This is a genomic window from Ruminiclostridium herbifermentans (assembly GCF_005473905.2).
Classification (GTDB): domain Bacteria; phylum Bacillota; class Clostridia; order Acetivibrionales; family DSM-1351; genus Ruminiclostridium; species Ruminiclostridium herbifermentans.
In genome coordinates this window covers 4,426,070-4,541,412 of sequence record NZ_CP061336.1, presented here as the reverse complement: position 1 = coordinate 4,541,412, position 115,343 = coordinate 4,426,070, and the positions used below count along the sequence as shown (strand labels likewise).

Genomic DNA, 115,343 nt, shown 5'->3' with positions numbered 1-115,343 from the left:
TAATCACAGTATGAAATATAAAATAAAAGCTCTTTCTTTATTATTCTCCGATATTCTTATTATAAATGCATCACTTATATTAGCTTATTTTTTGAGACTTGATTATATTTTTACTAATCCTAACTATGAAATCTTTGTAAATGAGATTCCGAAACTTGTATTAATAGTATCTGTAGTAAAGATAGGTACTTTTATTGCATTTAAGTTATATAATAGCCTTTGGAAATATGCTGGTGTATATGAACTGTCAAGAATTATTTTAGCTTCGCTGGTAAGTAACAGCTTTATGATGGGCTATGTATTTCTTACAAGGACACCTATACCAAGAAGTATATTTATTATTACATTTTTTATAGATTGTTTCTTTATTAGTGCTATTAGGTTGGGCTATCGTCTGTTTAGACGTTATTTTAGAGGAGATATCCTTCTTGTGAAGAGCACTAAGAGGGTAATGCTTATTGGTGCTGGAGATGCAGGAGCAGCACTGATTAATGAGTATAATATGCATCCTGAACTTAAGAGTACACCAGTAGCTATAATTGATGATAATTTAGGAAAGCAGAATAAAAAACTCAGCGGAGTTCCTGTTTTAGGGACAAGAGATGATATAGTAAGAGTTGCAGAAGATAAAATGATTGATGAAATTGTAATCACCATGCCATCTGCATCACCAAAAACAATAAATGAGATATATACCATTTGTTCAAAGACAAAATGTAAGGTAAAAATATTACCATCACTTTCACAGCTTATAGATGAAACTGTGTCTGTACAAAAGATTCGTGACGTCAATATTGAGGACTTGCTAGGCAGGGATGCTATAAAGCTTGACAATAACGAGATAGGTGGTCTTATCAAAGATAATGTTGTTTTGGTTACTGGTGGAGGGGGGTCAATTGGTTCTGAGTTATGCAGACAGATTGCCACATTTTCACCTAGTAGATTAATAATATTGGATAACTATGAAAATAATGCGTATGATATTCAAAACGAATTATTAGCTAATTACCCAAATCTAAAACTCAATACAATTATTGCTAATGTCAGAGAAAAAGGCAGGCTTGAGAGCATTTTCAGAACTTATAGACCTGATATAGTATTCCATGCAGCAGCCCACAAGCATGTGCCTTTGATGGAAGCCAATCCTACTGAGGCTATAAAGAATAATGTTTTTGGGACTCTAAATGTTGTTGAATGTGCTGATAAATACAAATCCAAGCGTTTTGTTATGATATCTACTGACAAGGCGGTAAACCCTACAAATATCATGGGCGCTACAAAAAGAGTAGCTGAGATGATTATTCAAGCATTTGCAAAACAAAGTAAAACAGAGTTTGTGGCTGTTAGGTTTGGAAATGTATTAGGAAGTAATGGAAGTGTTATACCATTATTCAAAAAACAAATAGAACAAGGTGGACCTGTTACAGTAACTCACCCTGATATTATAAGGTATTTTATGACCATACCTGAGGCAGTACAGCTTGTTTTACAGGCTGGTGCAATGGCTGAGGGGGGAGAAATATTTGTACTGGATATGGGTGAGCCTGTCAAGATATATGACTTGGCTAGAAATCTTATAAAGCTATCAGGTTTTGAACCGGACGTTGATATTAAGATTGAGTTTACTGGGCTAAGACCTGGTGAGAAATTGTACGAAGAGTTGCTTCTTGCTGAGGAAGGTGTACAAGCTACCAAAAATGACAAGATTTATGTAGCACAGCCTTTGCATAGTGACATGGCTATTTTAATGCGTGAAATTGAATGTCTGAAGGAAATTATGATAAAGAATGCGGATGAGGTTATTGATTATATGAAGGTTATTGTGCCTAACTATAAGCAGAGTTCTTAAGATTGGAGTTTATATCAACTTTTGCATAAAAGTAAATGGTTCAGTAGGATTATCAGTGGTTTGATATAAAAATAAGGGTAAAATAGCATAATTATTTTAGATTTTTGTTAAGATAAAAACAATTGACTCAACTTTCTTGGTTAGATTTTTTGTGTAATTGACAATGGAGAGTTGAGTAATTGATATTAAAAATTTATTAAATATTATTAATAAATTTGCAACATTTTATGAAACTTGACGTCTAATATTATAACTCATAATTTTGTAATATAATTTTTTCATTTAGAATTTAGAAAAGTTTTATTACATTAACGGCGTATAAACGGGGCAGGAGATATCCTAGTGGTATTAAAAGCAAATTGATATTTACCACTTATTAAGGTGTGGAATTTTTCTTGCCAGGTTAAAATATTTTATGCACTAAAAATATTAATTTTCCATTTTAATAAAATAATGGTATAATTTATATTGTATTGTGAAAATATACCTATAATATGATGTTTTTGGTATAAAATTTTTTGTTAGGGGTGCTATATTGAATAAAAAAATATTAATTGTAGATGATGAAAAAAATATTGCCGACATTTTAAAGTTTAATTTAAGAAAAGAGGGCTATGAGACTATTGAAGCCTATGATGGTGAAGAGGCAATTAATTTAGCGTTATCACAAAACCCAGATTTAATTTTACTAGATATAATGTTACCAAAAATGGATGGCTTTACGGTATGCAGAAAACTAAGACAAACATTGTCAACACCAATTTTAATGCTTACAGCTAAGGAGGAAGAGGTTGACAAGGTGTTAGGGCTTGAGTTAGGTGCAGACGATTATATAACAAAGCCTTTTAGTCCAAGAGAACTTATGGCTCGCGTTAAGGCTAATTTAAGAAGAACTACGCCTGGAGAACAGCTAAATGATGATAAAACCCATGTTTACAAATATGGTGATTTGACCGTGGATATTGATAGATATGAGGTAAGACGGGGAGACAAGGTTGTAGAACTTACACTTCGTGAATTCGAACTTGTTAAATTTTTAGCTTCTCAGAAGGGGACAATTTTCTCGCGAGAGACGCTTCTTGAAAAGGTATGGGGTTATGAATATTACGGAGATGTTAGAACTGTAGATGTTACAGTTAGAAGAGTTAGAGAGAAGCTTGAGGTAGACCCTGCAAATCCTCAATATATCATTACAAAGCGTGGAGTAGGATATTATTTTAATTTCTAACATAGACAAGGTTCTATGATTGCCATATTTAATCATAGAGCTTTTTGCATGTTCAAAAATAAAAGAGGAGCTAAAATGAAGTTTTGGAAAGACTTTTTAAAGTTGCTGCGGAGTTTGCAGTGGAAGCTTGTATATATTTTTATTTCAATGTGTATAATTTTAGTTTGTGTAGTATATATAGGGATTAATTCCGGTCTTCAAACTATATACTTTAAGAATTTTACTGAAAATATAGATAGCGGATATGAAAACTGGAAGGAATACAGGGGTATTACTGATTTAAATAAAGATCGACTGACAAATGATGTTTTATTAGACTATTTTAGTGTAAATAGTGATGAAAGATTTTTTGGAGTAAATCCTAAGTATCTCAATATTACTATAATTGATACATCTAGGAGAAATATTGCATTTCCTGATGCAATTATTTATTCTTCTGATGAAAAGACATACCCAAATTATCCAGAGGAATACGGAAATCAACTTCTAGTAAAATCTATTAACCTTTCAACGATATGGGCAGATGGTCATTTAAGCTTTTCTGAGGAATTAGGACAGAATAAAGAACTTATTAAAGCAAATTCTGAAAATCAATATTTTGAATACATTTTGTTTCCCAAAGGCTCACAGGGGAATATAGTGTTTTATTTTACTTATCAAAAAGAAGCTTGGGAAGGGATTTTAGCAAAATTTAATACCCTTATTTTTTATTGTGCACTTGTTGCTGTATTTTTGTCATTGGTCCTGGGGTATTTATTGTCAAAAACTATTACTTCTCCAATTATAAACGTAATGCACAAAGCTGAAAAGGTTGCAGAGGGTGATTTTGATCAGCAATTGACGGTCAAATCAGAGGATGAAATAGGAAATTTGACAAGAACCTTCAACTATATGGCTCAGGAGTTAAAAAACACACTTTCAGAGATATCGAGCGAGAAAAACAAGGTTACAACAATATTGAATTATATGGCGGATGGTGTGTTGGCATTTAATCTTAAGGGAGTTGCAATTCACGTAAATCCTGCTGCTAGAAAATTGTTGGGTGAGGATATTGAAGAAAAGTCCTTTGGGGAGTTTGCAGAGAATGTAGGTTTAGATATAAAGCTTGAAAATATAATCTATTTTGATGAATCACCAGTAAGAGAGTCAGACACCATTATTAACGATATGTATGTTAAAGTATATTTTGCAGTATTTACTGACACCAATAAAAAGCCTGAAGGAGTTATTGTTGTACTGCACGATGTAACTGAACAGCAAAAGCTAGACAGTATGAGGCGAGAATTTGTTGCAAATGTTTCTCATGAATTACGAACACCTATAACATCTATAAAAAGTTATACAGAAACCTTGTTAGACGGTGCAGTAGAGGATCCGGAAACAACAGAACATTTTTTAAGTGTAATAAATACTGAAGCTGATAGAATGACTAGATTAGTAAAAGATTTGCTTCAATTGTCAAGATTGGACAATCAGCAAATGAACTGGAAAATAGAAAAGGTTTCTATTAATGAAATGGTTAAAGACATTGTAAATAGAATGAAGCTTCAAGCACAACAAAAAAATCAAAAATTTGAAAGCTATGTTATTGGTGACATACCAAGCATTAATGCTGATAAGGACAGATTAGAGCAAGTAGTTGTTAATATTATTAGCAATGCACTTAAATACACGCCTGACGAGGGTATAATTACGGTATATGTGGGAAAACTAATAAACGATATTTATATAAAGGTAGCTGATACAGGAATTGGTATTCCTAAGGAATCTTTGGATTTGGTATTTGATAGATTTTATAGAGTAGACAAAGCTAGGTCAAGAGATTTGGGAGGAACAGGGCTAGGCCTTTCTATTGCCAAGGAAATTGTAGAGGCTCAAGGGGGAACTATAAATATTACAAGTGAGGTTGGCAAAGGTACAGAAGTGACTGTAAGGTTGCCTATTAACTTGTAAATTTATTTTAAATACGATGTAATGGATTTGTAACAGAATTTATACTATACTATAAATAGAGAGTTAGGATATTAGGTGCAAAATGTTTTTTATTAAAAGCATGAAAGTAAAAGCTGGTTAAATTTTTAGTAAATTTGTATAAGGATGTCTAGAATTGAGGTGAGTATCATGAAATCCAAACTATTAACTTTTATTATAATCATTGCATTTATGTTGCCATTATTTGTAGTTCCTACTCTAGCCTCTTCAAAGATAGTCGATATCTCAAGACCAGACGGGAATGAGATTGTTACTAAAGAAATTTTTTCTATATGTGGTGTTGCTATTGAGGATGAAGCTTACATAGAAATATATTACAAGGATAGAGAAACTGATTTATACAAGCCTCTTCAAACAACAGACGGAGAATATGTTTTTAAGGTTGGAAAGATTTTTAGTAAAGATATTGAGTTAAAATATAAGGGAAAGAATGAATTACGAATCAAAGCTTATACAGCAGCCACAAAAAATGATCCTCAAATAGAAAAGTATACAATAACTCTTGTTGAAGAGAAAAGGAAAGAAAATTGGTTAGAAAAGGCATTAAATTGGTTCGCAGGCGATGAGACAAAATAATGAAAAATAAGAACAATGGTAACTTCTATTATGAGAAATTTAAAGCTATTTTATTAGTATGCTTAATAATTCTTTGTATAGTTCAAATAGGATTTCTGTGGAGTAATCAATCCTACAGTTTTCCTATTTCTTTATTTTCAAATCCTAAATTAAAAAGTAGTTCTCCAATTTCTATTGACGATTTAAAAGAAGAATATTTGTTACCCTATCGTATAGCTATTTCTACAGGCTTCGATGAGGAACACTATGTTATTCCAAATGGTTCAAAAGAATATACTATACTTTGGAATGGTGCTAAGCAGTACATTGATCAGGCATTAGAGACTAAACCACAAAAGGTTCAACCTTTTAATGAGGATGATTGGGGAACATTAGTAGCGAATAAACCATATATGTTTGAGTTTAAAACTCAGATTCCTATTGATATTATAAAGTGGACTCTAGATTTAGAGGATACCAAAGCTGAAGGTTTATCTAGTATATATAAGCTTGTTATATGTCCAGATGACTCTGATAACGGCTATGCTGATACGCTTTATATCAGAGATGACAAAAATATATATACCTATGGTATAAAAAACATTAATAATAACAGCTTAAATTATAATGTATTTAATGAAATTTTAGCATCCCAGAAAGCTAGTTTTAATTCTAAGAGTTATCAAATGGCAATTGAAAAGTATAGAAAATTTGAAATTTCTAAAGATTTGATGAGTGTATTTTCAGGCAAGAAGCAGGAAGAGTATCCCGATATAATTTGTGAGGCTATTAATGGCTTAGACAAAGAGGAATACACATATGATGACTTTTATGATATGGCATTAGATCTTTTTGGAAATGCTAGAATAGACTATGATTTTGACGTTGATGTAAATGGCGTAGTGGTATTTAAGAAAGCAGATGGGTTATATAGACTATACAAAAATTCTGTTCTTGAGTACAGCAAGTATACAGGGAATCAGCAAAATACTGGTGAACTAAATGTGTTGGAGTCTTATAAAAAAGCACTTTCATACCTTTTAGAACATAGAAGTCAGAATGATATAATGTCAAATATAACTGTATACCTTAATTCTATTGATGTGAACCAAGGCTCATATACATTTAATTTTGACTATAGCATTTCATTGGGTGAAGAAAAGGGAGAAACGCCTATTTTATTAAAAGACTATAAAATTAGTGATGAGAGCCAACTAAACAACAGCATTTCTATAGAAGCGTCCTCGAAAACTGTTATAAGCTTTAAATGGTTAGCATTAAAGTTTAAAGTTGGTAATAATATAAATAGCTATGAATGGAGTTTTGTAGATATGTACAGTAAAATGTATAATAACTACTCTGAACTAAAGAATGAATTTTCTGCAAAGGATTTTGGAATATACTATGTGGTTAATAAACCTTTTAGTCAAGAGTATCAAATAACTCCAAGTTTTGTTTTGTATACGAAGGATGGAACTTATGACATTTTAATGGAATCAAATAGTAAATAACATTTTGGCGGGTGATATTATCTATGGACTGGAAGAGAGCAAAATCAATACTAATAACAGTTTTTATATTATTGAATATAGTTCTAGCTATTACCCTCTATAATGAACTTAAAATAGATGATATTTCTCAGCAGACAATCATTAACACTCAGAAAATATTAATGCAGAACAATATACATATTGAATGTCCTATACCCAAATATACGGGAAATGATTATACTCTAAAGTATGAAGAAAAAGCTCTTGACGAAAAACAGAAAGCAGCGATATTACAAATATTACTTGGCAATAATTATATTAAAGAAGGTATTAATTTATATAAAAAAGATTCAAAGAACTTGGAGTTTTATGAGGGTTCGGGATTTTTATTTTCAGATACTGGAAGTGGCCCAGTAGTTAATGGAGATGATCTTAAAGGTAATGTAGATAAGTACTTAAAGGATTTATTTGAAAAGATAGGCTTACCTTTTAACGAATTTAAGCATGACGGCTATTATGCTGATATTAAGAATGAAGAAAATGTAAAAATAACGTATAAGGGGCAATACAAGGAATATCCTGTATTTGATAACTATATTGATGTTGAGGTTAGTAATTTAAGAATTAAAAGTATCAAGTATCACTATAGAAAGCCTACAAGTATAACAATAAAAAAGGATGTATTCGTTATTCCATCATTTGAGATTTTAATCACCGAAATGACAAAGTATCCAGGAATAGATATAATTCAGGTGGATATGGGGTTTAAGGGATATACTAAAAATGATAAAAAAACCAAAACCTCATATGAAGGGTTAGCATGGAGAATAAAAACCACTAATGGTGATGAGTACTATTTTAATGCTAGAAATGGAACTTTGATTGGGTAAAATTGTGGATACTGATTTTGTTTTAAGGCGGTGAGAGGTTCTCCTGCCTTTTGAAATGCCGCTGATTCTAATAAAATTTTTCTGCAATCTAGAAAATATCATCCTCTACTTCTACAAGTGTAGGGCACTATTTTTATTTTTAGGCGTTATGATGAGGTGAGAAAAGAACCCCCTGCTTCTACAAGTGTAGGGCACTATTTTTATTTTTAGGCGTTATAGCGAAGCAAGAAAAGACCACTTACTTCTACAATTGGCGGGTAATGTTTTTTGTTTTTAGCGGTGATAGAGTCTCGTGCCTTTTGAAATGCTGTTGTTAGCTTGGTTTTCAGGCTGTAATAATATCTGCTGCCTCGTTGAAATGTCAGTTGAAATGCCAATAGTATAATACAATTTTTCTGCAAAAAAGGTTTATAATGAATCTAGGCATTATAAAATAATTTTAGTAGTAGAATAATTTTATACTAAGTGATATAATGTTGACTAATGCATAATGTTTAGCATAAAAGATGTCTGAAGGTTGGTGTATGAGAGTTTGGAGAAGTTTGTTATTAATGGTCCATGTTCCTTGAACGGAGAAGTTAACATAAGTGGAGCAAAAAATGCTGCAGTTGCTGTTTTGCCAGCAGCTCTTATTGTAAACGGAATCAGCAGAGTTGAAAATGTTCCAGATATTAAGGATGTCAGAGTATTATTAGATATACTGAGTAAATTAGGTGCCAAAATAACAAAGGAAGATGATAACACCGTTATTTGTGACACTCGTGAGGTTAATTGCTGGAAAGCTCCTTATGAACTTGTAAAAAGCATGAGAGCTTCATATTATTTATTAGGAGCTCTGATTGCAAGATTTGGGAAAGCAGAAGTTTCATTGCCGGGTGGATGTGATTTTGGGTTTAGACCAATTGATCAACACATTAAAGGGTTTGAGGCAATGGGTGCAACTGTTGAGATAGAACACGGTATAGTTAAAATTGATGCTTCAGAACTTAAAGGTGCTCAAATATATTTAGATGTCGTAAGTGTAGGTGCGACAATCAATTTGATGCTTGCAGCTGTTAAGGCTAAAGGGCAAACTATTATTGAGAATTCAGCAAAAGAGCCTCATGTTGTTGATGTGGCAAACTTTTTGAATGCAATGGGTGCCAATATTAGAGGAGCAGGAACTGATGTAATTAAAATCAAAGGTGTTGACCACTTAAAAGGTGGTGGTACACATTCAATTATTCCTGATATGATTGAAGCAGGGACATTTATGATTGCCGCTGCTGCAACTAAGGGGGATGTTGTTGTTAAAAATATTATTCCCAAACATATGGAATCGCTAACTGCAAAGCTAATAGAAATGGGTGTTACTGTAATTGAGGACGAAGATTTTATTAGAGTTATAAGTGGGAAAAAAGTTAAAAATGTTAATATAATGACGCTGCCATATCCGGGATTTCCGACAGATCTTCAGCCGCAGGTAACGGTATTGCTTAATATGGCTGAGGGTGTAAGCACCATTACAGAAGGTGTTTGGGATTCTAGATTCCAGTATGCAGATGAATTGAAGCGAATGGGTGCAAAGATAAAGGTTGAAGGAAGAATTGCTGTTATTGATGGAGCAAATGTTTTATCAGGTGCACCAGTAAAAGCTACAGACCTTAGGGCAGGCGCAGCAATGGTTATGGCTGGTCTAGTTGCAAAAGGCCGTACAGAGGTTACTAATATTAAGTATATAGATAGAGGCTATGAGAATTTTGTTCAAAAGTTAAATGCTCTTGGAGCGGATATTACTAGGGTTTCAACTGATGATTAACTATGATAAATGGGGTTTAAAATAAATGGTCAAATTTTGCAGTTTGTTTAGTGGAAGTAGTGGAAATGCTTTGTTTATTGGTACAGAAACTACAAAGATTCTTATAGATGCAGGACTAAGTGGAAAGAGAATACTAGAAGCGCTTTGCTCCATTGGTGAAAATCCATCGGAGTTAAGCGCTATATTAATTTCCCATGAGCACATAGACCATGTGAGGGGCGCTGGAATATTATCAAGGAAACAAGATATTCCAATATATGCAAATGAGTCTACATGGTGTGCTATGGAGTGCGGGCTTGGACCAGTAAAGCTGGAAAATAAAGTTACCTTCTCTACAGGAAAGGAATTTGAAATCGGAGATATTTGCGTAAAGCCATTTTCTATTCCACATGATGCTGCTGAACCAGTAGGATATAGTTTTTTTGTACAAGGTAAGAGAATAACTACTGCTACAGATATTGGGCATATGAATAATGAGATACTCTCCCATATTGAGGGAAATGATTTACTTTTGATTGAATCAAACCATGATATAGAAATGCTTAAAATGGGACCTTATCCATGGCATTTAAAAAAGAGGATAATGGGTGATAGAGGGCACTTATCAAATGAAAGCTGTGCAGAAGTAATTGCATATTTGGCAGAGAAGGGCGGCAGACGCTTTATTTTAGGCCATTTAAGCAATGAGAATAACTTCCCGGAGTTAGCATATCAAACAACAATAAACGCCCTTAATGAGAGAAAAATCGCTGTAGGCTGTGATGTAACTGTTGAGGTAGCCTTACGTGATAGGGTGGGACGTATGAATATATTATAGACAAAAGAGTAATGCTAAATGCTGATTTATTTAATGCAACATTTACATAGCTTAGTTTATGAACTTTTTGGGGAATCAGTGTTTTGATTCCCTATTTTGGTGACTTGAAAAACTCGAAAATAAAGTTTGTACAAACATGGTGCATTTTCGAGTAGCAAAAACCTGCAAGCAGTTTTTTGTAGGTTTGAGCAAATCAAGCAATGACATATACTTTTTAATTACTTATTTATGTTATTAGAGATATCAATAAGATGGAGGTATAGCTTGAAAAACTCGAAAATAAAGTTTGTACAAACATGGTGCATTTTCGAGTAGCAAAAACCTGCAAGCAGTTTTTTGTAGGTCTGAGCAAATCAAGCAATGACATATACTTTTTAATAACTTATTTGTGTTATTAGAGATATCAATAGGATGGAGGTATAGCTTGAAAAACTCGAAAATAAAGTTTGTACAAACATGGTGCATTTTCGAGTAGCAAAAACCTGCAAGCAGTTTTTGTAGGTTTGAGCAAATCAAGCAATGACATATACTTTTTAATAACTTATTTGTGTTATTAGAGATATCAATAAGATGGAGGTATAGCTTGAAAAACTCGAAAATAAAGTTTGTACAAACATGGTGCATTTTCGAGTAGCAAAAACCTGCAAGCAGTTTTTGTAGGTTTGAGCAAATCAAGCAATGACATATACTTTTTAATAACTTATTTGTGTTATTAGAGATATCAATAAGATGGAGGTATAGCTTGAAAATAAGTATTGCTGCAGTTGGAAAATTGAAAGAGAAATATTTAAAAGACGGTATATCAGAATATATTAAGAGGCTTTCTCGCTTTGCTGAAATTGAACAAATTGAGGTTGAAGATGAGCATGCGCCAGAATCCTTAAGTGCTGCACAGGAGTCTCAGGTAAAGCAAAAAGAGGCAGAACGTCTAATAAAGAAAATTAAAGATGGTTCATATATTATTTTGCTGGACTTAGCTGGAGAACAGCTTGATTCTCAAAAATTCTCAGCCAAGCTAGAGAATATAATGCTTTCAGGCAATTCACATATTACATTTATAATTGGCGGTTCATTGGGTTTAGACCAAAGCCTGATTAATCTAGCTAACTATAGAATATGCCTTTCAAAAATGACATTTCCCCATCAATTAGCAAGACTAATTTTATTAGAGCAAGTATATAGGGCTTTTAAGATAATGAAAAATGAGACCTATCACAAGTAGTAACGTATTTTATACAATTATAATAATTAATAAGAGTTCCTTTAAGCGAATAGCTTGATATTAACGCGCTGTATTAATAAAATTTATGTTAATAAATAAGTCCCAGCATTTAATGTACAGAAGAAGTACGATGTTAAATGTTGGAACTTATATTAGTTTAGAGAAATAATTTTTATGTCAATTAATTATTTGTTCCATATATCTTTCAAATACTGATTTCCGAACAAAATATCATACTGAATAAGCTGATAATCCTGGACTAATTCATCATCAGGGTTAATTAAATCCATGCCCTTTTGATGCATAATAGGATAATTGTTCTCTAATTGAGCCAGTATATTGAAATAGTTCGGGTACTTTACTCCAGCATCCTTCAGAATTTCGTAACTGATATGGGATGGAGAAATAATTTTAGAGAACGAACGCAGTTCTGTATAATTGGACCATGTCACAAAAGGAGTAGTATAATACCTCAGCTCCCCTAATTTTTGCTCAGTTTCGGATTTGTTTTCAACAGCTAATTTATCATAAACCTTGTAATATTCGTCAAGCGTACCCAATCTTGGAGCGTGATCTCCAAAGAAATAAAGTAAAGTAGGCTTATCGCTTTTGCTCAATTCATCAATCAACCTACCTAAAGCCTGATCTGCATCATAAATACCTTGAGCATAGCCTCTGATAATTTCTTTTTGAGTGGCATCAAGCTGGTCTGACTCAACAGTTACATCAAATTCGTAGTCCTTGTACTTATTATCAAATGGATCATGGTTTTCCATTGAAACAGCAAAGATAAAGGAAGGCTTGTCTGAAGAGTTCAATTCAGACAAAATCTTGTTTACCAAAGCATTATCAGATATGTGAGGTCCTTTTGCTTCTGTTTCCATATTAAATCCAGTCACATCAATAAATTTATCAAAGCCAAAATAGGGATAAACCTTATCTCTATTATAAAACCAACCAGAATTTGGATGAATTGCAGTAGTGTTATAACCATTATCTTTGAAAACAGAAGCAATACTAGGAGTTTCAGTTCTCAAATATGCATTGTAGGTAATTATTCCAGGGCTCATAAAGTACATTGACATACCAGTAAGAGCTTCAAATTCAGTATTAGCAGTACCGCCACCAATTGCTGGAGGGGCAAGCTGACCTTTTTGATATTTATGGACATTTTCAGTAATATCTTTGTTGAATTTAATTCCACTCAATTTTGACAAATCCCAGTAACTTTCGCTCATAATAACAACCACATTAGGTTTTTCATGCAGCTTGGTTTTCGTTGTGGAAGTAGCCTGATCAGCAGGCATTTCATATTTTTTATCAACAGCTAATATTTTGTCTTGATTATATCCCTTAGGTTTGGGGTTCAAGTATTTGTCTAAATCATACAGGTAGTAATAATTTTGTGCCAGCATACCATTTGCCAATATTTCAGATCTTCCAATGTACCAGGATTTTTGAATTCCAATTTGAGTGGATAATGAACTGTGGTCTAAGACATTCATACTAAAAAGAAACAGTACAGCACCAAATGGTATCAAAGCAAGTGAAATTTTGGGCTTTAAATATTTCAAAACATTACTTCTGAAATGTATTATTAATAAAACAATAGCTACAAAAGCTACTAATGCTGTGATAACAAAAGTAGCATTTAGGTATTCTTTAGAAATGCCAAATAGGTTTTTTATTAAGTAAATATCCCAAGGATAAAAAGGCTCTTCAAAATAAGTAAATTTAATGTAATTAGCTAATGTTAAAAAAACTGTTACGAGTGCAATGATGACGTTTGATATACCTTTCCCAATTAATGAAATTAAAGATAAATATATTCCTGATAAAAATATAATGTTAAAAATTAGGTTTGGCTCTAATATATCATGAAGTGTGGTCAAAAAGCTCTGTCTTATAGAGAATTCACATATGAACACAGATAGAACGACAACCACAAAAAACATTATAAATCTATAAACTGTACTAATATAAACAGTAAATTCAAAGGATTTTTTACTCTTTTGAAATTTTTGTAATGGTAAATATAGTAATAAATTAAACGAAGCTGCAAACCATGCTAAAAATACGGCTAAAAATGGCAAGTATATAGCAGTTACTGTGCCCAGATTTTCAATGTTCAGAAATAATAAGCTTCTCAAAACGGATTTGCCTAATGCTTTATACATAATAGCTATAAGAGCAAGACCAGAGAACAATATGTTGAAAATAGTAAAGCCCCATACTTTTTTTGTTTTAACCATATTATGACGGTTTGTAATAAATCCTAATACATAAATTGGGTAAAAAACTATTATAAATAGGGGAATACTAAATTCTAAAAAAGAAGCCCCATATACAGATACATAGGAAACTAATAAAGTAAATGGCAGTAAGAATTTATACTGTATTAGTTTTTCTGTAATCAGGTTCCAAATTAAGTACGACAAAAATAAAATATTAACCAATAAAACTCTAAAGTTAATATAGGTAATTACTAATAAAGCAATATTTGCCATGAGAAGAACTGCATTTACCAATTTTTTTGGTTTAAATGATAATAATGGCATGTAAAAGACTACAAATGAACTCAACAGTGCTAACATAAGCTGCAAAATACCATTTCCATCGTTGAAAATATCTAAAACGCTAACAGCTGCATATAATAAAAGTACTATTAATACCATTACATCTTTCTTAAAAATCTTCATACTTCATTCCCAACTTCCAATAATTTATTTTACACAATTAGTATTGTATCCACTAATGAATAATTATATGGAACATGATTAAGCTTGTACTAGAGTGATGAAGTCTCCATAACAAATATCATGCTCGCATAGAGCATTTTACAGCAAAAAACACACTCATTGCATTGTACAATTAGCGTGATAAATATCTGCTTTAAAATGCATTTTTGTTTTTAACGGCAATGTTGATTATATCAAAGTAGAAAAAAATATTAAAGCGATATTAGGGTAAATTAATATTTGTAACATAAAAGTAAAACTACATAAAGACGAAGTTTATTAAAGGTTAAATTTTTATTGTTAAGAATTCTTTTGTGAAAATATAAACTTATTTATGTAAATACACTAAGCTTAATTCTTTATGCTAATTTATTTCGAACTGAGTTACAGATAACCATAGCTTAATGACTATACGTGATTAAAATTTAGACAATTGGAGTACTTGGTTAAGGATTTTGATTATTTGATTGCTGGATATCCAAAGAGTATGATGACTATATGAAATAATAAACTAAGCCTATATGTAAGCTATTTTTTCTTGAATAATTCTTGTTGTGCACAATAACAAATAAATAATAGGGCTATAAAAAAATTGCTACATTATTTTTATAGCCCATACTATTAAATTCAATAAATTGTGTTGGCAATTAAACCTATACACATTCTAAAGCAATTTCCATCATATTTGTAAATGAAGTCTGGCGCTCCTCTGCTGTTGTTACTTCATGTGAAGTAAAAGAATCAGATACGGTAAATATACCTAATGCATTTACACCTGCGCGAGAGGCATTCATGTATAATGCTGCTGCTTCCATCTCTATTGCTAAAACACCCATCTTAGCCCACTGCTTCCATGAGTCTGCATCGTCATCATAAAAAACATCTGCCGACAAAACATTTCCAACTTTTATTTCGATACCTTTACTGTCTGCTACCTCAATAGCCTTTTTCATTAGAGGCCATGAGGCTGTAGGCGCATAGGTTCCTGGTAAATTATATTGCATAGCAAAATTAGAAGTGGTAGAGGCAGACATTCCAATAATTATATCTCTGATTTTAATATCTTTTTGAAGCGCGCCACAAGAACCTATTCTAATTAGGTTTTTAACTCCATAGAAATGAATTAACTCATAGGAATAGATACCAATTGAAGGTATGCCCATACCTGAGCCCATAACAGATACTTTTTTTCCTTTGTATGTTCCTGTATAACCGAACATGTTACGAATTTCATTAAATTGAATTGGATTTTCTAGATAAGTTTCTGCGATAAATTTTGCACGAAGAGGATCGCCTGGCATTAATACAGTTTCAGCAATTATACCCTGTTCGCTTACGTTAATATGTGGTGTTGGAATCATTTATTTACCTCCCGATTTTTGTATAATAGATTAAGATATGCAATCAAATAAGCTGCTTGTTTACAGCTAAACAGCATTATTTTAATATGATCTAAACTTATAAATTAAATTATACAATTATTTAAAAAAAAAGCATAGGCAATTAATTTTATTTTTTAATTTAATTAAAGTTTGTATTAAAAATAGTGTTGACAATTGCTTGGGCAAAGTTTATAATTACAAATGCATTCGGGAGCTTAGCTCAGCTGGGAGAGCATCTGCCTTACAAGCAGAGGGTCATAGGTTCGAGCCCTATAGTTCCCACCACAAAAATAGCAGTTAATTCTATAGAATTAACTGCTATTTTTACATAAGCGTGATTTTTACAGATAGTCCATTAACACTGGTTTTGATGACATGAAAAGGGCATGAAAATTGTCATAAAAATTGGTCAAAATTTCTTCAAAAAAAGTATTGACACAACATTATTCTGCTGTTATACTATCAAAGTGTCAAGGGCAAGTGAATTGCTCGAAAGTAAAATAAATAGTTTTTAATTGTTTTAAATATGTGCTGGTGTAGCTCAGCAGGTAGAGCAGCTGACTTGTAATCAGCAGGTCGGGGGTTCGATTCCGTCCGCCAGCTCCAAACCCTTTGAAGTTATTTCAAAGGGTTTTTTAATGCGATTTTATAGGTTATTACGAAATTTCTGATTAACACAAAGCTTCTATAAAGTTATACTGCTACATTAAATTGCAACTTAATATATATGTGCCTTTTGAGGATTTTAGTTATTTTTTCCTTTAAATATTCATAACATATACAAATGCTTGAACAATTCATAAATAGTTCTTTTTAAAATGGTGTTACCTTTGCTTAATATGCTTAATGGTCAGAGTGATTTAAAATAATCAATGCATTTTTCTGGTTACAGTTTAGACGTTTGCTATTTAAAAATTTTTTATTGATGAGAAAGTATAAAAAGTATTTATAGATAAAAGAATAAAAAGGAAGTTATATCTTTACATAATGTGTATTAAGAAGGAGTTTTTGTTTTAACAGCGAATAGATATAGTATTGATGAGGTGAGAAAATGCTTATTGATATGGATGTTACAATAGCATATAAATGCTTCTGCTGTGGAATGTTTGATTTTGCTAATATTAATTTATTTAGGCTCCATAGACATAAAAGCATTGTGCCAAAATGCAAATGTGAAGGTACAAAGCTAAAAATAGTTGAAATATGCAAAAATAATTATGCAATCACTGTACCTTGCATAGCATGTGGAGAGGAACATTCCTTGATAATTAAAAGAGAAGACCTTACCAGTAAAGATATAATGGTATATACCTGTCCAATAACGAGTATTAAGCAGTGTTTTATTGGCAGAGATTCTTCAGTTAGAAAACATGTTGATAAATTTGAGAAGGAATTAGATGTTATTATTGATGGCCTTGGATATGAGAATTATTTTGTTAATACTCAGGTAATGATAGAAACTTTGAATAAGATACACGATATTGCCGAACAAGGTGATTTACGCTGTCAATGCGGCTGTAATGATATTGGTGTATCTTTGCTCAGAAAAGGTATTTATCTTAAATGCCCCCAGTGCTCAGGAAATAAGTATATACCTGCAGCATCAAATAATGATTTAAAAAAAACAATTCAAAGAGTCAGAATAATATTAGCTGGAAAAAAATCTAAATATAATTATTAATAAAAATATTATTTTAATAGTGAATAAACATTAATTATTTAGGTTAAAATTCATATGTAATTGAAATATAACACTTAGATTGACATGCATTTACTCTTTTGATATAATAGCGTCTGTGGAATGTTCAGAAACTCTCCTCTAGAAAAAGATTTAAATAATATGGGTTTTTCTAAAACGAATTTTCGAAAAAATTTCCTATAATTATAAGTTAAGACGTCATGAGATTTTTATAAGGTGGTGAACTATGGAGCAGGTTAATTTACAATCAAAAACCCTAGAAGATTTGCGATATATTGCAAAGATGATGGGTATGAAAAATATATCTAAATTAAAAAAGAGCGAACTTCTTGATTTATTGGTCAAAAGTACTAGTGAAATCAATTCAGAAGATGTTCAGAAGAATAAAAAAGATACTTCCAAAGGTACTTCCAAAGATACCTTCAATGAAAGTTCACAAATTGAGCCAAATAACAAAATTGAAACTAATACAGTTACTGCAGCTGATTCTAATAATAATGAAGCAAATGAAGAGCAACCAGTCCAAGAACCTGTTTTAAGAAAATCAAGAAGAGGAAGGCCTAGTAGCGCTTCAAAATTGGAAAAGCAGTTAGAAGCTAGCAGCAAAACTTCTGGTGTTCAAGATAGTAAGTCAGGTGATTTAGACAATAAATCAGCTAATCAAGAAAATACGTCAGAATTAAAAGAGAAGATTTCAACACCAGACTCATTAACGGAAATAACTGAGAAAACTGATGCAGAAATAAGCGAGCAAGCACAAACAAATCCAGAATTGGATACAACTACGGTAGGTATAGAAACTGATAATAAACAGAGCGCTAAGGCAGATAAGTTACCAGAAAGATTAAAGCATATTGGAACAAAGAGTGCTGAAGAGAAACCTTCCGAAGAAGATAGTAAAGTACAAAGCAGAGTACATACTCAAAAGGCTACAAAACTTCAGACACCAGCAATAGGCGTTGATGAAAAGCCTCAGAGAATTGGGAATAAACCTCTGACAAGTTCTACACCACCAAAAACTGAAACACAGCCAAATGGGCAGCAACCTTATTCTCAAACTAAAAGGACACCACCAATGCGGCAGCAACCGCAATTGTATACCCAAGAGAATGGTCAGCAGCCATCTATACAGAGTGTACAGCAATCACCATTGTCGACTGAACCGAATGGGCAGCAGATTCAGCCACTTATTCAACAAAATGGACAACAATCACAATTGCCGCTACAACAAAATGGATCGCAATCTCAGTTGGCATCTCTACAGAACGGACAACAGTCACCGTTGCCGCTTCCACAGAATGTACAGCAGGTACAACCGCCATTTCAGCCAAATGTACAGCAAACAACTGAAAAAATAGAAAGCGATGACCCTGTAGAAGGAGTTCTTGAAGTTTTACCAGATGGGTACGGATTTTTACGTAGTGATAACTATTTATCCGGACCGAAGGATGTTTATGTTTCTCCTTCACAAATACGAAGATTTGGACTTAAAACAGGTGACAAGCTTCGCGGTAAGGGCAGGATACCTAAAGAAGGGGAGAAATTTCAGGCATTACTCTATGTGCAATCAATTAATGGAGATACCCCTGATATTGCTTCTAAAAGAGTTCCATTTGAATATTTAACCCCAATTTATCCTGATAAGAGAATTACGTTGGAGACAACACCAAGAGAGTTTTCAACAAGACTCATAGATCTTATTGCTCCTATAGGAAAAGGACAAAGAGGTATGATTGTATCACCTCCAAAGGCTGGTAAAACAATACTTCTTAAGAAAATAGCTAATTCAATAACAGTAAATTATCCTGAAATAGAGTTAATTGTATTGCTTATTGATGAACGACCAGAAGAAGTTACTGACATGCAGAGGTCAATAAAGGGAGAAGTAATTTATTCAACCTTTGATGAGGTTCCAGAACATCACATAAAGGTTGCTGAGATGGTATTAGAAAGAGCTCAGAGGCTTGTTGAGCAAAAGAAAGATGTTGTAATTTTACTTGATAGTATTACTCGATTAGCAAGAGCATACAATCTCACCATACCTCCAACTGGTAGAACTTTATCTGGTGGTTTAGATCCTGGAGCCTTGCATAAGCCCAAAAAATTCTTTGGAGCAGCTAGAAACATTGAATTTGGCGGAAGCTTAACAATAATGGCAACAGCTCTTATTGAAACAGGAAGCAGAATGGATGATGTTATTTTTGAGGAATTCAAGGGAACAGGTAATATGGAACTTCACCTTGACAGAAAACTATCTGAGAAGAGAATCTTCCCTGCTATTGATATTAATAAATCAGGTACCAGAAGAGAAGAACTGCTGCTAAGTCAGAAAGAATTAGAAAGTGTATGGGCTATTAGAAAAGCAATGAGTAATATGGGCACTGCTGAGGTTACTGAAGTGTTGATAAATAAGCTTATGCAGACAAGAACTAATGATGACTTTGTAAATAGTATAAAATTATCTTTCCTTGATAAAAATAATTCATAGCTTTAGTATTAGCTATTAAATATACAATCAAAGATAAAAAGAAGTTTAGATATAAATTTTTTATTAAAATTTTACAAACAATATTGTAAATTTTAAACATTATATTCAGTATATAGTTTACAAAAACTTGATTTGTGCTATATGTTGTATTTAAGTTTCATAAATAAAAAATATTATGATATTGATATTATTAGCGCAAAAAATGGGGCTTGCGGTATTTGTCTTTTTGTGTTAAAATATCACTTGCCTCTTTAATAAGCAATTTAGTACTTTTTAGTACGTTGAATATATAATTATTATGCTGTTCATTGAGGACAATGCATTTGTTTGAAAGAAGGTGAAAAGTAATGAAAGAAGGTATTCATCCTAATTATTCAGAAGCAGTAGTTAAATGTGCTTGCGGTGAGACTTTTACAACTGGTTCTACTAAGAAGAATTTGCACGTTGAAATTTGTTCAAAGTGTCATCCTTTCTTTACTGGAAGGCAGAAACTCGTTGATACTGGCGGACGTGTTGATAGGTTTAAAAAGAAATATGGTATTGTTGACAATGAATAATTTAATACAATATAAGAATTAAGACATATGAAGGCTGGGGAAGTTATCCCGGTCTTTTGTTTTATTTAATACAAATTAAATAATTCTATACAATTATTCAATCCCAAATTTCCTCTGTGATGATAACCTGCAAGGAAATTAAAATAATTATAATAATACAATTGACTATTTTAGTTTGTTTTCGTATGATTTGATATAGAGTGTATTTTCGTTATGAAATAATTAAATTTGATGTGTTTACAATATGGGAGGTAAAATGAAAAAAACTACAATTGGTGGTCAAGCATTATTAGAGGGACTTTTGATGATTGGTCCTCAGTTTAGAGCTACTGCAGTAAGAAAGCCAGATGGGGAAATAGTGGTAGAAAAGCATCCTATGAAACCAAAAGGAAAGCTATCAAAAATTCCTATAATAAGAGGTGCCGTGAATCTTTTTACTCAAATGGTTATTGGTGTAAAGGCTCTTATGTATTCGGCAGAATTTATTGATCTTGAGGATGGAGACAAGCCATATGAACCATCAAAGTTTGAACAGTTCCTTGAAAGAAAGTTTGGAGATAAAATAGCTGATATTGCTATATATTTCTCAGTAATATTGTCGTTGTGTCTAAGTGTGGGTTTATTTATTTTACTCCCGAACTTTATAACTGACTTTTTCTCTAATTTTGTTCATATTGATAATGTTATTGTTTTAAATCTTATTGAAGGTGCTATCAGAGTATGTATATTTATTGGATATCTTGCACTTGTTTCTTTAATGAAAGAAATGAAAAGAGTATGGGAATATCATGGAGCCGAGCATAAGACAATACATTGTTATGAGAACGGAGAAGAAATAACTGTTGAAAATGTTAGAAAGTATACTACAAAGCATCCTAGATGTGGAACATCATTATTTTTTACTATAATGATTATTAGTATATTAATTTTTTCATTTACAGGCTGGCATAATGTTTTTATTAATGCATTAATAAGAATTCTTTTAGTTCCTTTAGTTGCGGGCGTATCCCTTGAATTTATTAAATTTGCCGTTAAGCATGAGAACTGGCTCTTTAAAGTAATTACTGCTCCTGGTTTAATGTTTCAGGCTTTCACAACCAGAGAACCTGATGATAGTCAAATAGAGGTTGCAATAGCTGCTTTTATGGAGGTATTGCCAGTTGAAGAAGGCAGCGATGAATGGGGAAAGGACTAATTAATCTGCTTCCGCTAAAAGTATATATAATATAAACCCTTTGTATATACTCTATTAGTATAAGCAGTATCGCAAAGAGATAGTTTTTAATTTTAATATGGAAGAGTATATGAATATTAGAGAATATTATAGATATGCAGTAGAAGAGTTAAAGAGTGCTAATATAGAGGCCCCGGAGCTAGAAGCCGGGGTTATGCTTTGTCATGTTTTGAAATGTGACAGAGTATATTTATATTCTCATTATGATAGAATTCTTGATAAAGAAGAAATGAAGCTTCTACGTGAGATGCTTAATAAGCGTTTTCAAAATGTACCTCTCCAGTATATTATTGGAGAGACAGAATTTATGGGGCTTTCTTTTTATGTTAGTCCAGCTGTACTTATACCACGGCAGGATACTGAAACTCTTGTGGAAGAGTGTGTTAAACTCGTTAGTATGATAAATAAAGCTAATCTAGTTAAAAGTAACATGGACAAGGATAACGTAGATGCAAAAGAAATTAAGATTTTGGACATGTGCACAGGCTCAGGCTGTATTGCAGTGAGCATCGCTCATTATTGCCCACAGTGTACTCTTGTAGCTTGTGATATTTCACAAGATGCACTTAATATAGCCAGAGTAAACTGTGAGCGAAATGGGGTTTCTGATAGAGTGAAGTTGTACTGCGGTGATTTGTTTGAGTCACTTTCTGGAGATGAACAGTTTAATATAATTGTTAGCAATCCGCCATACATCGAAACAGATGTCATACCAGAACTACAAAAAGAGGTAAAGAATCACGAACCTTTTTTAGCCCTTGATGGCGGAATGGATGGGCTTGATTTTTATAGAAAGATTATATTGAATGCACCAAGGTATTTGACAAATGGAGGGTATCTTGCGCTTGAGATAGGCTATAATCAGGGAGAGAGTGTAAAAAAGCTTATGAATCAACTCTTCTGTGATATTGTAATATATAAAGATATTGGCGGAAATGATAGGGTTGTGATTGGCAGACTAAAAAAATAGGATGAATTTTTATTATAATCAGTCATTCCATAATTTCATAATACCTGCGTCCTGAAGATTTTTTACTACAATCAGGCTCATTGGACCAATAAACATTCCTAAAACTCCAAAGAATTCTAATCCTACATACATAGACAATAATGTTACTAATGGATGCAGACCAATCTGGCTTCCAATTATCTTAGGCTCCATTATTTGTCTTATTAATACTCCTAAAATATATATGATTGCTAGTCCAAAAGCTAAATGCATATCTCCGATAAAAACATTCCATATTATCCAGGGAACCATTACCGTGCCAGTACCTACAATGGGTATTATCTCAGAAAGACCAACAATAAGAGCTATTACAAGGGCATATTTAACATTTAAAATATATAAACCTACACTGACCTCAAGAAATGTGAAGCCCATGAGTATAAGTATTGCTTTGAAGTAGCCAAATAAAGCATTAAAAGTGTCATTTTTTATATGCGGCAGCTTTTTCCTCCATGATGATGGAAGTTGCTTGTAAAAGAAAATTGAAATTTTCTTTTTGTCACTGCTGATAAAATATGTTGCTAAAATAGTTACTATAAAAAAAACAGTAAGCCTAGGAATTGAGGATGCAGTATTAATTGTGTATTGAATAATAGCAGTAATTATATTTGTAAGCTTATTAGATAGTGAAGAAAGATTTTTTGTTATAGCGTCAGTAACTTCATATGGCAACGCGTTATAAAAGTTCGTAATTTTGTTGGTTAAATTATCAAATTGGGCTGAAATATCATTGGAATAAGCAGTTAAATTATTACGTAGAATTATTAATTCATCATAAAGCTTAATGATTCCCAAAGTTATTATGGTTACAAGAATAGACATTGTAAATAATAGAGATATAACAGAGGCAATTTTTCTAGATATCTTAAATTTTTGAAGGATTCGAATTACCGGCTCATTAATATATGAAACTATGACTGCAATGATAAAAGGTGCAAAAAAAGGGAACAGATATGTAATTGATACATATATAATTGCAAAAATAACCATGATTAATAGGAGTTTTTTAATTGCACCTTGATATTTACTCCATAGTTCCATGCCATAACCTCCAAGAATAAAGTAATTATAAGTGTGTGTACGTACAATTTTCAATAGGGAAAGTTGAGTTGCCTATATTTATCAATCATTATACATTTCTAGTCGATGATGTTTAGACCTTTAATATATATAAATTCATATAAGAAATACTAGTACATTAAGAAAATTATTTTTTATATTCTATTCTATTTCCAATTTAATTAGTATTGATACTATTACTATTCTAAACAATGTTTATTACCAATTCAATGGCTAACAAGATATAATTTGTGTTATTCAAATTTATGTGACGATGAGTGTTGAAATATATGGTAATTGCAACTAAATACTAATGTGATAATGCCCTTTCTACGATATTTATATTGAGAGGCTTTCGCAACCCTCCAAGTGTTAATAAATATTAATTACTACAATAAATACTTTATTTCGTTATTAAGGGATTATATTTTTAGTTTATAAAAGGTTCCTACCTATAATTGGTTCAAATTTTATTTTAATGAGATATTGTGGTGAAAGTACCAAATATTTGATGAATTAATAATTCACCTTATATGTAAATATTTAGTTAATAGCAATGTAATAATTTATTACATATTGTATACAATATTCAGAGCTTTATTTCCAAATGCTTCAAATTACGCCTTTTAGGTTGTTTTTTTCTGAAAAGTGTTGTAAAATTATATGCGGAGCGTAATTAAATTTGGAAGGAGTTTGAGGTCAAATTTTATTTTAATTTTATTGTTATAATAGGATTGGCTGATAAGGATTTTTTCAAATTTAGTTATTGACAAAGGAAATTTGTTTCGTATTTTTGACAAATTTTCTTAAGTTTAAATTATTGTATGTTTTTAGAACGGTCATTAATAAATGACGTCGTTCTGAAAAAATAAAGGGGTTAAAATAATATTTTGAAAGGAGAATTAGCTGTGGATTGGTATTTATTACTGTCAGCTATTCTGCTGCCTGCACTTAGTGCGGTGCTATGCTTTATTGTTAAAAATCAAAAAGCTCGTATTGCAATTGTTAGTATTTCAACATTGATACTTTTTGCAGTAGCTTACGGATTTATTGTACTTTTATTGAACTCTCCTGATGGAAGGATTGTTTATCATTTTAATGAAAGTACACTTGAGGTGGTTAGCTGGATAATAAAAGGATTTGATTTAATATTATTTAGTTATATCGCATATGTGGGTATAAAGCATAAAAAAGCAATAGTAGTTGTTTTATGTGTTTTACAGTTCATACCTTGGGCATTATTCGAGGTATTTGGTGTTTTCGGAAAAGTTTTTGAACCAGAACAAGCATTTGTTATTGATTATCTATCATTAATTATGATAATGCTTGTATCAATAATTGGACCTATTATCACTTTCTTTGCTCTAGGATATATGAAGGAGCATGAGCATCATTTAAAATTAACTGTATCAAGACAACCAAGATTCTTTATGATACTGTTCATATTTTTAAGCGCAATGAATGCTTTGGTGATGACAGACAATTTATCCTGGATGTACTTCTTCTGGGAGATAACAACTCTTTGTTCATTCTTACTGATTTCACATGATGGAACAGAGATAGCAATTAAGAATGGTTTAAGAGCCTTGTGGATAAACTCCGTTGGAGGCGTAGCATTTATTTTCGCAATTATATTAGTGAATTCAAGTTTAGATACGCTTTCAATTCAGGCTATTTCAGAATCAGGAATGCAGGGAGCATTTACAGGGATGTTGCCAATAGCGCTTGGATTGCTTTGCATAGCTGGATTTACTAAATCAGCCCAGTTCCCTTTCCAAAGTTGGCTGTTAGGAGCCATGGTTGCACCAACTCCTGTATCTGCGCTGCTTCATTCAAGTACAATGGTTAAAGCTGGTGTATATTTGGTGGTAAGAATTTCACCAGCATTCTCTGGTACTATTTTAGGACAGCTTGTTGCTATTAGTGGTGGATTTACTTTTGCGGTTGCTTCAGCGATAGCCATTAGTCAAAGTAATGGAAAGAAGGTTCTTGCATATTCAACTATCGCAAATTTAGGATTGGTAATTTGTTGTGCTGGTATTGGAACAAGGATTTCCATTGCAGCTGCAATACTTTTAATGATTTTCCACGCTGTATCAAAAGGATTGTTATTCCTTTGTGTTGGAACTATTGAACAAGGTATTGGAAGCCGTGATATTGAAGATATGCAAGGTTTGTTCAAATTAATGCCATTTACTACAGTAATAACAGTAATTGGTATGATTTCAATGATGCTTCCTCCTTTCGGAGTACTTATTACTAAATTTATGGCTATAGAGACTGCAGTTGATCAGCCACTGGTATTATTGCTGATTATACTTGGCAGTGCATTAACCGTAGTATTCTGGGGTAAGTGGATTGGAATTATTTTGACAATGTCATATAAGCCAAAGTTCCATATAGAAAAATTGACATTCTCAATGGAAGCTGCTTTGTCTATGCTAATTATATTTGTTATGATAGCAAGCATAGGAATTGTTCCACTATATAATGTATTTGTTAAGCCACAGGTACTTGCCTTTGCATTGACCGACAAAGGTGCTCTTTTTGGAGAGGGCATGGGAATTTGGCTTCACAATATGGATAATGCAGTTTATGGAGGTTTTGCCTCAATAATATTCTTTATATTAGTATTGCTGTTAATGGTGGCAATTCCGTTTTTTGCCCACAGGCTTAAGCCTACAAGACTTAAACCACCATATTTATGTGGAGGAAATGCCAGTGATGATATGAGAGGACTTGAATTTATCAGTCCTGGAGATAAAACCGAAAATGTAGTGGTAAGAAATTACTATATGCAAGGCGTATTCGGAGAAGAGAAACTCACAACAGGAGCTAATATTATAGCTGGTGCAATAGTATTAATTATTTTAGGGGTGGTGATTGGATTATGAGCATAAACAATATTTTAATAGCTGTTATTGCTATAATAGCTGCCCCAATAATTGGTGGGTTATTGACTGGTATTGACAGAAAAATAACTGCTAGAATGCAAAATAGACAAGGTCCTCCAATACTCCAGCCGTTTTATGATTTCTTTAAGCTAATTGGTAAACAGGACATTGCGGTTAACCAAACTCAGATGGTTTATGTTTTAGGACACTTATTATTTGCAATTGGTGCACTAGTAATGCTTGTTTTGCAACAGGATTTATTGATGATTATGTTTATTCTTGCTTTTTCTGGTATTGCACTTATTATGGGAGCAAGTAGTATCCGTTCTCCATACAGTAAGATTGGTGCTCAGAGAGAGATTATGTCTATGATGGCATACGAGCCAGTGCTGCTGCTTATGGTAGTGGGTGTTTATAAGGCTACTGGAAGCTTTATGATTTCAGGCATATTTGAACATGAAAAGCCTCTATTATTTAGTCTTCCTTTGGTATTCTTATCTTTCTTATTTATTTTGACTATTAAACTAAGAAAGTCTCCTTTTGACTTTGCAACTTCACACCATGGACATCAGGAACTTATTAAGGGACTAACAACTGAGTTTTCAGGAACACAGCTGGCATTAATTGAGTTAACCGATTGGATTGATTTAGTATTGTTCATGGGATTAATTTCTTTGTTTTTTGCAAAACCTATATGGGTAGGTATATTAATAGCATTGGTTTGTTATTTCTTAGAAATATTAATAGACAATATCAGTGCCAGAATGACATGGCAGTGGATGGTTAAAACTACCTGGGTTGCAGGAATTGGTGTTGCTCTTGTAAATATAATTTGGATGTATCTGATTTAATATTAGTTTATTATAGTGATAGAGTTAGAGACTTACTTTGCTGAGGTTGTTAGTAAAGTAATGTATCTGAACACTTAAAAGCACAACATGTTTTGACAATGTGGGTACGAAAGCTTAAATAAAGAGGCATACCTCTGCGAAGCGGAGGTTCTCCAATAATAGTTTTATTGATTTTATGTCCAAAGTGGGCATTGAAAGTTATTTAAATGAAGGTTATTAGTACGAAGGTTAATGGATAGAAAGTTATTAAATCGAAGGTAATTAACTCGAAAATAAAGTTTTATAAGCATAGCGACTTTTCGAGTTGTTGAGGTGGCTTATAGAAATGAGTACTTCAACGAAAGCTTTACTACATTTTGTGCTTGAAGTAGACGTGTGAGGATTATAGCTCGAAAATAAAGTTTTGTAAGCATAGTGATTTTTCGAGCTGTTGAGGTGGCTTATTAAAATGGGTACTTCAACAAAGTGTTAACAAAATTTTTATGCTCAAAGTGAGCGTGGGAGGTTAGTATGGGTATAATTAGCAAGTCAAGGAAAAAGTCACCTTGGATTATGCATTATGACTGTACAAGCTGCAATGGATGTGATATTGAGACGTTAGCATGTCTGACTCCAATGTATGATGCTGAGCGATTAGGAATTGTCAATGTTGGTAATCCTAAGCATGCAGATATTTTGCTTGTAACTGGTTCTGCAAATAAAAGAAATTCACAAGTGTTAAAAAATATATATAACCAAATGCCTAATCCCAAGTGTGTTGTTGCAATTGGAGCATGTGCTTGCACAGGAGGTATTTTTAGAGAATGTTACAATGTACTGGGAGGAATTGAAAATGTAATTCCAGTTGATGTGTTTGTTCCAGGTTGCTGTGCAAAACCTGAAGCAATAATAGACGGAATAGTGCAAGCTATTGGCAAGCTGGATGAGAAGGCGGAGTTAATGAAAAACGAAGACAAGTAGTATAGCCAATTTGCGGATCATGGAGGTACGAGAAATGATTGAAAATTTAGTTGAAGCTACAAGTGATCAATTGCTTGCAGAGGCTTCAAGTTGCAAGTATCAGAACTATAGATATGTTACTTCTACTTGTGTTGACAATGGTGATGACACTATTGATGTTTATTATCATTTTGATAAAGACTATCAAATGAAAAATATTAAAATCACTGTTAAAAAAGGTGAGGAAATACCTAGTATTTCAAAAATATATTTTAGTGCAATACTTGTAGAGAATGAAATGAAAGAGTTGTTTGGATTAAATATAACTGATATAGCTATTGACTATGGCGGACATATGCTATTATCAGATGAAGAACTTTCTTCACCTATGTTAAGACAGCAAATAACTATTGAACAAAGAGGGGGTAAACAAGAATGAGTTCAACTGTAATACCTTTTGGGCCGCAGCATCCTGTACTTCCTGAACCCCTTCATATTAAGCTGGTTATGGAAGATGAAAAAATTGTTGAAGCAATACCAGCTATAGGTTATGTTCATAGAGGATTAGAAAAGCTTACAGAAACAAAGGAGTTTACTCAAAATACATTTGTTGTTGAGAGAGTATGTGGTATATGCAGCGTTATGCATGCAATGGCTTACTGTCAAGGTATTGAGGAATTGATGAATATTGAGATTCCTGACAGAGCAAAATTTTTACGTGTAATTTGGGCCGAACTACACAGAATGCACAGTCATTTATTGTGGTTAGGACTTTTGGCTGATGCCTTTGGTTTTGAAAGTCTTTTCATGCAGGCATGGAGAAATAGAGAAAAGGTTATGGACATTATGGAAGAAACCTGTGGTAGCAGAGTTGTTATATCAGCTAATATCATTGGCGGAACAAGACGTGACCTTACGAAAGAACAAATGGTAAAAATTAATCAAGTTGTTGATGAGATAAAAGAGGATTTAGAGCAGCTTGAAGCTGTATTCTTGAACAATTATACTGTTAAACACAGATTAGTTGGAAGAGGCGTTCTTACAAAGGCTGATGCAATAGAATATTGTACAGTTGGGCCTATGGCAAGAGCAAGCGGATTAAAGACAGATTTGAGAACAACAGGTTATTCCGCGTATGGACAGCTAGATTTTGAACCAGTAATACACAATGATGGTGATAACTATGCAAGGACATATGTTAGATTGCATGAGATTTATCAGTCAGTTGATCTTGTTAAGCAAGCAATAGCGAAGATACCTGAGGGAGAGCATGTAGTACCTGTAAAAGGAAATCCTCCAAAGGGTGATGTAATTTCCAGGGTTGAGCAGCCTAGAGGAGAAGTATTATACTTCATGAGAGGAAACGGCACTAAGACTTTAGATAGACTTAGACTTAGAACACCAACATTTGCAAATATACCTTCATTATTAAAAATGTTGCCAGGCAGTGAACTCGCTGATGTAGGAATGATTATTTTAACGATTGACCCATGCATATCCTGTACTGAGAGGTAAAAGAAAGTAAATAGGAGGTCATAAAGTATGTTTAAGATGGTAGAAAACGTACTAAAAAATTTGGTATCAAAGCCTGCAACCAGGAATTATCCATCTGATAAGAGAGAGCCTTTTAAGAATACAAGAGGGCATATTTCCGGTTGTGATATAGATGTATGTATTTTCTGTGGAATATGCCAGAGAAAGTGTCCAGCTAATGCTATTACAGTTAATAAGGCTGAAAAATCTTGGGAGATAGATCAGTTTAAATGTGTTATATGTAATGCATGTGTTGAAGTATGTCCTAAGAAATGTATTAATTCAAGCGAGGAGCATAAATCAGCACAGTATTCTAAAGAAACATTAAAGCTGGTTCAGAAACCAAAGCCTATAGAAAGTGTTGAGCAAAATGCATGAGTATGCGGTAACACAGTCTATGGTCAGAACGGCTGTAGAAGAAGCGAACAAAGCAAATGCTTCTAAGATATTAGAGATTCGGCTTGTAATTGGTGACTTATCAACTATAATAGATGATTCTGTACAAATGTATTTTGATATTATGAGTGAAGGAACCATTGCACAAGGTGCTAAGCTTATATTTAAAAGGGTAAAGGCTGAATTTAAATGCAAGGACTGTGGAGAGGTTTTTATTAAACCGCCTAAGGGGTTTGATTGCCCCAAATGTGGTGGTCTTGGCACTCCAACAGATATAGGAAAAGAGTTTTATATAGAAAGCATAGAAATTGAATAATTATTATGTAATTCTCTAAACACACTCCGGGTTCACTTTACAAAGTATTAGATGGAATAGGAGTGTGTTTATGTTTTATTTGAATAATATATAGCAGAACTGCATATGCTCTGACTAAAGTTAATTTACGGCTTGCCTTTGAAAGATATTTTTATGGAGGGCTGTTAAAACGAAAAACTATATACTTTATGAGTAATTGTTTAAATAGCTTATCTATACAATATACTAAATGGATTGCAGCCGAAATTGATGTTGTAATAGCTACGGCTATTTAGCAAGTACTTACGCTACTATAAAACAAAAGGCGGCTTATCTTGGTATTATACTTATAGCTAATACCAATATATAAAAATATTGAATAAATTATGCTGACGCAATAAAAAAATACTAATTGGATGAATTGGAGGTAACACATGGAGATAAAAGTGATGAAAAACATTATGCATGCAAATCAAAAGCTTGCAGAAGAAAACAGAGATTATTTTCGTTCTAAAGGGATTAAAGCCGTGAATATAATGGCTTCACCTGGCTCAGGTAAAACAAGCACTATAATGAAATTGATTGATGCATTTGGAGATAAGGCTCATGTAGCGGTTGTAGAAGGTGACATTGCTTCTAGTATAGATGCTGAAAAGATAGATAAGCTTGGAAACCCTGTAGTTCAAATTAATACTGGGGGAGGCTGCCATCTTGATGCTAATATGATAAAAAGTGCAGTTGAAAGTCTTGATTTAAAAGAAGGCGCTATATTATTTATAGAGAATGTAGGAAATCTAGTTTGCCCTTCCTCCTTTGATTTAGGCGAGGGAATTAAGATGGTTATTGCAAGTGTTCCAGAGGGACATGACAAACCTTACAAGTATACCTCTATGTTTGAAGCTGCGGACATAGTTGTATTGAATAAAATTGATTTAATGCCCTATATAGATTTTGATAAAGACAGTTTTTACAAGGGTGTTAAGGCACTAAATGAAAATGCGGAGGTTATTGAAATATCCTGCAAAACAGGAGAAGGAATAGATAAACTTGCGCAGTGGATGCTTACTGCGCAAGTATCTCATAACCGTCCTTAGTAACTGCTATTGTATATTCCCATTGGGCAGATAGCGAGCCATCTCTGGTGGTGACAGTCCAGTTGTCTTTTGCCACTTTGACAGAGTAACCGCCTGCATTTATCATGGGCTCAATTGTAAATACCATGCCCGGTAGCATCAAGACTCCCTTATTACGCTTAGCAAAGTGGTCAATATGGGGGTCTTCATGGAATTTGAGACCCACTCCATGTCCGCCTAAATCTCTAACTACTGTATATCCTCTCTGGTTTGCATAGGGTTCAATTGCACGGCCAATTTCATTTGTTGAATTAAAAGGTCTTACTTGTTTTGTTCCAATTTCAAGGCATTCTTTTGCAGTTTGAACCAATGCCTTGGCAGATGGAGAAACATTGCCAATCATAAACATTCTGCTGGCATCTGAAAAATATCCATTTAAAATTGTGGATACATCTACATTAACAATATCACCTGATTTTAGTACTGTTTTGTCATCTGGGATACCATGACAGACAACATCGTTAATTGACAGACAGACACTTTTAGGGAATCCCATATAATTTAGCGGTGCAGGAATTGCATTATGGGCAATTGTATAATCATAGACTAGTTTATCTACTTCTGCTGTTGTCATACCCGGTTTTATTTCTTTCTCAACTAAATCTAAAATTTGAGTGGTTATTTTTCCGCTTTCTCGAATTCCCTCTATTTGTTCAGGAGTCTTAATTAATGAAGGATGAGGAATAATATACCCTTCAGATCTATACTGATCTATTATTTGTTCAGTTTCTTTTGGTAACAAAATACGCACTTCCTTATTTTTTATTTTTGTGACATACCATATTTAAGAAAAAATATGTCTTCTTAAATTCACATTCAATATAATATATATGCAAAAAGCATTCTAATCTGCACTATTTTATTTCTAACTATTTTATTACTACACTATTTTATTTCTACTAGGGCAACGGTTATATCGTCCTTAATATCGTTCGGATTAATGCTATTGGAAAAGGAAATAGCTTTATCAATTAATTGTGAAAGCCTCTGTGCTGGTGGCAAATCAGAATTTAACATATGATTTAATAATCGTTCCTCTCCAAATTGCTGTTTTTCGGTATTTCTAATCTCTATTATTCCATCGGTATAAAGAAATAGGTTGTCTTTAGGCTTTATACTAATAGTTTGATCATGATATTCCGGATTTTCAACCCAATTACTGATTGGAATTCCGGCCGATCTGAGTATTGTAAAATCAGTTCCTGAAAATATTATAGGACATACATTTAAACCGGCATTTGAGTATGTCATTGTATATTCTTTTATATTTATAACTATATAAAAAATAGATATGTATAACTCACTAAAAAATTTATTTTTATTATAACTAGTATAAAGCTGCGTTAAGACCTTTGAAGGAGATTTTTCTGTTTTATCTAGTGCAGTATTTAAAAACATAGTTAGCATAGATGCTGCTACACCATGTCCAGATACATCTGCAATGTATACACCAATATGCTCATCGTCAATTTTGAAGAAATTAGTAAAATCTCCGCCCAAGGTTTCACAAGGTCTATAAATAAAGTTAAAGGTAGCCTTATCATATTGTAAGGTATTTTTGGGTAGTAGGCTTCTTTGCACTCTTTTAGCCAAAATTAAATCTTCTTTTAATTTTTCGTTCTGAATTGCGATCTTTTGACTCATTTCTTTTATTTCTGTAATATCGTGAAGTACCTCTATAACAGCATATTCTGTTGTACCATCAGCACTCCTGAAGGGAGAACTGCTTACAGAAAAAATACGACCGTTTATTATTTCTTCTTTGCAACGAGACCAATTTGGCAGATCCCTTTTAGAAATACAATTTTGACAAGGAGATGTCCTGCCTAAAACCTCATAACATTTTTGCCCGACAATATCCATACCAATAGCTTCTCGCATTGATTTATTTACAAATATAATATTATCCTCGTGGTCTATTACCCTAACCCAATCCTGCATTCCGTCAATTACTTCTTCGATAAAAGTGCAAGCGGATGGTCCTATTTTCTTTCTTAACCTGTAAGGCAAAATTATCAACCCTTCTAGTATGAATATATTTTAAATTGCAACATACATAATAATGAGACTATTTATATTTTAACATAGTTATCTAAATTTAGAACTGGCTAATTTATGAAAGTTATATTATATACAATATTTGTCAATAATACTAGAGATTAAATGTGAATTATATTTTATACAAAAAAGTATTGGTGGTGTAAAAGATGAGTTTTAGCGCAAAAACATCCAATCTAACTTATATTGATGCAATGAGTAAAAATGCATTTGCAGTATTTTCAGAAGCATTATATCAAACTATAATTAACTGCAAAACTAATATATATAGTGATATAGTTTTTGTATGTATTGGTTCTGATAGGTCAACAGGAGATAGCTTGGGTCCTATTATTGGGCATAAACTGAGAGAAATGAAATATGGTAATGTTCATGTGTATGGTAATTTAGAAAATCCAGTTCATGCGAAAAATCTATCTGAGACTACAAATTTGATATTTAAAAAGTATGAAATGCCATTTATTATTGCAATAGATGCATCTTTAGGAAGAATAGAGCATGTAGGACATATCACAGTAGGAAAGGGTGCAATAAAACCAGGGTCTGCTGTTAATAAAGACTTACAGCCTATTGGGAATATGCACATTACTGGAATAGTCAATTTTAGTGGGTTTATGGATTTTATAACTCTGCAAAATACCAGACTTTGTACTGTAATGAAAATTGCTGACATCATTTCAAGTGGAATACGTTATACAATTTGGCGAATTCAGAGAGAAGATCTTAGAAAAAGCATATCAAAAGTAGAGTCACTTTAGTTCTTTTAACTTAGATAAAAAAATTTCAGACTTTTTAAATTATTAACCTTATAATATAGTATAAAACAAATGCTTACAATGATTGGAACAGGCTTTTGTTAAAGCTAATTTACATCTATATGGTAATTTGTTTATAGACATAAGGTGACTGGCTAGTAAGTAGCATCTTTGCGAATATGGCGCATTGTCAAGCACATAAAGTTAATATATGGCTTTTCACCTTTATTTGTAATGTGTTTGCACACATGGGGGCATAGCAAGTTGCATAGCTCTCTACTATTTAATTATTTATGCCTTGTATATGGCGGGAGGTTAATAATATGAGTAATAAACGCAAAGGAACTATGATTGTAGGAGTAATACTTATTATATTAGGTATTCTTTATTTCCTAGACAATACTGGAATTTTCGAAATTTATTTTAATATCTTTGATATCGGTTTTCTTTTTGCTCATTTCTGGCCGATGATACTTATAGTTATTGGATTAACATTTCAGTATTCATTTTTTGCAGCTAAGACGTCAGATGCTGGAGTACTTGTTCCAGGAGGAATACTGCTAGTTAGCGGCATTACCTGTCAGTTGTCAACTCTATTTCATTTATGGGGTTATTTATGGCCAGGATTTATTTTGGCAGTGGCAGTAGGCTTGTTTGAACTATACATTTTCGGCACAAAAGAAAAAGGACTTTTAATTCCAGTTTTTATTTTGGGTGGCTTGTCTTTAATATTCTTTGCAGTTCAATTAGGAAGAATTTCATTTTTACAGACATATCTGATACCTATAATACTTGTTTTAGGTGGAGTGTTGATTATTGTTAAAAATAGGAGATATTAAGGGAGTATAAGTATTTTATAAAAAAATGAAAATATTTCGAAAAAAGATGTTATCTAAGATAAAAAGTGGGAATATATATTATTGGAGTCAACGCACTTATTTGCGATGATCAATAAACTAAATTAACAAGGAGAAATAGAAAATGGATAAATACGTTTGTAGTGTATGTGGTTATGTTTATGATCCTGCAGAAGGAGATCCAGATGGTGGCATAGCACCTGGTACAGCTTTTGAGGATATTCCAGAAGATTGGGTATGTCCAGTTTGCGGAGTAGGTAAGGATTCATTTGAAAAACAATAATTTTTTAAACTACTGAAAACGGGTTTCCTGATTATAGGAAGGCCGTTTTTTTATCGAATTATGCTAGATTGAGTGAAAGAAATTCAAACAAATATCTTTAACCAATAACTTTTGTAGAAGGGGTGATTTTTATGAAAAATGGAAGGGCAGTTATTGGTATTACGGCGGCATTTGATTTCGAGAAGGGTATTAGTACCATGAAAGAGGACTATTATGATGCGGTTATAAAATGCGGAGCAGTACCAATAATAATTCCGGCTACTGAGGAAAAAGCAATGTGGGTTGAGTACCTGAATATATGTGATGGGATTATTTTTTCAGGGGGGCCTGATGTAGATGCTACTTATTTTGGTAAGGATAACATGCCCTATGCTAATGAAATTTCGCCCATTCGGGATAGTATGGAAATATTTATTGCAAGGCAGGCTATAGCGATGGATAAGCCTATATTAGGTATTTGCAGGGGAATACAGGTTATTAATATTGCAGCAGGTGGCAGTATCTTTCAGGATATATATGCTGAGAATAATACTGATAAGAAGCTGCTGAAACACAACCAGCAGGCTCCTAGATGGTTCCAAATACATAATATTAATATCATAAGCAAAACTTGCTTACACAAAATTTTTGGAACGAACACATTAAAAGTAAATTCATTTCATCATCAGGCAGTTAATGAAATTGCTCCTGGATTCACCGTTAATGCACTTTCAGATGATGGGATTATTGAGGCAATAAGCCATGAAGGTAAAAAGTTTGTCTTGGGAGTACAGTGGCACCCTGAAAATTTATGGAGAAGAGATAGTACGCACTTAAAGCTATTTGAAAGGCTTGTTTCTGTATGTTAAAATAATATTCAATTGTAGATTATTGAACATTTTAGTTAAGATTTAGTTACAAGTATTTTATATTAAGCAGCATATCGGAGGTTGTTTATGATAAATAAGCTTGAAGAAGTATTAAAGGAATCTCTTGGAGTGTTTCACATCCCCGTCATTAAGGCAATAGAAATATTTCTAATTTTTATTATAGCTGCAATTTTAATTAAATTGGGAAGATATTTAATTAAAAAGTTTTTTGAAAAGCAAAAAAAATTTAAATACAAGCTAGATGATAAAAGACTGGATACTATGTGTACTTTATTAATAAGTTTATTTAAGTATGCTGTATATATTGCTGCAGTTATAGTTAGTTTGTCTGATATTCTGGATTTAAAGGCGGTGCTTGCCGCAGCAGGTGTGGGAGGCGTTGCAATAGGGTTAGGAGCTCAAAGTCTAATTAAGGATACAATATCAGGTTTCTTTATTCTACTCGAAGATCAGTTTGCAGTTGGTGATTTGATAACAATTGACAATATGACTGGAACTGTTGAACGTATGGAACTTAGGGTCACTAGATTAAAAAACAGTACCGGTGATTTATATATAATCCCTAATGGAGAGATAAAAAGGGTTATAAATCATACAAGAGATAATAAAATGGCTATTGTTGATGTTCCGGTGGCGTATTCTAGTAATATTTCAAAGGTAAATGAAATAGTGCAAAAAGTATGTGATGAGGTAAAAGAGGAGTTTACTATTTTTACCGAGGATCCTAAAGTTCTTGGGATTACTGAATTAGCAGACAATAATATAAATTTGAGAATTGTTGCAAAAACTCTTCCTAATGAGCAATGGGCGGTGGAACGGCGTATCAGAATGAAGCTAAAGGAGAGTTTTGAGGAAAATAGACTGGAATTTTATGATAGGTCAACAATTTTGAAGAATGATTGAGTATGAAAATATTAGAATTAGTTATGATTATTTTAATTAATTTGTGTCATTATTTCTATCCGACTATCGAATGAAAAGGTTTTACATGCTTAAACTTGCTAATGGTGGTTGTCAAGTAAACATACTTATTTTTGTTAAACTAATTATCTTTTTATTTATTAAATTGGAACCCATTTATATGCATAAGAAATAGTTAGAAGATTAAAGTAATAAATATTTATTTTAACTTAAGGAGGAAAATATGCCTGATAAATATGCGTTGGGAGATATTGTAGAAATGAAGAAACAACACCCTTGTGGAAGCAAACAATGGGAAATTGTCCGAACTGGTGCTGATTTCAGAATAAAGTGCGTTGGATGTGAGCATCAAGTTATGCTTGCAAGAACCAAGTTTGAAAAGAGTGTTAAGAAGATTATTAAGTCCAATTTGGTGGCTGACACTGAGAATATTTCTAAAGATTAAGAGCTTTTTAAGCAGGAAATACAATATATATAGTATTATTTTACAAATAAATGTATAGGTAATACTGTATTGGGAACACTTAGTAATATAACGAGTATAAGGTGACAGTATTTGCCTTAAATATTACTAGGAGGACTAAATGGAAGAACTTAAAAAGGTTTCACCATCACAAAAATTTGAGAATCTTATAAAAGATTATCTTAATCAGGGAAAAGAGAAGCTGGAAAATGACTTAGTGGGAACAAGGGAAGCAATTAAAATAATTGCAAAGGATAAGACTAGGAATTTTATGCGGACAATGGACTTTGGGCTCAATGAAGAGGAAAGAAATTGCTTGCATCAATTAATTATAACAAGTATGTATCAATCGTTTTGTTACGGCTATGGAATTGGGAAAATAGAAGGAGAAACAAAACAAAAGGTACGCTTGTAGAACAAGTTATATATCAATTATTTAATAACTGTACACATTTTTAATTAATAAAAATGTGTACTTTTTAGTTTTTATCTGCTATTTTTTGCTCTAGTCATTGCTTTATCAATTTTAATATATTACAATTCTTTAATATAGTTGTTAATTTGAGGTATACTTATGTAATGATATCAAAGGAATAATTTAATTGGAATTTACGTTAGAAAGTTGCGGGAGTAGCCTCAACCACAGCTATCTACATAGATAAGTGCATATTTAGCTGATAGAAATTGACTAAAGTCAATTACCATTTAAACCTTCTAGATGATATTGATATTATCGGATAATTGGCCAATTGTAATTGACTTTGTAAATATACTTGCAATAAAGAATAATATAAGGGAGTGTATAAAAACATGATAAAAAAGCAAGGTCTTAATCCATATCTTCCTTCATGGGAGTATATTCCTGATGCTGAGCCATATGTTTTTAATGGTAGGGTCTATGCGTATGGTTCTCATGACCGTTTTAACGGGCATGTATATTGTTTGAATGATTATGTTTGCTGGTCTGCACCTGTAGAAGATTTGTCTGATTGGCGGTACGAGGGTGTTATTTATAAAAAAACGGATGATCCTCTAAATCCTGATGGCAGTATGTGCCTCTATGCTCCAGACGTTACAGTAGGACCTGATGGACGTTATTATTTGTATTATGTTCTTGATCATGTATGCGTAGTATCGGTAGCTGTTTGTGATACTCCAGCAGGCAAGTATGAATTTTATGGATATGTGCATTATGCTGATGGAACTCGCTTAGGAGAAAGGGAGGGAGATCAGCCTCAGTTCGATCCTGGTGTCCTCACTGAAGGAGATAGGACCTATTTATATACTGGCTTTTGCCCAAAAGGAGATAAATCAAGGAAGGGACCTATGGCAACGGTGCTTGGACCAGATATGCTCACAATTGTGGAAGAACCAGTTTTCATAGCCCCAAGTGAGCCTTATAGTGAAGGCAGTGGATATGAAGGGCATGAGTTCTTTGAAGCTCCTTCTATAAGGAAAAAAGGAGATACATATTATTTTATCTATTCCTCTATTGTTTTTCATGAACTTTGTTATGCTACCAGTAAATACCCAACTAAGGGCTTTGTATATAGAGGAGTTATTGTAAGTAACAGTGATCTTAATATTGACACTTACAAGCCAGCAGAAAAGCCTATGTTTTATGGTGCAAACAACCATGGAAGCATAGTTGAAATTAATGATAAGTGGTATATTTTTTATCATAGGCACACCAATGGAACAAATTATAGCCGTCAGGGTTGTATTGAGCAAATCACATTTCGCGAAGACGGCTCCATTCCGCAGGTTGAAATGACTTCCTGTGGTCCGAATGGAGGCCCTCTTATTGGGCGTGGAGAATACCCAGCTTATCTGGCGTGCAACCTATTTTGCAAGGAGGAGTCCATCTATACTGATTGGACTGGAGCATGGATGGATCATCAGTTTCCAAAGATAACGCAGGATGGCAGAGATGGAGACGAGGAAGTTGGATATATCGCTAATATGAAGGATTCTGCTACAGCAGGTTTTAAATATTTCCAATGCGAGGGAATTAAGAGAGTTAAAATTAAGGTTCGTGGATATTGCAAAGGTGAATTTTTGCTTAAAACATCTTGGAATGGAACACCTCTTGGAAAGATACCCGTTGATTTTTCGAATATTTGGAAGGAGTATTCTGCAGATATTACCATTCCAGATGGTGTACATGCTTTGTATTTTACTTACACAGGTACAGGAAGTTCAAGCTTAGCATCTTTCACGTTAGAATAGGTATGTAATTACGAGTTATTGCAAAACATAAAATAAATATATCGACAGTTACTTAAATAGTACTCCCGTGCAATATATATCTATTGCTTGCTCACGAAATTGATGTTTAAATAATTGAGGTGAAGAAAAAGTACTTCCGCCGACCGTATGACCAAGGAATCCTGTCTCGGGTCAATACTCACAGCTACTGACTTCCGCTGTGTCGGCTACAATACTTGTTCTTCACCTATTATTTTTAGCATCAATTTCTAACCGAGTTCCGCAATTAAATATATACTGCTACTTAGTACTATTTCTTGTAATAAGACATCGGTATACAGAAATTGTCATGTTGCAACAGACTGATTATAAGTTACTTTGGTGGACCACTTTTTGCTGTAATATTTATCAATTCGACTTAATTCAAGCCTTCAAACTGCATATTATAGTATTTTGCGTATAAACCGTTTTTAGACAACAATGTCTCATGGGTACCACGTTCTTGAATACCATTTTCACTAATTACTATTATTTCATCAGCATTTCTTATAGTACTGAGTCTATGAGCAATGACAATTGTAGTTCGATTTTTTGACAATCGCTCTAAGGACTCTTGAATATGCCGTTCGCTTTCGTTGTCTAGTGCTGATGTAGCTTCATCTAAAATCAAAATAGGAGGATTTTTGAGAAATACACGAGCAATAGCTATTCGCTGTTTTTGACCACCAGATAGTCGAGTGCCTCTTTCACCTACATGTGTATCATAGCCATTTTCCAGACTCATAATAAAGTCATGTATATTTGCATTTTTTGCAGCATTAATTATTTCTTCATTGCTGGCACCAGGCTTCCCATAAGAAATATTTTCTCTCACACTTCCAGAAAACATATAAACATCTTGCTGAACAATACCAATAGCTTTTCGCAGGGACTGTAATGTGAAATTGCGTATATCAATTCCGTCAATTGTAATTTCACCACCAGTTACTTCGTAAAAGCGCGGGAGAAGTGAGCAAAGAGTTGTTTTTCCACCGCCAGATGGTCCCACAAAGGCTACTGTTTTACCTGCGTCAATTGTAAGACTTACATTATCCAATACCTCAGAACTTTCATCATAATGGAAGGAAACATTATTATAGCTTATATGTCCACGAGGGTTAATTAGAGGCTTTGCATTTTTATCGTCTTTAATTTCAGGCTCTGTTTCAACTATTTCTAAAAACCGCTTAAAACCTGACATTCCTTTTTGAAAGGACTCTGTGAAATTTATCAGTACTTCTATTGGGTTTAGAAATATTCCAATATAAAGAGCATAAATTGCTAAATCTGAGGGTTTTATGCTGCCCTTAGCTATAAAATAACCTCCGCTTATTAATACAGAAGCATAAAGCAAGCCTTGAAAAACGCTGGTTCCAGCATGGAAGCTGCCCATAATAAAATAGCTGCTTTTTTTTGAATCTAGAAATTTTAAATTGCAGTACTTGAATTTATCATGCTCAACATCTTCATTTGCAAAGGATTTAACTACCCGAATACCAGACAATGTATCCTGTACCCTTGAATTAACAAGGGCTATTTTCTTACGGTTATCCATAAAAACTGCGCGCATTTTTCTATTCTTTTTCCAGCAGAAAATAAACATTGCAATGGTTACTGCCAGAAGAATTAAAGTCATTTGTAAGCTGATCATTGTTAATAAAATAAAGGAACCAATAATCTTAATAGCTGATATGAATAAATTTTCCGGACCATGATGTGCTAATTCTGATATATCAAACAAATCAGATATCAGCTTGGACATCATTTCACCAGTGTTATTTTTATCATAGTAGGAAAATGATAAGGTCTGATAATGATCAAATAAATCCTGACGCATATCACTCTCCATACGTGCACCCATTATATGTCCCCAGGAAGTAATAAAATATTGACAAACATATCTCAATAGATACATAAAAAGCAAGCCTATTCCAATAAGCCACAGAATATTCAAGATTTCAGAAGAACTGCGTGTAAAAACGCCCTTTGTCAAAAAATTAAGAATTTGAGGAAAGGCTAAATCAATAGCAGAGACTGTTAATGCGCATAATAAATCAAGAAAAAATAAAGTTTTATAAGGTTTATAGTATTTCATAAATTTTTTGATGGTAGACATTTGTTATTTCTCCAGTTGATAATTATTTGTTTTATGCTGACAGTGAAAACATACGACATTGCGTTGAATACCAAGTTTATGCAAATTCTTGGAATGAACTAAATGTCAGCACAATCTGTAGTTTATTAATAAAACAGCTATTGAAATATGACTAACATTTTAGCTGTAATATTTAAAATTACATTAATATTTTACTCTATGTGTTTAAAGATTGAAAGGAACTTTAGTAATAATATGCCAGTTAGGAGTTTTGTTTATTTAATCTTTCAGCAAAGGCAATAACTAGACTTAAGTCCTCATCTGGCATATTTATAAGTAAAGAGAGCATTTTGGTAATCTTGGGATTATTCAATATATTATCAGCAAGTTTTGCTGCCTCTGATTTTATTGATTCTTTGTCGTCATAGCCTAGAAGAGAATTTGCATCAACCTCTAGTGCTTTCATTAATAGTCTAATTGTATTAGAATCAGGTTTACTTTTGTTGTTTTCCCAATCACTTATAGAATTGTGCTTAGCGCCTATCAACTCTGCTAATTGCTTTTGCGTGAACCCTTTTTTTATCCGTTGTTCACGTATTCTGTCTCCTAGCGTAGTCATTTTGGATACCTCCTATCAACAGTTATATTATCAATAAATAATTATTTTGTAAATAAAAATATCCGAAATAGTCGAAAAAAACTTATTGACATTTCGGAAAAAACGAACTATAATTTCTATTGTTCGAACATATGTTCGGTTAACCAATAGAAACATAACGAGGCAAGAAAATATATCCCACTATTATAAATGGCAGGTAAGACTATGTTTTTAAAGCTTAGGGAATTTATTACCTCGTTGAAACACCGCATATGAAATAAAATTTTTAGATAATCTAAGAATTTCATTTTTAATCTAGATTTATAACACTAAAGGAGGAGAGCTGCATGTTTAAAGAGGAAATAGGTGAAGTTATTAATACAAGTGTTATGTTTTTGGATAAAGGCAATTTTTATTATTTACCTGATTTTTTAAAGGAATTTAAAGAATTCCGCAGGCTCAGAAAGCTTTCTGAAGATGAGAATGCTGAACTTTTGAAGTTGTGGAACAGTTTCGAAAATATGATGGACAGTAATTTTATTAATGATTCTACTGAAAATGGTGTAGAGAGTTGGGAGAGGATTTTGAATATTACTCCTAAGGCATACGATACACTAAATGATAGAAAGTTCAGGATTTTAACAAGACTTAATGAGAGGCTGCCGTTTAGATATATAGATGAAAAGCGGCTTGCATGATATAAGTTATATTTTGAGCCAGCGTCATATTTAGAAACAGGTCTTAATCTTCAAAGAGCACCCTAATCTTGGACAAAGATGTTCATACAGAGAGGTGCTTTTATCATGATAATTTATAGTTAACTCCTGCTCCTATATTGACGAAGCCTATTGAGGACTTAACATTAATTCATCATTAACTAATTTATGTAAATATTTCTAATTGGTAAGTATAAAACAGGCTGTGTTAGGCAGGTTGCCTGTATACGAGCCTAAACGCCTTAATTGGTAGGTTTTACACTAATTAATAAAGTTTATAAAGGTTAAGTTGTAAAATTTGCAATATATGTTGAATAATATTAGAAATTACTATATACTATAACAAGAACATATGTTCTATTGACGAGGAGTGATGCGGGCAATTCAAGATAAAGTTATCCTTTGGAGGAAGCTGCCATGAATGATATTTACGATAATGTTCAGTATAGCGTTGAAAATGATATTGAGCGTGGGGTAAAAGAGATATATAGGTTATTTAGAGAGGATTGCAATATTTATAATCAGGAATTTACTGATATGGTAGTACGAGAGGTTGAACTAAGGAGCGGTAATAAAAAGCTGGCTAAGATTTGCGAAAGCATTGTAGACACAATTAAGTCAGAGAAGGAGTAGATAGGCGTATACTTTTTAGGATATTAGGGTTTTTATTTATAAACATTTATGATGTATATTTTCATGTTGATATACTTTTCTAACAAAATAAAAATTCTTGATTTTTACAGTTGCTGCTAAATTTCATGAACTTTTATTATCAATTATCTACTAGTTAATTTTTTTGGAGTATCACTAATGCACAGAATTGAGTCAGTTTTCGTTAGTTTCAGCTTTAAGTGTCGTCTGAAAATTGTATTTTTTTTAACCAGTTCTATTTTTATTATTAATTTGGTACTATTACTCTATGGTATAAAATAGATAAAACTTGTAAAATAAAAGGATATAAAAAATTTTTCTATTGTTTCATATAATTTTATATATGTGCTGAGACTTAACTTAAGACTTAACTTTAGGAGAGTGCTGAAATGAAAGAAAAAATCCTTTTTTTTACTGATATAAATAAGAACATGGTTGAACTGGTAGGTGGAAAAGGAGCAAATCTGGGAGAAATGACGCAGGCTGGATTTCCGGTTCCGCCGGGTTTTTGCATTACGACAGAAGTTTATAATGACTTTATTTCCGATATAGACCTCAACGGACTTGATGCCGAACAGGCACAAGAAAAACTGATTTCCGCGCCATTGCCTGATTATTTTTCGGAACTTTTAAATTCAGCACTGACAAAATTTGAACCTGATACATTATTTTCAGTACGTTCTTCCGCTACTGCAGAGGATTTGCTTTTTGCTTCATTTGCTGGACAGCAGGATACTTATCTCAATGTACCAGCAAATGATATAGAGCAAGCTGTATGTAAATGCTTTGCTTCTCTTTATACAGAACGTGCGATTGAGTATAGAAAGAAAAACAATATAGAAAAGGCATCAATGTGTGTCATTGTACAGCAGATGGTTTTTTCTGATGCTTCTGGTATCCTGTTTACTGCAGATCCTATAAGCGGGAAAAGGCATGTAGAAATTATTGAGGCTGGTTTTGGTTTAGGTGAAGCAATGGTTTCTGGTAAGGTTACACCTGACCGTTATTCTTATAACAAAAAGAAAGGTACTTTAATTGAAAGGACTATTTCATATAAAAAGATTGCAGTACTGCCCCTAAAAAATGGAGGTACAGTTACCGCAAATATTAATTCGGCAAAACAAGTATTGCAATTTCCCCAAATCAAAGAATTATTTGATTTAGGTGAAAAACTAGAACAGCATTTCGGAATGCCTCAGGATGTGGAATGGGCAATTCAAGACAACAAAATTTATATTTTGCAAACACGTCCAATTACTTCTCTTTATCCATTACCTAATTTTGAAGATGAAGATTTTCATATACTAATTTGTATTGGTTATGTTCAGATGAACACTGCTGCTTTTTCTCGGATGGGTGGAGAAACATTTTCTTTTATTTTTAGAAGGAAGGATGTACATATAACTGAGTACAATAGTGAACTCATATCTCTGATAGGAGGAAGGCTGTTTAGTGATTTTAGTTCATTATTTAATCGAAGATTTTATCGTAATTTAGCACTTAAAATATTACCAGAAGTAGAACCTCTGACAGCTGCTGCTCTTTCTGAAGTGTTTTCTAAGCATGCAAAATTCCATAAAAAGAAAATTCACTTTCCAAAAGGATTAAAGACTTTACCAATAAAGGTTATTTACCGTTTTCTAAAAGGAAATACCTTAAATACAGTAGAATATGCTTATAAACTAATTGGAGAGATTTGTGACAAGAGGTCTCTTGAAATATTAACTGCTCCTGCAGGGCAGCAGCGTATAAAAGCAGTCTATGACAATATGAAATTGATTGATATTGTTGTAAACAAGTTTGCTCCGCTGATAGGAACAAGTATGCTAGCATTGAAAATGATGAAGAGGCTGGAAAAAAATATTTTTGGTGAAGAATTATATACACCGTATGTGGAATCTGGACTTGAAGGAAATATTACTACAGAGATGGGGTTGATGCTGGGGGACATTGCAGATTTAGCAAATCAACACGAAGGAGTTATTAGCGAACTCAAAAATCCCAATTATGCCACATTAAATCAACGTATTTATGCTAGAAATGATGATTTTAGTGAAAAGTGGGCTGAGTTTATTGATATATACGGTTGCCGTTGTGCTGGTGAATTGGATATTTCATGCCCTCGCTGGAGAGAAAACCCCGAACTTATTGCTAAGCAGATAGTAACTTTGGCTTTAGGCAAGACATTAGGAGATCATCGTGATGAGTATAAGGCAACGGTAAAGAAAGCCAAAGCAAAAGCTAATGAATTCATAAATCAAGTACAGCTAAAAGCTGGTAAACGCAAAGCAAGGAAGTTAGCCAAATATGTGAGGATTTATCGTGAAGTGTTTCCAATTCGGGAGCATATGAAGTATATTTTAGTCCGGATAATGGATTCTGCTCGTGTAGCCTTATTAAAAGAAGGTGCGGATATGGTAAGAAAGGGACAGATTTTAAGAGCAGAGGACATTTTCCTTTTTCACTACAAAGAAATATACGAAGCCATTGAAAAGGGTTATGATTTGAGGGATTTAGCAGACGAGAGGCGCGAAGAACTGCGATATTGGAATAAGCTTAACCCACCTCGTATTCTTACTAGTGAAGGTGAATGTATAATGGGAAAGCATACATTAAAGAATGTACCAACAGGTGCTTTGGTAGGTTCGGGCGTGTCTGCTGGGACAAAAGAGGGAAAAGCAAAGGTAGTACTTGACCCAAAGAACTCAGTAGTAGAAGCTGGAGAAATATTGGTAGCACCCTTTACAGATCCAGGCTGGACACCTCTTTTTATAAATGCAGCGGGATTGGTTACTGAAATTGGAGGGAAACTTACACATGGCTCGGTTGTGGCTCGTGAATATGGAATTCCAGCTGTAACAGGTGTAGTGGACGCCACAAAAAAAATTAAAACAGGACAGAGAATTCGTATAGATGGTACTAATGGTTATGTACAAATTTTGGAGTAGATATTTTATGACATAGCAAAATAAACTTTAGAAAAACAACCATTCTTGTATATGGATGGTTTATTGCAAGAAATAACACTAAGTACAGTATATATCTAAATTCGAATAATGATTATAAATAGCTGCTAGAAACAGTATGCGAAGAGCAATTTTGCAGCCGACACAGCAAAAAAAGTCAGCTGCTATAACCTAGAAGACAGGGTGTCTTGTGTTATAGTTGGCATAATTGTTGTTAAAGAGGCGCAACTATTTCATAGATATATACTGTACGGGAGAACCAATTAAACAGTTTAATTGGTCAAGGTATATAAATTTCTTGTTTGCAGCAGCTCCTAATTATAAAGGTTTTGCTTTTTCTTTACCTGTTTTAGCTTTACCCTGTATCTCAGGAACAGGCTTTGTATCATTTTTGGGAAAATGGTTTTTGTGATTGCTTTCAGTCCCATGTGGTTCCTTAGGATCGGGTCTTCTCATTCCTGCCTTAGCCATTCTCATGCCCATGTCTAACATTTCTGCACGCAATAGCATGAAAAAATGAACATGGACACTACACCTCCTTTAAATGTATTTGTAATTTCCTTTTATCTCTTTGCTTCAACAATATTGTTGCATTTTTCGTGTAAGAGTATACATTGATTTGCTTAAAAAATGTGAGGCTAAGTATTTATATTTTTAAAAGATTGAAAGTAATCTGTTAATTTTCTTGGACCTCCAAGAACATCTCTGTCAATATATAAGGTACCGTCTTCTCTTGTTTTAACACTCCATTTAACCAAGCAGATAGTACCTTCTGATATTTCAATTCCAGTAATACAGCGAGGATGAATGCAACTACCATCATTAAAATATGGTGGCTGACCTACCTCGGGAAAAGAAGGCTTATGGTTATGTCCTGCTATGAGCATATGTTTTTGTTGAATTACCCATTCTGTTAGCTGTACAGCGACAGATACTTTAACTTCATAGTTTTTTGCAGGACTTGTCGGGTCATTAACCCCTATTGCTTCAAGTGGCTTCCACAAGTGCTTAACTAATAATTTACCAAGCCACCATAAATCGCTATTAAGAGTGTTTACTTGATGTCCATGAATTAATAGAATTTTATCTCCTGTGGGTCTATATCTAAGTACTAAGCCTTCATGAATCTCAAGGCTTTCAAATATTGATGTAAATTCTTCCTCACGTTGGTTAAAAAATCTATTTAAATTTTTTCTGACATATTTCATATATTTCTTTTCTATATCATGATTTCCATATAGCATATATAACCTATGTTCATTATGAAATTTTGATAAAAGCCTAAAGGTATCCTTATGAATACTCATTATGTCTGAAAGCTGCGTATTTTCCCATAATTCATCACCATCACCAAGCTCAATATAAGTATAGTTATTGTTATAATAGTGAGTTAGTGCTCCAATAAAGATGTTTCTATTTTTTAAAAAATTGTCTGTCCAGCTTCCATTGCCTCTATGACAATCACTCATTAGAATAAACTTAGAGTTATCGTCAAAGGGAATTTGTTTTGCAGAATTAAAAATGCTAGTTACTATATCAAGCTTATCCATATTAGACCTCACTATCTGAATTATAATTATTGTTAAAGTTACTGTTGTTTTCAAGATAGTGTTTTATTTTTGTATAAGTATCATATAGAGATAAGGTCTTACCAATATTTAAAATTTCCTTGTACAATTCAGGTGACTGCTCTTTTACAGCCATAATTTTATCGGCAATGTTTGAGTAGCTCTTTGTTATAAAATTATATTGGTCACAGAACATCTTATTTCTTCTCTGTACAATCATATCTGTTTGAGGTGAACGTGAATAAGGCTGTTTGGTATGGGGCTTATCAAAGCGTATAGCTACAGTTCTGCCGCTTATTCCATATTCTTCATCAGTATAACCAGTTTCTATTAGTGAAGTCAGAAAAGCATTACGCATTTTCTTGTTCTTAAAAGTGATATAAATATCTAATACAAGATCGGATGGATTTGAAAATTCTCCTAATTTAAATCCCGTTAACCACCAGTGCTTTTGTTTTCTTGAAAGAAGTTTTTCGCCATTCTTTTTTAATGAAAACTGCATATATAGTCTGTCTTTATCATTAGCACATTTGTAAAAGGTTCCGTTGAATACGTTCGGGATATTTAAATCAGGCCAAGCTGTTGTATATATACCAATTTCACAGCCTGTTGTCATGCCATATTGACCTTTCCAGAACTCTATTAACCACCTTTTGCCACCATATGTGAAATAAATAGGCTCACAGTCTATAATCATTCCTAAAGGTGCAGCAGCTTCATCATAGAGACGGCAATATCCCATTTTTCTTTGCCAAGCTTCCATTGTGGAAAAGAAGATGTCCTTTTCAGGATTATAGGCATAGCCTGCAGTATCTATTATTTCTTCAAGTGCTTCAAAATTAATTTTTCCATCAAATTTTGCTTTACTAGTTTTTTTGGATTTTCTATCATTAGGCATTATAGTTGTACGAGCTTTTTCATCATTTGACAGCCAAATAGTTATGAGCCTATAAAGACTAGGGGCAAAAACAACTGCTGCTACTATGATTAAAATAAATGGGATTATAACCCAAGTATATGGATTTATTGCTCCTAAGGCTAATGCTTTTATTGTTAGCATAATACACATCCTAAAACATATTACCTACATCATAATATTCAGTGCAGTGCCATTGTGTTAAAGTGAAATTTTGGATTGTTGAAATATTATAATAATAAGCGAAAATTAGGCCATGATATAATTTAAGAATTTAATTTATCTCTCATATATGATAAAATACAATGACCAAACATTATTTTATTCAGGAGGAAGCCGATTTGGGTAATGGTATAGTATTTGCAGATGTTATGCAAGAAGGTAAATTAGAAGTACCGAATAAAGCCTCCAATAATAGAGTAGCTTTTGTAGATACACTAAAGCTATTAGCTATTTTAGGTGTTATTACAATACATATTAGTGCGACACCCCTTACTAGCTTGGAAATTGCATCATTAGACTGGTATGTGGCATTGTTTTTTGGTTCTATTATACGGTGGGCAGTACCTATTTTTTTGATGTGCAGCGGAGTTTTATTTCTTAAGGATGATAAGGTTATTACAACAAAACAGATTTTTACTAAATATTTATTTAGAATTTTGTGTGCACTTTTTGTTTGGGCTGCGTTTTATGAAGCAATTGATATTTTAAAAGTTTTTAACCGAATAGGATATATTGATTATGACATAATATATAAATCAATTAAAAAAATATTATTATTTAATACTAAGTCACATTTATATTACTTATACATTGTAATACTGATATACTCTCTTTTACCTATAATACGTGTGTTTACAGGTACGGCAAGTAAAAGTCAGATAGAGTATTTAATAATTGCATGGCTTGTTTTGGGCATAGTATTACCATTTGTTATTCAATTTCGTCCATTTTCACTTATAAGGGGAATGGTGCGCCAATATCCTATAAGTATGGTTTATTCAGCAATAGGCTATTTTGTTTTAGGACATTATATGAACAAATATACACTTAAAAGGTGGACAAATTATTTGATTTATTTCCTTGGAGTAATAGGTTTTCTTGTAACATTATGGGGCACAGCTTTTTCATCAATAGCAAATAACTCTGTATACACTCTTTATTTAGAAGGAATGTCCCCAAATGTAGCAGCAATGGCCGCAGCTATATTTCTGCTTGTAAAAAACCTTAATTCCAGAGAGTACCAAGGGATGGAAATGGGAAGTGGAACAGGAAGAGGGGTAAAAAGAAAAGTTATTAGTTATATCTCTAAAGGAAGTTTCTGTATTTATCTTGTTCATATTGCTATTATTGATTTGCTGAGAGCCTTGAAGTTGACATTTTCAGGGGAAAATACATTAATTACGATACCTTTGTTAGTATTTGCAGTTCTTATGCTAAGCCTAGGAGTGTATTTTATACTATCAAAGATTCCAGTAGTAAAAAGGTATTTAATATAACAATAACAATGAAAAGCCTCTAAATACGGGAATAGAAAACCAATATTTAGAGGCCCATTTATATGACTATTCTGTTTGTATTTTTCATAAATAATTAGGGTTTACTTAATGATTATAAATTTCTGTTGCAAAATTTCCATAAGCTTAAATGTGTATACATCAGATATTTCTAGACAAATAGAATCTGGGATTTCATTTCCTATTTCCCAGCAGCCTTCAAAACCATATTTGAATGTTGCTGCATATAAGCTGTAGATGTTGTGCTGCTATGGGATTTGCTATTCTTCATGTATAAATCAAAATGTCCTGTTACATTATTATTTTTAATAGTATCTACGTCATGAGGCATACCAGATAGTGAGGCAGCAATATTCATACCATCGATAAATATTACCACAGCTCTAGGAGACCATTGCCAAGATCCGAACAAACTTTTCATCACAGCAGTATCAGAAGGCGTAAGTGGTTCTATATCCATATGGTTGTAGCCACCCATCATTTTAGCTTTAAACTGTTTTCCTGTATCCACATCAACTATTGTAAGGGTATCGTTGCGTTTAACAAGATATTGTCCTTCTAAGACCCAGTCAACAAGTGCTCCTCTTCGTGAAGGTGATGTATATTGCCCACGTGTAACAGTATATTCTCTTGGTGCATAGCCTGAAATTGCTATTTTATCCCCTGCATCAAACCATTCATCAGCATCCATGTAATTGTATTTCAATAAATCCTGTATGGATATACCGAATTTTTTTGATATGGATGTAGCTGTATCACCACTTTGGACAATATAGGTTACTGCTGGCCAAGAGGTATTATTTGATGTTGAAGGAGATGGAGCTGCAGTGCTTTTTGGAATTTTAAGGATTTGTCCAATATTGATGGTATCGCTGGTAAGACTATTTGCGCTTTTAAGGGTGCTAACAGAAATACCGAACTTTTGAGAAATGCTCCATAGTGTATCACCAGCTACTACCGTATAAGTAGTTGAAGTAACAGTAGGGTTTGGTGAAGTGCTGCTAGAAGAATTAGGTATTGAAAGGGTCTGACCTATCTTGATGGTATCGCTGGTAAGATTATTTGCGCTTTTAAGGGTGCTAACAGAAATACCGAACTTTTGAGAAATATTCCACAGAGTATCGCCAGAGACTACCGTATAAGTAGTTGAATTAATAGTAGGAGTTGGTACAGTTCCAACAGAGGATTTAGGTATTATAAGGGTCTGACCTATCTGGAGTGTATCGCTGGTAAGGTTATTAGCACTTTTAAGGCTTGCTGTGGTAATTCCGAATTTCTTGGATATTGTCCAGAGTGAATCACCTGCTAATACAGTGTACTGAGAACTATTATTTGAAATATCTACAGTTCTTGTTGAACTATTATATGTTACCGCATAACCAAAGTTTTCAGCTAAAAATTTTAAGGGAGCATAAGTAGTATTGCCAATTTCAACTGATATAGGCATGGGCGTTTGTATTCCATTTACTCGTGCAAGAGTTGTACCTTTTACAAATGCAATATTTATGTTGTCTTTGGTTATGCCCACGGTATTGCTTGTATTATTTGCCCATAAACTTGCATTTATTGCTTGTGCAAACTCAGAAATGGGGACATAGGATATATCATTATATATCATTGCTCTATTCTGAAAGGTTTGATACTTGCCATTTATTGAAAAATTTAAATCATAATTATAAGCACTTTGGGTTTGAGCTATCTGTTCTGAGGTACTTGCTTCAACAGAGGGTGTTGATGCCATAACGAAGGATGAAAGAAGTGCAGCACCAACCATGATCTTAACGGAGTTGATTTTTATATTAGGAAATTTTTCAGCTATTTGCTGCATTATGCTTTCTTTAAGATTACTGTCCTTTTCAAGTCCGCCAAATTCGCTTGCAAACTCAACATCCAAATCTCCTGCCTCGAAATATAGAATAAGGTCGCAGCCTTCTTGACTATCAACTAAGCTATAGCTTTTAATTAAATCCATTGGTATCTCCCCCTTAAATTAATTAGTTAAATTTAGTATTTCAAATATTTAGAAAATTATTACACTTTTTCATATTATGGTAGAAAAGATTAACACTTGATCAAAGCATACAAGCTTAATTACCTTATTTAAATTCGAAACTATATAGACAATAAAAAACCAACTTCCACTGGTTAGTTTTTCGTGCTAACTTATGGGAGTTGGTTTAATAATAGGCCTTTTGAATGAATTATATAAAACGTTACGTATTACGTTATATTACTTATGTTAATAGAAGGGGATGGTGTCATTACAAAGGATGAAAGAAGTACAGAGTCAATCATAACCTTAACTGTGTTAATTTCTATGTCTGGAAATTTTTCGTAAATACTTTGTATTATGTTTTGATTGAGACTACTATTGTCTTTATCAAGTTCACCAAAGTCACCAGCAAATTCCGTATCCATATTCCCTGCTTCAAAATAGAGAACAAGGTCATAGCCATACTGACTTTTAACTAAACTGTAACTCTTAATTAAATCCATGAATATCTCCCCCTTAAAATTAAATTCTATAATTATATTATTTCATATTTATGTTTAAATATTACATATTTTCCAAATAAGTTTTTGACTATTTAAAAGAAAATGACTTTGATTACTTACGCTATTTGTTTCTCAATAAATTTAATGCAACAATTATTGCCACAATGATATCAATTGCTAGTCCCATTGCTATAGCTGAATAAGCACCATATTTAATAATTACAGCTCCAAATATAGGAGCACTAATGACACCTGACAGACTTATGATTGACTCACTGATGCTTAAGCAGCTTATTTTGTACTTTTCAGGAGCTAGCTTATATATATAGGTTTTATATGCTGCTGACTGCATACCATAAGCAAGTCCTGATAACATACCAAGCAGCATAATTACAAGGGTGTTGCTGAAAATTAGGATTAAAGTAAGTCTAATGATCTGAATTATAAAGGAAATAAAAATCAGACCTTGACTCTTAAACCTTGTTAACAGCCTTGCGGCAAGAAAAAATGATATAATTTCGGGAGCTGCCTCAAGAAAATAAGCTATTCCTAAACTTAGAGGGCCGCCACCTAAATCAGAAAGCAATACACCTAGATATGAATATATTCCTTTAACAACAAAATAATATGAGAAAAGAATCAGTATCATTGATCTCAACGGTTTAATGGCTAATATTTGGGATAGTCCTTCCTTTATAGAAATTTGTGCTATAGTATCATTTATATCAGCTTCTGCTCTAATTGGATTAGATTTTTTGTCAAAAGTAAGAATAAGTATTGAAAGAAGCAGAAAACAAGTACTTATTATTATATAGAAAAAATATATTCCCCAGCCCAAAGTTTGAAGTAAGTAACCAATAAGAACTCCCGACAGGGCATAGCCTATTGAACCGAGACCACGAATTTTGCCATAATCATTTTCTCTATTGTGTTTTTTAAGAACTTCTATAAACCATGCGTCTGACAATGGAACAGTTCCAAACAAAAAGAATCCCCATATTGCTATCATAGAATTTATAAATAGAATTTGCTTAGATAAAGCCATCGAAACTGCTGCAGATACTCCAATGCAAATTGAAATAACAAGTATTCTTTTTGAACATTTGTAACGATCGGCGATAAAACCAATTAAATTTTGTCCTATTAATGAAGAGATAGTAAATATTGAAACTGCGAAGCTTATTTCTTTTTTTGTAAAGCCAATTTCAAGAATATACATTGTATACATTCCAGAAATGCTTAACATGAGTGCCTAATATGAAAATATAAAAAATCGGAACTTGTTATATATACTATTTATTAGTATCGCCACCTAAATAGAATGTTTTGATATCTATATTTTTTTATAAGCTGCAAGAAAATCTCATAAAACAACGATGAATATATTATTCTCATACAGGGTTTATTTATTACTTGCTTAAACTTTACACATAAAATCTATTGGTATGGTAGGATTATCGATGGTTCGCAGTCGGAAAACTTGATTAAAATATTGGGGAAATTAGGCGTATTATATAAATATTTATGGTTGCTTTATTTACATGACAAAGATAGTACAATCTTATATAATAAGTACATACATTTTATTAGAAGATAACTCGAAAATAAAGTTTGTACAAACATGGAGCATTTTCTAGTTTTTGAGCAATCAAGTAATGACTATATGCTTTTAATTATTATTTGTGTTGTCAGCAGTATCAGCTAGATGAAGGTATAGCTTGAAAAACTCGAAAATAAAGATTGTACAAACATAGTGCATTTTCGAGTCTTTGGGCAATCAAGTAATGGCTATATGCTATTAAATTACTATTTGTTTTATTTAAGGTATAAACAAAATGGAGGTTCAGCTTGACTAACTCGAAAATAAAGTTTGTGCGAACACAGTGTGTTTTCGAGCTGCAAAAATCACAAGTGATTTTTGATTGGTTTTGGATGGAGGTTTAAATTGAGAAAGGTTTGTGAAATTTTTAGTGATTTTAATGCAGAGGGCAATTTAAGTACAGCAACTGTAGAAGCTGCTGTTTTGAAGAAGAAAAGCAAAATTCTTGAGATTAAATTAAGCTCTGATAAATATATTGACGTAAAAAGAATAGAAGGCCTTAATAAATTTTTAAAAAAAAGATTTTCATTAAATGATTCTAAAATATCTGTAGAGTATGCTGAGGGAATTGATAAAAAGCCTATTGAAAAGGAACTTGAGGATATTTTATTTGCTATGTCAGAAAAACACCCTCTATTAAAAGCTGTAATGAAAAATACTCAATATGAAGTAATTAATAATGTAATTAATTTTAATTTTAATATTGTGGCATCAGAGGTTTTAACTGGTATGAATTATGATAAAAAAATCAGTAATGCCATTAAAAACCTCTATGGTTCAACATATAAAATTAACTTTTTTGATAAGGTAGATAGTAATGAATTAAAGAGACTTCAAGAGGAGTCCCGTGAAAAAGAACATCAGCTTATTAAGGAACAAACCCAAGCTGCAGCAATCAATAATTCTCCTGAATTACCTAAGGAGACTCCAACAGCAAAACATGATGATAAAGTGGGAAGTGGGGAAAAGAAAGAAGATACACCTTTGATATTAGGCAGGAGTGCTAATATAAAAGAGAATATAATAAAAATTACTGAAATAACCCCAGATGAAGGTAGGGTTGCTATAAAGGGTGAAATATCAAATATTGAAACAAAGGAATTAAGAAGCGGGAAAACTTTGATTTCCTTTGATTTATACGACGGTTCAAGTTCAATGACCTGTAAGGCTTTTGTCAAAGAGGGAGAAGAAGGAGAAGTACTATCGAGATTAAAAAAAGCAAAAGGAGTAAAAATAGCTGGAAATGCAAGCTACAGCAAATTTTCAGGTGAAATTGAACTTGTTGCAAATACTATAGTTGAAACTGAAGGACTTAAAAAAGTTAAGAGACAAGATAATTCAGAAGTCAAAAGAGTAGAATTACATATGCATACACAGATGAGTCAAATGGATGCAATGGCAAGTGCTTCTGATTTGATTAAAAGAGCTATGAGCTGGGGAATGAAATCTATAGCTATTACAGACCACGGAGTTGTACAAGCGTTTCCTGAGGCACACAAGCTTTTAGGTAGAGATAACCCAGATATGAAGGTTATATACGGAGTTGAGGCGTATTTAGCTCCTGATAAAAAGCCTGCTGTTACGAATATCAAAGGGCAGAGTCTTGATACCACATATTGTGTGCTTGACCTTGAAACTACAGGATTTTCTCCTAAGACAGAAAAAATTACTGAAATAGGAATAATGAAGGTCAAGGATGGAAATGTGTTAGAGGAATTCAGCTGCTTTGTTAATCCTGAAAAACCTATCCCAGCAAGAGTTGTAGAGGTTACTAATATAACTGATGATATGGTTAGGGATGCAGAAACCATTGAAAAGGTATTTCCCAAAATGCTGGAGTTTATCAAAGGAAGCGTTTTAGTTGCTCATAATGCTCAATTTGATATAGGCTTCTTAAAACATAATGCTAAGGTCTTAGGTTATGATTTTGATTTTACATATTTAGATACATTATCCCTTGCAAAAGAGATTTTCCCTGAGTATAAGACATATAAATTAGGGCGAATAGCTAAAAATCTCGGAATTAAGGTTGAAGTTGCCCATAGAGCATTAGATGATGTAGACACGACTGTCAAGGTGTTTAATGTAATGCTTGAAAAGCTGAAAGAGAGAGGCGCACAGACTCTTGAGGATATTGACAGGCTAGGTTCTGATGAAGAGGCTAAAAAGTCAGAATATAAAAAGCTTAACACCTATCATGCAATAATTTTGGCAAAGAATTATGTAGGGTTAAAGAATCTGTACAAGTTGGTATCTTTTTCTCATTTGGATTATTTTTATAAGAAACCACGTATATTAAAGAGTTTATATAAAAAATACTCAGAGGGTTTAATTCTAGGAAGCGCTTGTAGTGAAGGAGAACTTTTTCAGGCTATTTTACATGGAAAATCCGATGAGGAAATTGAAAGCATTGCAAAGGATTACGACTATTTGGAGATCCAACCTTTAGGGAATAATGACTATCTGATAAGAAAAGAAGAGGTTCCTGATAAGGAGTTCCTTAAGGATATTAACAGAAAAATTGTTGAACTAGGTGAGCAATTAAATAAACCTGTAGTTGCAACAGGAGATGTTCACTTCTTAGATCCTGAAGATGAGATATACAGGAGAATACTTGAAGCAGGTCAGGGTTATGATGATGCAGATTTTCAGGCACCACTATATTTAAAAACCACCGAGGAAATGCTTGAGGAGTTTTCTTATTTAGGAGAGGAAAAGGCATATGAAGTGGTAGTTACAAATACTAACAAAATTGCTGAAATGTGTGAGCAAATAAGCCCTATTTCGCCTGAAAAATGTCCTCCTCATATTGAAGGGTGTGAACAGACCATTAAGGACATTGCTTTTGGAAAGGCACATGAGTTGTATGGTGATCCATTACCTGAAATTGTTCAGAAAAGGCTTGACAGAGAGTTGGATTCTATTATTAAAAATGGATTCTCTGTTATGTATATAATTGCTCAAAAACTGGTATGGAAGTCAAATGAGGATGGATACCTTGTTGGTTCAAGAGGTTCTGTAGGTTCATCCTTCGTAGCATATATGACGGGTATTACAGAGGTTAATGCATTACCTCCTCACTATAGGTGTCCTAGCTGTAAGTATTCAGATTTCACAGACTACGGTTATAAAAACGGCTTTGACTTACCAGATAAACCATGTCCTGTGTGCGGAGAGCAGCTTGCAAAGGATGGGATAGATATTCCTTTCGAAACCTTCTTGGGCTTTAATGGAGACAAGGAGCCTGATATAGACTTAAACTTCTCGGGAGAATATCAAGCAAGGGCGCATAAATATACAGAAGTTATATTTGGAAAAGGAACTACCTTTAAGGCAGGAACGGTAGGTACTATAGCTGACAAAACAGCCTTTGGCTATGTGAAAAAGTATTTTGAGGAAAAAAATATTCCAATTAATAAGGCAGAAATTACTAGACTTGCAAAGGGATGTACTGGTATAAAAAGAACTACAGGGCAGCATCCAGGTGGAATAATAGTTGTGCCAAAAGGGCGAGAAATATATGAATTTTGCCCTGTACAGCATCCTGCTGATGACCCTGATTCAGATATTATAACAACCCATTTTGACTATCACTCAATAGACCAAAACCTATTGAAATTGGATATACTTGGGCATGATGACCCTACAATGATTAGGATGCTTCAGGACATTACTGGAGTAGATCCAAAAACAATACCTATGGATGATAAAGAGACTATGTCTTTGTTTTCATCAACAGAAGCTTTAGGGGTTACACCTCAGCAAATAAATTCTAAGGTTGGAACCTTTGGAGTTCCTGAGTTTGGAACTAAATTTGTTAGAGGAATGCTTTTAGATACTATGCCTAAGCAATTTGCAGATTTAATCTGCATATCGGGACTTTCACACGGTACCGATGTGTGGCTGGGGAACGCGAAGGACTTGATTGATGCAGGCACTGTTACATTAAGTGAAGCTGTGTGTACAAGAGACGATATTATGGTTTACCTTATGAAAAAGGGACTTCCTCCGAATTCTGCCTTCAAAATAATGGAGACAGTTCGTAAGGGAAAGGCATTAAAGGATCCTAAATGGCCTGAATATGAGGCTTTGATGAGAGAACATGAAGTGCCAGAATGGTATATAGAATCATGTAAGAAAATAAAATATATGTTCCCTAAGGCTCATGCCGCGGCTTATATTATGATGGCATTCAGAATAGCTTGGTTCAAGGTGCATATTCCTCTAGCTTATTATGCAGCTTACTTTACTATCAGGGCAAAGGCTTTTGATGCTGAATATATGATAAATGGCAAAGAGGTTGTCAAGCAAAAGATGAAGGAAATTGAAATGCAAGGCAATCAAGCAGCAAATAAGGATAAAGATATGTATGACGATTTGGAATTGGTGCTGGAAATGTATGAAAGAGGATTTAGGTTTTTGCCAATTGATTTATACAAATCTCATGCAACTAATTTCCTTATAGAGGACGATAGTATCAGACCTCCGTTAAACAGTATTTCAGGTATGGGAACTGTTGCGGCTGAAGGTATATACAAAGCAGTATTAGAGGGTGGACCTTTCACCTCAATTGAAAATTTGAAACAGAGGGCTAAAATAGGAAATTCAACTATAGAAGCACTTCAAAAGTTTGGTTGCTTAAAGGGACTTCCTAAAAGCAATCAGCTTAGCTTTTTTGATGATTTGGAAGCGTTTGGATGATATGAAAATTGAAATTTAGTTTGTTAGGTAGAAACTAATTAAAATAACCTATTGATAAGAATGAGTGCTGATATTCTTATATGAGAGGGTAGAGTATTTAATGAAATAAAAAAGGCTTTCAGGGATTAACTTGAGAGCCTTTTTGAAATTACATAACTTATTCTTTTTCTATACAAGCCCTAATACAATTTGCTAATTCAGCTGAATCCTTTACAGATAGAATTGAAGCACTAAGCAATACATCTTTATCAATAGCATCCCAGTTTATAATATATCCACATTTTATACCAAGACACCTAATAAACTCTCTTAGGGCTCTTCCATTACCTTCTCTGAATGGATGAATGAAGTTCAATTCAGCCATGTAATAAGCAGATCTATTTGCGAAGTTATCTATACCCTTACCTATTAGATATCTTTCAGCTTTTAACTCATTTAGGATGTTTTTAAGGTTTTCTTTTATAAACTGGCTTTCGCAAAATTTTGTATTACCCTTAATGATTGATTCTTCACGTATTTTACCAGCGAAGTAGTAAATGTCTTGAAATATATACTTGTGTATTTTTAATAAATGTGCTATAGAAAACCTTCCATTAATAGGTTCACGCTATTAATAGGTTTACGCTGCAGTTTATATAATCTTAATTGTGTGAATTGTGTTTCTGCTTCTTTTAAAAGTTGGAAATCATTTATTTCAAGTTTATTCTTTAAGATGTTTGTATCAGGATAACAATAAATTGATTGAACAAATTCCTCACAATCGTATCTTGAAAATGTCATGACCTAACCATACGCTCTTTTTTTAATAAAATTCTTCTAGTCGTTAATTTGATAGCTTCATCTATACTAATTTCATCATTAAAGAACTTTCTCCCGTAACTAATTGTAACTTTGTTTGCTTTAAGCCCCTCTACAGCAAGTGTAGCAGTTACATTTGAGATAGCTTTTTGAATTTGATTTTCTGACATTTTCCTCATAAAAATCAACCTTCCGATTATTAGTTTATAAATATATTATGACACAAATATTATCTTTTATAAAACATTATATTATAACACAATAGTAGATGATATAAATAAAAAGTAGATGATATAAATAAAAATTTTTTATGGAAGGATTATCTTTTTATTATATTTAATCAACAAAATATATATTAAATAAACATTTGCAAAGTTTTAATTATGGTGCTAATGTAAATTATAGAAATAAGAGATAAAATTGCAGTTAGAAATATTTATTCAAGCATTTTGGAAAAGTCTTATATTCAATGCAATTTGAAAAGCGTAAATTACATTGAATATAAGACATGAAACAATATACACGCAAGGAGATTAACATGGATTCGACAAATACTCGCAGCTACAAAAACAAATGGGTTATTTTATTAACAGTTTTAATGGTGACTTTTATGGCTACGTTAGACGGAAGCATTGTAAACGTAGCTTTACCAGTTATGTCAGATGTTTTAAATGTATCATCCTCAAGTATTCAATTAGTAGTGACAAGCTATTTAATTATAATATCAGCAACTATTTTGGTGTTTGGTCGATTGGGAGATATGATTGGAAAGTCAAAGATATTTATATTTGGAATTGGGCTATTTACACTAGGCTCTTTGCTTTGCGGAATCACAAGCAGCTTTTCATTTTTAGTTTTGTCAAGAGTCATTCAGGCTATTGGAGCCGCTGGAACTATGGCTAACAATCAAGGCATTATCACAGAGGTATTCCCTCCAAATGAAAGAGGAAGGGCTTTGGGAATTAATGGAACATTTGTTGCTCTAGGCTCTTTACTAGGGCCCGCTGTAGGAGGATTTATTCTGGACGCTGGTAAGTGGGAATATATATTTTTGATAAATGTTCCAATAGGCTTAATAACTTTGCTTATTGGTATTAAGCTGCTTCCTAAGACAACTAAAACAATTAAGGAAAAACTAGATGGGGTTGGGGCTGTTTTGTTTGCTTTTACTATAATTCCTCTGTTCGTGGCACTTGGAAAAGGACAAGAATTAGGCTTTTCAAATCCAATTATTCTGGGTAGCTTTGGGGTTTCTATTTTGGCCTTTATAAAGTTTATTGAAGTGGAAAGAAAGCAGGAAAATCCACTTTTACAGTTAGAGATATTTAAAAATAAATTGTTTTCGCTTAGTATATTTTGTGCGTTTTTATCTTTTATAGCTATTTTTTGCTCAAATATTATTCAGCCCTTTTATCTTCAGGATGTCAAGGGCTTTTCTCCATCAGCCGCTGGATTTGTGATTATGACCTATCCTTTGATTATCTCAATAATTGCACCAGTGAGCGGATATTTGTCAGATAAATTTGGTTCTGAGGTTTTAACCTTGATTGGACTGTCACTCTCAAGCCTTGGATTATTATTTATGTCTAGCTTAACTGAAAATTCTTCGAAAACAACTATAGTAGCATTTACAGCATTAATGGCTTTGGGTAATGGATTATTTCAAGCACCAAATAATTCGCTGGTTATGTCCACAGTTCCCCGTGATAAGCTGGGTATTGCCGGAAGTGTTAATGCCCTTACGAGAAATCTGGGTATGATATGTGGAATAGCATTATCAACTATAATTCTATATAATAGAATGAGTTACAAAATAGGATATCATGTAACAGATTTCGTAGTTGGAAGAAATGATGTTTTTATTTATGGTATGAGAATTGTATATATAACTGCAGCTGTAATTTGTTTAGGTGGAGTGGCTTTAACATCTAGACGCCTGCTTAACAAAAAAACAAAGTCAGAAACTGTTTTGGAGTAATAGGCTTTTTATAACTTTTCATTGATAAATCTACTATACCCCTGCAATCTTCCTTTGCCTCGTTTAATATAGTTAAATTAACCCAGTTAGATTTGTGCAGTCAAAGAACTAAGGTTTAGAAATTACCCAAAATTTATATAGACAATGCAGAAATTATGAATATTGTTTCTTCAAAAGTTATAGATATATATTATTAATATGTGATATAATCTTTTTCGGAGGGTTACACAAATGGAAGAAACATTAAAACTTATTTTAGAAAAGCTGAACAGCATGGACTTGGACATAAAGGACTTAAAAAGTGATGTAACTAGTTTAAAAAAACATGTCCTAACTATTGAAAATAAACAGAATGAAGATTCCAAAGCTTTATATGATGGATATAGCCAAACCTTAGAAAATATTATTGAAATAAAAAAAGATATTAAAGACATAAAAGAAACTTTAAATGATCATGAAATAAGATTGTTAAATATTACATAAAAATGCTTATAAATAGATATATCTACAAATACTTTACCGCATATATAACACTATGATTTCTAAAACCCCATCTATTCAATTGGATTAAAGTCTAACACAATTGTCTATGTTTATCACAATACAGAACTTTATACTTTGTATAAGGCTTTTTAAAAGACGTATGTTTTGCGCTTATTTATAAAACACTTAATTCGTAGTAAAAATTTTAATAGTACAAGAAGAATTGTTTGAAGATTGTTAATTAGATAATGGCATACTTTTACCTAAATAGTATAGATAGGTTTGAACTGATGTTGATAGCAATTGTTAGAAAAAACCTATAATACGCAAATAAGGCTTTCAAGGTATAAAACCTCGAAAGCCTTTTCTTTTGGATAGACTGTCCGAAAGCTTTTCCATTGTTTATTGGTTATTATTCTTTTTCATATGTTTGAAAAGTTCTTGACCTTCCTCTCCCAAGATTTCATGTATCCTTGCAGGTTATATTAAGTCAAAGAACTAAAAAGCAGTAAAATGACAACTTTTTATTAATTTATGCTATTTGTTTAATGTTTAGCTAATCACCGACAATTAATTTAAGAAGAATAGGGGAAAAAATAATTTATATTACATATATGTATCAAGTTGTAATATTTATTAATTTATTGTAAAATAAAAGAATCACATGTATACGAAATAAAAATTATTGGAGAGGTGATTACATATGAAGATTCAATTCAAGGAAGTAGCTATAAATCTGTTACAGATCTGAAAAAATGCTACATCGTTACATAATAGCGTGAAGAGATGAAGAAAGAACTCTTTATATAATTTAAAATAGGAATAAAATTTTAAACCGAGTAGTTTTAGTGACTACATCATTTATACTAGGAGGTTATAAGATGTCAAAGAATGTTCAGTCAGATGATGGTGGAACAGATAAGGATAAGGCAAAGGCAAACACAAAGGTAAACACAACGGAAAACACAAAGAAAAACGCTGCCATAATGGATAGCAAATTCATTCCATTGGATGATTTGGTGTATGCACCAATCCATGCACTTGCTATATCCAATCAAAAGCTACGAGCTGACATAGTGGATGCAATCCGCAATATGGGAGTGAGCAAGCAGGATGGACAAGATGAAGTTATACATCTGAAGAATATCAATATTGCTTATGAACAGGTCAGATCAGAAGGTGATGATGGCTATAGCGTGGACAACCTTAAGGTACAGGTGCCTCTGTTATCCATTATACCTATCACAAACTTAGCGGTAGAAAAAGCAGAGATTGATTTTTCTACAGAAATTAAAATAGTAGACAATCCGAAAGAAGAAGAACGCAAGATTGTTGCTAGAATCTGCTCTCCAGCACAGAGAGAAAGCGACTTCCTACCGAGAGTATCCTATAAGCTGAATATTTCGTCTATTCCTGCAACAGAAGGTATCTTAAGACTTACAGATGCATTAAACTCTAGTCAGGTAGCCAAGAAAATAGACAGTACACCAGTAGCAGTAAGTGGAGATTTGGGCTCTGAGGAACAGAAAAATATTGTACTTGAGACAATGAAGCTGAAAGCGAAAATCAGCCGCTTAAAGCAGCTCCATCAGAAGATCTCCGATACAATCACAGAGCAGGAGAAACTACATAAGAACAGTAAGAATGCTCTTAAAGAAGGTACATATGATTTAGATCGTGACAATTACATGATGGCACAATCCAAAATTATCAACCGAATAATGGAATATCAGAAGAAGATTATTGATATGGAAATCTCCTATGGTTTGGACAAGGAATATGAATAGGGAACGGTACATGAAAATTAATGATTACGTTGAAAGAGAAGAAGTGGAGGCATATTTAAGCGACATAATCATGGAGCTTAATTTGCGACAGCTTTGTGATACAGATATTAGCATCAATAAAACTATGCTTTGGGTGGAAAGTATATCAATTACTAACTATGAGCCTGCGAAGCAAGGAAAGACAAATATAAGCAAACCTAAATACTGAATAAAACAAAAATATTCTTTTGGGTGTATTTTAGGATTGAGAAAGCGCCAGTCACCCATTAAAAATAAAAATATTTAAAGAAAGCGAGGTATGAAATTATGTCAATTGCACAACAATTCTCAGGACTTCCTATGGATCAGCTTATCGGAGCCCCACTTTCAGCAGCTTCAGATGCCAGCATCCGACTAGCTAGTTCTACAGCGGAGTTCATCAACAAGGTAGGGTTTGACAGCAATGGAAATGTAAGAAATGTAGCCTTTAAGTATGAGAAGCGCAGCATGAATGAGGATGGAACAAGCAATCTGGACGAGATGAAGGTGGAAGTTCCGATGCTTGCCATTGTGCCTATTCCAAATCTTCAGATTGATGAAGTCAATATCTTATTTGATATGGAAGTAAAGCAGAGTGAGAAAAGTGAATCATCCTTGGATTTGGGATTATCCCTCTCCGGTTCAGCAAGAATTGGACCTGTCAAGGTCAGTGTGACAGGTAGCGTCAGTGTTCACCAAGCAAATACTAGAAGCACTGATAATTCCGCAAAATATCATGTGGATGTGCGTGCTACCAACCATGGTACACCAGAAGGTCTTGCAAGAGTACTGGATATGATGGCAGCCAATGTAGCACCTTCACTTGTAAGTTCAACGCTGAAGGATGGCAACGGACAGGATCTGACAGAGCAGGCAAAAGCCAAGGCAGAGCGTTTAAAGAGCTTGCGTAATGAAATCAGCCAGCTAGAGAGCAGATTGAGTGCGGCAGAAAGTGGTCTTATGAGTAACATCATAAATATAAAAAAGATCGCTGATTCTCAACTGAATGTATACCAGAGCAATATTCTAAAGAAGATTAACGAACTTAATGGCGAAGATGACGAAATCAAGAACGCCAAGACCGATGAGGAAAAGGAAAAAGCTCAGAAAAAGAAGGAGGAGAATGATAAGCTAGCAGAAGAATACAGCCAGACGCAGGATCAGATTAATCAGGTATGGAATAACTTTAAAAATATGGTTAAAGATTATATCAAAATGATTGCAGACAGCAACGAAGAACAGACTGGTGTATCAGAATTGTTTGGATTAAAGGCTGTAGATGATAAAATTAAAATTGCGCAATATGCCAAAACTGAAGAATTCTATAATGCATTGGCTGCTGCACAAAAGAACGCTGTTGATAGTCAGAAAACTGTAAGTCAGACAGAGTCAGATTTGCTAAAGAAGAAAGGTGAATATAGTAATGCCATTGCGGGAAAATAATAAATCTACGTTGACAGATATATGTTACGTAAAGCTTGTACCCATTGGAAGTGTCAATCCAAACAATCCCTTATCTGACCAATCCAGAGCGGAACAGGAAAAGCTGTTGAACCGATGCTTAAATGATTATCCCAAAGGAATCATCATAGGAAAAGATACAACAATAGGAAGATATATGATCGGCGAACATGAACTGACGATGGAAAAAGTAACATATCATGTGGGCTTCCCAAGGAGGCCTGCATGGATCGAAGAGTAGGGCTGCACGTTGCAGTCCTACTTTTACTTAAAATTAGCCTATTTCTGAATAGAATCTTTTTGCCAGTGTAGTTAGGTACCATCAACTACAATATTATTAATTAACTCAAATTTTAAGTTGTATTTTTGTTTTATAAACTTAACTATAGCAACTATGTTATCATACTTATATTCTACATCAGTAACACTAAAAATCTGATTACCAATCGTTGTTAATTTCATACATGGAATTTTTATATCTGAATTTGTTCATTATTTATCTTAACTTTTTAATTTAAGCATTTCAGATGTTTTGCCTTCAATTGCATATCCTACATCATGGATAAAGAATAATATGTTGCCTTTATATGATGTAAGAGAAGGTGTTATTGAATCTCTTCCGTGTAGCAAGAATTGAAGATTTTGAATTTTATCAGTATCAACATAACCAGCTAAAACAGATTTAGATACTGGAGTACCACCTTCAGCAATTTCTGAGTAGGCTGAATACAGAAAATTATATGAAGTATTCATAGACAATGTGTTAACCGCTAAACGCAAAAGTGGCTCTCAGAATGAAATCCTGAAAGCCATTGTTTTGGCGGAGAGAGAGGGATTCGAACCCTCGGATAGTTTCACCCATCACACGATTTCCAGTCGGTAATGCTACTCTACCACTCTCAGACCCTATTAAAATCAGCATATTCAGACTATCTATCTTTGATTACAGCACACGATTAAATCTTATACTTAATATTGTACACCTTTAATTTTAACAGTCAATCTTAAGAAATCCAAAATATTCTATTTGGGATTTTTAAGTTCAGATGCAATCTTCCCTAAAGCGAAGAGGTTATGTCTTTTAGATGATGGATTATTCTTTTGAGGTTTTACAATTATTTTATAAGTCCCAGTAAATAAGTCAAAAGTCATTACACCTACCTCTAGTTCTTTAAATGTATCAATGTTTTTTTGAATAGTATTATAGCTAAATAACTTTCATGTAAATTGTAAATCCCGTCAATTGAATCTAAGGATTTAGCCGTTCGACTGTATTCTTAGTTTACCTTATTTATATACTTTTCTAAATGAATGTTAATGCAAAATATTGTAAAATTATTGACATATTTCAAATTTTATATATAATTGTAAAAGTGGTTTTGTTACATAGGAGGATTTATATGAGAGCGTTTAAAAATATTATATTTGCGATTGTGAGTCTAGGTATTTCGCAATTTTTGTGTTACTTTTTTGTTGATGATGTTTTTGTTAATTTTGCAACTGCTGAACAACCTTTTCATTGTCTCAGACTATTTATTGCAATTATAATTTATACTTCAATAAATTGGACTGCAAAAAACTCCATCAAAACAATAGAAAAAGATATTCTCTTTTTTAGTTATGTGTTATTAGCTGTTAGCCTTTCTATATTTAGAATGAAACTAAATTTTGCAGAACCTATGAACTTTAATGTATTGGATATGGTCACCTATTCTAAAACAACAATCATTTTAAATATTTTGTTCTATATTCCATTTGGATACTATGCAAAAAGTAGGATTAGATTAAAGCCAATATATACTTTTGCTATTTTTTTAGCTTACATTATAAGTATTGAATTGCTTCAACACTACTTAAAGGTTGGATTTTTTGATATAAATGACATAATGTGCAATACATTTGGCTTTGTAGTTGGATTCGTTAGTAAAAAAGTATTAGAAAATTTATTATGTTCTAGAAAAGGTTTTGCTGAAAAGATAACTTAAATAATAATATGCGCAAATTATTATAAATAAAAAATTTTTAGGAGGTTTCTTATGAAACTTAGCAAAATTAGATTAGCTATTGTTACAACTGTAGCTATTGCTTCAATTTTTTCACTACAAGTGTTTGCTACTTTATCAGGTCAACTTGATACATACAGCGGAACTGGTTTTTCAAATGTAGGAAAAATATCTGAAGATGATTTTAGTATTAGTGATACCAATTTTTATACTAAAACTGAAATAACAGCTTCAAGCAGGTGGAACACATCAACCAATGCCTTAGCAGGAATGACTCTTACTCCAATGAAAAAAAGTGGGTCGGGATACTCAGCAGTTTCTGGAAAGTCAAACTCTTTTACAGTTTACAGAGACTCAAATGAGCCAGTGACGCAATCATTTACTGGGTTAACAAGTGGTACATATAGAATTTACTTCCAATCATACTATACTGAAAATGGACTGAACTTTAATGGTAAAGTATACGATAATAACAATTAATGTTTGGATGCTAAAGAGGTGGCTATCTTTTATATAGGTAGCCACTTTTGTATTAAGGGAAATAGTATTATGATGTAGGTACTGACTATAAAGTTTGACGTGACAAGTGAAGAGATACAAGCCTTGTTTGTCAATAGTATAATTAAGTCTTACTCAAATATGTTGAAAGAGTCCTGCAAATGGTAACCTTTCAAAGAACTCGACAACTTCAGATGGGTTCTATATATACTTTTCTGTTATGCCCATTCTTTTACGTCTGTGAGGCGATATAAGGCTTTTCTAGTACAAGCCTTTGTAACTTCAACTATACCTTTTCCTAACCTCTTAATCTCTTGCAACACCGAATGCATCTTTCCTTTTACTCGACAGCTTTCAAAATCTATAGACATATGTTTTCTTGAATCAATTGCAATCAACATAAACATGCTTATATATCATTACATAAGGGGTTTGGTCTTTTCTTCTTGTAGCATAGCAACTAGAATACTCAAGTGTTTATTTACTGAGTATTAGTTGATTTACTTAGCTTACAAGCAAATGAGAGGAACGTTCGTCCGTTTGTGTACCTAGCAGTTATAAAAATATCTAATTCACCTATAGAACAGCATTCATTTATCTTATTTTGATGCTAAGCAACGGGAACTTCTTCGTATGACAGAGTATATGGTTTGAACAGCAATCCGTTGAATACTAATATGTCCTACATTATCTGGTTAATACTGTCCTTGCCTAATGTATCAAGTTAAAATCTATACAGTAAGTTGGTAGATGCATAGCACACTTTGACTTACTTCAATAGTGATATACTTACTCTATGGTATTGTATTAGTTTGGAAGAGGGTTATATCATATCTTACTATTACCACTTAATCATATGAATTGATGTAATCATGTTAAGAGTACTTATATATTACACTATATATAATATTCCCCCAACCGACCAAAACATATTAATCCGAAGGAATTAGAAAATTAGCCCCAATTTTTAAATTTTTAATATTCTCCGAACCCCGTGTGACTGCAAATAAAAAAATTTATAAACCGATAGCCAAGAATATTATTAGCCGAAGATTGTGAACACTGTGTTCATGTTCTAGTGAAGAATTGCCGAAGAAATTAAGTATAGTAAAATGTTTCCATAAAAAAATTATCTCCTATTTGTCTTCTTAAAAAATTATATTCATATCTAGGGGTTGCAAAAGTTGCCCCTCAACCATGATTGTTTTGAAAAGGTTAATTATAAGATAACGGCAGTATCCAAAAAGGGTACTGCTTTTTATTTTAGCCTTAAGTTAATCGAAATTAACAAAGAAAGGATGATTTCTATGAATGAGATTTTGAGAAGGCAAGTGAATGAATTTATTAAAGAAAATGGGGTGATAGCCAAGCATATTGCAAAGAAAATTAATATTAGTCCTGCTATGCTTTGCTACTTCCGACATGGGAAAAAGGGTCTAGGCAGTGAAAACGCCAAGAAACTGCAAGAGTTTTTAGCAATGTACTCAATGAGGGGAGGTGATATAGTATGAAATATAGAAAGCCTATTTGTGATTGCGGAAATGAACTTTTTCTTTCTAATATTATAACATGTAACCGAACAATTAATGATGATGGGTATGTTTCTGTTATGTCTTGCCTTGATGCTATTCATAGCATTACAGGTACTTTAACTTGTCCTAAGTGTGGCAATACATATGATGCCTATGCTGATGAAAAAGACAGGATATCAAGAGGCAAGATTTTGAGTAAGTAACTGTACACAGTAATAACTTAGTGAATGATAGAAGCAAGGATAGGATTGAATCTTATCCTTATTTTTTATGTCTATAAGATGCTGGTAGTCTAAAATAATAAAAGTTGAGGGTATATATCTTTACTGCTACATGCTTGCAAAATGTCTAAATGACGGGAAGTGGAACTATACAGTAACATCACTTTCGACAGAAAAGATTGTTTGTGAAACAGGAATTAGTCGCAACACAGTTGCTAAGTATTTAGACATATTGCAAGAACATGGATTGCTTGACATTGGACGAGGAGACATTATTTATTACGATAATAAATTTGAAGGTAAAGAAGTAAATACTTATCTTATCCAAACTAAAATTAACCCTAAATGTATTTTAAACTAGCCATTGCATGCTTTTCATGCGATGGCAAACTATTACGAAGTAATAGTTATTAGTTTATAATATAATATATTTATATTATGTTTATATACACCCAAAAAAACTGGTTCTTAAGTAGAAAAAGTGTGTTCATTCTATAAAAAGTGCTTTGGTTCTTTATGTTCTATGCTAAAGGAGAAAAGGTATGAATAAAAGATACAATGATAATGACTTTACAGATGATATAGCAATGTTGAAAAAGCAGAAAGATGCTACAGCAAGAGATATGAAAAGGAAGTACAAGAAATACTTGAAGCATATTATGGATACAAGTTCAAAGATAGAGAATCTGAAATCAAAGAGTACGACTTAGAAGCTATTACAGGTGAAAAAATTGAGGTTAAAAGTGACTACGGGATTCTAGATTCAAAGAAACTTTTTCATTGAGATATGGGATAACTTATCTGAAAGAAAATTTGGTTGGTTCAGATACTGCACAGCTGACACTTTAGCTGTTGTAATGGTAGACCATATACGCTTTCTACCTATGAAGGTTCTATTCATTGATTTTAAAGCCTTGCAGAGCTATGTTCTAAACCATTATTTTAAGGGAGATTGGTCAAGAACTGAAAGCAGTAGGGATGAATTTGGGGATAGAATAATATTTGCCCTGAATGATAGACCATACTTAAAGTATATGCTTGTTGACTTGAAGAGAGTTAATAAGTTTGTTAAATTTGAATATATCTACCCTTGGGACTGATATGCTCTTGTCTGAACAGCTGAAGAGGAAGCTGAGAAGCTTTCTGCAACTTCCTCTGTAAATTAAAATACTAGTGTGTTAGCTTTTTAGTTTAATCTGAATATTACTTTTAGTCATCTGTTCAAGAGGGTTAAATTGGTCATAGTTTTGCTTTAAATCTTCACTGAATAAAGAAACATATTCCTTTACAATTTCAAGGCTAGAATGTCCTAGCAAGCGTTGTAGCATAAATACATTACCACCTGCTTGGAGGAACTTCTCAGCGTATGTGTGCCTAAAAAGGTGCATTGAGGTTTTCATCACACCCCTACTTTTATTATACCTTGCAATGCTACCTTGTAGACTTCTATCGACAAGTTGATTGCCAAAGGCATTACAAAATAAATAGTCAGAAGCCTGTCCTTTTCTATAAGTCAAGTAGTCAAGTAATATGTTAGATAAGGTACTAGAAAGAGGTACTATCTGTTGCCTTTTATTCTTAGTCTTCTGTAGAGTAATATAGCCGTTCTCAAAGTCAATATCTCCAATTTTAAGATTAATAATTGTAGACACTCTATTGCCTGTTGCTAAAGCATAGTTTATGACAACCCAATCTCTATACTCTGCAAAAGAACACTACTTCACATTGGGTTTCTTTAGCGATAACTTCAACTCAGAATCAGTATAAATCTGCTTAACCTTCTTTTCTGCTTTGACCAATTCTATTGAAAATTTAGATAGGTATACAAGTTTCATACAATAATACAAGAACGCTCTAACCCCTCTAAGATTAGAATTTACTGCTATTGCACTAATATTTTTATCCTTTTGCCAGAGGATATAGTCATGTATGTTGCTGATAGAAATATCCCTTACAAACGCTTGCTGAGGATAGAACTTACTAAAACTCTTGAAGCAATTCTCATAAAAAATTAGTGTGTCCTTTGCTAAGTTCTTTACATTGCAGTACTTAATGAACTCTTGGAATGCTTCCTCTAGATTATTGTTTTCTTGTTGCTGTTGCATGTTAATTCTCATTTAATACGCACCATCCTTTATATATTTATGTTGGATTCAATGCGTGTGAAGCCTTAAAAGATAGCACACGATTCGTGAAAATTCATTCAAAAATCGTGTGTACTGATGATGCGTGTCAAATAAAAAATCAAGCACCTTGAGAAATGCAAAAGTGGCTCTCAGAATGAAATCCTGAAAGCCATTGTTTTGGCGGAGAGAGAGGGATTCGAACCCTCGGATAGTTTCACCCATCACACGATTTCCAGAGTTACGCTTCATTTATTATTTAAGATTATTTAACTATATCTTTCATTATTCAAACCCTTTATTTAAGCCTCATATGAGGCTTTTATTTATGTATTTACTTTTAAACACTTATAATATAATGGTTAGAAAATTTTAAAAAGTGTTAGAAGATTTGTTAGAAGGGTAGCATTAATAATCATTATGCTATATTAACAAACATATTAAACATTATAAATAGAATTACCATCAAATTAACGCACCAAAACGAAAACTAATAACTTGAAATCTTTGTTGCTGATATTGTACAAGTAACCTAAAGTAAAAAAATTGAGTAAAAAACTAAATTAGTATTATAACAAAAAAGTAATTATATATTCAATGATTTGTTATGATGTTAGAATTGTTTATAAAATATTGGAGGATTTTACACAATAATACCGAATAGTAAAATAGAAGCATGATTTTCAAAAAAGAATTGTAAAAATGTGTATAAACTAAAAATTTACTGAAAATAGGAGGTTCTATTGTGAAGGATATTGTAAAAGATAGTTATGGGATATTCTTGAAGAGGTACGAAAAGTCTTTAGCTGATAAAGGTATTAATAAAGATGTTATTAATAACAGAAAATCAACGATTAAGAAGTTCTTGGATTTTTTATCATCATACCCCAATAACCCTAAATTTGAGAATATAACTAGAAGTGATGTAGAATTATTTATTACAAATGCTGATGAAAAGTATTCCCCTGCAACAGTAGCTAGGTACTTTTCTTTTTTAAAGAAGTTTTTCTTATTTTATAAGAAAGAAAATGTAAACACTAATAACATATTTGATGATTGGTCTTATGACAAATTTATAGAAAAAAGGTTTACTTTTTTAGACGATGAGCAAATCGAAAATTTATATGAGCAAATTAAAGGTAAAAAGCTAACATTGAAATCTATGAGAGATGAAATTATTTTTCTGATTCTAGCTTATACAGGTTGTTCCATTGGTGAGATACGCAGTTTAAATGTTTATAAGAATAATGAAATATCAATAGATGATGAAAATTATATTGTTATTGAAGAAAGTAAAATTTATTTTACTGGTGAGAGTGGAAGAGAGATAAAATTACCTTTTGAAGTTACCAATAAGATTAATATATACTTAAACGAATTAATTAATAAAAAATCATATGACTATCCAAATTGTTTATTTTTATTTCCGTCAATAAGAGATAGTAAAGATAAGAAGCTAAAAAGACTATCGAATAACACCTTTTGGAAAATATTTAAAGATGCTATTAATAAAAGTGAACTCATTAAAGATAAAAGTGTATCAATAAGAAATATAAGACACACTTTTATAAATCGACTTGTTAAAGAGGAAATTCCGTTAGAAATAATTAGTGACATAACTGGATTGGATATTTCATCACTAAAGCCTTATATTAATTCTGAATTATTTGAGTTTAAGAAAGATACTGTATTAAAGAATCAGCATCCATTTAAAAATGTCTTTAATAAGTTATAAAAGTAAACAATATGGTTAATCAATTAAAAATAATAATGTTACCAGATTATTTATGCAATAAATTAAACATCATTTTACAATCTAAAAGTCCTTGTTTATAAAAATATTTCTGATAACCAACTAAGTAATTCACGTATAAATTATCAAGTTGATTGATTATATCTGAGGATTCAAGAGGTAGTGCTTTTTCCAATTGCTTTAAGATATCGCTGTATAGATAATAGAATTCTAAATATTCAGTCGAGTTACTGTATTCATTACTTATTTCATCAATCCTATTATCTATACTTGATATAATAAAACTTCTAAATTTACTGCCATTATTTGTATTAGAACTAAAAGGCATATATGATTCCCTCCAAATTTTAAAATGGAGGGAAAATTAAAAAGTGCGAATAGGTTAACCCTACACGCACTTGAAATTTGCAAAAATAAACAAAAGCAAGTATAATAATAACTGGTTGCTGTGGTAGACGAAAGTCTATACGTGTGGGTGGTTAAGCACCTACATGAGTTTCTAAGTGTTGGCGCACTTAGAAATCATGGCAACTATATTTAATTTTCCCTAAAAAGATTATATCATTATGGGATAATTTTGCAAGATATTTATATATTTTACATTACCTTTTAAAACACCTCGACTAATTTTTTTACACTTTACATTATTTTATAAATAAATATAAATTGATAATGGTTATCAATTATCACATCTAAACGCATATCAATGTTATCGAACGAACTGGTGTTCTCTGGCTTAAATGTAATGAAAGCATTGGTATTCCTGCATTATAGAAGGTACTTATATTGTTTGATTCAAGTATAGACCTTAAACCTTTGATATTAAGGCGTTTACTCGACATAGCATACGATAACCATATTTATTAATAATTTACACAAATTATTGAACATTCCAAGTAATGGAGATACAATTAAGATAAAAAGTGATAATGAGGAGGAAAGTAAAGTGAAAAAAAGATTGCAAGGGTTCATAGCAGGGATGTTGGTTTGTAGTTTATTTTTAAGTATTCCAGTTTTTGCAGCAGGGGTAAACAGAACAATTAAGGCTGTATTTAATGAAGTCACAGTTAAAATTGACGGCAAAGCTGTAAGTGGAGATAAAATTACATATAATAAGAATGTGTATGTAAATATAAAAAATGTTTCACAAATATTAGGTAAAGACTATAAAGTTGACAAAAATGGAAATATTAGTTTAGTTGACAAAACAAAACCTATTCCTACTCCTGCACCTACTCAACCTTCTTTAAGCTCAAGGAAAAATCCTGCTGGAATTGATGATGCTATTAATATGACTACAACATTTACCAATGGAAATACTTTTGATTCTATTATAACTCTAAAGGGGATAATTCGAGGTAATGATGCATGGAATAAAATATTAGCTGCTAATCAATTTAATGATAAGCCTGAAGATAGTTATGAATATATTTTAGCAAAATTTAGTTTTAAAGTTGATAGAGCCTCCAATGATAATATACAATTTGATTTAAATAGGTATGGATTTAAACTTGTATCAGGAGAGGGAAAAGATTATGATTTTTATTCATGTGTACTTCCAGAGCCAGTATTAGATGCAAAATTATATTCTGGTTCATCAAACGAAGGTTGGGTAGCCTTTAAAGTTAAAACTACGGATTTAAAGCCATTAATAGTTTATGGTAAAGGCAACGATGGAACTGGGGGTATTTGGTTTAAAGGATATGACAATGATATAAGAAAGGAAGCTATTCAAACACCAACACCAAGTACATCAAATGTTCTTAGTTCAGTTTCAGATTTAAAAAATTTCTTAGAAACAAATTATTCTGAATTAAAAACTAATATTGGGACAACTAAATTTACATTTGATATTTATGAGAATGATGCTTCGTATACAGAATGGGATTATTGGATTATGGTCAAATATGACTATAACTATTTTGAGGGAGCAATGACAAGCATTAAATATACAGATGAACAAAAGAATCTACTACGGCAAGAATTACAAAACTTTCAAGAAAAAATGGCAAAGGCAGTTATTTCAGAGATGCCAAATAAGAAATTTTATGGAGGTTATTATGATTCTTGGTATAAATACCCTAACTTAAAAGTAGATTTGCAGACAAGGCGATATTATAGCTGGAAAAATTATGATGATGCTTCTATAACTACTGACATCAATCAAAAATATAATTCGACAAAAGCTTCAACATTTAGATGGTGGAGTATGATAGATGATAAATTATAGAAAGTTTTGTACATTAGTACTTCAATAGGGTACATCCCACTTGATGTGCTTCACTGGGATTATTTTTATTAAATTGTGATACGCGTAACAAAACTGTAAAATAAAACAGTTCATTTTGTTTACAAATTATTAATGCTCTCATATACTCATTTTAAAAGAAAATTAGCAGAAAAATATGGGTTTGAGAGTATTTTTATTAGATAAAGTGTAAAAGAAATTATTTGTACCATTTTGCTTACAAATGGTTATGGTTATAGTAAAATACAAATAAAGTAAATAATTTATGGAAGGGCGAAACATTATGATTTATGGATATGCTAGATGCTCAACAAATGAAACTAAACAAGATATAACAAGGCAAACAAGAGAATTGAAGTCAATGGGAGTAACGGAGAATAATATATATTTTGAATATGAATCTGGAACTAAGGCAGATAGAGAACAATTGAAGAGGTTAATGGATAAGGTTGAATCTGGTGATACTATTGTAGCAACAGAGGTATCAAGAATTACACGTTCAACAAAACAGCTATGTGAAATTATTGAGTTTGCTAAGACTAATAAAATAAAGTTGATATTAGGAAATTTTGTAGTTGATTGTAGCAAGGACTTAGACCCAATGACTGAAGGTATGCTTAAAATGATGGGAGTATTTAGCGAACTTGAAAGAAACATAATAAGTCAAAGAGTTAAAAGTGGTATGGCTAATGCTAAAGCTAAAGGTTCTATTGTAGGTAGACCAAGAACATCTATAAAAGATATTCCAGTGAATGTAATTAAAGCTTATGAACTATTAAAGAATGGTAAGATAAATAAAACTGAATGTGCTAGAATGTGTGATATATCAAGACCAAGTTTAGATAAATATATAAATATTATAAAAGAACAAATTCGCTAAAATTTCATATTTATTCAAAAAAAGAAGGAATTTAAATATATTACAAGAATATGTAACATATAATTATGAAATCATTATGAGGATAATATGATAACTGTAAGAAAACTCAAGATATTAATTGATGGAGAAAGTAGAAATGAAAGCTACAAGTTTATTAGAGACTCAATGTATGCTCAATACCTAGCATTAAATAAAGCTATGAGCTATTTGGGAACAGCTTATTTAAGTAGAGATAAAGAGATTTTCAAAGAAGCTATTAAATCACTTAACAATAGTAATCCTATTTTTGATAATATTAATTTTGGTAAAGGAATTGATACTAAAAGTTCAGTAAATCAAACTGTAAAAAAACATATTCAAGCAGACATTAAAAATGGTCTTGCTAAGGGAGAACGAAGTATAAGAAATTATAAAAGGGATTATCCATTAATGACTCGAGGAAGAGATTTGAAGTTTTTCTATTGTGATACTAATTCAACTAAAGTCAAAGTTAAATGGGTTAACGGGATAATTTTTGATGTAATGTTAGGTAAAGAATATAATAAGAATGATTTAGAATTAAGAAGTTTTTTAAATAGAGTTATAAATAAAGAGTATAAAATATCTCAGAGTTCAATTTGCTTTGATAAACATAATAGACTTATTCTAAACTTATCAGTTAATATTACAGATAACATTCCTAATGAAGTTGTTAAAGGAAGAATTGTTGGGGTAGATTTAGGAATGAAAATTCCTGCATATGTAACTTTAAATGATTCAGAATATATAGGAAAACCCATTGGTGATATAAATGATTTTTTAAAGGTACGAAAACAATTTAAGGAAAGAAAGGAAAGGCTCCAAAAGCAGTTAGCAATCAATAAGGGTGGAAGAGGTATAACTAATAAAATGCAACTAATGGATGCATTTACTAATAAAGAAAAGAATTTTGCTAATACATACAATCATGGAGTTAGTAAAGCAATAATCAACTTTGCAAAGAAATATAAAGCAGAACAAATTAATGTAGAATTTTTAGCACTTGCTGGTAGTGAAAAAGAGATTTTGTCTAGTACAATAAGATATTGGAGTTATTATCAGCTTCAGCAAATGATTGAATATAAAGCAAATAGGGAAGGGATTGCTGTAAAATATGTTGACCCATATTTAACATCACAGACTTGCTGTAAATGTGGCAATTATGAGGTTGGACAGAGAATTAACCAAGAGTTATTTGAATGTAAGCTTTGTGGCAATAAAATGAATGCAGATAGAAATGCATCATTCAATATTGCAAGGTCTACAAAGTACATAAGTTCAAAAGAGGAGAGTGATTTTTATAAACAATTAAAATAAAAGATAGTTTTGTACATAGATGAATATTTTACGGTTGATTTAGCAACCGAAGTCTGAGGGCATGTAGAAAAAAGTATAGGTATATACCAACATACTTGCATTGCCACTCGGAAAGGGTTAACCTTGGTCATTGTGTTACCGACCAAGCATTCCAACATTAATTATTCTGTCGACCATGAATAAAATAAAAAAGCCAGTATATCGACAGAACTCACAACATGCAATAGTACTGATTTTATTAATATTATGCTTATAATTTATTGTTTTAGTATAATATGCTGATTGTATCGACAATATCAACTTCTTAAATGGTTATTATTGGTGGTATTTGAGCTAAAGGGGTTAAAAGCTAACTATAGTGGAATGTAAATGGCTTTAATGAAAATACTAAATCATAAAATGCAGGAGTTAAAAGCTAACTATAGTGGAATGTAAATGGCTTTAATGAAAATACTAAATCATAAAATGCAGGAGTTAAAAGCTAACTATAGTGGAATGTAAATAAGCTGAACGTAAAGAACGAAGTGAAATAGTATTAACTATAGTGGAATGTAAATATTAATTGTGGAAGTGCAGATACTAAAAAAGGTAAAGTTAAAAGCTAACTATAGTGGAATGTAAATTCGTACATCATACAGTCGCACATGTTTGATTGCTGGTTAAAAGCTAACTATAGCGGAATGTAATTACTAATCACAATATCAGGATAATATATATTAGAATATGTGAAATTTTGAGAACATAGATTGGATAAATTAATTAAGACTGTTTAAAATAGAATATACATTAATTTGCTGTAATCTCAGAAATTATACTATGAGTTGGGATTTAAGATATATATGCATGGGGGTATTTACTTCAGAAAAAAAAAGAATAACCGTTTTATATTGGGTGGGGGTAGTCAACAATTACCCTTCGGAACGGTTATTCTTCGTATGAGACTTTCTAAAATATTTATTTATCTAAACTTTAGCTGGCTTGAATGATGGGTTAACATATTACTTAAGGAGTAAGTTAAATAACATTCGGCGGTCTGAAAATCCCTGTTCATAGAAGAATTTTGATATAAAGCTAAGTAACTAATATACATTATGGGAGATTTTTGCAAGGTGTTAGTACTCAACATTTATCAATTCTTGACTGTTTTTTCTATATTTGCTTGTTATATACAGTATCAGAATGAATAGGTCTAATAAAATGCACCTTTAATATGGCTTATTATTTATTCTGCATCATTCGACATAAGAGTGTTGTTATCTTTATAATTCAACAGGTCATTTCGACATGTAAATTTATCTATTTATGTTAGTATTTTACAAGTAAATAAAACACATATAGGTATTTCTAACATTTTTACAATACTAATCATAGGGGGTAAAAAGAAATGAAACAAATTATTAATTTGTTGATTCTGCTTTCTGTATTTAGTTTAACATTAAGCGGATGCGGTAGTACTGCCAAACAACAAGCAGTTACTAATACAACGCAACAAGTTCAGAAAGTAGTTAAAGATACACCACATCAAGTAGGGCAAAAGGGAACAATGTCAACAAGTGTAAATGGTTTCTTTTTTGATAAATCATTTGAAAAAGCAGATATTGTTGCAGAAGTGACCATTCAAGAATGGTTGGGTGAAATAGATAGTGAGGATATATTAGAAACAACAATATTTAGGGTATCACTGGAAAAAATCTTTAAAAACAACGTAGACAAAAACCTTAAAGAAGTAAACCTATTTCAAACCGGTAATTCAAAACGCACCGTTGAGAATAGTCCATTATTTAAAAATGGTGACAGATTATTATTATACCTTAAAAAGACAGAACTGGAAGGATATAAAAATACATACTATATACTAGGGGAACAAACTGGCATATTCAGAATTGTAAATACAGATAAACAGGATTATGTTATTAAACAGGTTGGCGATTGCCCTCAGTTATCAGATGCAAAGGTAACGGGGAATACTGATAGAATTAAAAATACTCTTACTAAGAGTTATTCTGTAGAATTTTCAAATCTGGATAAGATTGGTATGCCAGAGACATATAATTTAGCCACAGTGGAAAAATTAATTAATGAACAAAAAGATAAGTGAGGATACTTTTATGATAAATAGAATACAAAAGCTAATAATGTTAGTTATAGTGTTTACCTTAATTGCTACTCAAATTGCATCAGCTCATTCAACCCTCCAAGGAGGAACAATTAATTGGGGTGAATACAGTGGATGGAGTATACATGAGGGTATTCATACGAATTCAACGACTATTACATATAAGTTTTATGATGGTGATAGGAATTTAACAGACACTATAAAATCTTTAGTAAGAAATGGAGCTAGTAAATGGAGTAGTTATGGAACAATCAGTGAGAGTTCTTCTGGTACAGGTAAAATACAAACTTTCATTTCTTCAAATGATACTGTTGCAGAATTTTATGACACTGCTACTGATTTTAATGGTCACTTAACCTACTGGACGATAAGGTTTGCTCGTAATAAAAATATAACTTCTGTAACCGCTGCACATGAATTTGGTCATGTATATGGTTTAAAAGATTTGACAGATTTCTCTAATTTAGACAAACTAATGATAACATATGAAGAACGTACAGCAACAGCACCTACTACACAAGATATTAAGGGATTTAGGGTAATTATGGGGCAACATGTTTATCATAATTCTTGGTCATATAAAGCCGTACCTGGTTATCCTGCAAGTGTTTCAGTACACTTGAGATATTGCCAAGTATGTAGCGGATATTTCATAGAAAGTTGTTCACCTTCTTCAGGCATGTGTAGTGCATGTCAGATTAGACATTAATCTTATACTATAACTAAAAGAAGAAGCAGGAATTATATTAATTGTTATACGATTCTTGCTTCTTTTTTTGTGTAATAAATTACTCATATACAGAACATAGTGAGTTAACTGAAATAGTTTATGTAGAAGGTAAGTATAGTAAGCTTACAAGCAAACCATTTGGAACGCCTGCTCGTTTGTGTGCCTAGCAGTTATAAAAATATCTAATTCACCTATAGAACAGCATTCATTTAACTTATTTTGATGTTAAGCAACGGTAATTTGTACGTATGACTGATTATAATTTTTATCTCCAACCTTTTACAAGATAGATACATAATGAATCAGAATTCATCGTTATAGCTGATTTTTTTTCACTATCATATAAAAGGAATCTTAGTATACCTTGACTACATCAATATTGTTATAATTTATACCACATGATATTGAATTGCTTTAGTATATGTCTATCCTATCATTACCCTTCTTCTCATATGAATTAATGTAATTATGTAAGAGTACTTATATAGGATGCTATATATTACACTATATATAATATTCCCCCAACCGACCAAAACATATTAATCCGAAGGAATTAGAAAATTAGCCCCAATTTTTAAATTTTTAATATTCTCCGAACCCCGTGTGACTGCAAATAAAAAAATTTATAAACCGATAGCCAAGAATATTATTAGTCGAAGATTGTGAACACTGTGTTCATGTTCTAGTGAAGAATTGCCGAAGAAATTAAGTATAGTAAAATATTTCCATAAAAATATTATCTCCTATTTGTCTTCTTAAAAAATTATATTCATATCTAGGGGTTGCAAAAGTTGCCCCTCAACCATGATTGTTTTGAAAAGGTTAATTATAAGGCAACGGCAGTATCCCAAAAAGGTACTGCTTTTTATTTTAGCCTTAAGTTAATCAAAATTAACAAAGAAAGGATGATTTCTATGAATGAGATTTTGAGAAGGCAAGTGAATGAATTTATTAAAGAAAATGGGGTGATAGCCAAGCATATTGCAAAGAAAATTAATATTAGTCCTGCTATGCTTTGCTACTTCCGACATGGGAAAAAGGGTCTAGGCAGTGAGAACGCCAAGAAACTGCAAGAGTTTTTAACAAAGTACTCAATGAGTGGAGGTGGTATATTATGACATATACAAAACCTACTTGTAGATGCGGATGTGAACTTTTTCTTTCTAATATTATAACATGTAACCGAACAATTAATGATGAGGGGTATGTTTCTGTTATGTCTTGCCTTGATGCAATTCATAGAATTACAGGTACTTTAACTTGCTGAGGATAGAACTTACTTAAACTCTTGAAGCAATTCTCATAAAAAATGATTGTGTCCTTTGCCAAGTTCGTTACATTGCAGTACTTAATGAACTCTTGGAATGCTTCCTCTAGGGTCTTGTTTTCTTGTTGCTGTTGCATGTTAATTCTCATTTATACGCACCATCCTTAATATATTTATGTTGGATTCAATGCGTGTGAAGCCTTAAAAGATAGCACACGATTCGTGAAAATTCATTCAAAAATCGTGTGTACTGATGATGCGTGTCAAATAAAAAATCAAGCACCTTGAAAAACGCAAAAGTGGCTCTCAGAATGAAATCCTGAAAGCCATTGTTTTGGCGGAGAGAGAGGGATTCGAACCCTCGGATAGTTTCACCCATCACACGATTTCCAGAGTTACGCTTCATTTATTATTTAAGATTATTTAGCTATATCTTTTATTATTCAAACCCTTTATTTAAGCCTCGTATGAGGCTTTTGTTTATGTATTTGTTTACAAACACTTATGTCATAATGGTTAGAAAATTTCAAAAAGTGTTAGAAGATTTGTTAGAAGAAATAATCGCTAATAATTACTGTTAACTAAATCAAATTATATATAAATTATTTATATCATTACAGTTAACCTCTTTAGAATGGTAGCATACTATCTATTCGAACGCTTTCTTTTTCGCCAGTGGTTAAATCCCTCATTACATATTGAGCTGTGGCTAAAACAATTTCTTTGTATGATTCAAAAGCTGTTTGGCTAATTTCAATTCCGTCATGCATATTGTTCATAATTGCCATAACGTGCTTCAAGAACAAAAATGGGTTGGTGAATTCTGATAGCTCTTTCCATCCATCCGAACCACTACCAGTTACCCTATGCTTTTGGAGAATGTCGTCACAGTTACCTTTACAGCAAGTATATATATCAGATATTTTATTATTTTGCATATCTTGTACAAGAACAACTATACTCATGCCAATATTTTCAAAAAGGTTTTTGCCACAATGGGCACATTTCAAAATTAAATCTTCGCTATATAATTTAGCTGGCATACAATCACTAACCCTTCTTAATAGATTAAATACTCTTCTGCTCCACACGCTTTACATTTTCTTCTGATTTTATTGCTCCATTTTTCTTTTACATATTTAACCATGTTTTCATTGCATTCTGAACATACTCCATATTTGTTCTGACCGATACAGTAAACCATATATGTATCTTGTGGGAACTCGTAATCATGGGTAGACTTTTTATAAGTATCTATAAATTGACACAATCCACTTTCTAATAATTGATTTGCTTCATTATCATCTGCTTCAATTATTCTGATTATTGGATATTCTATATTGCCGTTCATAAATATTAGCACCTCCTCTCATATTTAGTAATATTCTCCACTATAATTCAAAAACCTTTTTTAGATTATATAAAATCGCTTATATAGTTCTGCTTTTTAATTTGAAATAAATTTGTAATTATTACTAAGAATAAATAAAATACACACATAGAGAATACTTTAAATCACATCTATACACATTTCAATGTTATCAAACGAACGAATGTTCTGCGTTTTGTATAAACTGAAACTATTGATGTTACTGCATTGTAGAGGTACTAAAATAGCTAAATTTTTTAGATATGCCTTAAATCTTTGATATTTAAGCATTTAGTCGATATATTATACGAAACCAATTCTAGATGATATTGCCAGACTATTTATGTAATAAATTAAAAACCATACGGCAGTCTGAAAATCCCTGTTCATAGAAGAATTTTTGATATACAGCTAAGTAGCTCCCATGCAAGCAATCAAGCCTGTCAATTAAATCTAATGATTCAGAGGGCAACGCTTCCTTTATCTGATTGAAAATATCATTGTATAGATAACAGAACTCTGAATACTCAGCCGAGTTGCTATATTCATTGCTAAGTTCTTCAATCCTGTTATCCATACAGGATGAAATAAAGCTTTCAAATTTACTGCCACTATTTGTGTTAGAACTAAAAGACATATATGATTCCCTCCAAAGTTAAATTGGAGGGAAAATTAAAAAGTACGCATAAGGTATTGACCCTACACGCACTTATAATTGCAAAAATAAACAAAACCAAGTATAATAATAACTGGTTGCTGTGTGGATGAAAGTCCAACGTGTGGGTGGTAACGCACCTGCATGAGTTTCTAAGTGTACCACCACTTAGAAATCACGGCAACTATTTAATTTTCCCTACAAAGATTATATCATTATGGGATAATTTTGCAAGATATTTGTACTTAATATTTATCATATCTCGACTATTTTTCCTATATTATACATTAACCACTTTGTCTAATGCAATTTTAGTTATTCTTTTTTCCCTTGTCCTTACAACAACTTACGTAAGGTAACTTTTGCCTTTGTAACAGATACTTGCAATTATTTCAGTAAATTGGTAATATATATAAATATGTAGCAATATACAAATTTTACAAAAATAAAGGAGAATATAATGAAAAATTTAAGCATCAAATTAAAAAGAGGTATTAGCACATTTCTATGTGCGTCCATGCTTTTCCTTTGTTCCATAAGCGGTGTAAATGCACAAGCGACAGATACAAAAGCAACTCAGGATACCAGTAGTAAATCTATTTCGCTTCAATCATTGTCGGAAGAAACAATCGCTATGGTAGATGAGTATGTTAATGTGGACAATGGCCAATATGTCTTGAAATTACCAGATAGTGTTAGTGAAAAACTTACTCCTGCTGAATTAGAATTAGTAAAAGAATCAATAAACAAAGCCAATGATTTTATTGTACTAAACAAAAATAAGGTTGTATATAATGAAGATGAAAAGGAATATGCTGTGACTGTTTCAGATTCTGAATTAAAAAACAATTCTTCTGAATCAGCTAATCAGCAAAAAATAGAATATCAACTAATAGTGTTTCAAATGGGACTATTCTCACCACTGGCGGAGAAACCAAAGTATTAACTCATTGGTGGGGGTTAAGCATTTTTTTGAGTTCAAGTATGGTGAGGTCTTTAGCTTTAGGTGAAGTAGCTGGAATTGCTGCATTAATTGCTTTAATTCCTGGAGCAGGATGGTCTGTTGGTGCTGCTATCGCGGGAACAATTGCAGGAGATTGGGCTGCAGGTCAAACATATCCTCCTTGTGTTATTCAGATGCAGTGGAGTGCAATAGCTGGTGTTAAACCTGGAGTTAATTTCTATACACTACCTCAAATAGTAGGCTTTGATTATAGTGATTTTTAATTGATAGATAGGAAAGGTAAGGGACTTTAAAATGAAAGCATTTTTGAAATTTATATCTACTGCAATCTATTTTTTTATAATAATTATAGCTATGAATGAATTTTTTAGTCATCAAAAAATCATATATTACATAATTACCATTCCATTATTAGCAGTGGGTGCACTTGCTATTGATTTTATAATTAAGAAATTTTTTAAAAATAGTAAATAAGAAGAAAAATTCTTCAGAACCTATGATAAACGGATATATGTATATTGCTAACATTGTTGAATTATCTCAGATTTTATGATAGAATGGCTTGAAAACATCATAAAAAGCCATATAGAACAGACTACATGGGAAGGGTATACAACTAATATAAGAGTTCACATAGAACCGTATTTCAAGGCAAAAAGACTCAAATTAAGCGAAATAACTGCAATAGATTTACAAGAGTATTTCAACAAGAAGCTAAAAGAAGGATTGTCAGCATGTTATCTAAAAAAACATCATGCTAATATCAAAAAAGCTCTTGATTATGCAACAAAATTGGGATTGATAAATATTAATCCTATTCAAAATGTTACAATGCCAAAGATTAAAAAGCATGATGCAAAGTATTATACCGTTGAGCAACTAGAACAATTATTAACAGTGACTAAAGGTTCTAACATTGAATCAGCTGTATTTCTATCAGTACACTATGGTTTTAGACGTGGAGAGGCATTAGGGCTAAGATGGGGCGATATTGATTTTAAAGAGGGTACATTAAAGGTAAGCAATACTAGAACAAGGGTTGCAAAGAATATTGAAAAGAAACCTAAGTCTGAAAGTAGTATTAGAACATTACCTTTGATTCCTAGAGTAGTTAAGTATTTAAAGGCATTAAAAGAACAACAGGAAGAGGATAAAAACACTTTTGGGAATTGCTATAATGATAATGATTATGTATGCAGATATTCTGATGGTACACCTGTAAATGTTAATACTTTAAATCATGTCTTTAAACGTACTCTTGAAGAAAATAATATGCTTCATATAAGATTTCATGATTTACGTCACAGCACAGCAAGTTATTTAATAAAAAATGGTCTAAGCCTAAAAGAAATTCAAGTATGGTTAGGACATAGTGATATTTCAATTACTGCTAATATTTATACTCATGTTGATACAGAAATGAAAAAGAATACTGCAAGTAAAATCAATGAATTATTTTCAACTGCATCATAGAATTTGTTAGAAATAAACATAGTGTTAGAAGAATGTTAGAAAATAACCGCTAAACGCAAAAGTGGCTCTCAGAATAAAATCCTGAAAGCCATTGTTTTGGCGGAGAGAGAGGGATTCGAACCCTCGGAACGCTATTAACGTTCACACGATTTCCAGTCGGTAATGTGACTAGACCACTCTCAAACCATATTAAAATCAACATATTCAGACTATCTATCCTTAAATTCAGCACACGATTGAATCCTTACTATAATAAAGATAACCAATCAAAGAGGTTATTGTCAAGTAGGTCTAAGAGTGATACAAGTTACGAACTCAATAAATGATTCTAGCTTTAGCATATTTCATGTATAGAATCGCTTTGACAGCTTAGTTCGGTAACATCAATTAATTCAAATTTTAATTTTTTGTTCTGTCTTAAAAACTCAAGTAAAGCAACTATGTCATCGTTCTTGTATTCTACATTAGTAATATTAAAAATTTGATTACCGATTTTTGTTAATTTAATACATGGCATATTAATGTCTGCTTCTGTTTCGTTAGTTATCATAATTAGATTGTTAGTATTTCCCACTTTAAAATATGTGCCTTGCTTTTTTGATATGGTATACACTAAATCACTCTTACAAAGATTTAATTCATCTAAGATTAATGCATCTGAAAAAGATATACCCATACTTTCTAGAGAATTTATGTATCCGAAAATATAATTATTACCATAAAAATCTTGAAGGCAACACTTATATATGTTTTGTATTTTTTCAGCTTCATCTTGTGAGATGTTTTTTAATAAATCTAGAGTTCGTAGAGAGAATGAGTTAGGGTGTTCTATTTCACCAGCTAAAATTTGTGCCCAAAGATTTTTTAACTCCGCATTAGAGATATCTTGTGCAATTGATATGAAACGGGTAGTCCAATCTTTGCTAACAGGTTCTTCAGATACTTGTTCTTTAGTTTCTAAAATAGCAGCAGTTTCAGAGATAATGTCTTTAAGATTGAATTGTCTGTCAATTTCTTGATTTACTAAACGTGAAATTATAGTTTCCTCAATACAATCATTCTTGACAGTAATAGAGAAATTAGGGGTATTGTATGTTACTTCACCTAGTGTCTCATTTAGTGTTTTACTAATAGTTTGTATAGCCTCAGCGTCTGCTTTAGCATTTCGTTTTGTTTGCCAAGGTTTTGCTAATTGTCCTATTCCAGAACCTATAGTTTCGATTAATTTTGTGATAGGGCTACTAAGTCCAGCAACATCAGAAATTAATGATGATTTTTTTTCTTCTACCATAATAATACCTCCCAAATTTAATACATTTAACTAATATTCTCCAAAAGAACTATAAATCCTTGCGGTACATTAAATAAAATGTATTAAACAGTAAAATATTCATATTTATGATTTTTATACAATAATAAACTTGCTTTGTAAACCTCTATGCCAAATTACTTAGAGGAATCAAATTGTACTCAATCACTTATCAGCCTTCCTTATTCCTGCTTTTGTTTTACTTCATATTGTTTCTTGTATCTATAGAAAGTTGGCTTAGTCATTCCGAGTTTCTTCATACATTCAAATGGTTTCATTTCACCATCCACAACCTTCTTATATTCATTCTCAAATACCCTATAATCAATTGCTTTAGGTCTGCCATAATCTTGCCAATCTCCACGTACTTTTTTTGCTTGGATGCCTTCTTTTTGTCGCTTCTCACGTTTCTGCATCTCAGCATGTGCAAATGTAGCATACATTTCAACAAGCATATTGTTTATAGTTTCCATTATCATAGTTGCCATAGTATTATCCATCTTGGAGTATTCAACCAATGTTGTTGGTATCTCTAATATCATTACTCTTACACCTAATGACTTGTAATGTTGAAGTTCCTTTAATGTATCCTCTTTGTTCCTGCCAAGCCTATCAAGTTCAGAGAGAATAATAACATCACCTTTGTTCTTTGCAATCCTTTTCATTGCTTGGTAATCTGGTCTATTAAAGTTCTTTCCTGTCTGTTGGTCTGTAAACATTTCAGTTAGTGTTATGTTATTAGCTTTGCAATAATCATTTATTGCTGTGATACCTCTATCAAGATGTTGGTCTGTTGTCGACGTTCTGTGATAACCATATACATTAGACATTCGCATTACCTCCAATTAATTACTATAGCAATAGTATAGCCATAAAGTCTCAAAATGTAAACACTTTTTGCGAGACTTATTAAAATGCTTAATGTATACATTTTGATACTATAATTTAAAGCAATTATCATAGTCTTGGAAAGTATACTTTTTGATACTCTAACGGTTTATGTTAAACATAGGTCTTCAATGAAATATAGACATCTTAAACAAGAAGGAGTAGCAAAAGATGTAGCAGAGTAAATTGATTATGACGGAATAAGCATAAACTCAATGATTCAATTAATAGATGATTTATGAAGCAGAGCAGAAAACTAATTGCAAAGCAGTTTAAGAAAATGGTCAAAGAAGCTACTCTACTCCTATCAAGAATCAAGGAGTATGAAGGAAATTTTACTGCTTGCAATGTAATAGTAGACATAATGAACACTATGTACCAAGTTTGATGTTTTAAAGTGTCTATGAAGCTATGGGAGAGGGGGCTAGTTTACTACATGAAGAAAGTAAATGAGTATTCTATTTGGCTGGGGGTGGTTATCAATTATCCCTATGAACAATTGTTATCCGTATTTAGCAGGATTTACTGTACTTATTACTTTTGATACTGCTAAAATGTAACATATTAATACCGTTTTATGTATTGTATGTTAATATTTGACGATTAAGTATAGTTATGTTACTATAATGTCCATGTGCGTAACATAAAATAAATTATAAACGGAGGAACACTAATGAAATTTAAAAAACTGATAGGTATATTTTTGGTTTTAATGATGATAATTTCATCATCTACCGCTATATTTGCATCATCTGATACTGTGACTTCAAAAGAAGGTAATATAATTGTTCAAAAAGTACAAGTATATCCAGAGAATAATAATGCAAGAAGTGCTTCAGTATCAGCACCAAGTTATATTATTTATACTTTATTTGCTGACCCAGACGATTTAAGAACAATTAAGCTAACTGTTGAATTAGAAGATTGTATAACTCCTGTTACTTCATTTAATGGATTAATCACTATAGCTAATAGTAATGGAACCCAGACCAGTACAACAAGTGTATCTGGTAGTATGTTCTATTCAAAGACATGGACAATAACTAAGCCTATTACTTCTACTATAGAGGAAACTATAAATTTTGGAGGCGGTTCAGTAACACAAGCATTGAAGGATTATATTAATCCAAATTTGCAAGTAAAGAGAACTAATCAAGTAGGTGGCTCTTACAATTCCATTGTTGGTGCTATGGGTGGAGAAAGACATCATTTGATTGCACAGGAAAATATCTCTGCGACAACTATTAATAAGTATGATTCTAACAAGAAAGTAATTGGTACTGTTACTGCTGGTACTGCTCCTTGTATTCTATTGACATCTGCTGACCATCAGAAAACAGCAAGTTATGGTAATTCTGCTAGTGCTATTGCCTATCGTGCTAGCCAATTAGCTCTTGTAAGACAGGGTAAATACTTACAGGCAATGGAAAATGACATGCTCGACTTGCGTAGGTCTGTTGGTAGAAAGTATGACAATGCATACATACAAGCAATGCAATATGCTAGAAGCCTAGGATGGTATCAATAAAAGGGTTGCTTTTGCAGAATTAATTGATTATAATGCTTGTGTAGTATTTGAAAAGAGGTAAATATATGGAATTTAGATTATCTATCTATGAAGGTACAGACACTATAAAGTTTGGCATGACAAGTGAAGAGATACAAGCTTTGGTTGGCATTAAACCTACTCTATTTAAGAAATCAGTTTCAGACCTATATGATACAGAAGATTATCAAGGTATGTTTCATGTCTACTATGAGATGAAGAATAATCAATTAGTATGCGCTGAGATAGAGTTCTTTAAACCTTCAAAGGTGTTTCTTGATGGTGTGCAACTACTAGGAAAGCCAAAGGTTGAGATGGAAGATTTATTTAAAGGTAAATTTGAAGATTATTCAAGTGAGTATACTAGGTCAATGGAGTACTGTATTGGGTTCTATGCACCAAAGGTGAAAACAGAAACAGTTGCTATAGCAAGGAAAGGGTTCTACAAGGAACAGGAAGAGTATTATAAGAATACACATGATGAACAATACATTAGCAACTCACCAAAAAGGTATTACTGCATAGGGTGTAAATACGTTGCTACTTCTGAAACACCTTTAGTTGAATGTCCGAACTGCCACATATTTATGATACCTATGTTACCAGATGAACAGATATGACTTCACATAGGCATCTTAACATTAGTTGTTTGATATAACATATGTGTATAATTATAGCTTGCTAAACTATGTCATAACTGACTCACATAAAAAAGAGAACCTTTGGAAGGACTCGACAAACTTCCAAAGGGTTCTCTTTATATATACCTCCCAGTAATGCACCTTCTTTTACTTCTGTGAGGCAATATAAGGATTTTCTAGTACAAGTCTTTGTAACTTTAACTCTACCTTTTCCTAACCTCTTAATCTCTTGCAACACCGAATGCATCTTTCCTTTTTACTGGACAGCTTTCAAAATTTATAGACATATGTTTTCTTGAATCAATTGCAATCAGTATAAACATGCTTATATATCATTACATAAGGGGTTTGGGCTTTTCTTCTTGTAGCATAGCAACTAGAAAACTCATGCATTTATTTACTGGGTATTAGTTAATTTACTAGGCTTACAAGCAAGCATGTCGAAAGTTTGTTCTGTAAATCACTTCAGATTGTAAATATTAGAGAATACCTAAGGGTACTATATTACAACACAAACACTTTTGGTGGGGAAGATTATTCTCATCCTAGTAGAGTAAGAAAAGTGTACATATGCCATTTGTATTGGAGAGGGTAGGTAACAATTATACCTTGCTAGATTTTCCATCGTATGTACTAGCATTGCGTGGAACTCAACTTATGAACACTATGTTCATGTTTGTTTTTTTGAATGATTTAAATTATCGCCAAGAAACATATCTGCTGGTGAATTACTGATAACTCTGTTTGTCTGGAAGTATCTCTGAGTTGTTGATATGCTAGTATGTCCTACCATATCAGCTATGTCCTGTATATCTAAACCTAGTTCTCTACTTCTAGTTATAAAGGTATTTCTTAGACAGTTAGGGCTAATACTTGATGCATCAATTCCAGCCTTATCAGCTATAGACTTAATAACACGATATATAGTGCTTTCTGTGAGTATATCATTAGTGTGTATAAAGTTATTATGGGCATGATTAGCAAGCAAATATACATTCTTATGAGTATAATCAAGACCTCTCATTGCTATATATTTGTCTATCATTACTTTTAAACTATCAGATACAACTACATACCTACTCTTTCTACCCTTAGTTCCTTGTGTGAGTTCTATAACATCCTTGCAATCTTGGATTTTGATATCACCAATTCTTATATGAGTGAGTTCTGCTCTACGCATACCAGTAGTAGCCAAAGCAAGAACTATTATAGTGTTTCTTAGCTGTAGAATAGCATCATCATTCTCTATTGCTTTGAGAAGTCTCTTTACTTCATCTACTGTTAAGCATCTAGTGTTACTATATCTCTTATCTTGATACATTCTTACAGTTCCTTCTTCACTTAAGAAGGGGTTATATTCCATTATACCAACATCTCTCCTGCAAAGGTATCTATAGAAGTTAGATAATGCTGTCAACTTTCTATTTATAGTTGATGTAGATTTCCCTTCATCTTCTAGTCTTTGTTTAAATTCCTGTGATGTAGTTAGATTGACATTTCTTATCTGTTCTATTGTGATTGAAGTCAAATCTACAACTCCAAAGAAATCTTTTATATCTTTCATATAAGCACGTTTTGTACTTTCTGAGAGCGTTTTAGTGTAATTATCATCTTGTAGTTTATAATTATTCCCAGAATTTAACATGTTATGTGTCCTCCAATATATTGTGAACATATTGCTATTATATATCGTGAAGTATATTCTTGCAAAGTCAGTTGAAAATTTTTTTACATAGAGCCACAAGGGTTTCATTAGAATATCAAAAAAATTTTAATTTTAGGGCAAAAATCTTGTAGTCATAACTATTAATGTATATGAAGTGATTTGAGAAGTAAATAACACCAAAGTCATATTATTATAACAAAGGAGAGATAGTATATGAGTTCAAATTTAAGTTTAGGGAGAGGCAATCAGCCCTCTGTCATTCATCAAGTATTTAATTTTGAAGGTTCAAGTATAAAGGGGGTTATGATTGATGGAGAACCTTGGTTTGTAGCAAGAGATGTAGCAGAGGCACTAGGATATGAAACTTTGCAAAGAATGTATGGCAATGTTGAAAGAGAAGATAAGAAAGAAATAAACCCTCAAAGCCTAGAGTATCAAGGATTGTGCAAGAATAGTACTACATTTAGACTTATGATAATCAATGAAAGTGGTTTATATGATGCGATATTTGGAAGCATATTGCCAAGTGCTAAGAGGTTTAAAAAGTGGGTTACATCTGAAGTACTCCCACAGATTAGAAAGACAGGTTCTTATATTGGGTATCAAGCACCAAGAACTTTTAAAGAAGCTTTAATACTTGCATTACAACAGCAAGAACAGATTGAACAGCTAGAAGCTGAGAAAAGTTGATGCTACAGATATTTAACTTGATTACAGATACCAATACATTTGGTATCGGGTAGGTTTATAATACATAAAAAGTATACAAATCGTTATACGGCAATTTAAAGCCAAACAGAGGGATAAGTGATAAAGGAGGAATAAAAATGAGTAAAGAAAAGTACAAACCTTGGGATGATTTCAGAAAAAAGTATGGACATTTTATGTATAAGAGTGGGTATGAATCTGATGAAATAGCGATTATAAACGATGTATTTAAAAAATTAAATGAACAACCCATTGCAGGTGTACATAAGGCAATGGCATACTGTACCTATGTGACATTAAGGCTTTGCAGTAGAAGAATGTATATCTTATCAAATGCTGATATAAAGCAATTATGGGGGTATAGTAAGGATACTAAGGAAATTAATTCAGCGTTTCGGGCTTTAGACTCTATGGGCTTTACAAAGACAGTAAAGAAGGGATATAAGCAGATTGAGTATGGAGATAACCCAAAAGGAAACTTTTATAGGATAGACAGCCAAATTATGTTTGGGTTTATATTCAAAAATAAAGTATTAGGTGCAGTAGCATTCTACATATACTCATACATTGTTTTAGCAGTACAACTAAATAGAGGCAATCCACAAAAGATATCCATATCATATTTTTCTAAAGGATTAGGACTTGACGAAGGTACAATAAAGAAATATCTGAAGTTATTGCAGGAGTACGGGTTTATTGTTATAACAAGTGGTACAAGTGTAAAACTGAAAGATGAGTTTGAAGATTTTATTGGATATGACATGAATACCTATGAGGTGCTAAAAGAGCTCAGTTCTAAAGTTATGTTTGATGAAAATATAAGCGTTAATACTGCGAATTTAAAGGCTACTGATGCAACACATGTAGAACCTACTTCCTTTGATTATAATAAATCAAATAGATATATATTAGACATGGGAGATTACGTTTTTAAGGAAAGCAATGGATGGTAAGGAATTTCATATATAAGGTAAGGCAATTCACTATAATATAATATTAATATATATGTATAAAATTTCTTTAAAATCTTTTATTTTTATATAAGTGAAATTCCTTACCTAACTTGAGAAAAGCCTTACCATTAAGAGGAATATCTTATGGTAATAGTAACAAATAATATTTGATATAAATGATATTCTTATCTATAAACAACTACACACTATATTTACCAAGGAGATGGCATATGATTAAACTTTATAATGATAATAACTACTCTAGCGTAACTGCTATGTTAAAAAAACAAAAAGATGCTGACAGCAAAAAATATGAGAAAGAAGTACAGGAAATTCTTGAAGCATATTATGGATACAAGTTCAAAGATAGAGAATCTGAAATCAAAGAGTACGACTTAGAAGCTATTACAGGTGAAAAAATTGAGGTTAAGAGTGACTACGGGATTCTAGATTCAAAGAAACTTTTCATTGAGATATGGGATAACTTATCTGAAAGAAAATTTGGTTGGTTCAGATACTGCACAGCTGACACTTTAGCTGTTCTGATGGTAGACCATATACGCTTTCTACCTATGAAGGTTCTCGTCATTGATTTTAAAGCCTTGCAAAGCTATGTTCTAAACCATTACTTTAATGGGGATTGGTCAAGAACTGAAAACTGTAGAGATGAATTTGGGGATAGAATAATATTTGCCCTAAATGATAGAACATACTTAAAGTATATGCTTGTTGACTTGAAGAGAGTTAATAAGTTTGTTAAATTTGAATATATCTACCCTTGGGGCTGATAATCTCCTGTCTGAACAGCTGAAGAGGAAGCTGAGAAGCTGTCTGCAACTTCCTCTATATATTAAAATGTTAGTGAATGTGTTAGCTTTTTAGTTTAATCTGAATATTACTTTTAGCCATCTGCTCAAGAGGGTTAAATTGGTCATAGTTTTGCTTTAAATCTTCACTGAATAAAGAGACATATTCCTTTACAATTTCAAGGCTAGAATGTCCTAGCAAGCGTTGTAACTGGAATACATTACCGCCTGCTTGGAGGAACTTCTTAGCGTATGTGTGCCTAAAAAGGTGCATAGAGGTTTTCATTACACCCCTACTTTTATTATACTTTGCAATGCTACCTTGTAGACTTCTATCGACAAGTTGATTGCCAAAGGAATTACAAAATAGATAGTCAGAAGCCTGTCCTTTCCTATAAGTCAAGTAGTCAAGTAATATGTTAGATAAGGTACTAGAAAGAGGCACTATCTGTTGCCTTTTATTCTTAGTCTTCTGTAGAGTAATATACCCATTCTTAAAGTCAATATCTTCAATTTTAAGATTAATAATTGTAGCTACTCTATTGCCTGTTGCTAAAGCATAGTTTATGACCACCCAATCTCTGTACTCTGCAAAAGAACACTGCTTTACATTGGGTTTCTTTAACAATAACTTTAACTCAGAGTCAGTATAAATTTGTTTAACCTTCTTTTCTGCTTTGACCAGTTCTATTGAAAATTTAGATAGGTAGCCAAGCTTCATACAAAAATACAAGAATGCTCTAACACCTCTAAGATTAGAATTTACTGCTATTGCACTGATATTTTTATCCTTTTGCCAGAGAATATAGTCATGTATATGGCTGATAGAAATATCCCTTACAAACGCTTGCTGAGGATAGAACTTACTAAAACTCTTGAAGCAATTCTCATAAAAGATAATTGTATCATTTGCTAAGTTCTTTACATTGCAGTACTTAATGAACTCTTGGTATGCTTCCTCTAGGTTCTTGTTTTCTTGTTGCTGTTGCATGTTAATTCTCATTTATACGCACCATCCTTAATATATTTATGTTGGATTCAATGCGTGTGAAGCCTAAAAAGATAGCACACGATTCGTGAAAATTCATTCGAAAATCGTGTGTACTGATGATGCGTGTCAAACAAAAAAACAAGCACCTCGAAAGTCTCGAAATGCTTGCCTTTTAAATATTGGCGGAGAGAGAGGGATTCGAACCCTCGGAACGCTATTAACGTTCACACGATTTCCAGTCGTGCGCCTTAGACCAGCTCAGCCATCTCTCCAAGTCAAATATTCAATTCAGCCTTTAAGCTGCCTTTATATTTTACATTATGACTATATAACTTGTCAACTATAATCAATTACAAAGTTTTTGAAATATCTGTATATTTGCAATCAGCAAATGCCTAAATGAAAAGTTAAATTTAATTATTATTATACATTGATGTGAAATTTAGCTTTTCAATTGGCAGTTTCGTTGCATTAAAACATTTTGTTTTTTGCTTCCATAATAAGTTTTACTACTTAAATCTATATAAAGAACTATATCTATATAAATAAATTAGAAAGTTTATTATTCAAACAATTCTTAATACAATAAATCAACTCTAAAATGAACTATATTAAACTAGAAAGTTAAGCAAATTAATTTGCTACTCCTAAATAACACTTTTTTACAGTGTAAAAAACAATTAAACAGTTAAAATAATAAATGTAATACCCTTAACAATATTTTTTCTGCTGGCCATAAGCCAGCAATTTTTTTAGGTATTAGTATAGTATTTGATATTTCATTAACAATGTTGGTCTGATATATTAATAGCTATTTTCAAGCAAGTTAATCTGTCTGAAAGTTATGATGCTTATAAGCTTTAATAAACTGTCTTGTTAAAACTGCCTATTATTAGCGAAATTTATTCTAGAAAAGATGCTACATAAATAAGCTATTAAACAACTATAAAAAGTTTAAAATATCCTTATTGTTCTTATAAACTTCATCCTTTGATATATTAATTTTTTGTACTATTTCATCTAAATTTTTTCTTAAGCAAGTTTTTACATCAGAATCTAAATTTTTTGCATTATTAATTATTTCCATAGTAGTATATATAGATAGAGCATCTCTATAGGAACGTTCCTCAATTAAAGAGATAAACAAATCACTGACAGCAAGAATTCTAGAGCCTAAATCTAATTGCTCTGATTCTAAGCCAAAGGGATATCCTGTTCCATCAAGTTTTTCATGGTGGAAAGAAGCCCAATCTCTTATTTTTTCCAGACCAGGAATTGAATCTAGTAATCTATAAGTTAGATATGTGTGGTATTTAATAGTATTATATTCGTTTAAATCAAGTGTGCCAGGTTTTTCCAAAATATCCTCGCTAACACTTAACATACCCATATCATGTATCAATCCAGCTGCATGAATCATTTGAGTATCGGAATCACTAAAGCCCAATTTAGATGCTAATATGCTTGCACATGTTGCTACACCTATAGAATGAGTAGCAGTATATCTGCTTCTGAAATCTATTATACGGTGAATTATTTCTGCATATTGATATAAACCTCTATCATCAACATAAACGTTAAAAGGCATTATTACTTTCTTAATAATATCATCTAAGTATGGACTTATAATATCAAACCAAAAGAATTGCTTTGGAACTAGATTATTAAAAGCTTCTACAACTTCAGGCATAAACATTGTGCCACTATTTTCATTGATAGTGTTTTCAATATATCTTCGTTGTGTCAAAATATCATTCTTGCGGTTGATTAAAATATCAACTCTATCTGCCAGATGGAGTATATGGCTTGTAATAGGTATTTCATATGATTTTAAGTGGGCATTTGAACTTTCCTTCCAATATACATGATGAAACCTTATTATTTCGGCAGCATCATGCAAATCAGTTGAATCACGAAGAATTACCCAACCTTTATTTCCATGTGCTTGGTTTTGAAGAATTGAGCATCTGAAACCAAATTCGAATCTGGACTTTCTTTCAGATAAATTAACAGAACCGCAATCGTGAAGCAGACTTGCAAATACAAGATCTTTAATTTGTTTATCAGGTAAGTCCATTTCCTTTGCTATACTGTAGGAAATATAGGCTACCCTTTTATGGTGATTTGTAATTATGGGGTCTATTAAATCAATAGCACTTGATATTGATAAAATAATGTCGATTAATGGGACTTTGAGTTCCAATGCAGTCATCCTCCTAGTTAAGCTTCCGTGAATATTATACAAATATACAATAAAATGTATTAAAATGTAGAATTATAGTACATATATATTGTACTACGAAAGTATCTTAAAATAAATAGTTATTCATCAAAATTCAATTTGTTTTATTATGGTTGTTTTCAAAAAAAGCTTGAAACAGTATTCGTTTACGTGTAGAATATAAATGCTATGGAGAAGTATCGAAGTGGTCATAACGGTGCTGACTCGAAATCAGTTTGACGGAAACGTCACGTGGGTTCGAATCCCACCTTCTCCGCCACATTTTGTATAGGGAACCTTATTTAAAAGGTTTCAGACGTTATAACAGAAAATGGCTTTGAATTCAAGAGATAATCTAAGAATTCAGAGCCATTTTAATTATTTAGTAAGTAGTGGATATCGCCTGTTAGTATTTATGAATTCCTGCCATATATCATTTTTTATAAGATTAGACAATGAAACTACGCCATAGCTTTGCTAATGCTATTTCTTTTCCTTATAAAGACGATAGTTTACAAAGAAAAGAATATACATAGAAGATAATGTTCACTGTCCTACACTTTAAAGTTTCCAAAGTGGATGCTCGAGATAAACACACCCAAACTTCCTGACCATAACCATATATGAATTATATATATTTTAAGATAGAATACAGAACGGAGTTTACAGCAATTTGCGTTCTGTTTTCGCAGGAGAGTTTTTGGGAAATAATTTGAACATAGGATTTCACAGTATTTTCTGATATAAATAATCGGTTTGCAATTTCCTTGTTAGTATAACCTTTATTTATTTGATCCAGTACTTCAAGTTCACAAAAGCTTAAAGATTCCATACTAAATGAAGGCAGCATTGTTTTACACGCATATTCTGTAATATTAAGCTTAAGGTTATGAAACTGTAAAGTAGAATCTAACAATTTTGCATACATTTTAAAATAATTTACTGAAATTGCATCATATTTTGAGTGCATAAAAAAAGTTGATAAATAAGCAACAGTTTTATCATTAATTATTATAGGGATTGTACAATTAGTTAAGCATTGAAAAGCAATATTTTCATTTTGGTAGTATTGCATAGTGCATATTTCCTGCTTATGTAAACATTCTGATACAGAACTTATTCCCATATTTTCTTCTCTAAAATTTAATCCTTGGCATAAGTTGATATTACTAATCATTAATTCCCTGTTTATATGATAGGAAACAATTGACAAGTTTGTATCTAGAAGCATCACAAAGTTATAAAATAAATTTGAATCAAATAGATTATAGTAAGTGGTTGATAGAAATAGCTTAATAGTAATTAAATTTGTATCAATTACAGGATTAATTATTTTATAGGAGGGCAGGAATTTCTTTTTACTAACCATGTAATGTCCAGTGTTTATATTTTCCATAGATTAGTACTCCTTCTAAATTATAGTCATTGAATAACTCAAATAGTTAATTATGCAAGAACTAGATAATAATGCATAATTTATATATAAATAGTAATTAAAATTAATGTAAATAACTAAAAAATAGAAATAAATTTTAGTTAGTAGTCTATACTTTTTGAAAATATTCAATATAATACTTCTAATTACAAAATTAGACTTATTACATTAATATTTTAAAAAAAGTTGTATAAAAAATCAATATTAAGTATAAAAATACTTTGTATAATCACTATAATTAAGGTATAAAATGAAATATTTGTTTAATATAATAAAAAATATCAATATTCTAATCTATGGTACTTCATAAAATAAATGAGCAAAAGTCATAAATAATGAAATAAAGCATATAAAAGCTATGATGTTTTTCTATTCAAGATATACTCAAGTTTAGCAAATGAGAGGAAGGTTCATATGCCAATTATCGAGGTCAATAATCTAACAAAGGACTACAAACTTAATGTTAGAAAAAAAGGCTTGTTAGGGTCAATTCAAAGCTTACTTATTCCAGAATACGAAATGAAAAGAGCGGTTGATAAAATTAGTTTTTCTATTGAAAAGGGTGATATGGTTGGCTTTATAGGACCTAATGGGGCAGGAAAGTCTACTACAGTAAAAATGCTAACTGGTATTTTAATTCCCACAGATGGTGAAATTAACATTCTTGGTATGTCACCAAGTAAGCAAAGAAAAAAGATTGCATCAAATATAGGTGTTGTTTTTGGACAAAGAACTCAGCTTTGGTGGGATCTTCCCGTATCCGATACATTTGATTTATTGAAGAGTATTTACAGGATACCAGATAAAGAGTTTAAGAGTAATATGGATTTGTTTAATGAACTTCTTGGACTAAATGAGTTTATTTCACAACCAGTAAGGCAATTAAGTTTAGGACAAAGAATGAGAGCTGATATTGCAGCCTCATTAGTACATGATCCTGATGTAATTTTATTTGATGAACCTACAATAGGACTTGATGTAATTGCAAAGGAAAAGATTCGTGAATTCATAAAAGTAGTAAATAAAGAAAAAAATACCACAATGCTATTTACTACACATGACATGATGGATATAGAAAAAACTTGTAAGAGAATGATTATTATTGACCATGGAACAATTATATATGATGGTACAGTTGAACAGATAAAAGACAGATATGGGAAAAAGAGAACAATAGTCGCTCAATTTGCGCAAAATACCGATGATATCATTTTGCCAAAGGGTGTAGAGATAATAGAAGAAGCAGATAACAAGAAACAAATGCAATTTAACAGAGATGAAGTCCAAGTATCAGACGTTATATCATATTTAACCTCAAATTATAACATTCTGGATTTGACAATCAAAGAGCCAGAAATTGAATCAATTATTAGAGAAATCTACGAGGGAGGTATTAACTATGATAAAACCATATCTGGCGATAGCCAAGAAATCGTTTCAGAACAACTTGGCATATCGCGCTGATTACTATGCAGGCTTGATTAATACATTGATATTGATCTTTGTAAATATAGCCATTTGGAAGGCAATATATGGAGAAGACGGTTCATATGATGGCGTACAGCTGAAGATAGTTTTAACATACATAGTTTTAGGATTCTTGATGCAAAGCTTTTTTATAATGGATGATTATTTCATACAAAACAAAATAACAAATGGATTGATTTCTTCTGATCTTTTGAAGCCTATAAGCTTTAGAATGTTGGTATTTTCATATAATTTAGGTGCTGCAGGCTTTAAAATATTGATGAATCTTATTCCGGCAATATTTATATCTCTTTTGTTTTTTGAGTTTTTGCCGCCGTTTTCAATGTCAATGTTTGTTTTTTTTATATTAAGTTTATGCTTGGGATATCTTGTGCTATATTGTTTGAATTTTATTGTATGGGTAACTGCTTTTTGGTTCTATCAAACCTTTAGCCTTGTTACTATTAAGGATGCTTTAATTGCTGTTTTATCTGGTGCTCTTATCCCATTATGGTTTATGCCAACTTGGCTATATAACTTCATAAAAATGACGCCATTTGATTCTATATACTATATACCAATAACTATATACCTTGGGCAGACTCCCTCAAATGAAATATTAACAGTTCTGCTTAAGCAGGTACTTTGGATAGCGTTGCTCACTGTTATTGGGCATTTCATTTGGAAAGCTGCAACAAAAAAACTTGTTGTTCAGGGAGGTTAGCAGCTCGAAAATAAATTTTGTGCAAGCATAGTGCATTTTCGAACTACAAAAACCGCAAGTGGTTTTAACTAGTGTGGCGGTAGCTTTCTTGAAAGAATGTGGATGTAAGCGGTGAAAAAGGTGCGTACCTCCACGTGCAGTGAAACCATATTTTTTGCCTAAAGTAGGCGTGGGAGGTTAGTATGGATAAGATTAGACCATATACAAAGATAGAATTGCTAAAAATACTTTTTATGTTTTTTAAAATGAATCTAAAATCAATGTTAGAGTATAAATTTGATAGATTTTTTATAGCTTTAGCCATATTTGTAAGAGAGATGGTAAGTATTGTAATAATGTTTTTGATTCTTACTAGATTTGTAACAATTGGCGGATGGACAATTCATGAAATGTTCTTTCTATATAGTTTTTTATTCCTGTCATATAGCATCTTTGTGTTTTTCTTCACTGGAATTAGAGACTTTGATGATATGGTTTACCAAGGCTCTTTAGATAGGTATTTGATTAGGCCGTTAGGTTTAATTTTTCAAGTTGTATCAGCTAGAATAGACTTTACGGCAACTATAGGACATGGAGCAGTGGGTATAATTCTGTTTTTATATACATACAAAACAGTTGGTATTGTATGGGATTTTAAAAGCATTACATATTATGCATCAGCCTTAATTGGCGGAGCTATAATACAAGCAGCTTTATTTATGATATCTTCCTGCTTTAGCTTTTGGACTATCAGAACAGTAAACCTTAGAAATCTGATTTTCTTTAATTGCAGACGATTTGCTGGCTATCCCATTAGTTTTTATCCAGGGTTTGTACAGAAGCTGTTGATATTTATTGTTCCTTTTGCTTTTGTTAGCTATTTCCCAGCGCAATATTTTTTAAGGAAACCAGACTTGTCAATGTTCTGGAGTGGCTATTTATATCTCACACCTTTAATTGGTGTTGCAATGTTTGCGTTAGTATACATGTTTTGGAGAATGGGACTTAAAAGATATTCTAGCGCAGGGAACTAAGATAGTACTAAAATACACAAGAATATATACTTTAAATTTACTTTAAAACTCACACTTCTGCGGATTGGAATTCTCCATAGTAAAATCATCATTTCTTTGCTGAGTGTCAGTATGAAAGCTTACAGTTATTAAATAAGTTAGCATTAACAATTTTCCTGGCAACAAAAGGTCTAGAAAAAACAAAGTCTATATGTGAATGTGCGAACGTAGCAGAAAAATGCAGCGTACTATTTAAGGATATTCACATATAGCTTCATATATATTTGTATTGAGTGGGTAAAAGAATAGATTTTGCTAAAGGAAAAATAGATGTAGGGCACAGAAATTTTTCAATAATTTTATACCCAAATGGTGCATAGGAGTATTATTAGCTTGAAAATAACGTTTGTGTAAGCATGGTGTTTTTTCGACTACAAAACCAAGTGGATTTTTGACATTGTAAATATAAATATAAAGTATGCTTTCAAACGGGAGGCATACTTATATGAAGTAACGGTTTTTTATTAATAGCGATCCTTTAATTTTTAACTAGTCAAAGCATGGGAGGTTAGTATGAAAAAGTATACAAATTTAATTGTAATAGGTGTTATTCTAGTTGGAATTGCTGTTTTTTTAATTTATAAGAATGTAAACTTTAATGACGTATTGATGAGTTTTGGCTATTATGACCAGAAGATAAGTGTTGTTAACACAGGAGATATGCATGGACATATATGCTATGACAATGAAACGGGCGGATATTATACGTTGGATCAGGTTGATATAATGATGGGTATGCCGCTGGTAAAGTATTACATTGATAAAGTTAAAAAAGATAATGAAAATACTTTAGTTCTAGACAGTGGTGACATGTTTCATGGAACTAATGAAGCAAATATAGAAAAGGCAAAGGGTGTTGTTGAGGCTGTAAATTTAATGGGTTATGATGCTATGACAATGGGAAATCATGACTTTGATTTTGGAATAGACAGAGCATTGGAATTTAAAACAGTTTTAAATTTCCCAATAATTTGTGCAAATGTGCTTAGAGATGGTAAGCCTGTCTATGAGGAATATAGGATAGTTGAAATTGGTGGTGTAAAAGTTGCTCTATTTGGAACTGTAGAAAAACATGCACTTACTGATACAAATAGCAGAGACCATAAGGGCGTAGTAGTTGAAGATCCTATTATAACAGCACAAAGAATAATACCTAAGCTAAAAGAGCAATCTGATGTGATTATTTATATTTCTCATAACGGTGATGAAATAGACAGAGAAATTGTTGAAAAAGTGGATGGTATAGATTTAGTTTTATGCGGACATCATCATTTCTTATATGAAAAGCCTGATAAAATAAATAACTCATATCTTGTAGAAGCTGGTGGGTATACAACTCATGTGGGATTGGCAGATTTATATTTAAAAGATGGAAAGGTAAAGAAATGTACTTGGAGAGTGTTTAATACTAGAGATAATTCAAAAGCAGATCCGGAAGTGCAAAAAGTTGCTGATAAATATGAGGCATTAGCAAAGGAAGCAGGTAAAGAAGTTGTTGGTAAAGCGGCGGTTAAATTAAATGGAATGAGGTCTGATTTAAGATTTAAAGAGACAAACTTAGCAGATTTACTTGCAGATGCAATGAGAGAAGCTGGAAAAGCAGATATTGCACTGATGAATGGTGGAGGCATCAGAGAAAGTATACCAGAAGGAGATATAACTCTATACAAAATCGGAAAAGTGTTACCGTTTACCAATTCACTTGTAACGATAGAACTTAAAGGTGAAGACATATATAAATGCCTTGAGAGAGGTATTATGCAGTATCCTAATTCAGGTGCAAACGGAGGATTTTTGCAGGTTTCCGGAATAACATTTTCCTTTGATGCTTCAAAAACTGCTGGCGAACGAGTTGTAAGTGTTAAAACATTGGATGGAAAAGAACTGGATAAAAATAAGATTTATAAAGTTGCTACCAATGATTATCTATATAACGGCGGAGATGGTTATGAAGAAATGGTAGATGCGAAGCTGCTATATAAGGGAGAACTTTTGAAAGACGTTTTAGCAAAGTACATAAAAGAAAAGGGAACTGTGGCACCAAAGGAAGAAGGACGTATTAGCGTTGTAAATGAGAGATATAAGTAAGAGCTGCTTGTGATTAAAATATATTACTGGATGTGAGGTTTTGGAAAGAGAAAACTATACTATAAACAGGCAAAAAGGTATTCTAATCGTATTTGAAGGAATAAGTGGCTGCGGAAAAAGCAAGGGTGTAGAGGATTTATACAGAGAATTGCTAAGCAGAGGAGTAAAAACAAAAGTTATAGAATGGAATTCAATTTACATAATCAGAAAAATCGTTAAGAAACTCCATTCAATGAACTTACTTACTTCATGGATATATAGCATTTTGCAATGGATTAGTTTTCTCCTGCATTATTTTGTTGAAATCAAGCCTTGCTTAGGGAAGGGTTATATACTTATAGCCGATCGGTATATATACACAGGGCTAACAAGAGATATTGCAAATGGAGTAAAAGGAAAAACAGGAAAAAGGGTTACTAAGTTTGTAAGGAAGCCAGATTTAATCCTATTTTATGATATAGACGTTAAGGTATGTTATGAAAGAATTGAAAGAAGGGGAAAAATTCTGTTCCGACCCAATAGAAGGGTTCAATGTAATAAGGTTTTGAAGACTGAAAACCTAAATTACTTAGAAGAAATGCATAAAGAATATCTAAACTTATTCAAAGACCCAGAACTAGTTAAAGAAACAAATGTAATATACATTCCGCTAGAAAGTTATGAAGTTACAAAAATGATAATCAAAAATTCAGTGGAAGGATACATTAGTGAAAAGACAGGTGAAGGTGTTAAAGTTAAGCTAGATTAGGTGTCAAGACACATAAACTATATATATTTTTATTTTAATGGAGGTAGTTTTATATGACAAAAAGTGAAATTGAAAGCAGAATTTGTGAGATAGTGCAGACTTATAGCCAATATGATGGTGATAATATACAACTACAGGGAGACTTAAGAGAAGATTACGGTATTGATTCAATATCACTAGTTGAACTGCTTGTAGATATAGAAAGCCAATTTGATATTACTTTTGATAGCAGCTTTCTTACATATGAATCTTTTTCAACTGCAGGTAGTATAGCTGATTATATTAACGAGAAGTTAAATGGCTAGTTATAATAGGAAATTTGAACAAACATAGTGGAGATTCTAGCCTGATTAGGTGAAACTAGCAGCTTGAATGTATAGTCTGTACAAACATTGTGAGTTTCTGAACTTCAAATTTAGAAGAGGTTTTTATCAGTGAGGTGGAGAGGTATAGAAAGTCTGTCCGCCTCAGATATGATTAAACAGCTTTGTTAGTTTGCTTTTCAAAGCAGAACTTTTACACAAAGAAGTATTTATTTTATTGCCTAAAATAGACATGGAGGTTGAAATGAGCAAACACTCTATTTTGAATGTTCCAATGTATTTTACACCATATACCAATGATTGCTTTCAAAATGCGTTTGGTTCTATAATATCATATTTAGGGCTAAACCCCGATATAATACTCGCTGATTACCTTTCATTTGTATATGATGGCAAAACTGGATTTGCCGGTGTTAATTACATTCATAAAGATGCAACGTCAGTTGAGTTTAGTGAAGAGGACTTAAACACTTCATTGGAATACGTAGTTTATCCAGCAACAACCTACTATAACAAGCAAAAAGAAGAAACTAGTAATAGTGTTGAGGATGATAAGATTAAAATAACCTGGTACATAGAGGACGACCAGGATGTTGCTTATGCCCGCATGAAAGAACTGATAGATAAAGATATTCCAGTTGTTGTAGTTGTGGACATGTATTATATGAAATACCACAAAGCTTATCAAAAGGAACATGGTCTGCATGCGGTAGTAGTTACAGGGTATAACGAGGAAGAAAATTATGTTGAAATATTCGATAAGTATAGATTTTCAAATTGTGACTTTGTAGGACAAATATCAATTGATGAATTAAAGCTGGCTAGAAGTTCTGAAAATAATTCAGGGAGAGTCAGCAGACCTATTAGAAATCTATGGATGGAGTTTAGCAAAAGTGAACAGTTTTTTTACAATGATGATAGATGGAGAACTCTTATAAAAGAAAGCTGCATTAGAATGCGAGGGGAGAGGGAGATTCTTGGATACAAGTGCGGTTTAGACAGCTTGGAGGAGTTTAGAAAAGATCTGCTTGCAAAAAAAGAACAAAAACCCGAGCCTCAATTAATGGATTTATTCAGATATTATTATAGCGCGCTATTTAGGACCTTATCTAGAAGCCGAAAGCGCTTTTGTGCATTTATAAATGCAATAGGTTCTTCATTGCCGGAGGAACTGGTAAATGATCTGACAAATCTATTAAAAGAAGCAGCAGATAGTTGGGAAATCAATGCTAATCTCATTATCCGTTTGTCAATTACTAAAAAAATGGATTCAATTGATAAAGTGGACGAACAATTAAGGATAATATGGAATTGCGAAAAAACTGTTGTTGATAAGCTATACAAATACATTAATGAGAATTAGGGGAGGATGTTTTCATATGCTAGAAGCCGATTATTCACCCTGGAATTTATTTGAGGAAAGCTGTCAGAAATATTTTAATAATGTTATGGTGATATACAATGATAAGGAATACACATATGGACAGATTTCTGAAAAAGCTATTGATTTTTCGCAGTGTATCAAAAACTGGGATTTTAAAATAGGTGGAGTTTACTTACCTAACAGTGTAGAGTTTATTACATGTATGTTGGCCTTAAACAAGAACAAGAAAGCTTTTGTATCACTATCATATCAGTTTAAGGGCAGTGCACTTATAGAATTGATTAATTATACAGATATAGAACTATTGATTACAGACAAAAAGGGATATGATGCAATTAAAGATCGTATTGATGAAACAAACATAAGGGTAATTATGTTGTTACAAGAATCTGGAGAGTTTGAAAGTTTAGAATACTCTGATAAAACCAAAAGAGAAATAAGAGACATTAATGAAAATACCTTTGGAATATGTTTTACTTCGGGTTCTACCTCAACACCAAAAGCCATTGTATTATCTAATTATGCAATAGTTGGAAATGCATTATCTGTTGCAGAGCACTTAGGTTTTACCAGTGATGACAAAACAATCATTCCTAGGTCATTGGCTCAGGCCAGCCCAATTTCAGGAGATGTATTAATGGCAATTAGCCGTGGGGGAACGATAATCATTTTAAACAATGTATTTCATCCGGCAATTTTTTTAAAAGCCATTGAACAACATAAGGCTACTAATTTCTATATCGTAAGAACTATGTTATTACAGGTTCTTGAATATCCAAAGCTTAATGACTTTGATCTGAGTTCAATTAAAAGAATCTTAATAGGTGGAATGATAAATCCACTCACTATCTATCAAAAAACTGCAGAGAAATTTCCTTGGGTAAAAATTTATAATGCATATGGAACTTCTGAAGCTTCTGCAAGGGTTTCCTTCGGAGAACATGAAGATGTTATTACACTTCCATGTGTTATAGGAAAACCAATGAGAGGCTGCGGCATCAAGGTGTACAAAGATGATGGAAGTGAAGCAGATATTGGTGAGATTGGTGAAGTATATATTCAGAGCGATTTTATGATGGATTGTTACTATAAAAATGAGCAGGTTACCAGAGAGTCTTTATCTGATAAAGGCTTTAGAACTAGAGACATTGGCTACAAAGATGAGCAGGGACGTTTCTATGTCTTAAGCAGAAATGACGACATGATAATGCAAGGCGGAAGCCGTGCCTATCCTATAGATATTGAGGAGGTATTGCTAAAGCATGAAGCTGTAAAGGAATGTGCTGTAATTGGTGTTGATGATGAAATGCTAGGACAAAGAATAGTGGCTCTTGTATGTCTAAAACCGGAAAGTGACGCCAAGACTAAGGACTTATTTAAGTGGTGTATGAATGAACTTGAGGATAGAAAGGTTCCAAAGGAAATATACATAATAGAATCAATTCCAAGAAATGTTATAGGGAAAATAAGTAAAAAAGATGTTAAGGATTTATATGAGCAAATAACATCAAAAAAGGAGAGATAAAAGATGCATAGAGAAGAATTATCTTTAGAAAGGCAACTAGTTTTAATGACTGCTGTTATTGTAGAAGAATCACAAAGTGAAAGGCTAAAGGAAATTGTAGAAAGTGAAGATCTCAATTGGGCGGAGGTCATATATCAGGCTATTACACATAGAACATTAAATATGCTTTATTACAATTTGGATAAATACAATTTGTTTGCTTTACGTGAGCCTGAGTTTAAACGACTATGTAAAAGCCAATGGAATGTCTACGGTCAAAGAAACAAATTCTATCTGGACAGATTAGCTGAAATAATGGAAAGGTTTGAAAAAGCCAATTTGGTTGTACCTATTCTTAAAGGAAACCTTTTAGCAAGCGTAGTTTATCCTGCCATTGAAGCTAGAATTTTTAACGACTTAGATTTGATAATGCAGCTTAGTGATGTTAATGTGCTTACAAAAGAATTGGAGGCATTAGGGTACATACAGGGAGAATATGATGAGAAGACAAATGTCATTACTGAGGCATCAAGAAAAGTAAAGATATTGCAGCAGATGAATTCACATGAAATACAAGAATTTTTAAAGAATAGTGACAATGAATTTGCAAAAGTTATTGAAGTTGATGTTAACCATGATATTTTGTGGAAAGGAAACTGTCCATATAAAGTAGATACAAGGGATTTAATCAAAAGGGCTATTCCAATTGAGGTAAATGGCGTGAAGGCTTACATGTTAGACTATATAGATAATATTATACAGTTATCTTGTCATTTATATAAGGAAGCTACTCTAATGATTTATATTGATGGAATAAAGGATTTAAAAATATATAAATTTTCTGATTTATATATGTATATTAAAAAGTTCTATGACAAGATTGATTGGGAGTTATTGGTAGAAAGGGTGAAATCATATAACTTAGATAAGGTAGTATACTATAACTTCTACTATATTGAACTTATGTTTGGTGAAATTATTCCTTCTTTTGTAAATGATGCATTAAAGCCTGATGATTTAACTTATTTAGATGAATATGCAGTAGAAAGTCAGGAACCATCTATTTGGCAGTTCGATTTCTTTACAAGATTATTTGACGTGAATAGAATGCTCAAAGTAGACAAAAAGCAGCGTGAGAAAATGGAAAAATTTATAGATGCAAAACGAAATAAATTTGCTGATTAGAACTAAGTTTAATATTAGTTTTATATAAGTATAAAGTGAGGAAGTGCAAAATGAGAAAGAATGAATTCACCATTTTGTGTTCCGGGTTTGGGTTAGGGCTGTATATACCCGGTTTATTATTAGGAAAAGGTCTTAATAAATATGGTTTTTATTCACATGTGCATGTGTTTGAAAGCTTAATTTCAGAGGATAAAAAGAAATCTGTTCTAAAAAGTAAAGAAGCCTACCATAAGAATTTTGCTGTGGCTCTAATGTCAACACGAATACAGATGGATATGCGACAATGTATGGATATCGAATGTGTTGAAAACTTGCTTAGATTATGGGAAGAAGAGGATAGACAGGATTTTATAGTGCTTTCAGGACATTGGCTGCATGTTTTGGATGAATATAGGTCTAAAATTGCACCTAAGAAAATTAATGCACATATCCTTTATGTAGATGTAGATTTACCACCATCATGGCAGAGTATAAAGAGCATTAAGCCTGATTATAAAAAGGATATTGAAGAGGTGTGGCTATATAGCTATGAAGACAGGAGCGTAAAATATCAGATTCCTATTACAGACAAGTCACCTGTGCCCTATATTCAAAGAGATAAAAGATTCCTTATACATGGTGGTGGATGGGGAATGGGCACATACCAAGGAAAAATTCCCGAATTGGAACAAGCAGGTATCCCTTTGGATATAGTTGCTTATGATATCAAAGAAGCATCAGAAAGAAAAAATGGGAACAGATACTTTATGGTAGAGCCTAACTGGACTGCTTGGACTAGGAATGAATATGGACAGTACGAATTTCCTCCTCTATCTGAAATAAAGGAGAATGAGAAGCCAAGGTATATAAGCAATGACCAATATCATCATTTATTTGACGTTACAAGAGAAGCAAGGGCAATTATTGGAAAACCAGGTGCTGGAACAATGATGGATTCTCTTGGAGCTGCAACCCCTTTAGTTATGTTAGAGCCCTTTGGTGACCATGAAAGAAAAAACACTGAAATTTGGGAAGCTGCAGGGTTTGGAATAAGATACGAAAGATGGAAGGAAAGCGGTTTCTCAACTGAAATTTTAGAAGAACTGCATAACAATATTTTAGAAAAGAAAAAACAAATTACAGACATTTCACTTTATTTCACTCAAAGGAAATGAAAATTTTTTTGAATATATATAATTTAATATTCTTTTGAGATTAGGTGAAATAGTTTTTTCCACTATCATTTTCAAATTTTTTGCCGGAAATCGGCGGGGGAGGTTAAAATGAAAGCATCTGTAATTATACCTACATATAACCGCAGCAATATATTAAAATATACTCTTTCATCACTTATAGATCAGGATTTTCCTAGTCGAGAATATGAGGTTATTGTAATTGACGATGGTTCAAGTGATGATACAAGAGAAGTCGTGGAATCCTACAGGGGTAAGTTGAATATAATATATTATTTTCAAGAGGACAAAGGATTTAGGGTTGCTCTTGCAAGAAATGAGGGGATAAAGAGAGCAAAAGGAGATGTGCTGATATTTATCGATACAGGTATTGTTGTCGGAAATACTTTTGTCAGGGAGCATTTTAATACTCATAATGCAAATAACACACAAGAAAAGTATGCTGTTATAGGCTATGTTTATGGATTTAGCTATGAACATAAAGAAGGTGATTCAACTCCTGAATTCATTGATTTTAATAGGCCAAATCAGATGATACAAAAATTGAAGCAATCTGATTATTATTGTGATATGAGAGAATTGGTATACTCTAGAATAAACGATGACCTAAATAGTATTCCTGTTCCGTGGATGCTTTTCTATACCAATAACGTATCTGTTAAAAAAGAAGAATTAATTAAGGCAGGTTGCTTTGATGAAGACTTTGTAAGATGGGGAGTAGAGGATGTCGAATGTGCATATAGACTGTATAAAAATAAATTGAAATTTAAGATATCAAGAGAGGCGTGCGGTGTTCATTATCCACATGAGAGACATACAGAAAGCAACCATATTAGTGGAAAAATGAACATGAGATTATTTTATAGTAAGCATCAGGATGATGTTGTGGAACTGTATTCTACGTGCAGCACATTTGCCTTTATTGATGATTATATGAATTATTTAAAACACAGGGAACAACTAAAAGAAGGACCCCAATTCTCAAGCTTGCTTTCAGAAGATGCTGTAAGATTTCTTTCCGAAGAAATATCTCCAGAAAAGAATATTGTATTTGGATGCCAAGATGGGTTCTTGCTGGATGTATTTAAGAGTGCTGCAGCTACAGAATCTGATACGGATTTGTTATTAAAAGCAAAGGAAAGTCATTCAGATATTAATATACACAGATGTCTTGGCATTCGTACACCATTTAAGACAAAGGAATTTAATGCGAGTATAATTGCTGGAACAGGAATAGTATTGACAGAGGAATTTTTAAATTTACAGGTATTTGAGGCTATTAGAGTTTCTAAAAAGGTATACTGGTTGAAAGTGCAAAATTGCCCTGATATGACAGAATATGAATATACAGAGGTTAAAGATTTAGGCAATGGAGTAGTATTGTGCAAAATAGGTAATAAAAAACCAGAGAACTAATTCTGTGCTTAAAGTTGGCGTGGAGAGTTATCAGTTCGAAAAGCGGGCTTGTGCAAACAGGGTGCCTTTTCGAGTTACAAAAACTACAAGTGTTTTTTGCCCGTGCTGAGGAGATTATCTAGAAAGAATGTGGATATAGGCGATATAAATTAGCGTACCTCCACTAGCTTGACCATATTTTGAGCCGAAAGTTGGCGTGGAGATTTGTATGAACAAGATAAAACTTTTTTGCCTCCCTTATGCAGGAGGTTCCTCATTGGTATACAAAAAGTGGGAGAACTATTTAGACAATTCTATAAAGTTAAATATGCTTGAACTAGCTGGAAGAGGCAGCAGAAGTAAGGAGCCATACTATAACAGCATGGAAGAGGCTGTGGAAGATATTTTTAGTATTGTGAAAGCAAATACTGATGATAACGAATACGCTATATTTGGTCACAGCATGGGTACTATTTTAGCATATAAGCTGGCTGCAAAAATTAAGGATAGCAATATGAAGCAGCCGCTTCACCTTTTTATTTCGGGAAGATATCCTCCAAACATTAAGAAAGAAGAAAGAAATATTTATTTACTGCCAGAGGAAGAGTTCATACAGGAAGTTAAGAGCAGAGGGGGTCTTCCAGAAAAACTATTTCGATATGAGGCATTACTTCAAAAGGCTATTGAAACCTTAAGAGCTGATTTTAAAATACTTGAAACTGGGGGCTATCAGCCAATAATAAAAAAAGTGGACTGCAATATATCTGTTTTATCAGGTAAAGAGGATTCACTATCAGAAGAATTTGATATAAGTATGTGGCGAGAATATACAGAAAAAGAATGTAGCTTTTATGTATTTGAAGGAGGACATTTTTATATACATAATAATGCTGAAGGTATTGTAAATATAATAAATAAAACTCTGATGCGTGAGAAAGCTAATTCCTGAACTATTAGGCTATAAAAATTCTTCAACTTCTGCGGTTTAATTAATAGATGTAGGAGACCTTATCAAATGAAAAAAATAGATGACTACTTAAAATAAGGTAGTTTACTTAGAAACTAATCATTTGATATTCTCCTACATCGATAGATTTATGCTGGAAAGCTGATTAAACAT

103 protein-coding genes, 5 tRNA genes and 1 pseudogene are annotated in these 115,343 nt (G+C 32.4%); 78 read left to right on the top strand and 31 right to left on the bottom strand.

What is annotated here, in order from left to right; translation table 11 throughout:
* Positions 1-10: 10 nt before the first annotated feature.
* The 9 genes from EHE19_RS18475 (at position 11) to rlmH (ending at position 11,841) form a co-directional block, all read left to right on the top strand.
* On the top strand, positions 11-1,849 hold the full coding sequence (locus tag EHE19_RS18475) for a polysaccharide biosynthesis protein (protein ID WP_137698617.1): 1,839 nt from the start codon (positions 11-13) through the stop codon (positions 1,847-1,849).
* A 535-nt stretch (positions 1,850-2,384) separates the two neighbouring features.
* Entirely contained in the window at positions 2,385-3,077 is a 693-nt protein-coding gene (locus tag EHE19_RS18470) for a response regulator (protein ID WP_137698616.1), read from the top strand.
* Between the two features lie 75 nt (positions 3,078-3,152).
* Entirely contained in the window at positions 3,153-5,030 is a 1,878-nt protein-coding gene (locus EHE19_RS18465; RefSeq protein ID WP_137698615.1) for an ATP-binding protein, read from the top strand.
* A gap of 168 nt (positions 5,031-5,198) precedes the next feature.
* Entirely contained in the window at positions 5,199-5,645 is a 447-nt protein-coding gene (locus EHE19_RS18460) for a hypothetical protein (protein WP_137698614.1), read from the top strand.
* Entirely contained in the window at positions 5,645-7,135 is a 1,491-nt protein-coding gene (locus EHE19_RS18455) for a hypothetical protein (protein WP_137698613.1), read from the top strand. Before EHE19_RS18460 ends, EHE19_RS18455 begins: the two co-directional genes overlap by 1 nt.
* Positions 7,136-7,158: 23 nt before the next feature.
* Entirely contained in the window at positions 7,159-8,004 is an 846-nt protein-coding gene (gene yycI / locus EHE19_RS18450; protein WP_137698612.1) for a two-component system regulatory protein YycI, read from the top strand.
* Between the two features lie 532 nt (positions 8,005-8,536).
* A complete protein-coding gene (locus EHE19_RS18445; RefSeq protein ID WP_137698611.1) occupies positions 8,537-9,802 on the top strand; it encodes a UDP-N-acetylglucosamine 1-carboxyvinyltransferase in 1,266 nt (421 codons plus the stop codon).
* Positions 9,803-9,827: 25 nt separating this feature from the next.
* Positions 9,828-10,619: an MBL fold metallo-hydrolase gene (locus tag EHE19_RS18440; RefSeq protein ID WP_137698610.1), complete on the top strand. Its 792-nt coding sequence runs from the start codon at positions 9,828-9,830 to the stop codon at positions 10,617-10,619.
* Positions 10,620-11,361: 742 nt separating this feature from the next.
* A complete protein-coding gene (rlmH, locus tag EHE19_RS18435) occupies positions 11,362-11,841 on the top strand; it encodes a 23S rRNA (pseudouridine(1915)-N(3))-methyltransferase RlmH (protein ID WP_137698893.1) in 480 nt (159 codons plus the stop codon).
* A 185-nt stretch (positions 11,842-12,026) separates the two neighbouring features.
* Here the strand turns inward: rlmH and EHE19_RS18430 are convergent, their stop codons facing one another.
* Together EHE19_RS18430 and deoD are read right to left on the bottom strand one after the other, a co-directional pair.
* Entirely contained in the window at positions 12,027-14,540 is a 2,514-nt protein-coding gene (locus tag EHE19_RS18430) for an LTA synthase family protein (RefSeq protein ID WP_137698894.1), read from the bottom strand.
* 692 nt (positions 14,541-15,232) lie between these two features.
* The gene (deoD, locus tag EHE19_RS18425) at positions 15,233-15,940 is read right to left on the bottom strand and encodes a purine-nucleoside phosphorylase (protein ID WP_137698895.1); all 708 of its coding nucleotides are present in this window, start codon (positions 15,938-15,940) and stop codon (positions 15,233-15,235) included.
* 230 nt (positions 15,941-16,170) lie between these two features.
* Between deoD and EHE19_RS18420 the strand changes: the two genes are divergently transcribed.
* From EHE19_RS18420 to prmC, 7 genes are all read left to right on the top strand, one after another.
* Positions 16,171-16,246: transfer RNA gene (locus tag EHE19_RS18420), tRNA-Val, on the top strand.
* A 245-nt stretch (positions 16,247-16,491) separates the two neighbouring features.
* Positions 16,492-16,567, top strand: a tRNA-Thr gene (locus EHE19_RS18415).
* Positions 16,568-17,012: 445 nt separating this feature from the next.
* Positions 17,013-17,642, top strand: a complete 630-nt coding sequence (locus tag EHE19_RS18410) for a hypothetical protein (RefSeq protein WP_137698896.1) — start codon at positions 17,013-17,015, stop codon at positions 17,640-17,642.
* Positions 17,643-17,886: 244 nt separating this feature from the next.
* Positions 17,887-20,148 carry a transcription termination factor Rho gene (rho, locus tag EHE19_RS18405; protein WP_137698897.1) on the top strand — a complete coding sequence of 754 codons (2,262 nt, stop codon included), beginning with the start codon at positions 17,887-17,889 and terminating at the stop codon, positions 20,146-20,148.
* Between the two features lie 347 nt (positions 20,149-20,495).
* Positions 20,496-20,705 carry a 50S ribosomal protein L31 gene (gene rpmE / locus EHE19_RS18400; protein WP_137698898.1) on the top strand — a complete coding sequence of 70 codons (210 nt, stop codon included), beginning with the start codon at positions 20,496-20,498 and terminating at the stop codon, positions 20,703-20,705.
* A gap of 256 nt (positions 20,706-20,961) precedes the next feature.
* Positions 20,962-21,900: a DUF1385 domain-containing protein gene (locus tag EHE19_RS18395; protein WP_137698899.1), complete on the top strand. Its 939-nt coding sequence runs from the start codon at positions 20,962-20,964 to the stop codon at positions 21,898-21,900.
* A gap of 109 nt (positions 21,901-22,009) precedes the next feature.
* The gene (gene prmC, locus EHE19_RS18390; protein WP_137698900.1) at positions 22,010-22,909 is read left to right on the top strand and encodes a peptide chain release factor N(5)-glutamine methyltransferase; all 900 of its coding nucleotides are present in this window, start codon (positions 22,010-22,012) and stop codon (positions 22,907-22,909) included.
* A gap of 18 nt (positions 22,910-22,927) precedes the next feature.
* Here prmC and ytvI read toward each other — a convergent pair whose 3' ends face one another.
* Positions 22,928-23,989, bottom strand: coding sequence for a sporulation integral membrane protein YtvI (gene ytvI / locus EHE19_RS18385; protein WP_137698901.1), 1,062 nt, complete (start codon positions 23,987-23,989; stop codon positions 22,928-22,930).
* Between the two features lie 926 nt (positions 23,990-24,915).
* Between ytvI and EHE19_RS18380 the strand changes: the two genes are divergently transcribed.
* The 8 genes from EHE19_RS18380 to hypB all read left to right on the top strand — a co-directional run bounded on the left by EHE19_RS18380 (position 24,916) and on the right by hypB (position 32,009).
* Positions 24,916-26,901 (top strand): NADH-quinone oxidoreductase subunit 5 family protein, encoded by a 1,986-nt coding sequence (locus EHE19_RS18380; protein WP_137698902.1) that lies wholly within the window; start codon positions 24,916-24,918, stop codon positions 26,899-26,901.
* Complete coding sequence (locus EHE19_RS18375; protein ID WP_137698903.1) at positions 26,898-27,752, top strand: respiratory chain complex I subunit 1 family protein; 855 nt, start codon at positions 26,898-26,900, stop codon at positions 27,750-27,752. Before EHE19_RS18380 ends, EHE19_RS18375 begins: the two co-directional genes overlap by 4 nt.
* Positions 27,753-28,262: 510 nt before the next feature.
* Positions 28,263-28,712: an NADH-quinone oxidoreductase subunit B family protein gene (locus EHE19_RS18370; protein ID WP_137698904.1), complete on the top strand. Its 450-nt coding sequence runs from the start codon at positions 28,263-28,265 to the stop codon at positions 28,710-28,712.
* 34 nt (positions 28,713-28,746) lie between these two features.
* Entirely contained in the window at positions 28,747-29,130 is a 384-nt protein-coding gene (locus EHE19_RS18365) for an NADH-quinone oxidoreductase subunit C (protein ID WP_137698905.1), read from the top strand.
* Entirely contained in the window at positions 29,127-30,206 is a 1,080-nt protein-coding gene (locus EHE19_RS18360; protein ID WP_137698906.1) for a hydrogenase large subunit, read from the top strand. Before EHE19_RS18365 ends, EHE19_RS18360 begins: the two co-directional genes overlap by 4 nt.
* Positions 30,207-30,233: 27 nt before the next feature.
* Positions 30,234-30,602, top strand: a complete 369-nt coding sequence (locus tag EHE19_RS18355; RefSeq protein ID WP_137698907.1) for a 4Fe-4S binding protein — start codon at positions 30,234-30,236, stop codon at positions 30,600-30,602.
* Entirely contained in the window at positions 30,595-30,936 is a 342-nt protein-coding gene (gene hypA / locus EHE19_RS18350; RefSeq protein ID WP_137698908.1) for a hydrogenase maturation nickel metallochaperone HypA, read from the top strand. The genes EHE19_RS18355 and hypA overlap by 8 nt, the downstream gene beginning before the upstream one ends.
* A gap of 413 nt (positions 30,937-31,349) precedes the next feature.
* Entirely contained in the window at positions 31,350-32,009 is a 660-nt protein-coding gene (hypB, locus tag EHE19_RS18345) for a hydrogenase nickel incorporation protein HypB (RefSeq protein ID WP_137698909.1), read from the top strand.
* On the opposite strand, the gene map is transcribed toward hypB, so the two are convergent.
* Both map and EHE19_RS18335 read right to left on the bottom strand, forming a co-directional pair.
* The gene (map, locus tag EHE19_RS18340) at positions 31,978-32,790 is read right to left on the bottom strand and encodes a type I methionyl aminopeptidase (RefSeq protein ID WP_137698910.1); all 813 of its coding nucleotides are present in this window, start codon (positions 32,788-32,790) and stop codon (positions 31,978-31,980) included. The genes hypB and map overlap by 32 nt on opposite strands.
* A 143-nt stretch (positions 32,791-32,933) precedes the next feature.
* On the bottom strand, positions 32,934-34,058 hold the full coding sequence (locus EHE19_RS18335) for a SpoIIE family protein phosphatase (protein ID WP_244648286.1): 1,125 nt from the start codon (positions 34,056-34,058) through the stop codon (positions 32,934-32,936).
* Between the two features lie 197 nt (positions 34,059-34,255).
* Between EHE19_RS18335 and yyaC the strand changes: the two genes are divergently transcribed.
* From yyaC to EHE19_RS18295, 8 genes are all read left to right on the top strand, one after another.
* Positions 34,256-34,864 (top strand): spore protease YyaC, encoded by a 609-nt coding sequence (gene yyaC / locus EHE19_RS18330; protein WP_137698911.1) that lies wholly within the window; start codon positions 34,256-34,258, stop codon positions 34,862-34,864.
* A 320-nt stretch (positions 34,865-35,184) separates the two neighbouring features.
* On the top strand, positions 35,185-35,700 hold the full coding sequence (locus tag EHE19_RS18325; RefSeq protein WP_137698912.1) for a LiaF transmembrane domain-containing protein: 516 nt from the start codon (positions 35,185-35,187) through the stop codon (positions 35,698-35,700).
* Positions 35,701-35,842: 142 nt separating this feature from the next.
* Entirely contained in the window at positions 35,843-36,001 is a 159-nt protein-coding gene (gene rd / locus EHE19_RS18320) for a rubredoxin (RefSeq protein WP_137698913.1), read from the top strand.
* A gap of 131 nt (positions 36,002-36,132) precedes the next feature.
* Positions 36,133-36,849 carry a gamma-glutamyl-gamma-aminobutyrate hydrolase family protein gene (locus EHE19_RS18315; protein ID WP_137698914.1) on the top strand — a complete coding sequence of 239 codons (717 nt, stop codon included), beginning with the start codon at positions 36,133-36,135 and terminating at the stop codon, positions 36,847-36,849.
* A gap of 87 nt (positions 36,850-36,936) precedes the next feature.
* Complete coding sequence (locus EHE19_RS18310) at positions 36,937-37,773, top strand: mechanosensitive ion channel family protein (protein ID WP_137698915.1); 837 nt, start codon at positions 36,937-36,939, stop codon at positions 37,771-37,773.
* Between the two features lie 241 nt (positions 37,774-38,014).
* Positions 38,015-38,236 carry a DUF951 domain-containing protein gene (locus tag EHE19_RS18305; RefSeq protein ID WP_137698916.1) on the top strand — a complete coding sequence of 74 codons (222 nt, stop codon included), beginning with the start codon at positions 38,015-38,017 and terminating at the stop codon, positions 38,234-38,236.
* A 139-nt stretch (positions 38,237-38,375) separates the two neighbouring features.
* Positions 38,376-38,669, top strand: coding sequence for a hypothetical protein (locus tag EHE19_RS18300; protein WP_137698917.1), 294 nt, complete (start codon positions 38,376-38,378; stop codon positions 38,667-38,669).
* Between the two features lie 398 nt (positions 38,670-39,067).
* Positions 39,068-40,483, top strand: a complete 1,416-nt coding sequence (locus tag EHE19_RS18295) for a family 43 glycosylhydrolase (RefSeq protein ID WP_137698942.1) — start codon at positions 39,068-39,070, stop codon at positions 40,481-40,483.
* Between the two features lie 397 nt (positions 40,484-40,880).
* Here the strand turns inward: EHE19_RS18295 and EHE19_RS18290 are convergent, their stop codons facing one another.
* Positions 40,881-42,617, bottom strand: a complete 1,737-nt coding sequence (locus EHE19_RS18290) for an ABC transporter ATP-binding protein (RefSeq protein ID WP_137698918.1) — start codon at positions 42,615-42,617, stop codon at positions 40,881-40,883.
* A 241-nt stretch (positions 42,618-42,858) separates the two neighbouring features.
* The gene (locus tag EHE19_RS18285; RefSeq protein WP_137698919.1) at positions 42,859-43,215 is read right to left on the bottom strand and encodes a helix-turn-helix domain-containing protein; all 357 of its coding nucleotides are present in this window, start codon (positions 43,213-43,215) and stop codon (positions 42,859-42,861) included.
* A gap of 326 nt (positions 43,216-43,541) precedes the next feature.
* On the opposite strand from EHE19_RS18285, the gene EHE19_RS18280 reads away from it, so the two are divergent.
* The 3 genes from EHE19_RS18280 (at position 43,542) to EHE19_RS18270 (ending at position 47,509) form a co-directional block, all read left to right on the top strand.
* A complete protein-coding gene (locus tag EHE19_RS18280; protein WP_137698920.1) occupies positions 43,542-43,892 on the top strand; it encodes a putative phage tail protein in 351 nt (116 codons plus the stop codon).
* Between the two features lie 435 nt (positions 43,893-44,327).
* Positions 44,328-44,543, top strand: a complete 216-nt coding sequence (locus EHE19_RS18275) for a hypothetical protein (RefSeq protein WP_137698921.1) — start codon at positions 44,328-44,330, stop codon at positions 44,541-44,543.
* Between the two features lie 407 nt (positions 44,544-44,950).
* On the top strand, positions 44,951-47,509 hold the full coding sequence (locus tag EHE19_RS18270) for a phosphoenolpyruvate synthase (RefSeq protein ID WP_137698922.1): 2,559 nt from the start codon (positions 44,951-44,953) through the stop codon (positions 47,507-47,509).
* Positions 47,510-47,845: 336 nt separating this feature from the next.
* On the opposite strand, the gene EHE19_RS18265 is transcribed toward EHE19_RS18270, so the two are convergent.
* The 3 genes from EHE19_RS18265 to EHE19_RS18255 form a co-directional block, all read right to left on the bottom strand.
* Positions 47,846-48,010: a hypothetical protein gene (locus EHE19_RS18265; protein WP_171003641.1), complete on the bottom strand. Its 165-nt coding sequence runs from the start codon at positions 48,008-48,010 to the stop codon at positions 47,846-47,848.
* 155 nt (positions 48,011-48,165) lie between these two features.
* Entirely contained in the window at positions 48,166-49,077 is a 912-nt protein-coding gene (locus tag EHE19_RS18260; protein ID WP_137698923.1) for a metallophosphoesterase, read from the bottom strand.
* Position 49,078: 1 nt separating this feature from the next.
* On the bottom strand, positions 49,079-50,155 hold the full coding sequence (locus EHE19_RS18255) for a DUF4474 domain-containing protein (protein WP_137698924.1): 1,077 nt from the start codon (positions 50,153-50,155) through the stop codon (positions 49,079-49,081).
* 197 nt (positions 50,156-50,352) lie between these two features.
* Here EHE19_RS18255 and EHE19_RS18250 point away from each other — a divergent pair, with 197 nt between their 5' ends.
* Positions 50,353-51,510: an acyltransferase gene (locus EHE19_RS18250; RefSeq protein ID WP_244648285.1), complete on the top strand. Its 1,158-nt coding sequence runs from the start codon at positions 50,353-50,355 to the stop codon at positions 51,508-51,510.
* 199 nt (positions 51,511-51,709) lie between these two features.
* Here EHE19_RS18250 and EHE19_RS18245 read toward each other — a convergent pair whose 3' ends face one another.
* The 3 genes from EHE19_RS18245 to EHE19_RS18235 all read right to left on the bottom strand — a co-directional run bounded on the left by EHE19_RS18245 (position 51,710) and on the right by EHE19_RS18235 (position 55,252).
* Positions 51,710-53,500, bottom strand: coding sequence for a LysM peptidoglycan-binding domain-containing protein (locus EHE19_RS18245; RefSeq protein WP_137698925.1), 1,791 nt, complete (start codon positions 53,498-53,500; stop codon positions 51,710-51,712).
* A gap of 248 nt (positions 53,501-53,748) precedes the next feature.
* Positions 53,749-54,024, bottom strand: a complete 276-nt coding sequence (locus tag EHE19_RS18240; protein ID WP_137698926.1) for a hypothetical protein — start codon at positions 54,022-54,024, stop codon at positions 53,749-53,751.
* A 121-nt stretch (positions 54,025-54,145) separates the two neighbouring features.
* A complete protein-coding gene (locus EHE19_RS18235) occupies positions 54,146-55,252 on the bottom strand; it encodes an MFS transporter (protein ID WP_342343331.1) in 1,107 nt (368 codons plus the stop codon).
* 717 nt (positions 55,253-55,969) lie between these two features.
* On the opposite strand from EHE19_RS18235, the gene polC reads away from it, so the two are divergent.
* A complete protein-coding gene (gene polC / locus EHE19_RS18230; protein ID WP_137698928.1) occupies positions 55,970-60,325 on the top strand; it encodes a DNA polymerase III subunit alpha in 4,356 nt (1,451 codons plus the stop codon).
* Between the two features lie 157 nt (positions 60,326-60,482).
* Here the strand turns inward: polC and EHE19_RS18225 are convergent, their stop codons facing one another.
* Positions 60,483-60,905 carry a Fic/DOC family protein gene (locus EHE19_RS18225; RefSeq protein ID WP_280513979.1) on the bottom strand — a complete coding sequence of 141 codons (423 nt, stop codon included), beginning with the start codon at positions 60,903-60,905 and terminating at the stop codon, positions 60,483-60,485.
* A gap of 196 nt (positions 60,906-61,101) precedes the next feature.
* Positions 61,102-61,302: an antitoxin VbhA family protein gene (locus tag EHE19_RS18220; protein WP_137698930.1), complete on the bottom strand. Its 201-nt coding sequence runs from the start codon at positions 61,300-61,302 to the stop codon at positions 61,102-61,104.
* Positions 61,303-61,661: 359 nt separating this feature from the next.
* Between EHE19_RS18220 and EHE19_RS18215 the strand changes: the two genes are divergently transcribed.
* The 6 genes from EHE19_RS18215 (at position 61,662) to EHE19_RS18190 (ending at position 67,091) form a co-directional block, all read left to right on the top strand.
* Entirely contained in the window at positions 61,662-63,101 is a 1,440-nt protein-coding gene (locus tag EHE19_RS18215) for an MFS transporter (RefSeq protein WP_137698931.1), read from the top strand.
* Positions 63,102-63,332: 231 nt separating this feature from the next.
* Positions 63,333-63,584, top strand: a complete 252-nt coding sequence (locus tag EHE19_RS18210) for a hypothetical protein (protein WP_137698932.1) — start codon at positions 63,333-63,335, stop codon at positions 63,582-63,584.
* Between the two features lie 881 nt (positions 63,585-64,465).
* Positions 64,466-65,371: a DUF2589 domain-containing protein gene (locus EHE19_RS18205; RefSeq protein WP_137698933.1), complete on the top strand. Its 906-nt coding sequence runs from the start codon at positions 64,466-64,468 to the stop codon at positions 65,369-65,371.
* A 10-nt stretch (positions 65,372-65,381) separates the two neighbouring features.
* Positions 65,382-65,579: a hypothetical protein gene (locus EHE19_RS18200; protein ID WP_137698934.1), complete on the top strand. Its 198-nt coding sequence runs from the start codon at positions 65,382-65,384 to the stop codon at positions 65,577-65,579.
* 98 nt (positions 65,580-65,677) lie between these two features.
* Positions 65,678-66,832: a DUF2589 domain-containing protein gene (locus EHE19_RS18195; RefSeq protein WP_137698935.1), complete on the top strand. Its 1,155-nt coding sequence runs from the start codon at positions 65,678-65,680 to the stop codon at positions 66,830-66,832.
* Entirely contained in the window at positions 66,813-67,091 is a 279-nt protein-coding gene (locus EHE19_RS18190) for a hypothetical protein (protein WP_137698936.1), read from the top strand. Before EHE19_RS18195 ends, EHE19_RS18190 begins: the two co-directional genes overlap by 20 nt.
* Before the next feature lie 260 nt (positions 67,092-67,351).
* On the opposite strand, the gene EHE19_RS18180 is transcribed toward EHE19_RS18190, so the two are convergent.
* Positions 67,352-67,630: a hypothetical protein gene (locus EHE19_RS18180; protein WP_137698937.1), complete on the bottom strand. Its 279-nt coding sequence runs from the start codon at positions 67,628-67,630 to the stop codon at positions 67,352-67,354.
* A 620-nt stretch (positions 67,631-68,250) separates the two neighbouring features.
* Here EHE19_RS18180 and EHE19_RS18175 point away from each other — a divergent pair.
* A complete protein-coding gene (locus EHE19_RS18175; protein ID WP_171003644.1) occupies positions 68,251-68,835 on the top strand; it encodes a VanZ family protein in 585 nt (194 codons plus the stop codon).
* 51 nt (positions 68,836-68,886) lie between these two features.
* Positions 68,887-69,333, top strand: a complete 447-nt coding sequence (locus EHE19_RS18170; protein ID WP_137698939.1) for a hypothetical protein — start codon at positions 68,887-68,889, stop codon at positions 69,331-69,333.
* Between the two features lie 236 nt (positions 69,334-69,569).
* Here EHE19_RS18170 and EHE19_RS18165 read toward each other — a convergent pair whose 3' ends face one another.
* Complete coding sequence (locus EHE19_RS18165) at positions 69,570-69,758, bottom strand: hypothetical protein (protein ID WP_137698940.1); 189 nt, start codon at positions 69,756-69,758, stop codon at positions 69,570-69,572.
* 900 nt (positions 69,759-70,658) lie between these two features.
* Here EHE19_RS18165 and EHE19_RS18160 point away from each other — a divergent pair.
* The 3 genes from EHE19_RS18160 to EHE19_RS18145 all read left to right on the top strand — a co-directional run bounded on the left by EHE19_RS18160 (position 70,659) and on the right by EHE19_RS18145 (position 71,814).
* On the top strand, positions 70,659-70,862 hold the full coding sequence (locus EHE19_RS18160; RefSeq protein WP_190530402.1) for a helix-turn-helix domain-containing protein: 204 nt from the start codon (positions 70,659-70,661) through the stop codon (positions 70,860-70,862).
* A complete protein-coding gene (locus tag EHE19_RS18155) occupies positions 70,859-71,086 on the top strand; it encodes a hypothetical protein (protein WP_137699269.1) in 228 nt (75 codons plus the stop codon). The genes EHE19_RS18160 and EHE19_RS18155 overlap by 4 nt, the downstream gene beginning before the upstream one ends.
* A gap of 560 nt (positions 71,087-71,646) precedes the next feature.
* Positions 71,647-71,814: a hypothetical protein gene (locus EHE19_RS18145; RefSeq protein ID WP_171003674.1), complete on the top strand. Its 168-nt coding sequence runs from the start codon at positions 71,647-71,649 to the stop codon at positions 71,812-71,814.
* A gap of 468 nt (positions 71,815-72,282) precedes the next feature.
* Here the strand turns inward: EHE19_RS18145 and EHE19_RS18135 are convergent.
* Both EHE19_RS18135 and EHE19_RS18130 read right to left on the bottom strand, forming a co-directional pair.
* A pseudogene (locus tag EHE19_RS18135) lies at positions 72,283-72,795 on the bottom strand (tyrosine-type recombinase/integrase); the annotation flags it as partial.
* Positions 72,796-72,819: 24 nt separating this feature from the next.
* Positions 72,820-73,221, bottom strand: a complete 402-nt coding sequence (locus tag EHE19_RS18130) for a phage integrase SAM-like domain-containing protein (protein WP_137699267.1) — start codon at positions 73,219-73,221, stop codon at positions 72,820-72,822.
* 751 nt (positions 73,222-73,972) lie between these two features.
* Here EHE19_RS18130 and EHE19_RS18125 point away from each other — a divergent pair.
* A complete protein-coding gene (locus EHE19_RS18125; protein ID WP_137699266.1) occupies positions 73,973-74,962 on the top strand; it encodes a tyrosine-type recombinase/integrase in 990 nt (329 codons plus the stop codon).
* A gap of 46 nt (positions 74,963-75,008) precedes the next feature.
* On the opposite strand, the gene EHE19_RS18120 is transcribed toward EHE19_RS18125, so the two are convergent.
* A complete protein-coding gene (locus EHE19_RS18120) occupies positions 75,009-75,308 on the bottom strand; it encodes a hypothetical protein (RefSeq protein ID WP_137699265.1) in 300 nt (99 codons plus the stop codon).
* A 618-nt stretch (positions 75,309-75,926) separates the two neighbouring features.
* On the opposite strand from EHE19_RS18120, the gene EHE19_RS18115 reads away from it, so the two are divergent.
* The 7 genes from EHE19_RS18115 to EHE19_RS18085 all read left to right on the top strand — a co-directional run bounded on the left by EHE19_RS18115 (position 75,927) and on the right by EHE19_RS18085 (position 83,556).
* The gene (locus EHE19_RS18115) at positions 75,927-77,210 is read left to right on the top strand and encodes a hypothetical protein (RefSeq protein WP_137699264.1); all 1,284 of its coding nucleotides are present in this window, start codon (positions 75,927-75,929) and stop codon (positions 77,208-77,210) included.
* A 301-nt stretch (positions 77,211-77,511) separates the two neighbouring features.
* On the top strand, positions 77,512-78,108 hold the full coding sequence (locus tag EHE19_RS18110; RefSeq protein ID WP_137699263.1) for a recombinase family protein: 597 nt from the start codon (positions 77,512-77,514) through the stop codon (positions 78,106-78,108).
* Between the two features lie 87 nt (positions 78,109-78,195).
* Entirely contained in the window at positions 78,196-79,443 is a 1,248-nt protein-coding gene (locus EHE19_RS18105) for an RNA-guided endonuclease TnpB family protein (protein WP_137699262.1), read from the top strand.
* A 1,384-nt stretch (positions 79,444-80,827) separates the two neighbouring features.
* Complete coding sequence (locus EHE19_RS18100; RefSeq protein ID WP_137699261.1) at positions 80,828-81,541, top strand: hypothetical protein; 714 nt, start codon at positions 80,828-80,830, stop codon at positions 81,539-81,541.
* Between the two features lie 10 nt (positions 81,542-81,551).
* Positions 81,552-82,268 (top strand): hypothetical protein, encoded by a 717-nt coding sequence (locus tag EHE19_RS18095; RefSeq protein ID WP_137699260.1) that lies wholly within the window; start codon positions 81,552-81,554, stop codon positions 82,266-82,268.
* Positions 82,269-83,203: 935 nt separating this feature from the next.
* The gene (locus EHE19_RS18090) at positions 83,204-83,407 is read left to right on the top strand and encodes a helix-turn-helix domain-containing protein (RefSeq protein ID WP_190530396.1); all 204 of its coding nucleotides are present in this window, start codon (positions 83,204-83,206) and stop codon (positions 83,405-83,407) included.
* Positions 83,404-83,556 carry a hypothetical protein gene (locus EHE19_RS18085; protein WP_171003561.1) on the top strand — a complete coding sequence of 51 codons (153 nt, stop codon included), beginning with the start codon at positions 83,404-83,406 and terminating at the stop codon, positions 83,554-83,556. The genes EHE19_RS18090 and EHE19_RS18085 overlap by 4 nt, the downstream gene beginning before the upstream one ends.
* Before the next feature lie 629 nt (positions 83,557-84,185).
* Here the strand turns inward: EHE19_RS18085 and EHE19_RS18080 are convergent.
* The 3 genes from EHE19_RS18080 to EHE19_RS18070 form a co-directional block, all read right to left on the bottom strand.
* A complete protein-coding gene (locus EHE19_RS18080) occupies positions 84,186-84,599 on the bottom strand; it encodes a hypothetical protein (protein WP_137697487.1) in 414 nt (137 codons plus the stop codon).
* 17 nt (positions 84,600-84,616) lie between these two features.
* A complete protein-coding gene (locus EHE19_RS18075) occupies positions 84,617-84,907 on the bottom strand; it encodes a hypothetical protein (protein ID WP_137697486.1) in 291 nt (96 codons plus the stop codon).
* Between the two features lie 355 nt (positions 84,908-85,262).
* Positions 85,263-85,562 (bottom strand): hypothetical protein, encoded by a 300-nt coding sequence (locus EHE19_RS18070; protein WP_137697485.1) that lies wholly within the window; start codon positions 85,560-85,562, stop codon positions 85,263-85,265.
* Positions 85,563-86,040: 478 nt separating this feature from the next.
* On the opposite strand from EHE19_RS18070, the gene EHE19_RS18065 reads away from it, so the two are divergent.
* From EHE19_RS18065 to EHE19_RS18055, 3 genes are all read left to right on the top strand, one after another.
* Positions 86,041-86,526: a hypothetical protein gene (locus EHE19_RS18065; RefSeq protein WP_137697484.1), complete on the top strand. Its 486-nt coding sequence runs from the start codon at positions 86,041-86,043 to the stop codon at positions 86,524-86,526.
* Positions 86,527-86,552: 26 nt separating this feature from the next.
* A complete protein-coding gene (locus EHE19_RS18060) occupies positions 86,553-86,807 on the top strand; it encodes a hypothetical protein (RefSeq protein ID WP_137697483.1) in 255 nt (84 codons plus the stop codon).
* Between the two features lie 286 nt (positions 86,808-87,093).
* A complete protein-coding gene (locus tag EHE19_RS18055; protein WP_137697482.1) occupies positions 87,094-88,017 on the top strand; it encodes a tyrosine-type recombinase/integrase in 924 nt (307 codons plus the stop codon).
* A gap of 97 nt (positions 88,018-88,114) precedes the next feature.
* On the opposite strand, the gene EHE19_RS18050 is transcribed toward EHE19_RS18055, so the two are convergent.
* The 3 genes from EHE19_RS18050 to EHE19_RS18040 form a co-directional block, all read right to left on the bottom strand.
* Positions 88,115-88,236 (bottom strand) — tRNA-Ser (locus EHE19_RS18050).
* A 115-nt stretch (positions 88,237-88,351) separates the two neighbouring features.
* Positions 88,352-89,308 carry a DUF2806 domain-containing protein gene (locus tag EHE19_RS18045; RefSeq protein ID WP_137697481.1) on the bottom strand — a complete coding sequence of 319 codons (957 nt, stop codon included), beginning with the start codon at positions 89,306-89,308 and terminating at the stop codon, positions 88,352-88,354.
* 200 nt (positions 89,309-89,508) lie between these two features.
* On the bottom strand, positions 89,509-90,156 hold the full coding sequence (locus EHE19_RS18040; RefSeq protein WP_137697480.1) for a recombinase family protein: 648 nt from the start codon (positions 90,154-90,156) through the stop codon (positions 89,509-89,511).
* Positions 90,157-90,452: 296 nt separating this feature from the next.
* Here EHE19_RS18040 and EHE19_RS18035 point away from each other — a divergent pair, with 296 nt between their 5' ends.
* The 3 genes from EHE19_RS18035 to EHE19_RS18025 all read left to right on the top strand — a co-directional run bounded on the left by EHE19_RS18035 (position 90,453) and on the right by EHE19_RS18025 (position 92,380).
* Positions 90,453-90,602, top strand: coding sequence for a hypothetical protein (locus EHE19_RS18035; RefSeq protein WP_171003560.1), 150 nt, complete (start codon positions 90,453-90,455; stop codon positions 90,600-90,602).
* 285 nt (positions 90,603-90,887) lie between these two features.
* Entirely contained in the window at positions 90,888-91,742 is an 855-nt protein-coding gene (locus EHE19_RS18030) for a hypothetical protein (RefSeq protein ID WP_137697479.1), read from the top strand.
* 65 nt (positions 91,743-91,807) lie between these two features.
* A complete protein-coding gene (locus tag EHE19_RS18025; protein WP_137697478.1) occupies positions 91,808-92,380 on the top strand; it encodes a hypothetical protein in 573 nt (190 codons plus the stop codon).
* Positions 92,381-93,071: 691 nt separating this feature from the next.
* Here EHE19_RS18025 and EHE19_RS18020 read toward each other — a convergent pair.
* Positions 93,072-94,046, bottom strand: coding sequence for a tyrosine-type recombinase/integrase (locus EHE19_RS18020; RefSeq protein ID WP_171003559.1), 975 nt, complete (start codon positions 94,044-94,046; stop codon positions 93,072-93,074).
* Positions 94,047-94,280: 234 nt separating this feature from the next.
* On the opposite strand from EHE19_RS18020, the gene EHE19_RS18015 reads away from it, so the two are divergent.
* The 3 genes from EHE19_RS18015 (at position 94,281) to EHE19_RS18005 (ending at position 96,516) form a co-directional block, all read left to right on the top strand.
* Positions 94,281-94,757 carry a BRO-N domain-containing protein gene (locus EHE19_RS18015; RefSeq protein ID WP_137697476.1) on the top strand — a complete coding sequence of 159 codons (477 nt, stop codon included), beginning with the start codon at positions 94,281-94,283 and terminating at the stop codon, positions 94,755-94,757.
* 137 nt (positions 94,758-94,894) lie between these two features.
* Positions 94,895-95,728: a hypothetical protein gene (locus EHE19_RS18010; protein ID WP_137697475.1), complete on the top strand. Its 834-nt coding sequence runs from the start codon at positions 94,895-94,897 to the stop codon at positions 95,726-95,728.
* Positions 95,729-95,958: 230 nt separating this feature from the next.
* Complete coding sequence (locus EHE19_RS18005) at positions 95,959-96,516, top strand: hypothetical protein (protein ID WP_137697474.1); 558 nt, start codon at positions 95,959-95,961, stop codon at positions 96,514-96,516.
* An 82-nt stretch (positions 96,517-96,598) separates the two neighbouring features.
* Here the strand turns inward: EHE19_RS18005 and EHE19_RS18000 are convergent, their stop codons facing one another.
* From EHE19_RS18000 to EHE19_RS17990, 3 genes are all read right to left on the bottom strand, one after another.
* Positions 96,599-97,537, bottom strand: coding sequence for a tyrosine-type recombinase/integrase (locus EHE19_RS18000; RefSeq protein ID WP_137697473.1), 939 nt, complete (start codon positions 97,535-97,537; stop codon positions 96,599-96,601).
* 168 nt (positions 97,538-97,705) lie between these two features.
* A tRNA-Ser gene (locus tag EHE19_RS17995) sits at positions 97,706-97,797 on the bottom strand.
* Between the two features lie 671 nt (positions 97,798-98,468).
* On the bottom strand, positions 98,469-99,728 hold the full coding sequence (locus EHE19_RS17990) for an HD-GYP domain-containing protein (protein WP_137697472.1): 1,260 nt from the start codon (positions 99,726-99,728) through the stop codon (positions 98,469-98,471).
* Positions 99,729-99,937: 209 nt separating this feature from the next.
* Between EHE19_RS17990 and EHE19_RS17985 the strand changes: the two genes are divergently transcribed.
* Positions 99,938-100,026 (top strand) — tRNA-Ser (locus EHE19_RS17985).
* A gap of 348 nt (positions 100,027-100,374) precedes the next feature.
* On the opposite strand, the gene EHE19_RS17980 is transcribed toward EHE19_RS17985, so the two are convergent.
* Complete coding sequence (locus EHE19_RS17980; RefSeq protein WP_137697471.1) at positions 100,375-101,142, bottom strand: LuxR C-terminal-related transcriptional regulator; 768 nt, start codon at positions 101,140-101,142, stop codon at positions 100,375-100,377.
* Between the two features lie 453 nt (positions 101,143-101,595).
* Between EHE19_RS17980 and EHE19_RS17975 the strand changes: the two genes are divergently transcribed.
* From EHE19_RS17975 to EHE19_RS17920, 12 genes are all read left to right on the top strand, one after another.
* Entirely contained in the window at positions 101,596-102,645 is a 1,050-nt protein-coding gene (locus EHE19_RS17975; RefSeq protein WP_137697470.1) for an ABC transporter ATP-binding protein, read from the top strand.
* Positions 102,581-103,372, top strand: a complete 792-nt coding sequence (locus tag EHE19_RS17970) for an ABC transporter permease (RefSeq protein ID WP_244648283.1) — start codon at positions 102,581-102,583, stop codon at positions 103,370-103,372. The genes EHE19_RS17975 and EHE19_RS17970 overlap by 65 nt, the downstream gene beginning before the upstream one ends.
* Positions 103,373-103,554: 182 nt before the next feature.
* A complete protein-coding gene (locus EHE19_RS17965) occupies positions 103,555-104,385 on the top strand; it encodes an ABC transporter permease (protein ID WP_137697469.1) in 831 nt (276 codons plus the stop codon).
* A gap of 552 nt (positions 104,386-104,937) precedes the next feature.
* Positions 104,938-106,512, top strand: a complete 1,575-nt coding sequence (locus tag EHE19_RS17960) for a bifunctional metallophosphatase/5'-nucleotidase (protein WP_137697468.1) — start codon at positions 104,938-104,940, stop codon at positions 106,510-106,512.
* 40 nt (positions 106,513-106,552) lie between these two features.
* Complete coding sequence (locus EHE19_RS17955) at positions 106,553-107,260, top strand: dTMP kinase (protein ID WP_244648282.1); 708 nt, start codon at positions 106,553-106,555, stop codon at positions 107,258-107,260.
* 53 nt (positions 107,261-107,313) lie between these two features.
* Entirely contained in the window at positions 107,314-107,565 is a 252-nt protein-coding gene (locus EHE19_RS17950) for an acyl carrier protein (protein ID WP_137697467.1), read from the top strand.
* Between the two features lie 262 nt (positions 107,566-107,827).
* Complete coding sequence (locus EHE19_RS17945; protein ID WP_137697466.1) at positions 107,828-108,946, top strand: BtrH N-terminal domain-containing protein; 1,119 nt, start codon at positions 107,828-107,830, stop codon at positions 108,944-108,946.
* Positions 108,947-108,962: 16 nt separating this feature from the next.
* Positions 108,963-110,492 (top strand): class I adenylate-forming enzyme family protein, encoded by a 1,530-nt coding sequence (locus EHE19_RS17940; RefSeq protein WP_137697465.1) that lies wholly within the window; start codon positions 108,963-108,965, stop codon positions 110,490-110,492.
* A gap of 3 nt (positions 110,493-110,495) precedes the next feature.
* Positions 110,496-111,656: a nucleotidyltransferase domain-containing protein gene (locus EHE19_RS17935; protein ID WP_137697464.1), complete on the top strand. Its 1,161-nt coding sequence runs from the start codon at positions 110,496-110,498 to the stop codon at positions 111,654-111,656.
* Between the two features lie 50 nt (positions 111,657-111,706).
* Positions 111,707-112,810, top strand: a complete 1,104-nt coding sequence (locus EHE19_RS17930) for a UDP-glucuronosyltransferase (RefSeq protein WP_137697463.1) — start codon at positions 111,707-111,709, stop codon at positions 112,808-112,810.
* Between the two features lie 108 nt (positions 112,811-112,918).
* Positions 112,919-114,244, top strand: a complete 1,326-nt coding sequence (locus EHE19_RS17925) for a glycosyltransferase (protein WP_137697462.1) — start codon at positions 112,919-112,921, stop codon at positions 114,242-114,244.
* A gap of 208 nt (positions 114,245-114,452) precedes the next feature.
* Positions 114,453-115,172, top strand: a complete 720-nt coding sequence (locus EHE19_RS17920) for a thioesterase II family protein (protein WP_137697461.1) — start codon at positions 114,453-114,455, stop codon at positions 115,170-115,172.
* Positions 115,173-115,343 lie beyond the last annotated feature (171 nt).

What these genes read in the sequence shown, in the direction of transcription:
- EHE19_RS18195 (WP_137698935.1), top strand. Translation starts at nt 65,678, where the DNA reads ATGTCAATTGCACAACAATTCTCAGGACTTCCTATGGATCAGCTTATC.
- EHE19_RS18210 (WP_137698932.1), top strand. Translation starts at nt 63,333, where the DNA reads ATGGAAGAAACATTAAAACTTATTTTAGAAAAGCTGAACAGCATGGAC.
- EHE19_RS17960 (WP_137697468.1), top strand. Translation starts at nt 104,938, where the DNA reads ATGAAAAAGTATACAAATTTAATTGTAATAGGTGTTATTCTAGTTGGA.
- EHE19_RS18215 (WP_137698931.1), top strand. Translation starts at nt 61,662, where the DNA reads ATGGATTCGACAAATACTCGCAGCTACAAAAACAAATGGGTTATTTTA.
- EHE19_RS18170 (WP_137698939.1), top strand. Translation starts at nt 68,887, where the DNA reads ATGAAACTTAGCAAAATTAGATTAGCTATTGTTACAACTGTAGCTATT.
- yycI (WP_137698612.1), top strand. Translation starts at nt 7,159, where the DNA reads ATGGACTGGAAGAGAGCAAAATCAATACTAATAACAGTTTTTATATTA.
- EHE19_RS18120 (WP_137699265.1), bottom strand. Translation starts at nt 75,308, where the DNA reads ATGCCTTTTAGTTCTAATACAAATAATGGCAGTAAATTTAGAAGTTTT.
- EHE19_RS18315 (WP_137698914.1), top strand. Translation starts at nt 36,133, where the DNA reads ATGAAAAATGGAAGGGCAGTTATTGGTATTACGGCGGCATTTGATTTC.
- EHE19_RS18430 (WP_137698894.1), bottom strand. Translation starts at nt 14,540, where the DNA reads ATGAAGATTTTTAAGAAAGATGTAATGGTATTAATAGTACTTTTATTA.
- EHE19_RS18055 (WP_137697482.1), top strand. Translation starts at nt 87,094, where the DNA reads ATGATAGAATGGCTTGAAAACATCATAAAAAGCCATATAGAACAGACT.
- EHE19_RS18160 (WP_190530402.1), top strand. Translation starts at nt 70,659, where the DNA reads ATGAATGAGATTTTGAGAAGGCAAGTGAATGAATTTATTAAAGAAAAT.
- EHE19_RS18130 (WP_137699267.1), bottom strand. Translation starts at nt 73,221, where the DNA reads ATGAGAATTAACATGCAACAGCAACAAGAAAACAATAATCTAGAGGAA.
- EHE19_RS18300 (WP_137698917.1), top strand. Translation starts at nt 38,376, where the DNA reads ATGGAAGAACTTAAAAAGGTTTCACCATCACAAAAATTTGAGAATCTT.
- rd (WP_137698913.1), top strand. Translation starts at nt 35,843, where the DNA reads ATGGATAAATACGTTTGTAGTGTATGTGGTTATGTTTATGATCCTGCA.
- hypB (WP_137698909.1), top strand. Translation starts at nt 31,350, where the DNA reads ATGGAGATAAAAGTGATGAAAAACATTATGCATGCAAATCAAAAGCTT.
- EHE19_RS18025 (WP_137697478.1), top strand. Translation starts at nt 91,808, where the DNA reads ATGGAATTTAGATTATCTATCTATGAAGGTACAGACACTATAAAGTTT.
- EHE19_RS18255 (WP_137698924.1), bottom strand. Translation starts at nt 50,155, where the DNA reads ATGCTAACAATAAAAGCATTAGCCTTAGGAGCAATAAATCCATATACT.
- EHE19_RS18460 (WP_137698614.1), top strand. Translation starts at nt 5,199, where the DNA reads ATGAAATCCAAACTATTAACTTTTATTATAATCATTGCATTTATGTTG.
- EHE19_RS18475 (WP_137698617.1), top strand. Translation starts at nt 11, where the DNA reads ATGAAATATAAAATAAAAGCTCTTTCTTTATTATTCTCCGATATTCTT.
- EHE19_RS18020 (WP_171003559.1), bottom strand. Translation starts at nt 94,046, where the DNA reads ATGTTAAATTCTGGGAATAATTATAAACTACAAGATGATAATTACACT.
- EHE19_RS18065 (WP_137697484.1), top strand. Translation starts at nt 86,041, where the DNA reads ATGAAAAATTTAAGCATCAAATTAAAAAGAGGTATTAGCACATTTCTA.
- EHE19_RS18310 (WP_137698915.1), top strand. Translation starts at nt 36,937, where the DNA reads ATGATAAATAAGCTTGAAGAAGTATTAAAGGAATCTCTTGGAGTGTTT.
- EHE19_RS18010 (WP_137697475.1), top strand. Translation starts at nt 94,895, where the DNA reads ATGAGTAAAGAAAAGTACAAACCTTGGGATGATTTCAGAAAAAAGTAT.
- EHE19_RS17925 (WP_137697462.1), top strand. Translation starts at nt 112,919, where the DNA reads ATGAAAGCATCTGTAATTATACCTACATATAACCGCAGCAATATATTA.
- EHE19_RS18395 (WP_137698899.1), top strand. Translation starts at nt 20,962, where the DNA reads ATGAAAAAAACTACAATTGGTGGTCAAGCATTATTAGAGGGACTTTTG.
- EHE19_RS18305 (WP_137698916.1), top strand. Translation starts at nt 38,015, where the DNA reads ATGCCTGATAAATATGCGTTGGGAGATATTGTAGAAATGAAGAAACAA.
- deoD (WP_137698895.1), bottom strand. Translation starts at nt 15,940, where the DNA reads ATGATTCCAACACCACATATTAACGTAAGCGAACAGGGTATAATTGCT.
- EHE19_RS18100 (WP_137699261.1), top strand. Translation starts at nt 80,828, where the DNA reads ATGAAACAAATTATTAATTTGTTGATTCTGCTTTCTGTATTTAGTTTA.
- prmC (WP_137698900.1), top strand. Translation starts at nt 22,010, where the DNA reads ATGAATATTAGAGAATATTATAGATATGCAGTAGAAGAGTTAAAGAGT.
- EHE19_RS18155 (WP_137699269.1), top strand. Translation starts at nt 70,859, where the DNA reads ATGAAATATAGAAAGCCTATTTGTGATTGCGGAAATGAACTTTTTCTT.
- rho (WP_137698897.1), top strand. Translation starts at nt 17,887, where the DNA reads ATGGAGCAGGTTAATTTACAATCAAAAACCCTAGAAGATTTGCGATAT.
- EHE19_RS18105 (WP_137699262.1), top strand. Translation starts at nt 78,196, where the DNA reads ATGATAACTGTAAGAAAACTCAAGATATTAATTGATGGAGAAAGTAGA.
- EHE19_RS18000 (WP_137697473.1), bottom strand. Translation starts at nt 97,537, where the DNA reads ATGAGAATTAACATGCAACAGCAACAAGAAAACAAGAACCTAGAGGAA.
- EHE19_RS18145 (WP_171003674.1), top strand. Translation starts at nt 71,647, where the DNA reads ATGAATAAAAGATACAATGATAATGACTTTACAGATGATATAGCAATG.
- EHE19_RS18190 (WP_137698936.1), top strand. Translation starts at nt 66,813, where the DNA reads ATGCCATTGCGGGAAAATAATAAATCTACGTTGACAGATATATGTTAC.
- EHE19_RS17940 (WP_137697465.1), top strand. Translation starts at nt 108,963, where the DNA reads ATGCTAGAAGCCGATTATTCACCCTGGAATTTATTTGAGGAAAGCTGT.
- EHE19_RS17945 (WP_137697466.1), top strand. Translation starts at nt 107,828, where the DNA reads ATGAGCAAACACTCTATTTTGAATGTTCCAATGTATTTTACACCATAT.
- EHE19_RS18015 (WP_137697476.1), top strand. Translation starts at nt 94,281, where the DNA reads ATGAGTTCAAATTTAAGTTTAGGGAGAGGCAATCAGCCCTCTGTCATT.
- EHE19_RS18440 (WP_137698610.1), top strand. Translation starts at nt 9,828, where the DNA reads ATGGTCAAATTTTGCAGTTTGTTTAGTGGAAGTAGTGGAAATGCTTTG.
- EHE19_RS18070 (WP_137697485.1), bottom strand. Translation starts at nt 85,562, where the DNA reads ATGTCTTTTAGTTCTAACACAAATAGTGGCAGTAAATTTGAAAGCTTT.
- EHE19_RS17935 (WP_137697464.1), top strand. Translation starts at nt 110,496, where the DNA reads ATGCATAGAGAAGAATTATCTTTAGAAAGGCAACTAGTTTTAATGACT.
- EHE19_RS18110 (WP_137699263.1), top strand. Translation starts at nt 77,512, where the DNA reads ATGATTTATGGATATGCTAGATGCTCAACAAATGAAACTAAACAAGAT.
- EHE19_RS18175 (WP_171003644.1), top strand. Translation starts at nt 68,251, where the DNA reads ATGAGAGCGTTTAAAAATATTATATTTGCGATTGTGAGTCTAGGTATT.
- EHE19_RS18085 (WP_171003561.1), top strand. Translation starts at nt 83,404, where the DNA reads ATGACATATACAAAACCTACTTGTAGATGCGGATGTGAACTTTTTCTT.
- EHE19_RS18260 (WP_137698923.1), bottom strand. Translation starts at nt 49,077, where the DNA reads ATGGATAAGCTTGATATAGTAACTAGCATTTTTAATTCTGCAAAACAA.
- EHE19_RS17980 (WP_137697471.1), bottom strand. Translation starts at nt 101,142, where the DNA reads ATGGAAAATATAAACACTGGACATTACATGGTTAGTAAAAAGAAATTC.
- EHE19_RS18465 (WP_137698615.1), top strand. Translation starts at nt 3,153, where the DNA reads ATGAAGTTTTGGAAAGACTTTTTAAAGTTGCTGCGGAGTTTGCAGTGG.
- EHE19_RS18005 (WP_137697474.1), top strand. Translation starts at nt 95,959, where the DNA reads ATGATTAAACTTTATAATGATAATAACTACTCTAGCGTAACTGCTATG.
- EHE19_RS18280 (WP_137698920.1), top strand. Translation starts at nt 43,542, where the DNA reads ATGTTTAAAGAGGAAATAGGTGAAGTTATTAATACAAGTGTTATGTTT.
- EHE19_RS18355 (WP_137698907.1), top strand. Translation starts at nt 30,234, where the DNA reads ATGTTTAAGATGGTAGAAAACGTACTAAAAAATTTGGTATCAAAGCCT.
- yyaC (WP_137698911.1), top strand. Translation starts at nt 34,256, where the DNA reads ATGAGTTTTAGCGCAAAAACATCCAATCTAACTTATATTGATGCAATG.
- EHE19_RS18030 (WP_137697479.1), top strand. Translation starts at nt 90,888, where the DNA reads ATGAAATTTAAAAAACTGATAGGTATATTTTTGGTTTTAATGATGATA.
- EHE19_RS18220 (WP_137698930.1), bottom strand. Translation starts at nt 61,302, where the DNA reads ATGAGGAAAATGTCAGAAAATCAAATTCAAAAAGCTATCTCAAATGTA.
- EHE19_RS17965 (WP_137697469.1), top strand. Translation starts at nt 103,555, where the DNA reads ATGGATAAGATTAGACCATATACAAAGATAGAATTGCTAAAAATACTT.
- EHE19_RS18270 (WP_137698922.1), top strand. Translation starts at nt 44,951, where the DNA reads ATGAAAGAAAAAATCCTTTTTTTTACTGATATAAATAAGAACATGGTT.
- EHE19_RS18075 (WP_137697486.1), bottom strand. Translation starts at nt 84,907, where the DNA reads ATGAACGGCAATATAGAATATCCAATAATCAGAATAATTGAAGCAGAT.
- EHE19_RS18455 (WP_137698613.1), top strand. Translation starts at nt 5,645, where the DNA reads ATGAAAAATAAGAACAATGGTAACTTCTATTATGAGAAATTTAAAGCT.
- EHE19_RS18245 (WP_137698925.1), bottom strand. Translation starts at nt 53,500, where the DNA reads ATGGATTTAATTAAAAGCTATAGCTTAGTTGATAGTCAAGAAGGCTGC.
- EHE19_RS17930 (WP_137697463.1), top strand. Translation starts at nt 111,707, where the DNA reads ATGAGAAAGAATGAATTCACCATTTTGTGTTCCGGGTTTGGGTTAGGG.
- EHE19_RS18410 (WP_137698896.1), top strand. Translation starts at nt 17,013, where the DNA reads ATGCTTATTGATATGGATGTTACAATAGCATATAAATGCTTCTGCTGT.
- EHE19_RS18040 (WP_137697480.1), bottom strand. Translation starts at nt 90,156, where the DNA reads ATGTCTAATGTATATGGTTATCACAGAACGTCGACAACAGACCAACAT.
- EHE19_RS18290 (WP_137698918.1), bottom strand. Translation starts at nt 42,617, where the DNA reads ATGTCTACCATCAAAAAATTTATGAAATACTATAAACCTTATAAAACT.
- EHE19_RS18165 (WP_137698940.1), bottom strand. Translation starts at nt 69,758, where the DNA reads ATGTTTATGTTGATTGCAATTGATTCAAGAAAACATATGTCTATAGAT.
- EHE19_RS18275 (WP_137698921.1), top strand. Translation starts at nt 44,328, where the DNA reads ATGAATGATATTTACGATAATGTTCAGTATAGCGTTGAAAATGATATT.
- EHE19_RS18035 (WP_171003560.1), top strand. Translation starts at nt 90,453, where the DNA reads ATGAAGCAGAGCAGAAAACTAATTGCAAAGCAGTTTAAGAAAATGGTC.
- EHE19_RS17950 (WP_137697467.1), top strand. Translation starts at nt 107,314, where the DNA reads ATGACAAAAAGTGAAATTGAAAGCAGAATTTGTGAGATAGTGCAGACT.
- EHE19_RS18360 (WP_137698906.1), top strand. Translation starts at nt 29,127, where the DNA reads ATGAGTTCAACTGTAATACCTTTTGGGCCGCAGCATCCTGTACTTCCT.
- EHE19_RS18375 (WP_137698903.1), top strand. Translation starts at nt 26,898, where the DNA reads ATGAGCATAAACAATATTTTAATAGCTGTTATTGCTATAATAGCTGCC.
- EHE19_RS18240 (WP_137698926.1), bottom strand. Translation starts at nt 54,024, where the DNA reads ATGGATTTAATTAAGAGTTACAGTTTAGTTAAAAGTCAGTATGGCTAT.
- rpmE (WP_137698898.1), top strand. Translation starts at nt 20,496, where the DNA reads ATGAAAGAAGGTATTCATCCTAATTATTCAGAAGCAGTAGTTAAATGT.
- ytvI (WP_137698901.1), bottom strand. Translation starts at nt 23,989, where the DNA reads ATGGAACTATGGAGTAAATATCAAGGTGCAATTAAAAAACTCCTATTA.
- EHE19_RS18080 (WP_137697487.1), bottom strand. Translation starts at nt 84,599, where the DNA reads ATGCCAGCTAAATTATATAGCGAAGATTTAATTTTGAAATGTGCCCAT.
- EHE19_RS17975 (WP_137697470.1), top strand. Translation starts at nt 101,596, where the DNA reads ATGCCAATTATCGAGGTCAATAATCTAACAAAGGACTACAAACTTAAT.
- EHE19_RS18200 (WP_137698934.1), top strand. Translation starts at nt 65,382, where the DNA reads ATGAAAATTAATGATTACGTTGAAAGAGAAGAAGTGGAGGCATATTTA.
- EHE19_RS18205 (WP_137698933.1), top strand. Translation starts at nt 64,466, where the DNA reads ATGTCAAAGAATGTTCAGTCAGATGATGGTGGAACAGATAAGGATAAG.
- EHE19_RS18235 (WP_342343331.1), bottom strand. Translation starts at nt 55,252, where the DNA reads ATGTATACAATGTATATTCTTGAAATTGGCTTTACAAAAAAAGAAATA.
- EHE19_RS18285 (WP_137698919.1), bottom strand. Translation starts at nt 43,215, where the DNA reads ATGACTACGCTAGGAGACAGAATACGTGAACAACGGATAAAAAAAGGG.
- EHE19_RS17970 (WP_244648283.1), top strand. Translation starts at nt 102,581, where the DNA reads ATGATAAAACCATATCTGGCGATAGCCAAGAAATCGTTTCAGAACAAC.
- EHE19_RS18090 (WP_190530396.1), top strand. Translation starts at nt 83,204, where the DNA reads ATGAATGAGATTTTGAGAAGGCAAGTGAATGAATTTATTAAAGAAAAT.
- EHE19_RS18325 (WP_137698912.1), top strand. Translation starts at nt 35,185, where the DNA reads ATGAGTAATAAACGCAAAGGAACTATGATTGTAGGAGTAATACTTATT.
- EHE19_RS18370 (WP_137698904.1), top strand. Translation starts at nt 28,263, where the DNA reads ATGGGTATAATTAGCAAGTCAAGGAAAAAGTCACCTTGGATTATGCAT.
- EHE19_RS18045 (WP_137697481.1), bottom strand. Translation starts at nt 89,308, where the DNA reads ATGGTAGAAGAAAAAAAATCATCATTAATTTCTGATGTTGCTGGACTT.
- hypA (WP_137698908.1), top strand. Translation starts at nt 30,595, where the DNA reads ATGCATGAGTATGCGGTAACACAGTCTATGGTCAGAACGGCTGTAGAA.
- EHE19_RS18265 (WP_171003641.1), bottom strand. Translation starts at nt 48,010, where the DNA reads ATGGGCATGAGAATGGCTAAGGCAGGAATGAGAAGACCCGATCCTAAG.
- EHE19_RS17920 (WP_137697461.1), top strand. Translation starts at nt 114,453, where the DNA reads ATGAACAAGATAAAACTTTTTTGCCTCCCTTATGCAGGAGGTTCCTCA.
- EHE19_RS18365 (WP_137698905.1), top strand. Translation starts at nt 28,747, where the DNA reads ATGATTGAAAATTTAGTTGAAGCTACAAGTGATCAATTGCTTGCAGAG.
- EHE19_RS18095 (WP_137699260.1), top strand. Translation starts at nt 81,552, where the DNA reads ATGATAAATAGAATACAAAAGCTAATAATGTTAGTTATAGTGTTTACC.